Origin of the sequence: Phenylobacterium montanum (genome assembly GCF_018135625.1) — a bacterium.
Classification (GTDB): Bacteria; Pseudomonadota; Alphaproteobacteria; order Caulobacterales; family Caulobacteraceae; genus Poindextera; species Poindextera montana.
Map to the genome: position 1 here is coordinate 1,600,001 of NZ_CP073078.1, position 114,417 is coordinate 1,714,417.

98 protein-coding genes and 1 tRNA gene (1 of these 99 running past the window's edge) are annotated in these 114,417 nt (G+C 67.8%); 53 read left to right on the forward strand and 46 right to left on the reverse strand.

The window, feature by feature from the left end:
• The first annotated feature begins 448 nt into the window (after positions 1-448).
• Positions 449-1,375, forward strand: coding sequence for an ABC transporter ATP-binding protein (locus KCG34_RS07045; RefSeq protein ID WP_249138248.1), 927 nt, complete (start codon positions 449-451; stop codon positions 1,373-1,375).
• Complete coding sequence (locus KCG34_RS07050; protein WP_211939676.1) at positions 1,372-2,133, forward strand: ABC transporter permease; 762 nt, start codon at positions 1,372-1,374, stop codon at positions 2,131-2,133. The genes KCG34_RS07045 and KCG34_RS07050 overlap by 4 nt, the downstream gene beginning before the upstream one ends.
• On the opposite strand, the gene KCG34_RS07055 is transcribed toward KCG34_RS07050, so the two are convergent.
• From KCG34_RS07055 to KCG34_RS07065, 3 genes are all read right to left on the reverse strand, one after another.
• Complete coding sequence (locus tag KCG34_RS07055; RefSeq protein ID WP_211939677.1) at positions 2,130-3,020, reverse strand: MBL fold metallo-hydrolase; 891 nt, start codon at positions 3,018-3,020, stop codon at positions 2,130-2,132. The two genes, KCG34_RS07050 and KCG34_RS07055, sit on opposite strands and share 4 nt — an antisense overlap.
• A gap of 88 nt (positions 3,021-3,108) precedes the next feature.
• The gene (locus KCG34_RS07060; protein ID WP_211939678.1) at positions 3,109-3,786 is read right to left on the reverse strand and encodes a GNAT family N-acetyltransferase; all 678 of its coding nucleotides are present in this window, start codon (positions 3,784-3,786) and stop codon (positions 3,109-3,111) included.
• 47 nt (positions 3,787-3,833) lie between these two features.
• Positions 3,834-4,127: a hypothetical protein gene (locus KCG34_RS07065; protein ID WP_211939679.1), complete on the reverse strand. Its 294-nt coding sequence runs from the start codon at positions 4,125-4,127 to the stop codon at positions 3,834-3,836.
• Between the two features lie 228 nt (positions 4,128-4,355).
• On the opposite strand from KCG34_RS07065, the gene KCG34_RS07070 reads away from it, so the two are divergent.
• A complete protein-coding gene (locus tag KCG34_RS07070) occupies positions 4,356-6,170 on the forward strand; it encodes a flavin-containing monooxygenase (protein WP_211939680.1) in 1,815 nt (604 codons plus the stop codon).
• Between the two features lie 4 nt (positions 6,171-6,174).
• Here the strand turns inward: KCG34_RS07070 and KCG34_RS07075 are convergent, their stop codons facing one another.
• Both KCG34_RS07075 and KCG34_RS07080 read right to left on the reverse strand, forming a co-directional pair.
• The gene (locus KCG34_RS07075; protein WP_211939681.1) at positions 6,175-9,030 is read right to left on the reverse strand and encodes an amino acid permease; all 2,856 of its coding nucleotides are present in this window, start codon (positions 9,028-9,030) and stop codon (positions 6,175-6,177) included.
• Between the two features lie 21 nt (positions 9,031-9,051).
• Complete coding sequence (locus KCG34_RS07080) at positions 9,052-9,867, reverse strand: SDR family NAD(P)-dependent oxidoreductase (protein ID WP_211939682.1); 816 nt, start codon at positions 9,865-9,867, stop codon at positions 9,052-9,054.
• A gap of 96 nt (positions 9,868-9,963) precedes the next feature.
• On the opposite strand from KCG34_RS07080, the gene KCG34_RS07085 reads away from it, so the two are divergent.
• The 6 genes from KCG34_RS07085 (at position 9,964) to KCG34_RS07110 (ending at position 17,323) form a co-directional block, all read left to right on the forward strand.
• Complete coding sequence (locus KCG34_RS07085) at positions 9,964-10,629, forward strand: TetR/AcrR family transcriptional regulator (protein WP_211939683.1); 666 nt, start codon at positions 9,964-9,966, stop codon at positions 10,627-10,629.
• 243 nt (positions 10,630-10,872) lie between these two features.
• Positions 10,873-12,168: a glycoside hydrolase family 1 protein gene (locus KCG34_RS07090; protein WP_211939684.1), complete on the forward strand. Its 1,296-nt coding sequence runs from the start codon at positions 10,873-10,875 to the stop codon at positions 12,166-12,168.
• A 99-nt stretch (positions 12,169-12,267) separates the two neighbouring features.
• Entirely contained in the window at positions 12,268-12,561 is a 294-nt protein-coding gene (locus KCG34_RS07095; RefSeq protein ID WP_211939685.1) for a hypothetical protein, read from the forward strand.
• 152 nt (positions 12,562-12,713) lie between these two features.
• On the forward strand, positions 12,714-15,023 hold the full coding sequence (locus KCG34_RS07100) for a TonB-dependent receptor (RefSeq protein WP_211939686.1): 2,310 nt from the start codon (positions 12,714-12,716) through the stop codon (positions 15,021-15,023).
• 305 nt (positions 15,024-15,328) lie between these two features.
• Entirely contained in the window at positions 15,329-16,849 is a 1,521-nt protein-coding gene (gene adh / locus KCG34_RS07105; protein WP_211939687.1) for an aldehyde dehydrogenase, read from the forward strand.
• Between the two features lie 84 nt (positions 16,850-16,933).
• Positions 16,934-17,323, forward strand: a complete 390-nt coding sequence (locus KCG34_RS07110; RefSeq protein ID WP_211939688.1) for a DUF779 domain-containing protein — start codon at positions 16,934-16,936, stop codon at positions 17,321-17,323.
• Positions 17,324-17,556: 233 nt separating this feature from the next.
• On the opposite strand, the gene KCG34_RS07115 is transcribed toward KCG34_RS07110, so the two are convergent.
• Positions 17,557-18,423 (reverse strand): winged helix-turn-helix domain-containing protein, encoded by an 867-nt coding sequence (locus tag KCG34_RS07115; RefSeq protein WP_211939689.1) that lies wholly within the window; start codon positions 18,421-18,423, stop codon positions 17,557-17,559.
• A 323-nt stretch (positions 18,424-18,746) separates the two neighbouring features.
• Here KCG34_RS07115 and KCG34_RS07120 point away from each other — a divergent pair, with 323 nt between their 5' ends.
• Positions 18,747-19,205: a universal stress protein gene (locus tag KCG34_RS07120; protein WP_211939690.1), complete on the forward strand. Its 459-nt coding sequence runs from the start codon at positions 18,747-18,749 to the stop codon at positions 19,203-19,205.
• A 173-nt stretch (positions 19,206-19,378) separates the two neighbouring features.
• On the opposite strand, the gene KCG34_RS07125 is transcribed toward KCG34_RS07120, so the two are convergent.
• The 3 genes from KCG34_RS07125 to KCG34_RS07135 form a co-directional block, all read right to left on the reverse strand.
• On the reverse strand, positions 19,379-21,580 hold the full coding sequence (locus tag KCG34_RS07125; protein WP_211939691.1) for a beta-glucosidase: 2,202 nt from the start codon (positions 21,578-21,580) through the stop codon (positions 19,379-19,381).
• 86 nt (positions 21,581-21,666) lie between these two features.
• Positions 21,667-23,271, reverse strand: coding sequence for a carboxylesterase/lipase family protein (locus KCG34_RS07130; protein WP_211939692.1), 1,605 nt, complete (start codon positions 23,269-23,271; stop codon positions 21,667-21,669).
• Between the two features lie 183 nt (positions 23,272-23,454).
• Positions 23,455-25,731: a TonB-dependent receptor gene (locus KCG34_RS07135; protein ID WP_211939693.1), complete on the reverse strand. Its 2,277-nt coding sequence runs from the start codon at positions 25,729-25,731 to the stop codon at positions 23,455-23,457.
• 228 nt (positions 25,732-25,959) lie between these two features.
• Here KCG34_RS07135 and KCG34_RS07140 point away from each other — a divergent pair, with 228 nt between their 5' ends.
• Positions 25,960-27,015, forward strand: coding sequence for a LacI family DNA-binding transcriptional regulator (locus KCG34_RS07140; RefSeq protein WP_249138249.1), 1,056 nt, complete (start codon positions 25,960-25,962; stop codon positions 27,013-27,015).
• Here KCG34_RS07140 and KCG34_RS07145 read toward each other — a convergent pair.
• The gene (locus KCG34_RS07145) at positions 26,970-28,025 is read right to left on the reverse strand and encodes a LacI family DNA-binding transcriptional regulator (protein ID WP_211939694.1); all 1,056 of its coding nucleotides are present in this window, start codon (positions 28,023-28,025) and stop codon (positions 26,970-26,972) included. The genes KCG34_RS07140 and KCG34_RS07145 overlap by 46 nt on opposite strands.
• Positions 28,026-28,110: 85 nt before the next feature.
• Positions 28,111-28,821, reverse strand: coding sequence for a GntR family transcriptional regulator (locus KCG34_RS07150; protein ID WP_211939695.1), 711 nt, complete (start codon positions 28,819-28,821; stop codon positions 28,111-28,113).
• 276 nt (positions 28,822-29,097) lie between these two features.
• Here KCG34_RS07150 and KCG34_RS07155 point away from each other — a divergent pair, with 276 nt between their 5' ends.
• Genes KCG34_RS07155 through ligM form a run of 3 tightly spaced genes read left to right on the forward strand, consistent with a single transcriptional unit; the run spans position 29,098 to position 32,328 of the window.
• Positions 29,098-30,021 (forward strand): methylenetetrahydrofolate reductase, encoded by a 924-nt coding sequence (locus KCG34_RS07155; RefSeq protein WP_211939696.1) that lies wholly within the window; start codon positions 29,098-29,100, stop codon positions 30,019-30,021.
• 14 nt (positions 30,022-30,035) lie between these two features.
• Entirely contained in the window at positions 30,036-30,902 is an 867-nt protein-coding gene (gene purU / locus KCG34_RS07160; protein WP_211939697.1) for a formyltetrahydrofolate deformylase, read from the forward strand.
• A gap of 28 nt (positions 30,903-30,930) precedes the next feature.
• Positions 30,931-32,328: a vanillate/3-O-methylgallate O-demethylase gene (gene ligM / locus KCG34_RS07165; protein ID WP_211939698.1), complete on the forward strand. Its 1,398-nt coding sequence runs from the start codon at positions 30,931-30,933 to the stop codon at positions 32,326-32,328.
• Here ligM and KCG34_RS07170 read toward each other — a convergent pair.
• On the reverse strand, positions 32,325-32,699 hold the full coding sequence (locus KCG34_RS07170; protein ID WP_211939699.1) for a DUF1244 domain-containing protein: 375 nt from the start codon (positions 32,697-32,699) through the stop codon (positions 32,325-32,327). The two genes, ligM and KCG34_RS07170, sit on opposite strands and share 4 nt — an antisense overlap.
• A gap of 195 nt (positions 32,700-32,894) precedes the next feature.
• Between KCG34_RS07170 and KCG34_RS07175 the strand changes: the two genes are divergently transcribed.
• Positions 32,895-34,145 (forward strand): MgtC/SapB family protein, encoded by a 1,251-nt coding sequence (locus tag KCG34_RS07175; RefSeq protein WP_211939700.1) that lies wholly within the window; start codon positions 32,895-32,897, stop codon positions 34,143-34,145.
• Positions 34,146-34,231: 86 nt separating this feature from the next.
• Positions 34,232-36,751, forward strand: coding sequence for a cation-translocating P-type ATPase (locus tag KCG34_RS07180; protein ID WP_249138250.1), 2,520 nt, complete (start codon positions 34,232-34,234; stop codon positions 36,749-36,751).
• A 42-nt stretch (positions 36,752-36,793) separates the two neighbouring features.
• Here KCG34_RS07180 and KCG34_RS07185 read toward each other — a convergent pair whose 3' ends face one another.
• From KCG34_RS07185 to KCG34_RS07195, 3 genes are read right to left on the reverse strand one after another with little or no spacing between them, the layout of a single operon-like run.
• A complete protein-coding gene (locus KCG34_RS07185; protein ID WP_211939702.1) occupies positions 36,794-37,048 on the reverse strand; it encodes a hypothetical protein in 255 nt (84 codons plus the stop codon).
• 44 nt (positions 37,049-37,092) lie between these two features.
• Entirely contained in the window at positions 37,093-38,202 is a 1,110-nt protein-coding gene (locus tag KCG34_RS07190) for an AI-2E family transporter (RefSeq protein ID WP_211939703.1), read from the reverse strand.
• 5 nt (positions 38,203-38,207) lie between these two features.
• A complete protein-coding gene (locus KCG34_RS07195) occupies positions 38,208-39,041 on the reverse strand; it encodes a hypothetical protein (protein WP_211939704.1) in 834 nt (277 codons plus the stop codon).
• 265 nt (positions 39,042-39,306) lie between these two features.
• Here KCG34_RS07195 and KCG34_RS07200 point away from each other — a divergent pair, with 265 nt between their 5' ends.
• Both KCG34_RS07200 and KCG34_RS07205 read left to right on the forward strand, forming a co-directional pair.
• Positions 39,307-40,179 carry a putative universal stress family protein gene (locus KCG34_RS07200; RefSeq protein ID WP_211939705.1) on the forward strand — a complete coding sequence of 291 codons (873 nt, stop codon included), beginning with the start codon at positions 39,307-39,309 and terminating at the stop codon, positions 40,177-40,179.
• A 205-nt stretch (positions 40,180-40,384) separates the two neighbouring features.
• Positions 40,385-45,304, forward strand: coding sequence for a beta strand repeat-containing protein (locus KCG34_RS07205; RefSeq protein ID WP_211939706.1), 4,920 nt, complete (start codon positions 40,385-40,387; stop codon positions 45,302-45,304).
• A 12-nt stretch (positions 45,305-45,316) separates the two neighbouring features.
• On the opposite strand, the gene KCG34_RS07210 is transcribed toward KCG34_RS07205, so the two are convergent.
• Both KCG34_RS07210 and KCG34_RS07215 read right to left on the reverse strand, forming a co-directional pair.
• Entirely contained in the window at positions 45,317-46,231 is a 915-nt protein-coding gene (locus KCG34_RS07210) for a LamG domain-containing protein (protein WP_211939707.1), read from the reverse strand.
• Between the two features lie 249 nt (positions 46,232-46,480).
• On the reverse strand, positions 46,481-47,215 hold the full coding sequence (locus KCG34_RS07215) for an MFS transporter (RefSeq protein WP_211939708.1): 735 nt from the start codon (positions 47,213-47,215) through the stop codon (positions 46,481-46,483).
• A 187-nt stretch (positions 47,216-47,402) separates the two neighbouring features.
• Here KCG34_RS07215 and cyoA point away from each other — a divergent pair, with 187 nt between their 5' ends.
• The 8 genes from cyoA to KCG34_RS07255 all read left to right on the forward strand — a co-directional run bounded on the left by cyoA (position 47,403) and on the right by KCG34_RS07255 (position 54,561).
• The gene (gene cyoA, locus KCG34_RS07220) at positions 47,403-48,377 is read left to right on the forward strand and encodes a ubiquinol oxidase subunit II (protein WP_249138251.1); all 975 of its coding nucleotides are present in this window, start codon (positions 47,403-47,405) and stop codon (positions 48,375-48,377) included.
• A gap of 15 nt (positions 48,378-48,392) precedes the next feature.
• Positions 48,393-50,396, forward strand: a complete 2,004-nt coding sequence (gene cyoB / locus KCG34_RS07225) for a cytochrome o ubiquinol oxidase subunit I (RefSeq protein WP_211939709.1) — start codon at positions 48,393-48,395, stop codon at positions 50,394-50,396.
• Entirely contained in the window at positions 50,393-51,025 is a 633-nt protein-coding gene (gene cyoC, locus KCG34_RS07230; RefSeq protein ID WP_211939710.1) for a cytochrome o ubiquinol oxidase subunit III, read from the forward strand. Before cyoB ends, cyoC begins: the two co-directional genes overlap by 4 nt.
• Positions 51,022-51,393, forward strand: coding sequence for a cytochrome o ubiquinol oxidase subunit IV (gene cyoD / locus KCG34_RS07235; RefSeq protein WP_211939711.1), 372 nt, complete (start codon positions 51,022-51,024; stop codon positions 51,391-51,393). Before cyoC ends, cyoD begins: the two co-directional genes overlap by 4 nt.
• Before the next feature lie 35 nt (positions 51,394-51,428).
• Positions 51,429-52,142, forward strand: coding sequence for an SURF1 family protein (locus KCG34_RS07240; RefSeq protein ID WP_249138252.1), 714 nt, complete (start codon positions 51,429-51,431; stop codon positions 52,140-52,142).
• Entirely contained in the window at positions 52,126-53,439 is a 1,314-nt protein-coding gene (locus tag KCG34_RS07245) for an ATP-binding protein (protein WP_211939712.1), read from the forward strand. Before KCG34_RS07240 ends, KCG34_RS07245 begins: the two co-directional genes overlap by 17 nt.
• A complete protein-coding gene (locus KCG34_RS07250) occupies positions 53,436-53,969 on the forward strand; it encodes a response regulator transcription factor (RefSeq protein WP_211939713.1) in 534 nt (177 codons plus the stop codon). The genes KCG34_RS07245 and KCG34_RS07250 overlap by 4 nt, the downstream gene beginning before the upstream one ends.
• 352 nt (positions 53,970-54,321) lie before the next feature.
• Positions 54,322-54,561 (forward strand): aldehyde dehydrogenase family protein, encoded by a 240-nt coding sequence (locus tag KCG34_RS07255; protein ID WP_211939714.1) that lies wholly within the window; start codon positions 54,322-54,324, stop codon positions 54,559-54,561.
• Positions 54,562-54,638: 77 nt separating this feature from the next.
• Here KCG34_RS07255 and KCG34_RS07260 read toward each other — a convergent pair whose 3' ends face one another.
• The 4 genes from KCG34_RS07260 to KCG34_RS07275 form a co-directional block, all read right to left on the reverse strand.
• A complete protein-coding gene (locus KCG34_RS07260; protein ID WP_249138253.1) occupies positions 54,639-57,137 on the reverse strand; it encodes a TonB-dependent receptor in 2,499 nt (832 codons plus the stop codon).
• Positions 57,138-57,329: 192 nt separating this feature from the next.
• On the reverse strand, positions 57,330-57,767 hold the full coding sequence (locus KCG34_RS07265; RefSeq protein ID WP_249138254.1) for a MarR family winged helix-turn-helix transcriptional regulator: 438 nt from the start codon (positions 57,765-57,767) through the stop codon (positions 57,330-57,332).
• 53 nt (positions 57,768-57,820) lie between these two features.
• Entirely contained in the window at positions 57,821-58,924 is a 1,104-nt protein-coding gene (locus tag KCG34_RS07270) for an NAD(P)-dependent alcohol dehydrogenase (RefSeq protein WP_211939715.1), read from the reverse strand.
• A 102-nt stretch (positions 58,925-59,026) separates the two neighbouring features.
• Entirely contained in the window at positions 59,027-59,977 is a 951-nt protein-coding gene (locus KCG34_RS07275) for a helix-turn-helix domain-containing protein (protein ID WP_211939716.1), read from the reverse strand.
• Between the two features lie 547 nt (positions 59,978-60,524).
• Between KCG34_RS07275 and KCG34_RS07280 the strand changes: the two genes are divergently transcribed.
• The 11 genes from KCG34_RS07280 (at position 60,525) to KCG34_RS07330 (ending at position 72,830) form a co-directional block, all read left to right on the forward strand.
• Complete coding sequence (locus KCG34_RS07280) at positions 60,525-60,767, forward strand: helix-turn-helix domain-containing protein (protein ID WP_211939717.1); 243 nt, start codon at positions 60,525-60,527, stop codon at positions 60,765-60,767.
• On the forward strand, positions 60,767-62,785 hold the full coding sequence (gene hyfB, locus KCG34_RS07285; protein WP_211939718.1) for a hydrogenase 4 subunit B: 2,019 nt from the start codon (positions 60,767-60,769) through the stop codon (positions 62,783-62,785). The genes KCG34_RS07280 and hyfB overlap by 1 nt, the downstream gene beginning before the upstream one ends.
• The gene (locus KCG34_RS07290) at positions 62,776-63,738 is read left to right on the forward strand and encodes a respiratory chain complex I subunit 1 family protein (protein ID WP_211939719.1); all 963 of its coding nucleotides are present in this window, start codon (positions 62,776-62,778) and stop codon (positions 63,736-63,738) included. Before hyfB ends, KCG34_RS07290 begins: the two co-directional genes overlap by 10 nt.
• Complete coding sequence (locus KCG34_RS07295; protein ID WP_211939720.1) at positions 63,735-64,397, forward strand: hypothetical protein; 663 nt, start codon at positions 63,735-63,737, stop codon at positions 64,395-64,397. Before KCG34_RS07290 ends, KCG34_RS07295 begins: the two co-directional genes overlap by 4 nt.
• Positions 64,394-65,842, forward strand: coding sequence for a hydrogenase 4 subunit F (locus tag KCG34_RS07300; RefSeq protein ID WP_211939721.1), 1,449 nt, complete (start codon positions 64,394-64,396; stop codon positions 65,840-65,842). Before KCG34_RS07295 ends, KCG34_RS07300 begins: the two co-directional genes overlap by 4 nt.
• Complete coding sequence (locus tag KCG34_RS07305; RefSeq protein WP_211939722.1) at positions 65,839-67,311, forward strand: hydrogenase large subunit; 1,473 nt, start codon at positions 65,839-65,841, stop codon at positions 67,309-67,311. The genes KCG34_RS07300 and KCG34_RS07305 overlap by 4 nt, the downstream gene beginning before the upstream one ends.
• Positions 67,311-67,853 (forward strand): NADH-quinone oxidoreductase subunit B family protein, encoded by a 543-nt coding sequence (locus KCG34_RS07310; protein ID WP_211939723.1) that lies wholly within the window; start codon positions 67,311-67,313, stop codon positions 67,851-67,853. The genes KCG34_RS07305 and KCG34_RS07310 overlap by 1 nt, the downstream gene beginning before the upstream one ends.
• Before the next feature lie 40 nt (positions 67,854-67,893).
• Positions 67,894-68,262 (forward strand): DUF983 domain-containing protein, encoded by a 369-nt coding sequence (locus tag KCG34_RS07315; RefSeq protein ID WP_211939724.1) that lies wholly within the window; start codon positions 67,894-67,896, stop codon positions 68,260-68,262.
• A gap of 280 nt (positions 68,263-68,542) precedes the next feature.
• Positions 68,543-68,764, forward strand: coding sequence for an alkylphosphonate utilization protein (locus KCG34_RS07320; protein WP_249138324.1), 222 nt, complete (start codon positions 68,543-68,545; stop codon positions 68,762-68,764).
• 723 nt (positions 68,765-69,487) lie between these two features.
• Positions 69,488-71,290 (forward strand): CocE/NonD family hydrolase, encoded by a 1,803-nt coding sequence (locus tag KCG34_RS07325; RefSeq protein WP_249138255.1) that lies wholly within the window; start codon positions 69,488-69,490, stop codon positions 71,288-71,290.
• A 220-nt stretch (positions 71,291-71,510) separates the two neighbouring features.
• Positions 71,511-72,830, forward strand: coding sequence for an MFS transporter (locus KCG34_RS07330; RefSeq protein ID WP_211939727.1), 1,320 nt, complete (start codon positions 71,511-71,513; stop codon positions 72,828-72,830).
• A gap of 761 nt (positions 72,831-73,591) precedes the next feature.
• Here KCG34_RS07330 and KCG34_RS07335 read toward each other — a convergent pair.
• A complete protein-coding gene (locus KCG34_RS07335) occupies positions 73,592-74,713 on the reverse strand; it encodes an AraC family transcriptional regulator (RefSeq protein WP_211939728.1) in 1,122 nt (373 codons plus the stop codon).
• Between the two features lie 52 nt (positions 74,714-74,765).
• Here KCG34_RS07335 and KCG34_RS07340 point away from each other — a divergent pair, with 52 nt between their 5' ends.
• Positions 74,766-75,560 carry a TauD/TfdA dioxygenase family protein gene (locus KCG34_RS07340; protein WP_249138256.1) on the forward strand — a complete coding sequence of 265 codons (795 nt, stop codon included), beginning with the start codon at positions 74,766-74,768 and terminating at the stop codon, positions 75,558-75,560.
• Positions 75,560-76,420: an alpha/beta fold hydrolase gene (locus KCG34_RS07345; protein WP_211939730.1), complete on the forward strand. Its 861-nt coding sequence runs from the start codon at positions 75,560-75,562 to the stop codon at positions 76,418-76,420. Before KCG34_RS07340 ends, KCG34_RS07345 begins: the two co-directional genes overlap by 1 nt.
• Before the next feature lie 195 nt (positions 76,421-76,615).
• Here the strand turns inward: KCG34_RS07345 and KCG34_RS07350 are convergent, their stop codons facing one another.
• The 5 genes from KCG34_RS07350 to KCG34_RS07370 form a co-directional block, all read right to left on the reverse strand.
• On the reverse strand, positions 76,616-77,425 hold the full coding sequence (locus KCG34_RS07350; RefSeq protein WP_211939731.1) for a class I SAM-dependent methyltransferase: 810 nt from the start codon (positions 77,423-77,425) through the stop codon (positions 76,616-76,618).
• Positions 77,426-77,493: 68 nt separating this feature from the next.
• Positions 77,494-78,114 (reverse strand): YybH family protein, encoded by a 621-nt coding sequence (locus KCG34_RS07355; protein WP_211939732.1) that lies wholly within the window; start codon positions 78,112-78,114, stop codon positions 77,494-77,496.
• A gap of 46 nt (positions 78,115-78,160) precedes the next feature.
• Positions 78,161-78,625, reverse strand: coding sequence for a hypothetical protein (locus KCG34_RS07360; RefSeq protein ID WP_211939733.1), 465 nt, complete (start codon positions 78,623-78,625; stop codon positions 78,161-78,163).
• 273 nt (positions 78,626-78,898) lie between these two features.
• Entirely contained in the window at positions 78,899-80,710 is a 1,812-nt protein-coding gene (locus KCG34_RS07365; RefSeq protein WP_211939734.1) for a carboxypeptidase regulatory-like domain-containing protein, read from the reverse strand.
• Between the two features lie 25 nt (positions 80,711-80,735).
• Positions 80,736-81,098 carry a hypothetical protein gene (locus tag KCG34_RS07370; RefSeq protein ID WP_211939735.1) on the reverse strand — a complete coding sequence of 121 codons (363 nt, stop codon included), beginning with the start codon at positions 81,096-81,098 and terminating at the stop codon, positions 80,736-80,738.
• 114 nt (positions 81,099-81,212) lie between these two features.
• On the opposite strand from KCG34_RS07370, the gene KCG34_RS07375 reads away from it, so the two are divergent.
• Entirely contained in the window at positions 81,213-82,208 is a 996-nt protein-coding gene (locus KCG34_RS07375) for an AraC family transcriptional regulator (protein WP_211939736.1), read from the forward strand.
• Here the strand turns inward: KCG34_RS07375 and KCG34_RS07380 are convergent.
• Entirely contained in the window at positions 82,205-83,047 is an 843-nt protein-coding gene (locus KCG34_RS07380) for an alpha/beta fold hydrolase (RefSeq protein WP_211939737.1), read from the reverse strand. The genes KCG34_RS07375 and KCG34_RS07380 overlap by 4 nt on opposite strands.
• Positions 83,048-83,253: 206 nt before the next feature.
• Between KCG34_RS07380 and KCG34_RS07385 the strand changes: the two genes are divergently transcribed.
• Entirely contained in the window at positions 83,254-84,084 is an 831-nt protein-coding gene (locus tag KCG34_RS07385; protein WP_211939738.1) for an SDR family NAD(P)-dependent oxidoreductase, read from the forward strand.
• 19 nt (positions 84,085-84,103) lie between these two features.
• A complete protein-coding gene (locus KCG34_RS07390; RefSeq protein WP_211939739.1) occupies positions 84,104-84,766 on the forward strand; it encodes a hypothetical protein in 663 nt (220 codons plus the stop codon).
• A gap of 358 nt (positions 84,767-85,124) precedes the next feature.
• On the opposite strand, the gene KCG34_RS07395 is transcribed toward KCG34_RS07390, so the two are convergent.
• Positions 85,125-85,200 (reverse strand) — tRNA-Ile (locus KCG34_RS07395).
• A gap of 98 nt (positions 85,201-85,298) precedes the next feature.
• Between KCG34_RS07395 and KCG34_RS07400 the strand changes: the two genes are divergently transcribed.
• The gene (locus KCG34_RS07400; RefSeq protein ID WP_211939740.1) at positions 85,299-86,042 is read left to right on the forward strand and encodes an SIMPL domain-containing protein; all 744 of its coding nucleotides are present in this window, start codon (positions 85,299-85,301) and stop codon (positions 86,040-86,042) included.
• 3 nt (positions 86,043-86,045) lie between these two features.
• Here KCG34_RS07400 and KCG34_RS07405 read toward each other — a convergent pair whose 3' ends face one another.
• On the reverse strand, positions 86,046-86,279 hold the full coding sequence (locus KCG34_RS07405; RefSeq protein WP_211939741.1) for a DUF6356 family protein: 234 nt from the start codon (positions 86,277-86,279) through the stop codon (positions 86,046-86,048).
• 101 nt (positions 86,280-86,380) lie between these two features.
• On the opposite strand from KCG34_RS07405, the gene KCG34_RS07410 reads away from it, so the two are divergent.
• The 3 genes from KCG34_RS07410 to KCG34_RS07420 all read left to right on the forward strand — a co-directional run bounded on the left by KCG34_RS07410 (position 86,381) and on the right by KCG34_RS07420 (position 89,335).
• Positions 86,381-86,875 carry an Lrp/AsnC family transcriptional regulator gene (locus tag KCG34_RS07410; protein ID WP_211939742.1) on the forward strand — a complete coding sequence of 165 codons (495 nt, stop codon included), beginning with the start codon at positions 86,381-86,383 and terminating at the stop codon, positions 86,873-86,875.
• A 39-nt stretch (positions 86,876-86,914) separates the two neighbouring features.
• Positions 86,915-88,372, forward strand: coding sequence for an AMP nucleosidase (locus KCG34_RS07415; RefSeq protein WP_211939743.1), 1,458 nt, complete (start codon positions 86,915-86,917; stop codon positions 88,370-88,372).
• A 69-nt stretch (positions 88,373-88,441) separates the two neighbouring features.
• Entirely contained in the window at positions 88,442-89,335 is an 894-nt protein-coding gene (locus KCG34_RS07420; protein ID WP_211939744.1) for a DMT family transporter, read from the forward strand.
• Positions 89,336-89,361: 26 nt separating this feature from the next.
• Here the strand turns inward: KCG34_RS07420 and KCG34_RS07425 are convergent, their stop codons facing one another.
• A complete protein-coding gene (locus tag KCG34_RS07425) occupies positions 89,362-90,807 on the reverse strand; it encodes a M20/M25/M40 family metallo-hydrolase (protein ID WP_249138257.1) in 1,446 nt (481 codons plus the stop codon).
• A gap of 136 nt (positions 90,808-90,943) precedes the next feature.
• On the opposite strand from KCG34_RS07425, the gene KCG34_RS07430 reads away from it, so the two are divergent.
• Both KCG34_RS07430 and KCG34_RS07435 read left to right on the forward strand, forming a co-directional pair.
• Positions 90,944-92,605 carry an MFS transporter gene (locus KCG34_RS07430; protein ID WP_211939745.1) on the forward strand — a complete coding sequence of 554 codons (1,662 nt, stop codon included), beginning with the start codon at positions 90,944-90,946 and terminating at the stop codon, positions 92,603-92,605.
• A 74-nt stretch (positions 92,606-92,679) separates the two neighbouring features.
• Positions 92,680-92,895, forward strand: a complete 216-nt coding sequence (locus tag KCG34_RS07435; protein ID WP_211939746.1) for a hypothetical protein — start codon at positions 92,680-92,682, stop codon at positions 92,893-92,895.
• Positions 92,896-92,898: 3 nt separating this feature from the next.
• On the opposite strand, the gene KCG34_RS07440 is transcribed toward KCG34_RS07435, so the two are convergent.
• From KCG34_RS07440 to KCG34_RS07485, 10 genes are all read right to left on the reverse strand, one after another.
• The gene (locus tag KCG34_RS07440) at positions 92,899-93,897 is read right to left on the reverse strand and encodes a phosphotransferase family protein (RefSeq protein WP_211939747.1); all 999 of its coding nucleotides are present in this window, start codon (positions 93,895-93,897) and stop codon (positions 92,899-92,901) included.
• Between the two features lie 45 nt (positions 93,898-93,942).
• Entirely contained in the window at positions 93,943-94,392 is a 450-nt protein-coding gene (locus tag KCG34_RS07445) for a VOC family protein (RefSeq protein ID WP_211939748.1), read from the reverse strand.
• Between the two features lie 6 nt (positions 94,393-94,398).
• Positions 94,399-95,199, reverse strand: a complete 801-nt coding sequence (locus KCG34_RS07450; protein ID WP_211939749.1) for an enoyl-CoA hydratase/isomerase — start codon at positions 95,197-95,199, stop codon at positions 94,399-94,401.
• Positions 95,200-95,232: 33 nt separating this feature from the next.
• Complete coding sequence (scpA, locus tag KCG34_RS07455) at positions 95,233-97,407, reverse strand: methylmalonyl-CoA mutase (RefSeq protein ID WP_211939750.1); 2,175 nt, start codon at positions 97,405-97,407, stop codon at positions 95,233-95,235.
• Positions 97,404-98,852: a methylmalonyl-CoA mutase family protein gene (locus tag KCG34_RS07460; RefSeq protein WP_211939751.1), complete on the reverse strand. Its 1,449-nt coding sequence runs from the start codon at positions 98,850-98,852 to the stop codon at positions 97,404-97,406. Before KCG34_RS07460 ends, scpA begins: the two co-directional genes overlap by 4 nt.
• 4 nt (positions 98,853-98,856) lie before the next feature.
• Positions 98,857-100,857: an acetyl-CoA carboxylase biotin carboxylase subunit gene (locus KCG34_RS07465; RefSeq protein ID WP_211939752.1), complete on the reverse strand. Its 2,001-nt coding sequence runs from the start codon at positions 100,855-100,857 to the stop codon at positions 98,857-98,859.
• A 111-nt stretch (positions 100,858-100,968) separates the two neighbouring features.
• A complete protein-coding gene (locus KCG34_RS07470; protein ID WP_211939753.1) occupies positions 100,969-101,847 on the reverse strand; it encodes a CPBP family intramembrane glutamic endopeptidase in 879 nt (292 codons plus the stop codon).
• Positions 101,848-101,874: 27 nt separating this feature from the next.
• Complete coding sequence (locus KCG34_RS07475) at positions 101,875-103,764, reverse strand: phosphoenolpyruvate carboxykinase (GTP) (protein ID WP_211939754.1); 1,890 nt, start codon at positions 103,762-103,764, stop codon at positions 101,875-101,877.
• A 169-nt stretch (positions 103,765-103,933) separates the two neighbouring features.
• On the reverse strand, positions 103,934-104,893 hold the full coding sequence (locus tag KCG34_RS07480; RefSeq protein WP_211939755.1) for a glycosyltransferase family 2 protein: 960 nt from the start codon (positions 104,891-104,893) through the stop codon (positions 103,934-103,936).
• Positions 104,894-104,937: 44 nt separating this feature from the next.
• On the reverse strand, positions 104,938-105,480 hold the full coding sequence (locus tag KCG34_RS07485) for a TMEM165/GDT1 family protein (RefSeq protein WP_249138258.1): 543 nt from the start codon (positions 105,478-105,480) through the stop codon (positions 104,938-104,940).
• A gap of 124 nt (positions 105,481-105,604) precedes the next feature.
• Between KCG34_RS07485 and arsC the strand changes: the two genes are divergently transcribed.
• From arsC to KCG34_RS07510, 5 genes are all read left to right on the forward strand, one after another.
• Positions 105,605-105,961 carry an arsenate reductase (glutaredoxin) gene (gene arsC, locus KCG34_RS07490; RefSeq protein ID WP_211939756.1) on the forward strand — a complete coding sequence of 119 codons (357 nt, stop codon included), beginning with the start codon at positions 105,605-105,607 and terminating at the stop codon, positions 105,959-105,961.
• Positions 105,962-106,080: 119 nt separating this feature from the next.
• Positions 106,081-106,614, forward strand: a complete 534-nt coding sequence (locus KCG34_RS07495; protein WP_211939757.1) for a hypothetical protein — start codon at positions 106,081-106,083, stop codon at positions 106,612-106,614.
• A gap of 33 nt (positions 106,615-106,647) precedes the next feature.
• On the forward strand, positions 106,648-107,211 hold the full coding sequence (locus tag KCG34_RS07500; RefSeq protein ID WP_211939758.1) for a hypothetical protein: 564 nt from the start codon (positions 106,648-106,650) through the stop codon (positions 107,209-107,211).
• A complete protein-coding gene (locus tag KCG34_RS07505) occupies positions 107,212-107,544 on the forward strand; it encodes a hypothetical protein (protein WP_211939759.1) in 333 nt (110 codons plus the stop codon).
• Positions 107,545-107,560: 16 nt separating this feature from the next.
• Positions 107,561-109,009: a multicopper oxidase family protein gene (locus KCG34_RS07510; RefSeq protein WP_211939760.1), complete on the forward strand. Its 1,449-nt coding sequence runs from the start codon at positions 107,561-107,563 to the stop codon at positions 109,007-109,009.
• A 7-nt stretch (positions 109,010-109,016) separates the two neighbouring features.
• Here the strand turns inward: KCG34_RS07510 and KCG34_RS07515 are convergent, their stop codons facing one another.
• The 5 genes from KCG34_RS07515 to KCG34_RS07535 all read right to left on the reverse strand — a co-directional run.
• Positions 109,017-109,412, reverse strand: coding sequence for a c-type cytochrome (locus KCG34_RS07515; protein WP_211939761.1), 396 nt, complete (start codon positions 109,410-109,412; stop codon positions 109,017-109,019).
• Positions 109,397-110,767 (reverse strand): hypothetical protein, encoded by a 1,371-nt coding sequence (locus KCG34_RS07520; RefSeq protein ID WP_211939762.1) that lies wholly within the window; start codon positions 110,765-110,767, stop codon positions 109,397-109,399. Before KCG34_RS07520 ends, KCG34_RS07515 begins: the two co-directional genes overlap by 16 nt.
• A 205-nt stretch (positions 110,768-110,972) precedes the next feature.
• Positions 110,973-112,469 carry a methyl-accepting chemotaxis protein gene (locus tag KCG34_RS07525; protein ID WP_211939763.1) on the reverse strand — a complete coding sequence of 499 codons (1,497 nt, stop codon included), beginning with the start codon at positions 112,467-112,469 and terminating at the stop codon, positions 110,973-110,975.
• A 143-nt stretch (positions 112,470-112,612) separates the two neighbouring features.
• Positions 112,613-113,077, reverse strand: a complete 465-nt coding sequence (locus tag KCG34_RS07530; protein WP_211939764.1) for a chemotaxis protein CheW — start codon at positions 113,075-113,077, stop codon at positions 112,613-112,615.
• 44 nt (positions 113,078-113,121) lie between these two features.
• On the reverse strand, positions 113,122-114,417 hold the 3' portion of the coding sequence (locus KCG34_RS07535) for a methyl-accepting chemotaxis protein (RefSeq protein ID WP_211939765.1). 204 nt of this gene lie beyond the right edge of the window; the window shows 1,296 of its 1,500 coding nt (coding positions 205-1,500); the start codon falls outside the window, past its right edge; its stop codon occupies positions 113,122-113,124.

Consider the following 114,417-nt stretch of genomic DNA (forward strand, 5'->3'; position numbering starts at 1 on the left):
CGGCGAGGCGGCGTAACTACTCGCCACCCCGGATCGTGTCAACCAACTGTCTTCAAAATCTTCAGGGGCCGAAACCCCCAGCTTTCAAAGCGCAAAAACCTCCCAAGAGCCAAGCCTAGGCCGGCCCACGGTCGGTCAACGAGTCAGTTGAGGCTGGGGAGCCTAGTCGCATGTTCCGGAAAAAGCAAGGCCTTTTGAAGCGCCTCGCCGCCCGGATCAGGTCGGCCCCGCCAGCGGGACGCGCTCTCTAGGCCCCTGCCCTTTCAGGCGCAAGCCCCAAAACGCCGCACGTGACCCTTTTGCGTCGGTTGCTGTGGAGGAATCGGTGGAGGGGCGACCACCAACGGCGGCGCAAAGCCTGGAAGGCGGCGGGACTCGCCCCTAAATGCTAGGCGCGCGGCCCCTTCACGCTTCGCTCTACCTCACCCGAGCCTTCCAAGGAGCGCGCGTGGCGCCGATCATCACCGTCAGCGGCCTGAACAAGACCTACGCCACCGGCTTCACCGCCCTGAAAAATGTGGACCTGGAGATTCGGGCTGGCGAGATCTTCGCCCTTCTGGGCCCCAACGGCGCGGGCAAGACCACCCTGATCGGGATCATCTGCGGCCTGGTCAACGCCAGCCGCGGCCAGGTGATCGCCGACGGTCACGACATCAAAAAGGAGTTCCGCGCCGCCCGGGCCAAGATCGGCCTGGTGCCGCAGGAGCTGAACACCGACGCCTTCGAGACCGTCTGGGCCACTGTCAACTTCAGCCGCGGCCTGTTCGGCAAGGCGCCGGACAAGGCCTACCTCGAACAGGTGCTGAAGGACCTGTCGCTGTGGGACAAGCGCAACGAGAAGATCATGGCCCTGTCCGGCGGCATGAAGCGTCGGGTGATGATCGCAAAGGCCTTGAGCCACGAGCCGCGCATCCTGTTCCTGGACGAGCCCACCGCCGGGGTCGATGTCGAGCTGAGACGCAGCATGTGGGAGATGGTGCGGCGCCTGCGCGAGAACGGCGTCACCATCGTCCTGACCACCCACTATATCGAGGAGGCCGAGCTGATGGCCGACCGCATCGGGGTGATCAACAAGGGCGAGATCATCCTGGTGGAGGATAAGGCGGCCCTGATGGAGAAGCTCGGCAAGAAGCAGCTGAGCGTGCGCCTGCAGGCGCCGATCGACTCGGTGCCCGAGGCCCTGGCCCCCTATCGGCTGGAGCTGTCGGACGATCGCTCCGAGCTGGTCTACAGCTTCGACGCCCAGCACGAGAACACCGGCATAGCCGGGTTGATGCGCCAACTGGCCGCCAGCGGCGTGGACTTCAAGGACCTGCAGACGCGGGAAAGTTCGCTGGAAGACATCTTCGTCAGCCTGGTGAGGGAACCGTCATGAACCTCTATGCCGTGCGGGCCATCTACTGGTTCGAGCTCTCGCGCTGGTTCCGCACCCTGACCCAGTCGATCCTGGCGCCGGTGATCTCGACCTCGCTCTATTTCGTGGTGTTCGGCTCGGCGATCGGCTCGCGCATGCACGCGATCGGCGGGGTCTCTTACGGCGCCTTCATCGTGCCGGGGCTGATGATGCTGTCGGTGCTGACCGAGAGCATCTCCAACGCCTCGTTCGGCATTCACATGCCGAAATGGGCGGGGACCATCTATGAGCTGCTCTCGGCGCCGGTGTCGTGGGTCGAGGCGGTGCTGGGCTATGTGGGCGCGGCGGCCACCAAGTCGGTGCTGCTGGGCGTCCTGATCCTGGCCACCGCGCGGCTGTTCGTGCCGTTCCAGATCGCCCATCCGTTCTGGATGTTGGGCTTTCTGGTGCTGACCGCCCTCACCTTCAGCCTGTTCGGCTTCATCATAGGGGTCTGGGCCGAGGGCTGGGAGAAGCTGCAGATCGTGCCGATCCTGGTGGTGACGCCGCTGACCTTCTTAGGGGGCAGCTTCTATTCCATCTCCATGTTGCCGCCGCTCTGGCGGCAGATCACCCTGTTCAACCCGGTCGTCTATCTGATCAGCGGCTTTCGCTGGAGCTTCTATGGCCTGTCGGACGTGGGGGTGGTCTTGAGCCTCTCCATGACCCTGGGCTTCATGGCCGTCTGCCTGCTCCTGATCTGGCGGATATTCCAGACCGGTTATCACCTCAGGACCTAGGGCTTCGGCGGGATCGGATAGACGATGAAATCGTCATGCTTTTCGACCCTGGCCTTGTCGCCCATGGCGTGGACGGCGGCCTGCAGCGCCAGGAGGTCGCTGTAGGGCAGTTCGAGCGCGCGTTCGTTCGGATGGGTGGGCGCCTCCATGGCGAAGTCCTTGCCAGGCGTGGTGGTCATCTCGATGTGGGCGCCCAGGATGTGGCTGACCTTGCGGTCCTTGGTGAAGGCGACGACGCGGTCGATGCTGTCGCGATAGGCGGCCAGCTGATCGAACGGGAAATAGAGCCGGCCGGGATAGAGAGCGTCACCGGACAGGAGCAGGCGGGTGTTCTCGTCGAACACCATGATGTGCGCCGGCTGGTGGCCTGGGGTCGGGATGATGTCGATCACCCGCCCGCCCAGGTCGTAGCGGGCGACGTCAGTCGGCCAAGCCTTGACGCCGAAGAAGCTGGCGACCTCCTCCGCCTTCAGGCCGACGACTGTGGTGTCCTTGCGATCGGCGAACTCGGCGTCGCCCTGGTGGTGATCGCCGTGGCCGTGGCTGTGGGCGACGATCAGGGGCGGGGCGGCATGCAGGCCGTGCACCACGCGCCAGTCCTCGATCAGCCGGTCGATGGTCGGGCGCACCTCCAGGCCGCCTGCGCCGGTGTCCAGGAGCAAGACATGATCCTTGCCGAACAGCAGGTAGAGGAACGGCCCCTCGAAATTGGTGCGGATCGACTGGCGGACGACGTAGGTGTCGTCATCATAGCGCTGGACCTGCATCTGCGGCTCGCTGGCCGAGACGCCGTTGATCCAGGGATCGAACAGGGGCGCGGCGCGAGCGGCCGGCGCGGCCAGGCAAAGAGCGGCGGTGATGGCGGCGGCGATACGGGCCAGGCTCATGCGCAGCGTTCCTTGCTGTGGCGTTCCTGCAGCCAAGTTAGGCGATCCGCTGGCGCGGGGAAGTGGGCGGATGAGAATTCCGCGTCGGTCAGGCCGGCTGCAGGATGGTGACCGTCAGAGTCGCACGCAGGCGAAAGCCGAGGTCCTCGTAGAGGCGGATGGCGCCGGCGTTGGTCTCGTAGGCGTGCAGGAAGGGAATCTCGCCGCGGGCCAGGATGCGGCGTCCGACGATGCTGGAGAGAATCTTGGCGTAGCCGCGCCCGCGATGATCGGGGTGGGTGCAGACCCCGCTGACCTCGCAAAAGCCGTCGGGCTGCATGCGCTCGCCCGCCATGGCCACGAGCCGGCCGCCTTCGCGCACGCCGATGAAGCGCCCGAGCCGGTGGGTCGCGGTGGAAAACGGGCCGGGTCTGGTCATCAGGGCCAGTTCCAGCATCTCGGGCGCGTCGGCGTCGCCGAGGGTCAGAACCTCGAAGTCCGGCTCATGCGCAGCCACATCATCGGCGAGGAACTGGCAGCACTGAGCCTGGAAGCCGACCGCCATCCCGGGTGGAACAGGCCGCTCTTCGGCCTCGACCAGGAACAGGCCGGCGGCGTCGCGCGGCAGGTCGGCCAGGGCCGCGAGGCATTCGGGCGAAACGTCCGCCGCGGCGGCGAAGGAACCGTATTCGGCGGAGAACCGCCGGGCGCGATCGTCGCCCTGGGAAAGGGGTTTCTGGCGGGTGGTCAGCGAGGCCCAGACGGGCCGATCGAGGGGATGGCTCATCGCCCCACCCTGCCAAGGTTCGCAGGCGGCCGCATACCGGATTTTGCTCAGCAGCGGTTCATCAACGCCTCCAGCGCCAGGGCCTTGGCGGCGCTGTCCTGGCCGAGGCGGGCGGCCAGTTCGCGCACGCCGACCGGATAGGCCTCGCCGCCGGCGGCGATGTCCTCGGCCATGCGGCTGGTCTCGGCGAGTCGGGCTTTCAGGGCCTCGATCTGTTCTCGGGCCAGGCCGCGGGCTTCGGCCTGTAGCAGGCGGATGCGCTCGCCGAGATTGGCGGGCGCAGCGACCGGGGCGGCGTCGGCCCAGGCCTCGGGCGTGACGACCTTGAGCGGAGCGGACATGACCTTGGCGATCCTTTCTGGCCGGGCGAAGGCGCGGCATGGGAGCAAGCTTCAGCGTTTGCGGCTGAACGCCGACTGAGGGGGCCGTTGTCGGTTGTTCATGTCCCGCAGTCTGCGTCTCGGGTCACTGAAGCGACACACCGTACCCGATATTCGAAAACGAGATTGCAGAATTGGCGCGTAGAGTGTCAGAATATCCCGACCAAATAGAGGGAGACCGCAGCCGCCATGACGGATCAAGCCGAAACGGCCGAGCGGCCGAAGCTGGACAAGGCGGCGCTGATCGCCAAGTACGCCGAGGAGCGGGCCAAGCGGCTGAGGGCCGACGGCAACCAGCAGTACCTGCAGATCACGGGCCGCCTGGCCCACTATCTGGACGACCCCTATACCCCCGTCACGCCGCGCGACCCCCTGAGCGATCACGTCACATTCGCCTTCATCGGCGGCGGCTTTGCCGGCCTGGTCACCGGGGCGCGGCTGAAGGAGGCGGGCGTGGCCGACGTGCGCCTGGTCGAGAAGGGTGGCGACTTCGGCGGCACCTGGTACTGGAACCGCTATCCTGGCGCCCAGTGCGACACTGCCTCGATGGTCTACATGCCCCTCCTGGAAGAGACCGGGCATCGGCCGAGCGAGAAATACGCCCACGCGCCCGAGATTCTGGCCCAGTGCCGGCGGATCGGCGAGCAGTACGGGCTCTACGAGCAGGCCCTGTTCCATACCGTGGTCACCGACCTGGAGTGGGACGACGCCCACAGCCGCTGGATCGTGCGCACCGATCGGGGCGATGCGTTCACGGCCAGCTTCATCGGCCTCGGCACCGGACCGCTGCATGTGCCCAAGCTGCCGGGCATTCCGGGGATCGAGCGGTTCAAGGGCCACTCGTTCCACACCAGCCGCTGGGACTATGACTATACCGGCGGCGATCCCAACGGCGGGCTGATGGAGAAGCTCGCCGACAAGCGGGTGGCGATCATCGGCACCGGCGCGACCTCGGTCCAGGCCGTGCCGCACCTGGCCCGGGCGGCGGGGCGGCTCTATGTGTTCCAGCGCACCCCCTCCTCGGTCGACGTGCGGGCCAACGCGCCGATCGATGCAGACTGGTTCGCCGGGATCGCCACGCCCGGCTGGCAACAGCGTTGGCTGGAGAACTTCACCCAGAACCAGGCCGGCGGCGGGGCCGAGGAGGACCTGGTGCAGGACGGCTGGACCGACTTGTCGCGCCGTATCCGCGAGAAAATCATGCAGTTGCCGCCGGAGGAGCGCACCCCGCGCAACATGCTGGCGGCCTATGAGGACTCCGACTTCGAGAAGATGGAGGAGATCCGCCGCCGAGCCGAAGCCATCGTCGCCGACAAGGCCACGGCGGACAGGCTGAAGGCTTGGTACCGCCAGCTCTGCAAGCGGCCCTGCTTCCACGATTCCTACCTGCAGGCGTTCAACAATCCGAACGTCACCCTGGTCGACACCGACGGCCAGGGGGTTCAGGAGATCACCGAGACCGGCCTGGTGGTCGATGGGGTCGAATATGCGGTCGACTGCATCATCTACGCCTCGGGCTTCGAGGTCGGCACCGAGTACAAGCGCCGGGCCGGGTTCGACATGACCGGGCGCGATGGGCTCAAGCTGTCAGAGGCCTGGGCCGAGGGCATGCGCACCCTGCACGGGGTGCACAGTCACGGCTTTCCCAACGCCTTCTTCGTGCAGCCGACCCAGGGCGCGAACCTGATCTCGAACGTGCCGCACAACCTGACCGAGGCCGGCCGGACCATCGGCATGATCGTGCGCCACGCGTTGGACCAAGGCGCCCGCGAGGTCGAGGTGACCCGGGAGGCGCAGGACGCCTGGATCGAGCAGCTGCTGACCGGCCCCGGCCGCATGCTGGGCTCCCCGGACTGCACCCCTGGCTACTACAACAATGAGGGCCAGGACCCCGGGCCGGCGGCGGCGCTGAACGTGGGTTATCCTGCGGGCGCAGCCGCCTATTTCCGCTACCTGGACGCCTGGCGCAGCAAGGGCGACTTTGCAGGGCTGGCGTTCCGGTAGGGCGTCAGGCGGCCTCGACCTTAGCCTTGGCCGAGCTGCGAACCCTGAGGCCGTCATAGGTGTGCGGGCCGGGATCGAACCAGCCGAACTGGGCGCGGATCTCGCCCAGGACCCGGCGGTAGGTCGCCACCTCGACATAGTTGGCGTGCCGCGGGGAGTCGACGTAGCTCATGGCGCCGCGCAGGTTCGGCCGGTGCTCGGCCTTCATGCGGGTCCAGGCCTCCAGCCCCTGACCGGTCTGGCGGATATTGGCGTCCATCACCAGCATCTGCGCCATCTCGTCGAAGCGCTGATAGGCGGCCGAGGCGAACTCGACGAAGCCCAGCACCGAGAGCCCGGCCAGCTTGCGGTGGAACAGGTTCAGATAGAGTTCGGGATGGCCGGCGTTCCAGGTGAACAGGCGCTCGTCCAGATAGGGGATGCGGTACTCGTAGCCGGTGGCGAAGAGGACGAGGTCGAACGCCTCCTCCGTGCCGTCCTTGAACACCGCACCGGTGCGGGTGAACTCGGCGATGTCGGGCTTGGCCAGGATGTCGCCATGGGCCAGGTGGTGCAGGATCTGGCTGTTCATGATCGGATGAGATTCGAGCGCCTTGTGGTCGGGCGCCGGCAGGCCGTAGCGGGTCAAATCGCCGGTGAGGACGTCGAGCATCTTCGATGGATCATCGGGCAGCATCACGCCCTTGGGCGGATGCACCTGGCCGGACAGGAAGACGTCGGTCGGGATACCGAAGATGTGCTTGGGGACGAAGCGATAGCCCCGGCGCACCGACAGGAAGGCGGCGTTGGCGCTGCGGGCGGCGTCGCAGGCGATGTCGACGCCGGAATTTCCGGCCCCCACCACCAGCACGCGCCGGCCTTTCAGCGCCTCCGACGAACGGTGCTCGACCGTGTGGCGCACGTCGCCAGCGAAACGGTCCAGGCCCGGATAGGCGGGTAGGTTCGGGTGCCAGGTGACGCCATTGGCGCACACCAGGGTCTGGTAGCGGCGGGCCTGGCCGCTCTGCAAGGTCACGTCCCAGCCGCCCTCGGCGCCGTCGCCGATGGGCGTCGCCCGGGCCACGCCGCTGCCGAAGTTGACGCCGCGCCTGAGGTCGAAGGCGTCGGCGAAGCTCTTCACATAGTCCAGGATCTGCCGGTGGTCGGGATAGTCCGGATAGCTGTCCGGCATGGGCAGGCCGAAGAAGCCGGAAGTGTATCTGGACGAGATGAAGTGGGCTGACTCGTACATGGACGAGCCGGGGTTATCGATGTCCCAGATACCGCCGACATCGGTATGACGCTCGAACTGGTCGTAGGGAACGCCTTCCAGCTTGAAGGCGCGGGCGGCCACCAGGCCCGCCGGGCCGGCGCCGACGATGCAGACGCGGCCGTCATAGGATCGGGGCCGGGGGGCGGTGCGCTCGCCCTGGGCGCGCAGGTCGCTGACCGCGAGGCCGGCGTAGACCTTGGGCCGGCGCGCCTTGAGCCACAGGCAGAACCCGATGCCGAGGGCGAAGACCACGCCATAGAGGGCCGGCAGGGCGTCGACCCAGGCGATGTCGAGCTGGGTCAGCAGGCGGAAATTGGTCGCGACCAGGGCTACAGCGAGGATCAGCCCGCCGGCTCCGACGCCTGGCAGGACCAGGGTGGTCCACGGGTTCGCGCCCTTGGTGCGGCGGAAATAGGCGATGATGGCCAGGGCTGCGAAGGCCTGCAGGCAGATCACGCCCAGGGTCGCCATGCCGATCAGGGCCGGAAACACCAGGCGATAGGGATCGGCGCCGGAGAGGGCGAAGGCGGCGAGGCAGGCCACCGTCAGGCCGCTGACCGCCAGACTGGCGTTGGACGGGGCGTAGCGCACCGGATTGAACCGCCCAAGCACCGGCGGCAGCAGCTTCTCCCGCGCCAGGGCGAACAGGTAGCGGGTGGCTGCGTTGTGGATCGCCAGGTACGAGGCCAGCAGCGACGTGCAGAGCAGCGCACCGGCCACATCGGCGGCGGCCTTGCCGCAATACTGACCGATCAGGGCGAACAGCATCTGGCCGCCCTGCCCGGCGGCGAAGGCCTTGGCGTGGCCTACGCCGATGGCGCCGACCGTGATCCAGCCGGTCAGGAGGTAGAACACCCCGATCAGGGCCACCGAAGCGTAGGTGGCTGCGGGAATGCTGCGGGCCGGCTCGCGCGCCTCCTCGCCATAGAGGGCGGCGGATTCGAAGCCGATGAACGAGGTATAGGCGAACATCAGGGCGACGGCGAAGCCGGGGGCGAACACGGTCTGGGGCGCGAACGAGGCCGCCGGCAGGGCCGCCAGCCCCTGATGGGCCACGACGGCGAGGTCGAACACGGCCAGCACCCCGATCTCGGCGATCATCAAGGCGCCCAGCACCTTGGACGACAGGTCGATCGAGCGGTAGCCCAGGACGCCGGTGATCAAGGCGCCAAGGGCGGCGAAGGGTATCCACGAGACCGGCGTTCCCAAGGACTGGCTGATCAGGGAGACGAAATAGCCGAATGCTCCGGCCATGCCGATGGTCATGGAGACATAGGCCACCACGGCGATGAAGGCCGCGCCCACCCCGGCCGGCTTGCCAAGCCCCATGGCCACATAGGTGTAGAAGGCGCCGGTATTGACCACCCGCCGGCTCATCTGGGCGTAGCCGACGGCGAAACAGGCCAGGGTCAGGGCCGCCAACAGGAAGGCGCCCGGCATTCCCGCGCCGTTTCCGCGCGACAGGGCCAGAGGCAGGTTGCCGACCATGGCCGCCAGGGGCGCGGCGGCGGCCACCACCAGGAACACGATGCGGGGCGTGGAAAGGACGCGGCGGCGCTTCTTGTCCTGTTCGAAGCTGCGGGCGGCGTCGCGGAGAGTCTCGTCCATGGTCGTCCTTGCAGCTTCAGGTTAGAGGGAGAGGCCGCGTTCGGCCAGGAAGCGGGCCTGGCCCTTGCGGCCCTCGGCCTCGAGCAGGGGCAGGATGCGCGGCTGCAGCCAGGGCAACGCCCCCGCCAACCGACCGATCACCCCGTCGCCATAGGGCACGTAGACCTCGGCCTTGTCGCCATCAAGGGCGCGAAGGGCCGCCTCGGCCACCTGATCCGTGGTCAGCACGGTCTTGTTGAGGAAGTTCAGCGGCGAGCCGCCGTGGGTGGCCTCATAGCGCAGCATCGGCGTATCGACCGCGCCCGGCAGCACCGCGTTCACCTGCACGCCCAAGGGCGCCATCTCCAGCCGAACCGAGGCCAGAAAGCCGCGCAGGCCGAACTTGGAGGCGCTGTAGGCGGCGCTGCCCGGCAGGGCGATGAGGCCGGCGGCGGAGACGATCGAGAGGATCGCACCCGAGCCTCGCGACCCCATCACCCTCGCCGCGGCCCGGGTCAGGCACATGGGCGCGATCAGGTTCACCTGGACATGGCGGATCATGTCCTCGTCGCCGATCTCGGTCACAGGGCCGGGCAGGATCAGGCCGGCGTTGTTGACCAGGAGGTCTATGGCCGGCGTGCGCGCCTGGATCAGCCGGCAGAGCTCAGCCACGCCGGCGGGGTCTGCGAGGTCGGCCACGGCCTGCTGCACCACTCGGCCGAGCCGCCCCGCCGCCTCGGCCATGCGGGCCGCGTCGCGGTCGGCCAGGATCAAGTCGAAGCCGCGGGCCTCCAGCTTCTGCGCTAGGGCCATGGCGATGGCCCCGCCCCCGCCCGTGATCAGCGCCGTCTTGCTCAATGCCGCCTCCCAGCCAAACATGACAATCAATCACATTTGCTAAATGTGATAGTCCATCATATTTGAGCCCGCAAGCGGAAACCTCGAAGGATCGCCATGACCACCCAGCCCCCCCGCCGCCGCGCGGTGCAGGCCCGCTCGCGCGAGACGGTGGAGCGCATCCTGAACGCCGCCTCTGAACTGATCGCCGAGCGCGGGGCCGACGGGGCGACCATGACCGAAATCGCCCAGCGGGCCGGCGTGGCCATGGGCTCGCTCTATCAATACTTTCCAGACAAGGCCGGGGTGATGGCCGCGCTGTTCGAGCGCCACGCCGCCCTGGTGCGCGAGATGCTGGCCGCCGCGACCGCCGGGGCCAAGCGGCTGGATGACCTGATCGCCCGGATCGGCGCCGTGGCCCAGGCCTATTTCGACCTGCACCGCGACGATCCGGTGGTGCGCAGCCTGTGGGCCGCGGTGCAGACCGACCCGGACCTGCAGGCGCTGGACGTGGCCGACAGCCTGGCCAACGCTCGGATGCTGTTCGACGTCGCCCGCCCGCTCTACGCCCGCGTCGACGAGACCCGGCTGATGGCCGCCTGCACCATCTGCATGCATCTGGCGGCGACCGCGGCCCGCCTGGCCCTGGCCATCCCCGCCCCGCTGGGCGCGGCGACGCCCGAAGTTTTTTCCGGCATGGTCAGCGGCTATTTCCTGGCCCTGGCCGAACGCGAAGCTGGGGGCGAAAAAAAAGCCGCGCCCGAAAGCGCGGCCAGTTCATAGGGAGGAAACGCCCAGGAATGGGCAGGAACGTCAGGGACGTTCCGTGACGCTATTTGTGCTGCGCCGCAGTGAAGTTCAAGGGCCGGCGCGCAGAATTCGTATGCGCTCTTCAGCACGCGCACCGCGCTGCCCAGCTTCCGCCAGCTGAGGCGACCGGGCCATCGCAGCGGCTAGTTCGCGAGCGCCGGCGCCGCTTGCATAGTAAGCCTTGACCGCGGCTATCACCTCCTTTGATCTGAGCCCATGCAGACCTCATCGATCGACCGCCGGAGACTGATCGCCGGCGTTGCGGCCGGGGCCGCCTTCGCCGCAAAGGCCGCCGCCGCGCCTCGCCCCGACTTCCTCTGGGGCACGGCAGGCGCCGCCTACCAGATCGAGGGCGGCAATTTCGCCAGCGATGTCTGGGTGCTGGAGCACCTCAAGCCCAGCCTGTTCAAGGATCCCTCAGGCGACGCCGACGACGTCTACAACCGCATCGAGTCCGACCTGGCCATGGCCGCCGGCTTCGGCTTCAACGCCCATCGTCTCTCGATCGAGTGGTCGCGCATCGAGCCTGAGCAGGGCCAGATCTCCTATGCCGGCCTGGCCTACTATCGCCGGGTGCTGGAGACCTGCCGCAAGTTGGGCATGGCCCCGGTGGTGACCTACAACCACAATACCGTGCCCCGCTGGTTCGCCGCGGCCGGCGGTTTCGAGACCCGCGACGGCATCGAGCCCTTTGTGCGCTTTTGCGAGCTGGTCACCCGGCACATGGGCGACCTGATCGCCGTGGCCGCCACCTTCAACGAACCCAATATCGGCGCCCTGCTCAGCTGGATCCCCGGACTGCAGAAGGCCGCGCCCATGCTGCAGCACATGCGCCAGTCTCTGGGCGCCGCGACAGGGTTTCCGAAGTGGTCCAGCCCGCTGCTCGGCGACTTTCGGATCCAGCAGCCGATCATGATCGAGGCCCACGCCCGGGCCTACGACGCGATCAAGGCGGCCTCGGGCGACCGCTATCCGGTCGGCGTGACCCTGGCCTTGAACGACGACCAGGACGGCGGCCCGGGCAGCGGGCTGATGACCAAGCGCGCCCAGGTCCTCACACCCTGGCTAGCGGCGCCGGGCGACATGGTCGGGGTGCAGAACTACACCAGTTCGCGCATCGGCCCCGATGTGGACCTGCCGCCAGCGCCGGGGGTCGAGTTGACCCAGATGGGCTATCCCTTCGCCCCCGAGGCGCTGGAGGCGGTGATCCGCACCGTGGCCGGCCTGACCAGGCGGCCGATCTATGTCACCGAAAACGGCGTCGCCACCGAGGATGACACCCGTCGCGTCGCCTTCATCCGGACGGCGGTGAGCGGGGTGCAGCGCTGCATCGCCGACGGCCTGGACGTGCGCAGCTATCTGCACTGGTCGCTGCTGGACAACTGGGAATGGACCAACGGCTACGGGCCCAAGTTCGGCTTGGTGGCGGTGGACCGCACCACCTTCGAGCGCCGCCCCAAGCCCAGCGCCGCCTATCTGGGCCGTATCGCCCGAACGGGCAAGGTCGCGTAGAGTGGCGAGCGATGGCGAATTCGTCCTGCCGGCCGTTGGCGCAAGGGCGCAGGGCCGGGCGCCGTCAGCCCGATCTGGCAGCTCGCCGCCTTCGCCGGCATGGGGATCGCCTTCCTCTACTATTGGCCAACATTGATGGCCCTGGTCTCGCGCCGTTCGCCGCCCCAGGTCTCCGAGGCCATGCTCGGGGTGATCTTCCTCAGCCTGTTCGTCGCCAAGACCACCATGGGCTGGGTCGGGAGCCTCTACGAGAAGATGACTCCCGCCGCCTTCTGGAGCCTGGACGCCGCGATCGCCATGGCCGGCGCGCTGTCGGTTTTCGCCCTCTGGCGACTGCTGACGCCAGAGGGCCCGCTCTGGGCCGCGACGCGCTCGGCCGCGGCTAGCGCTTAAGGTCGATGTCCCCGCGCGGGAAACTGGTCCAGGCTGAGCCAAAGAGGGGGATCAAGGGCCATTTTCGCGCGCGCCAGATGACTGTCCCCAGGAAGTCCAGATTCAAGCCGGCGTACAGCCGATGCGCGTGCTCTCTCCTGGCCCTGCTGGCCTTGCCGGCCGAAGCCGCCGCAGGCGAGGGCGCGTCGAGTAGCGATGCGGCCCTGACCGAGGTGGTGGTGGTGGCGCCCACCGCCCAGCGCGGCGCCGGCGTCAGCCTGGACCTGGTTCCTTCCGCCGCCAGCGTGGTCAACGGCGAGGCGCTGAGCGGATCGGGTCCGGCCAGCGTGCTCGGCGGGCTGAACGACCGGCTCGCAGGGGTGGTGCTGGACGAGGCGCAGGGCGACGACCTGCAGCCCAACCTGCTCTATCGCGGCTTCGAGGCCTCACCCCTGGCCGGCGATGGCCAGGGCCTGGCGGTCTATCTCGGCGGCGTGCGTTTCAACCAGCCTTTCGGCGACACGGTCAACTGGGACCTCATCCCGGACCTGGCGGTCGATCGCATGGAGCTGATGGGCTCGAACCCGGCCTTCGGGCTCAACGCCCTCGGCGGCAGCCTGTCGATCCGGCTGAAGGACGGCTTCGGCTATTCCGGCGCCGCCGCCGAACTGGGCGGCGGCTCGCACGGCAAGGTCCAGGGCGGGTTCGAGTTTGGCCGGACCGTGGGCTCGACCGCGCTCTATGTGGCTGGCCAGGGCCTGAACGACGCTGGCTGGCGCCAACATTCGCCGTCCCGCGCCGGGCAGGTCTATGCCGACCTCGGCTGGAAGCGCGGCGGCTCGGAGCTGCACCTGAACCTGATGGCCGCCCACACCGACCTGACCGGCAATGGGGTGTCTCCGGTGGAGTTGCTGGCGGTCGACCGGACGGCGGTCTTCACCTATCCCGACACCACCCGCAATCGCTTCGAGCGCGTCGCCGCCACCGGCTCGACGGCGCTGGGCGGGGGCTGGTCGCTGCAGGGAACGGCCTATTACGACCACTTCCATCAGATTACCCTGAACGGCGACGCCGCCGACGCGGCGCCCTGCCCCGGCGATGCGACGGTGCTATGCGACTCGAGCGGCGCAGCCCTGACCGGCCCGGGCGGCGCGCCGGTGTCGAACTTCGTCACCGCCAGCCCCTATGCAGCCCAGTTCCCGGCCTATGCGGCGGGCGGGCCCTATTCGGTCCTGAACACGACCGTGACCGTGACCGACGGCTATGGCGCCGCGCTGCAGGCCGAACGCGCCGCTCCGGTCTTCGGCCGGCTCAATCACCTGCTGGTCGGCGCCGGCTATGATGGCGCCAGCACAAGCTTCTCCGCCTCGACGCGGCTGGGCGCGCTGACCCTGGCGCGGGGCTTTGCCGGCCCCGGCGTGCTGCTCGACCTGGCCGACGGCTCCGTCGCCCCCGTCGGGGTGACCAGCGCCAGCGACAGCTACGGCGTCTATGTCAGCGACACCCTGGAGGCGACCCGCCGGCTCTCCCTGACCCTCTCCGGCCGCTACGGCGCGGCCCGGACGGCCCTGCACGACCAGTTGGGGACCAGCCTCAATGGCGCGCACCTGTTCCAGCGCTTCAATCCGGCGGCAGGCGCCACCTTGCGCCTGGGCCGGGGCATGACCGCCTATGCCGGCTACGCCGAGGCCAGCCGCGCGCCGACCCCCGCCGAGCTGTCCTGCGCCAGCCCCCAGGCGCCCTGCACCCTGACCAACTTCTTCGTGGCCGACCCGGCGCTGAAGCAGGTCGTGGCCCGCACCGTCGAGGCCGGGCTGCGCGGCCATCGCGCGTACGGCGACGTCAAGCTGGACTGGAGCGCCGGCGTCTATCGCACCGATCTCGCCGACGACATCCAGTTCGTCGCCAGCCCGGTCCTGGGCCGGGACTACTTCACCAATATCGGCCGCACCCGCCGCCAGGGCGTCGAGGCCGGGTTGAGCGTCGCGACAGGCCCCTGGAGTCTGTTCGCCAGCTACGCCTATGTCGATGCGACCTACCGCACGGCCCTGACGCTGGACGGCGGCCAGAACCCGGCGGCCGACGCCCAGGGCCTGATTCACGTTCGCCCTGGCGATCACATCACCAGCATTCCGGACCACAGCTTGAAGTTCGGCGGGGAATACCGCAGCGCTTCCGGCTGGAGCCTCGGGGTCAACGGGCGCTACGCCGGCCGGCAATATCTGTCGGGCGACCCGGCCAACCAGGCCCCGCCGACCAAGCCCTACTGGCTGCTCAATCTGGAAGGGCGCTACCCCATCACCCGCCGCATCGCGCTGCGCGGCTGGCTGCAGAACCTGGCCGACGCCCGCTACGCCAGCTTCGGCGCGTTTTCACCGACTTCGAGCGTGCCGATCCTCCAGGCGCCCACGGCCAGCAACCCGCGCAGCCTCAGCCCCGGCCAGCCGATCGCGGGCTTCGCCGGCTTGAGGATCAGCTTCTGAGAGAGCGGCCTGCCTGCGACGATCTCGTCCGCCACCGCGGGACCGGCCAGGGTCGAGACGTCGGGAGCCCTGGTTCTTCAGCAGGATTTGATGATCGGCCGCCTGGGCGGCAAACGGCGCAGCGGCGAGCAGGGTCAAAGCCAGCGCCAGCCCCGGGGGCGCAATTCGAATTTCGCGCCGCCGCTCGTCCGAGGCATGTGGCGACCCTAGGCCGAAAGTCGAATTCCAACTACAGTCCGCCGAGCCCACTCTTCACTCGAAATCATACGCCCTATCGGGGCGGCAAAGCTTGGACGGAGGCGGCCATGTTGCAAAAGACTCTCGAACAACTCGGCAAGGACATCTTGATGCGGCCGAAGTACGACAACTTCATCGGCGGCGACTGGGTCGCGCCGGTGCAGGGTCGCTATTTCGACAACGTGACCCCGATCAGCGGCAAGGTGATATGCCAGATCGCCCGCTCGACCGCGGAGGACATCGAGCTGGCGCTGGACGCCGCGCACAAGGCCAAGGTCGCCTGGGGCCGCACCTCGACCGCCGAGCGCGCCCTGATCCTGAACCGGATCGCCGACCGGATGGAATCCCGCCTTTCCTCCCTGGCCCTGGTCGAGACCCTCGACAACGGCAAGCCGATCCGCGAGACCACCGCGGCCGACCTGCCCCTGGCCATCGACCACTTCCGCTACTTCGCCTCCTGCATCCGCGCCCAGGAAGGCTCCCTGGCCGAGATCGACCACGACACCGTCGCCTATCACTTCCACGAGCCGCTGGGCGTGGTCGGTCAGATCATCCCCTGGAACTTCCCGCTGCTGATGGCCTGCTGGAAGCTGGCCCCGGCCCTGGCCGCCGGCAACTGCGTGGTGCTCAAGCCCGCCGAGCAGACCCCGATGAGCATCATGGTGCTGATGGACATTATCGGCGACCTCCTGCCGCCCGGCGTACTCAACGTCGTCAACGGCTTCGGCGTCGAGGCCGGCAAGCCGCTGGCCCAGAGCCCGCGCATCGCCAAGATCGCCTTCACCGGCGAGACGACGACGGGCCGGCTGATCATGCAGTACGCCTCCGAGAACCTGATCCCGGTGACGCTCGAGCTGGGCGGCAAAAGCCCAAACATCTTCTTCGACGACGTCATGGCTGAGAACGACGAGTTCTTCGACAAGGCGCTCGAAGGCTTCGCCATGTTCGCCCTGAACCAGGGCGAGGTCTGCACCTGCCCCAGCCGGGCCCTGGTCCACGCCAAGATCTATGACAAGTTCATGGAGAAGGCGGTCGCCCGGGTGCAGGCGATCAAGCAGGGCGATCCGCTGGACGTGGCGACCATGATCGGCGCCCAGGCCTCCAACGACCAGCTGGAGAAGATCCTCAGCTATATCGACATCGGCAAGGGCGAAGGCGCCAAGGTGCTGACGGGCGGCGGCCGGGCCAGCCTGGGCGGCGAACTGGCCGAGGGCTACTACGTCACCCCGACCATCCTCGAAGGCCACAACAGGATGCGGATCTTCCAGGAGGAGATCTTCGGACCTGTTGTCGCCGTCACGCCGTTCAAGGACGAGGACGAGGCGCTCTCCATCGCCAACGACACCCTCTATGGCCTGGGCGCCGGCGTCTGGACCCGCAACGGCAACCGCGCCTACCGCTTCGGCCGTAGCATCCAGGCCGGCCGCGTCTGGACCAACTGCTACCACCTCTATCCGGCCCACGCGGCCTTCGGCGGCTACAAGCAGTCGGGCATCGGCCGCGAGACGCACAAGATGATGCTGGACCACTACCAGCAGACCAAGAACCTCTTGGTCAGCTACAGCCCCAAGGCGCTCGGCTTCTTCTGAGCGTTCTCCTCCGAGCGCATCCATGGCTGGGGCTGCGGGGCCACTGTCCCCTTCCCCGGCCCTTTTTCCGGATCTAGCAGCGCCATGGTCGCCCGTATTCTGTCCACCCCCGCCGCCGACGCCCTGATCGCCCGGCTGGAGAGCGTCCATGGCCCACTGATGTTCCATCAATCGGGCGGCTGCTGCGACGGCTCCTCCCCGATGTGTTATCCGGAGGGCGAGTTCAAGGTCGGGGCCCAGGATGTGCTTTTGGGCCGCATCGCTGGCGCCTGCCCGGTCTATATCGGCGCCGCCCAGTTCGAATACTGGCGGCACACCCAGCTGATCATCGACGCCGTCCCCGGACGCGGTGCGGGCTTCTCGCTGGAGGCGCCCGAGGGCATGCGCTTCCTGACCCGCTCGCGCGTGTTCACCGACGATGAGGCCGCCGCCCTCGACGCCGAAGGGCCGCCTCGGCGCGGAGCCGGCCAGTGACCTGCTCGACCTGGCGCGGGACTGGCCTGCAACGCGGCCGCGGGTTAGCGTGCACGCGCTCGTCGTCAGGGGACGGAGCTCCCGCCTGTCTTTGCGCGGCCTGCGGCTGATGGGCGCTCGCTGCAAATGTTCGGGTCGATCTGGGCGCCGGTTTCGCCCGCAAGGCCGCTATTTCGGGAAGACCCGAGCGGGTTGCGAGACGGCTCGTGACCGCAGCCCTCCCGCGGCGGGCTTCAATAACCGGCGTCTCGCAGCTGGCGGACCAGCAGGCGGACATTAGCCGCATTGCGCACGGTCGCGGCCACGATGTGCGGCTGGCGCAGCACCGCCTGGGGCACGACCAGGCCGCCTTCGACCGTTTCGCAGGCTCCTTTCTGCTCCAGCTTGCGCACATGGCGGCGCACCGTCTCACGCGGCAAGCCCAAACGGGTGGACAGCGCGAGGGCCGAGATCGGACGCCGCAAATCGTCCGGCACATGATCTTCCAGCGCGGCGTAACGGGCGCCCGCGGCCCCGATCAGGTGGGCCGTGTTGGCGTCGATGACAGCGCAGAAGATCAGCCCGGTCAGGATGTCGCCGTCGAACAGTTGGCGCACCTCGTCCATGCACCGCAGCACATAGCCAAGCGACAGTCGGATGATCGCCCGATAGGGCGGGGCCCGCACCGCCTCCGGTTCCGGCCGCGCAGCGAGGCCGACGGAGGCCAGCTCTCCGATCAATTCGTCCACCAGCATCTTGTTGCGCAGAATGGCTCCCAGGAGCTTCTCGCTCGCCGCGGCCCTTGGCGAGGCCGCAAATCCGCGCCCGGTCTCGACCAGCCATCCCTCGGCCGCGAGTTCCGCCGACTTTCGCCGCACCGTCTCGCGCGCCAGGCCCAGCGACAGCGCCAGCTTGTGCGGCCTCAGCGGCCGGGCCTCGGCCTGGGTGGGCACGTGGTCCAGCGAATCGAACCGCCCGCGGTCGGCGGGATTGTGGTCCAGATGGCCGACATTGCCGTGGACATAGCCGATGAACACCAGCCCCTTGGCGACGTCCTGGTCGAACAGGTCACGCGCGAGCGCCATGAAGGCGAGCAGGTAGGCGGTCGACAGCCTGATCACCAGGCGATCCAGGTTTCCCGCCCGTTCCGCCGCTCCGGAAGCCGCGACGCCGGCTTTAGACGACTCGATCCCGTCCAATCGTCCAGATCCCCAAAACCGCGTGGCGAACACCCTACGCCGCGATCACTCCAATTTATTTCCGAATAGCAACACGATTCGCTGCCTTGAAGTCGTTTCCGCACAGTGTTCGCCATTTGGCTGCGCCCCGCCCGCCCGACAACATCTTTCACCTTCGCTCGGCGCAGATCGGGGCGACGACAGTTGCGAACCTGCGTCAGCTGGGTGAACCTGCGTCCCCGGTATGGCTCCGGGGGAGAGGCGCCATGTATGAACGCATCCTGCTCGCCACCGACGAGACGCGGGAAAGCCTTACCGCGCTCAGGGAAGGCGCCCTTCTGGCCCATCGCTTTCAGTCCAGCGTGTTCCTGCTGGTGGTGATCACGCACAGCACCGGCGCCCTGATGGCCGACAGCGTCTATCCGGCGCCCCGCCCGACCCAGGGCAAATCTTTGCTGGAAGCTGGCCTGGACCGGCTGCACCGGCTGGGCCTGGAGGCGTCGGGCGCGGTGGTCACCGGCGAACCGGCGGTGCAGATCGGGGCGGCGGCGACCAAGTTCAAAGCAGACCTGATCGTGGTCGGCCATCGCCGCCAAAGCCTCCTCGACCGCTGGTGGTCGGGCGCCTCGGGTGGCTACATCGTCGACCAGGTCGGCTGCAGCGTGCTGATCGCGCGCAACTGCGTCAGCGACGAGGAATTCGAGCGCCTGCTGGCGCCGCGCTGAAGCCTTCAGAAGATCCCGGGCGTCCCACCCTGGGCCAGATAGCGTCCACCGCCTCCAGCTTGTCCTTGGGCAGCAATGGCCGCGCGCCCGGGTGGTCGCCCAGGGGCATGATCTGCGGGTCCTTGGCCTTCAGCTGCGGCCAGGCCGCCAGCCCCTTCCCCCTGGCCCTATCCTCAGGGCTTGATCGACTGCGCCGCCAGCTTGGCCTCGCCGGTCAGCTTCAGGTCGGCCGAAGAGGCGCCGACGGCCACGTGATAGGTCCCGCCGCCCAGCTTCCACCTGTGGCCCGCCTCGTCGAAGTCGGCCAGCAGGCGCGGATCAGCGGTCAGGGTGACGTGCCTGCTCTCGCCCGGCTGCAAGGCCACGCGCTGGAAGCCGATCAGGCGTAGCCTGGCCTTGCCGGCGACGTCGGTCAGATAGACCTGCGGGCTGTCCGAGCCGGCCCGCGCGCCCGTGTTCTTGACGTCGAAGCTGACCTTCAGCGCCTTGCCGCCTTCGACCTTCAAACCGTCATAGGCGAAGCTAGTATAGGAGAGGCCATAGCCGAACGGGAACAGGGGCTTTTCGCCCTTGGCCGCGAACCAGCGGTAGCCGACGTTCGAGCCCTCGGGGAAGCTCATGTCGAAGGCTTCCGTCTCCGGCAGGCCCCAGCCGGGGATCTCCGGCCGAGGCAGTTGCGCCTCGCTGGCCGGGAACGTCACTGGCAGCCGCCCGGAGGCGTCGGCCTCGCCGAACAGGACATCGGCGATCGCCTCGCCGCCCTTGGCCCCGGAATACCAGGCCTCGACCACGGCGCCCGCCTGGTCCAGCCAGGGCATGGCCACAGGCCCGCCCGTCTCCAGCACCACGATGGTGTGCGGATTGGCCTTGGTCACGGCGGCGATCAGCTCGTCCTGGCCGCTCGGCAGGGACAGGTCGGCGGCGTCGACGCCCTCGGTCATCCATTGGGTGGCGAAGACGACGGCCAGGTCGGCCTTTTTCGCCGCCTCGGCCGCCGCCTTCGGATAGCGGCCGTCCTCGAAGCTCACCTGCGCGCCGGCGGCCTTGGTCCGGATCGCCTTCAGCGGCGAGGAGGGGTCGTAGACGGCGTTGCCGACAAAGCTCATGAAGCCCTCGCCGCCGACCGGCACGATCCGCGTCGGCCCGCCGGCCGGGACCACCTGCGAGGAGCCGGCGCCCGAGAGCACCCCGGCGTCGGCATGGCCGCCGATGACCACGATCGACTTTGCGGTCTTGGCCAGCGGCAGGAGGTTGTCGCGATTGGCCAGCAGCACGATGCCCTCCTCGGCCGCGCGCTTGGCCACGGCGGCGTCGGCGGCGTAGTCGATCGGGGCCTTGGTCGCCGGCTGGTCGAACAGGCCGGCGGCGAACATCGAGCGCAGGATACGCCGACTCATGTCCGAGACCCGGGCGGCGGGGATTTCGCCGCTGGCCACCGCGGCCTTCAGGGGTTCTCCGAAGAAGACCTGCTTGTCCAGCTGCTCGCCGGATTCCTGGTCGAGGCCGCCGCTGGCCGCCCCCACCCCATGCACCGCCCCCCAGTCGGACATGACGAAGCCCGGATAGGCCCAGTCGCCCTTCAGGGTCTTGTTCAGCAGCTGGTCGTTTTCGCAGGCATAGACGCCGTTCACGCGGTTGTACGAGCACATCACCGAGCCCGGATGGCCGCGTTCGATGGCGATCTCGAAGGCCAGAAGGTCGCTTTCCCGCGCCGCGGCCTCGCCGATGTTGGCGCTGACGATGTTGCGGCCGGTCTCCTGGTCATTGAGGGCGAAGTGCTTGGTGGTGGAGACCACGTGCTGGCCCTCGGTCCCGCGGATCGCCTCGCCGGCCATCACCCCCGAGAGCAAGGGATCTTCGCTGTAGTATTCGAAATTGCGCCCGTTGCGCGGGTCGCGGATCAGGTCGACCCCGCCGCCCAGCAGCACGTTCAGCCCCTTGCTCCAGGCCTCGTGGCCGATCATGGCGCCGGCCGCATAGGCCGCCTCGGGGTCGAAGGTCGAGGCCATGGCCAGGCCCGACGGCAAGGGCGTCGCCACATCGCCCACACGCACATTGCCCGGATTGGCCACGCCCAGGCTGGCGTCGCTCTCCTGCAGCGCCGGCACGCCCAGGCGCGGGACGCCCGGGATGTAGCCGGCCGAGCCGACCGCGCCGGCGGGCAGCTTGCCGCCGAAGAAGAACGGCATGGCCATCGGCCCGTGCAGCAGGCCGTAGCGCTCGTCCGGCGTCAGCTGCTGGTCCAGGAGCTTGGCCCGTTCGTCGGGCGACAGCTTGGTGTTCATCCAGGGATGGGCCGGCGTCGCGGTCTGGGCCAGGGCGGGGGTCGCCGCCAAAAGGACGGCGCCGGCGAGGAGCAGGGAACGCAGGGTCATCGGGTTTGGTCTTTCATCGGCGCAAAATGGCGCCGCGGACGTCCGAAGCGCCCGCGGCCTTGGGTGAAGGGACTTGTGCGGGCGGCCTAGTGGCCGCCCCTGGGGTCGGCGGCCGCCGCCACGAGGTCGAGGCGCGCTTTCCAAGGATCGGGCTGGGCGACGACTGTCCCGTCGGGCCTGAAGTCGAGGATTTTGTCCTTGCCGGGGTCATAGCGCGGCCATTCCGGCAGGCCCGGGCCGTTGGGATCGCCGGTCTTGGCGAAATTGGCCCAGTAGGTGTTGGCCGCCCTGGCCACCGCCTCGTCGCCCGCCGTCAGCTTGTCGCCGTACTTGGCCGAAACCGTGTCGAACACATAGGGGATCTCGGTGGCGTGCGGCGCGCCGGCCTTCCACTCCGCCCTCATGGAGTCGGCGACGTAGGAGAAGCGGAACTCCCAGGTCGGCAGGCCCTGCGCGCCGATGGCACCGGCGACGAAGCGGGCCGGCTCGACCATCATCTGGTCCATGGCCACCTTGCTGGCCACCGCGCGGACATTGCCGCCGCCCTCCGGATCATAGACGGCCAGGGCCTTGGCCTTGTCGCCGCCCAGGGGAGCCACGGCCTGGTCCAGGGTCTGGGCGAAGGAGAAGCCGATGTCGTCGCTGTTGGCCCCGATGATCACCGGAACCTTGGCCTGGGCGCCGGCGCGATAGGCGTCGTCAGGCGACTGGGTGACGATCCTGCCGTCGAACATCGGCCCGCCATAGGTCGGCGCGCCGCCCGGCTGCATCATCGACACCAGGTTCAGGTTGTCGACCACCGCCTCGGCCGGCAGCGCGCGCAGCTTGGCCAGGGCCGCCGCGTCGGTTCCCTCGACGCCGTGCTTCTTGGCGAAATTGACGCCGATGGTCTCGGCCGAAGGCATGTTAGGCAGGTCTTCGCTCAGCTTGCGCGGCCCCATCAGCGAGCCCCGGCCGCCGCCGGATTCGATGATCGCCTTCTGGAACAGCCCCTTGGCCAGGGGTGAGGTCAAGAGCATGTGCACCGAGCCGCCGCCGGCGGATTCGCCGAATACGGTAACGTTGTCCGGATCGCCGCCAAAAGAGGCGATGTTGCGCCTGACCCATTTCAGAGCGGCTATCTGGTCCATGTAGCCATAGTCGCCCTTCAACTCGGCCGGATGCTCCTTGGTCAGGGCCGGGAAGCCGAAGAAGCCGAAGCGGCCCAGGCGATAGTTGAAGCTGACGAACACCACCCCCTGCTTGGCGAAGGGCGCGCCGGAATAGACCGCCGGCGAGGAGCCGCCGTTGACGAAGCCGCCGCCATAGATCCAGACCATCACCGGCAGGTTCTTCGGCGACGCCTCGGCCGGCCGCCAGACGTTCATCACCAGGCAGTCCTCCGCCGGCGTGGTCCCCAGCGGCGCCGCATCGCTGGCGAACGGCTTTTGCATGCAGTCATGGCCGTACTCGGTCGCCTCGCGCACCCCGCTCCAGCGCGCCGCCGGCTGCGGCGGGCGCCAGCGCAGGTCGCCCACCGGCGGCGCGGCGAAGGGAAAGCCCTTGAACGCCAGCACCCCGTCCTGGACCGAGCCCTTGAGCGCGCCGCTTTCGGTCTTGACCTGCACCGGGGCCGGCGCGGCCGCCGCCGCGCCCGCGAGGGCCGCTGCGGCCAGGACGGTCGCCGACGATACCAGGCGCTTGAAACTCATGAAGTCCTCCTTGGGTCCCGCCCAGCGCGGACCTTAGCATTGGTCAAAGGCGCCGGGGCCAGGCCGGCGTCGACAATCAGCACTGTCCCCGAAACGAACGACTTCATCAAATCCGCCTCGTCAAAGGAGGTGGGACCGCTCCGGCCTGGAGAGCGGCCCCCGATCGGGGAGGACGCCGCGAGATCAGAACTTGGCGCCGAAGCGAACGCCCCAGGTGCGCGGATCGCCGAAATTGACTGTGCCGTTGGTGAAGGCGTTCACGTTGGTCGTGACCGCGACGTTGGTCACGTTGATGCTGTCCTCGAGGTTCCGGACGAAACCCTGCAGGTACCAGACATCGCCCGGGGCGCTGTAGGTCAGGCTGAGGTCGGTCTTGGTGAAGCCCGGCTGCCAGAACTGGGCCCGCAGCGCGGTCGAGATCATGGCGTAGCGGTCGGAATAGCGCGTGCGGACATTGGCGATCAGGCTCGCCCCGTTGGACAGCGGCTGGGTGTAGGTATAGCCGGCCGTAAGGGTGACGTCGGGCGAGTGGTCGAGCTTCAATCCGGCGAAATTGACGCCTGACACGATCTCCCAGTCGGCATAGCGCGCGTCGAGCCAGGTCGCCGAGAAATCGAAGCGGTTGCGCGCATCGAAGGCGTAGAGCCCTTCCAGCTCCAGCCCGTCCACCTCGGCCGAAGCCGCATTGGTCGTCACCTGGCAGGGTCCGCCGCAGATGTTGGACACCTGGCTGAGCTGCAGATTGTTGTAGTCGTAGTGGAAATAGTCTGCGGTCAGGCGCAGCGTGTTGTGCAGCAGCTTCGACTTCACCCCAGCCTCGTAGGCCGTCAGCGTTTCCGGCTGATAATACAGAGCCTTGGTCGGCAACGGGTTGTTGCAGTTCGGCATGCCGGCGGCGCAGCCGTCGTTGAAGCCGCCCGCGCGATAGCCGGTCGAGGCGGTGAAGTAGAGCATGGTCGCCGGCGTCAGGTCGAAGTCGGTCCCGGCCTTCCAGGTGACCTTCTGCGTCTTCAGGTGCGCATCGTTCAGGCTGTCGGTGGCTGGGTTGAAGGGCTCTCCGACCGCGCCGTGGAAGATGGTCGCCCCGTGGCGGAACTTGTCGTCGTCGGTGGCTCGGACGCCGGCCGTGATCCGCCAGCGGTCAGTGAGCGAATAGGTCGCCTGTCCGAACTCGCCGACGGACTGCGAGCCTCCCGGGGTCTGCGGGAAGCCGAAGAAGTAGCCGGGCGCGCCCGGGGTCTGGCTGATCAGGCCATAGAGCAGGAAGTCGATGCCGTAGTGCTCGCGGAAGTAATAGAGCCCGGCCTGCGCCTTCAGCCGGTCGCCCGAATAGGCCACCCGCACTTCCTGCGACTGTTCATTGTAGTTGCCGGTGAAGGAGTTCGGCACGACGATGTTGGGCTGCAGGGTCGGCGATAGGTAGACCGCGCCGATCCAGCTGCTGCCGGCGTCGTCGCGGCTGTACCCGCGATAGCCGCCGAGCCAGGTGAAGGTCCAGTGGCCGGCGACGCTCCAGTTCAGCTCGCCCATCACGCCCCAAGTGACGTCGTGATTGTAGGCGCTCCGGACGTCGGCATAGGTCTTCTTCAGCTCATCGGAGGCGTCGCGGCTGACATAGGCGGGATCGACGCCGCGCTCGCCTGCGACCGGGGCCTGAAACGGCAGCTGGAAGAAGTTCGAGGCCAGGACGTTGCTCTGCACGCCGCGGATGCTGGAGACGTCGCCGCGGACCAGCAGGTTCAGCCGGTCGTTCGGCTTGTAGAGCAGGCTGACGCGGGCAGAGGCGTTGTCCTTGTCCTTCGGCAGCTTCCAGCTCTGCGAAGCCGCCTGGGTCACATAGCTGTCGCGGGCGTCGTAGTTGCCGGCGACACGCAGGGCCAGGACGTCGTTCAGCGGCAGGTTGACCATGGCCGTGGCCTCAGTCGTCGAATAGTCGCCCAGGGTGACGTCGGCGCTGGCCGCGTAGGCGAACTTCGGCTTGGCCGAGATCACGTTGACCACGCCGGCGGTGGTGTTGCGACCGTACAGCGTTCCCTGCGGCCCCCGCAGAACCTCGACCCGATCGATGTCGAAGAACGAAACCTCCTGCGCCTGCGGCCGGGCGATGTAGATCCCGTCCAAGAGGAAGGAGGCGGACGGGTCGCCCTTCTCGGTGCCATCGGTCGAGGTCACGCCGCGGATGGTGATCTGCAGGCCGTTCGCCCGGTCGATGCTGAGGTTCGGGACCGTTTCGGCCAGCAGGGTCGGGTTGGTCACCCCTTCGGTCTTCAGGCTCTGGCCGGTCACCGCGGTCAGGGCGATCGGCGTCTTGGAGGCCAGCGATTCGGTGCGGTTGGCGGTGACCACCACCTCCTGGATCGGCGAGGCCGGCTGATCGGCGGCCCAGGCCGGCTGCACGGCTGCAGCCAGCGCCAGGGCCGGGACGCCCGCCGAAAGCATGAAAAGGCTTTTGATGCGCATGGCCGCGCCCCTCCCCTCAGATGCCGGTCCTTGGACGGCCGGTCGCCGGCTTGGCGCCGGCCATTGATGTTGGCTCGGAGCTAAGAGGTCAGGGCGAACGTTGTCAATCAGATTTTGACAACGTTACCCCCGATTTTGACAACGTTAGCCCGATGCCGTTGCAGCGGGGCTGCGAGAACCAGTCTGGGGAATGGGAAGGCTCGACGGCTGATGGCGAATGGGCGGAAGATGAACAAACTCAAGGCTGAGAATCGGACCTGCATGGCCGCGCGCCAGACCAGCATCAAGGACGTGGCCGAGGCCGCCGGCGTCTCGTTCAAGACCGTCGCCCGGGTGCTGAACAACGAGCCGCACGTGCGGCCGGAGCTGCGCGAGCGGGTGCGGGCGGCGGCCGAACAGCTGGGCTACGCCCCTAACGGCGCCGCGCGGGAGCTGGCCGGGGGGCGGACCTTCCTGATCGGGCTGATGTTCGACAATCCCAGCGAGAGCTACATCAGCAAGTGCCAGACCGGGGCCATCACCCGTTGCCAGGAGACCGGCCATCATCTGGTCGTCGAACCGCTGGAACCCGGCGACGATGTCCCACGCACCCTGGACCTGATCCTGTCTCGCCTGCGGGTCGACGGGCTGATCCTCACCCCGCCGATCTGCGACGACCCGTTCGTGCTCGACGCCATCGAGCGGGCCGGCGTCCGCTATGTGCGCATCGCGCCGATGAACGAGGTCGAGCGCACCCCGTTCGTGGCCATAGACGACTCCCAGGCCGCCTATGACATGACCCGCCACCTGCTGGCCCAGGGCCACCGCGACATCGGCTTTGTCGCCGGCCCGGCGGGGCACGCCGCGTCGCCTCGCCGCCTGAGCGGCTTTTTGCGGGCGATGGGCGAAGCGCGCTTGGCGGTCTCGCCCAAACGCATCGGCCAGGGCGACTTCTCCTTCGAGTCGGGCATGATCGCCTCTGCGCCGCTGCTGGCCGGCGAACGCCGCCCCACGGCCATTTTCGCTGCCAATGACGACATGGCCCTCGGCGTCATGTCGGCCGCCTCGCGCGCCGGCCTGGCCGTTCCGAAGGAACTTTCCGTGGCAGGGTTCGACGATTCCGAACCGGCCCTGATGGCCTGGCCGGAGCTGACCACCATCCGCCAGCCGATCGCGGCCATGAGCGCGGCGGCGGCCGACATGCTGATCGAGGCCTCGGGCAAAGGCCAAGCCTGGCCGGTCCCAAGCCGCCAGCTGGACTACAAGCTGATCGTCCGCGGCTCCACCGCCCCGCCGGGCTGCTGAACCGCCGCCGTCGAGCCGCGCACCACCAGCTCGAACCCGAACGAGCGTGTCTCCGGCTGCAGGTTCGCGCCGTCGCGGCCGCTGCGTTCGATCAGGAACTGCGCCGCCGCCTGGCCCATGTCGGCCATGGGCTGGCGGATGGTGGTCAGCATCGGCCAGGATTGCCGCGCGCCCTCGCTGTCGTCGAAGCCGGCCACGGCCAGCTCATCCGGCGTCGAGAGCCCTGCCCGTGAAGCGGCCGACATCACCCCCAGGGCCATGTCGTCATTGGCGGCGAAGATGGCCGTGGGCCGGTTCGGCAGGGACAGCAGCCGGCTCGCCGCCCGCAGCCCGCCGAGGAAGGTGAAATCGCCAGGCGCGATCAGCGCGGAATTCACCACGACCCCACGGCGCTCAAGCGCCCGGATGTATCCGGTCTGCCGGCGCAGGGCGTCCCCGTGGTTCGCCGGCCCCTGGATGAAGCCGATCCGCCGATGACCGAGATCCAGGAGGTGGTCCGTGATCGCCTCCCCGGCCGCCACGTCGTCGATGCCGACCGAGGGCGCGCGGCCCGGCTGGTCGTCCGGGGCGATGCGCACATAGGGAAGGCCGCGCTGATCGAGCCAATCCAGCACGGCGGGGTTGTTGCCCAGCGGCGGCAGCAGGATCACCCCGTCCACCCGAAGCGAAGAGAGCGCCTTGCGCAGGCCGGTCACCGGATCGTCGCCGCGAAAAGTCGGCAGAACCACGACCAAATGGTAGTCGCTGCGTCGGCACTGGCGGATCGCCCCGCGCTCGATCTCGGCCACATAGTGCGGGATCTGGCCGGCGATCAGGGCCAGGACATAGGTGCGCGCCTCGGGCAGGCCCCGCGCCGACGGATTGCGGCGGAAGCGCAGCTCGGCGATCGCCGCCAGCACCCGCTCCCGCTTGTCCTCGCTGACGAACTTCCGCCCACTGAGCACGCGAGAGACGGTCATCACCGAGACGTTCGCCCGCGCTGCGACGTCCTTGATCGTGGCGGCCGCCAATCCAGACTCCCGTTCGCCCCCGCCCGAAACTGCCCATGCGAGGGCTAGGCCGTCAAGGCGCGCGCACCATTCCAGGTCAGGCTGGCTATGGCGCCAGAAGCCGCCCGTCGCCGAGGCCGGCGCGAAACAGGGTGATGTTCTCGACCGCCAGGAAGCAGTGCTCGCGCATCAGGGCCTCGGCCCGCGCCCCCTCCCCGCGGACCAGGCAGGCGAGCACGGTCTCGTGGTGCCGCTGCGCCGCCAGGAGGATCGCATACTGCCGCCGCGTAGCCTCCGGATCGTCTCTATCCTCCAGGAAGGCGCCCGCGCTGGAAAATGGCGTCTGGTCGTTGATCTTCAGCGCATGGATCAGGGGCGCGTTGCCGCTGGCCTCGATGATGGTGCGGTGGAAACGCTCGTTCTGCTCGGCCCACAGCCCGCCGTCGTCGGGGGTCAGGGCGTTCTTTTCGAAGATCGCCGCCGCGCAGGCGATGCAGTCCTCCAGCACGCCGCGATCCGCATCCGAAAGGCCAGCCTCCGCCACCTGACGCGCGGCCACCCCCTCCAGCACGCCGCGCAACTCGGTCGCGTCGAGGATCTCCTTCAGCGTCACTTCGCGCACCACATAGCCGCGCTGGTTGGCGGTCGGCGTGACCAGCCCCTCGCGCGCCAGGATCTCCAGGGCTGAGCGGATCGGCGTACGCGAGACGCCCAGGGCCGCGGCCACCGGCTCCTCGGCCAGCCGCTCCCCGGGCTGGAAGCGGCCGGTCAGGATCATTTCGCGGAGCTTCAGCACGAGTTGGGAGCGCTGGGACATGGACCGCTGCATATCGCACCCCTCCCGGCTTGCAAACGGTCGGCGATCGACTGTTTTTTGTATACATATCGTGCGCGCCGCGCAAACCCACCCGTGGATCGCGAACCAAAACATCACAATATAGGTCGTTTTTCCGGATATTTGGTCTGGATGTCTCACCCCGCCCCACACCCCTTGCCGACCACGCCTTCATAAATGTATACATTTTAGCGGATCAACCGATCGATCCACCCATCAATGACGCGGCCGCGCCGAACGGCCCAGGCGAGGAAGCCCATGACCGCACAGGCCCAGCTGGCGACAGCCCGCCACGCAGCACCCGAAAGCTCGCCAGCGCCCTTCCAGTCAGCCGGTCGCCTGCTGCACGGCTATTCGATCGAAGTCACCGGCGCCGACCGCACCGTGGCCGAGGCCTGCGACAGCGACCTTCCGATCGGAACCGAGGTCTTCATCGCCTTCACACCCGGCGAGCGCCCCGAGCGCGTAGTCCAGGCGGCCCGCCGCCTCTCGGCCGCCGGCCTGACGCCGACGCCCCACATCATCGCCCGCGCCATGACCAGCCAGGCCATGCTGGAGCGCCTGCTCGGCCGCCTGGCCGACGAAGGCGGCGCGCGCCAGGCCCTGGTGCTGGCGGGCGATCGCGCCGAGCCCGCCGGCCCCTATCACTGCAGCCTCGAGTTGGTGGAAACCGGCCTGTTCGAACGGCGCGGCTTTCGCCGCCTTGCCTTCGCCTTGCACCCCGAGGGCCACCCGGCCGTCGGGGCCGCCGAGATGCGTCAGGCGCTGCAGGCCAAGCTGGCCGCTGCCCGCTTCCGCGGCCTGGAGGCGCGTCTGGTCAGCCAGTTCACCGTCGACGCCGCGCCGATCCTGCCCCGCCTGCTGGCCCTGCACGGCGAGGCGCCCGGCGCGACGGCGCGGATCGGCCTAGCCGGCCCCACCGATCCAGGAATGCTGCTCAAATACGCCCTCTACTGTGGAGTCGGCGCGTCGCTCAAAGGCTTGCGCAACCACGGCGAGGCCCTGGCGCAGCTGAACCGCAATGGCAGGGCCGACCAGATCCTGGCCGACCTCGCCCTGGCCCTTGACGCGGACACCCTGCCGTTGCCCCGCATCGAAGGGATCCACCTCTTCACCTTCGGCGGGGTGGCCAAGTCGGTCGCCTGGGCCAACCGGCTGATCGCCGAAGCCGGCTGCGCCTGAAAGCCCCGCCCGCCATGCCCAAGGACGCCGCCCCGCCCCAGTTCCTGATCACCCTCGCCTGCCCCGACCGGCCGGGCATCGTCGCCGAGGTCGGCGGTTTCCTGGTCGAGCACGGCTGCAACATCGTCGAGAGCGCCCAGTACTTCGATCCCGACAACGGCCGCTTCTTCCTGCGCACCGCCTTCCAGTCGCTGCGCGGCCAAGGCCTGGCCGATCTCGAAGCCGCCTTCGCCCCCATCGCCGAGCGCCGCGCCATGCAGGCCCGCTTCTTCGACTGCGCCCAGCCCATGCGGACGGTGGTGATGGTCTCCCGCCTGGGCCATTGCCTGAACGACCTGCTTTTCCGCCACAGCATCGGGGCCCTGCCGATCGAGGTGCGCGCGGTGGTCTCCAACCACCCGGACTTCGAGGACCTGGCCCGCCGCCACGGCGTTCCCTTCCACTTCATGCCAGTGACGCCCGAGACCAAGGCCGCTCAGGAGGCCAGGCTCGCCCAACTGATCGAAGACGAGGGCGTCGAGCTGATCGTGCTCGCCCGCTACATGCAGGTGTTGTCCGAGGATTTCTGCGCCCGCTATCCCGGCCGCATCATCAACATCCACCACTCGTTCCTGCCCAGCTTCAAGGGCGCCAAGCCCTATCACCGCGCCCACGACCGCGGGGTGAAGCTGATTGGCGCCACCGCCCACTACGTCACCGCCGACCTCGACGAGGGCCCTATTATCGAGCAGGGAGTCGAGCGGGTGCGCCACAAGCACCGCGCCGACGACATGGTCGCCATCGGCCGCGACGTCGAATCCGTGGTCCTGGCCCGGGCGGTGCGCTGGCACGCCGAGCACCGCGTTCTCATGAACGACCACCGCACCGTCGTCTTCGAATAAGCTTCAGATCAGCCCCCGGGAGAACCCCATGAGCCAATCCCTCGAAACCCTGCTGCAACAGGTCGGAAACCCTGTCGGCCACCTGCGCAACTCGCAGATCGGGGCCTACGTCTATCCGGTGGTGCCGAGCGAATTCAGCAACTGGCGCCTGGAGCAGCGCGCCTGGCGCGAGACCGCGGTGCTGTTCGACCAGTCGCACCACATGTGCGACCTCCTGGTCAAAGGCCCGGACGCGTTCCGTCTGCTGCAGGGCCTGACCATCAACAGCTTCAAGGGCTTCAAGCCCGGCAAGGCCAAACAGTTCGTGCCTTGCAGCCACAGCGGCCACGTGATCGGCGACGTGATCCTGTTCTACCTGGCCGAGAACGAGTTCCTGCTGGTCGGCCGCGCCCCCACGGTCAACTGGGTGCAGTTCCACGCCGAGACCGGCGGCTATGACGTCGAATTGGACCGCGACGACCGCTCGCCCTCGCGCCCCGGCGGCAAGCCGGTGATCCGCCGCCGCTATCGTTATCAGATCCAGGGTCCGAACGCGGCCAAGGTATTCGAGAAGCTGAACGGCGGCCCGATCCCGGACGTGAAGTTCTTCACCCTCGACGAAATCCGCATCGGCGGTCGCCAGGTCCGCTGCCTGCGCCACGGCATGGCCGGCGAGCCGGGCCTGGAGGTCTGGGGTCCCTACGAGGAGGGCGAGGAGATCCGCGAGACCATCCTGGAGGCCGGCCGCGAATTCGGCCTGACCCCCGTGGGTTCGCGCGCCTACGCCACCAACACCCTGGAATCCGGCTGGATCCCCTCGCCCCTGCCGGCCGTCTATACGGGCGAGCCGATGAAGGCCTATCGCGAATGGCTGCCGGCCACCGGCTACGAGGCCACCGGCTCGATCGGCGGCAGCTTCGTCTCGGACAATATCGAGGACTACTACCTGACGCCCTACGAGCTGGGCTACGGCCCCTTCGTCAAGTTCGACCACGACTTCATCGGCCGCGAGGCCCTGGAAGCGAAATCCAAGGAGCCCCAGCGCCGCAAGGTCACCTTCGCCTGGAACCCGGACGACGTCAGCCGCATCTACGCCTCGCTGTTCCAGCCCGGCGCGCCGCACTTCAAGTACCTGGACCTGCCGCTGTCGAACTACGCCTCGTCCAACTACGACCAGGTGACCCTGGGCGGGAAGGTGGCCGGCCTCTCCATGTTCACCGGCTTCAGCTACAACGAGCGCACGGTGCTTTCGCTGGGCATGGTGGACCCGGAAGTCGAGCTGGGCGATGTCCTGACCCTGACCTGGGGCGAGCCGGACGGCGGCACCCGCAAGACCACGGTCGAGCCGCACGAGCAGACCGAAGTCCGCGTCCGCGTCTCTCCGGTTCCCTACGCCCGGGACGCGCGCGAGGGATACCAAGCCGGCTGGCGCACCCGCTCCGTCTAGGGCTCGGTCATCGACGGCGGGTCGCTGGCGGGGAACCCCTCTTCCAGCGCCTCGTCCAGGCGGGCTTCCTGCTCGGCCCGCAGGCGCTGGTTCAAGGCCACACTCCGGTTCATGGCCTCGACCTGCTCCGGCGTGGACCCGGCCTGGTGGCGGGCCTTCCACTCGGCCTGCGGCATGCCGTAGATCGCCTCGCGCGCCTCGTCGCGGCCCACCTTCCCGCCGGACGCCTCGCTGACCCAGTCGGCCAGGCAGTTGCGGCAGAAGCCGCCGGCGATCATCAGGTCGATGTTCTGCACGTCGGTCCGCATCCGAAGGTGCTCGACGAGACGATGGAACGCCTGGGCGGCGAGTTGATCGTCGATCTTGGGCATGGAGCATCGGCCTTTCGCTGTGCGCAGAGTTTACGCCGCCGGAGCGACGCATCGAGCGAAAATCGGCGTCCCCGTCGGCCAGGACAGCGTTGACCTCGATCAAGGCCGAACTCCACGGTTGGACCAAACAATCGCGCAACCTGAGATGCCGATCCTTGGGAGCGGCGATCTGAAAGGCCAACCGGAGGCCGCCTCTTGGTCAGCGCTGATTTCGTGGACATCGGCGCGGCCCTTGGGGTCGGCCTGCTCATCGGGGCCGAGCGCGAGCGCCGCAAGGGCGAAGCGGCCAACCGGGCGTCCGCCGGCCTGCGCACCTTCACGGCGGCGTCCCTGGCCGGCGCGGTCGCCATACTGGCCGGCGGCGCGCCGCTGCTGGCCGTGACGACGGTCGCGGTCTCCGCGCTCGCCGCACTCGCCTATTGGCGCAATCGCGATGACGACCCGGGGCTGACCACGGAAATCAGCCTGGTGCTCACCGTGCTGCTGGGGGGCCTTTGCATGCGCGACCCGCGCCTGGCGGCTGGGGTCGCGGTCGTGGTCGCCGTAGTCCTGGCCGCGCGCACGCCGCTGCACCATTTCGTCCGCCGCGTCCTCAATCAGAGCGAGGTCGCCGACGCCCTGGTCTTCGCCAGCGCGACGCTGGTGGTGCTGCCCCTGGTTCCCGACCGATCGATGGGCCCCTATGCGGCGCTGAACCCGCATGCGATCTGGATCGTCGTGGTCCTGGTCCTGGCGATCGGCGGGATCGGCCATATCGCCGTGCGCTGGCTGGGAAACCGGTTCGGGCTTCCGGTCGCAGGCCTGGCTTCCGGCTTCGTCTCCAGCCTTGCGACCATCGGCGCCATGGGGGCCGAAGCGCGCAAGACGCCAGGCAATCTGGGGCCCGCCGCCGCCGGGGCCGTGCTTTCGACGCTAGCGACCACCATCCAGATGGCCGTCGTCATCGGCGTGGTCGACATCGCCACCCTGAGGGCCTTGGCGGCGCCGCTCCTCGGCGCCGGAGCGGGCGCGATGCTCTACGCCGCCTTCGTCACGCTCGGCGCCCTGAGGCGCGCCGACGCCCAGCAGGCGACGGCGGGACGGGCGTTCAGCATTCGCACCGCGCTGACCTTTGCGGCGTTGTTGTCGGGCGTGATGCTGGCCACGGCTGCGCTCAGGGAATGGTTCGGGGAAGCCGGCCTGATCGCCGGCGCCGGCCTGGCCGGCCTCGTCGACGCCCATGCCGCCGCGATCTCGACCGCCACGCTGGTCGCCTCCGGACGGCTCACGCCGGACGACGCCGTCCTGCCGATCCTGGTCGGGCTCTCGGCCAATTCCGCCAATAAGATCTTGTTCGCAACCGCCGGCGGCCGCGCATTCGCTGTGCGCGTCGTGCCGGGCCTGGTCCTGGTGGTCGCGGCGGCTTGGCTGGGCGCGCTGGCTCCTGGCCTGTTCGGCCAGCGCTGACCGTCGCATGATCTGGCTCAACGCCCGGCAGCCGGCGCCAGGGCCTGAGTAGGCCATAATCGTCGAGGCGGAGGTCGGGGACGATGATGGCTTTCGAGAGTCAGGGGCTTGGCGAGGACGAGGCGCTGGCGCGCCTCCAAACGGACGGCCCCAACCAGCTGCCGGATCCGGATCGGCGGGGCGTCCTGCGCATCGTCGGCGGCGTATTGCGCGAACCGATGTTTCTGCTGCTGCTGGCCGGCGGCGGCGTCTATATGGCGCTGGGCGACCTGCGCGAGGCCCTCGTGCTCGCGGCCTTCGCCCTATTCTCGGTCGGCATCGCCGTGATCCAGGAATATCGCAGCGAGCGGGTCCTGGACGCTTTGCGCGACCTGACGAACCCCTCGGCGACGGTCGTGCGGGATGGCGTGCGCCGGCGCATTTCCAGCCGGGACCTGGTGCGCGGCGATCTGATCTCGGTCTCCGAAGGCGAGCGCGCGCCGGCCGACGCCATCCTGCGTTCCGGCGCCGACGTGGAAATCGACGAAAGCCTGCTGACCGGAGAGTCCGTGCCGGTCGTCAAGCACCCGTCCGAAGGCCAGAGCGCGCTCGAGGCCCCTGGCGGGCCCGACAGCGCCGCATCGCTCTATTCTGGCACGATGCTGGTCCGGGGGCAGGGGCTGGCCGAGGTTGTCGCCACAGGGCCGCGGTCCGAGATCGGGCGCATCGGCAAGAGCCTGCGCGCGATCGAGACTGAGCCGACCCGGCTTTCCCGCGAGACCCGAAAGCTCGTCGCAGCGGCCGGCTTCGGCGCGTTCCTGGTCTGCGGCCTCGTCGTATCGATTCTGGGCTTCGTTCGGCGGGACTGGCTCCAGGCGATGCTGGGCGGGATCTCCGTCGGCATGTCGATGCTGCCGGAAGAATTTCCCCTGGTGCTCACCGTCTTCATGGTCATGGGGGCATGGCGGATCTCGAAGGCGAAGGTGCTCACGCGCCGCGCCACCGCGATCGAGACGCTCGGCTCGGCCAGCGTGCTCTGCACCGACAAGACCGGCACCCTGACCGAGAACCGCATGGCTGTGGCCAGCGTCTGGATCGGCGGCGAGGCGTCCCCCTGGCGCTCGGACGCGGCCTCGCAAGCCGAACGGCGCGTGGTCGATCTCGGGGCCTTGGCCAGCGCGCCCCACCCGTTCGACCCCATGGAATTGGCCTTCCACGCCGAAGCAGGCCCAGCGCTGCAAGCGGAGCGCTCCCTTGTGCGCACCTATGGCGTCAGCGCCGGCTGCCCTGCGATGGGCCAGGTCTGGCGCAGCCCCGAGGGCGAGCGGATCGCGGTCAAGGGCGCGCCGGAGGCCGTAGCCGGCCTGTGCCGCTTTGGTGACGCCGAGCGCGAGCGGGTCCTGCAAGCGGTCGAACAGATGGCGACGAAGGGGGCCAGGGTGCTCGCCGTCGCGGAGGCCAAGGTCGAACCCGGGCCGCCGCAGGGCGACCTGGCCGGGTTCACCCTCCGCTTCGTCGGCCTGGTCGGGCTGGCGGATCCCTTACGCCCGGGGGTCGCCGCCGCCGTCGCCGAATGCCAGGGCGCCGGGGTCCGCGTCGTCATGATCACCGGCGACCATCCCTCCACCGCCCGGGCGATCGCGACCGAGGCCGGCATTGCGGGCGGGGGCCTGCTGACAGGCTCCGATCTGACCCTGATGTCGGATGCGGCGCTGGCGGAGCAGGCGCGAGGCGTGAGCGTCTATGCCCGGATCCTGCCGGAGCAGAAGCTGCGGATCGTGCGCGCGCTCAAGGCCGCCGGAGAGGTCGTCGCCATGACCGGCGACGGGGTCAACGACGCGCCGGCGCTCAAGGCTGCGGATATCGGCGTCGCCATGGGCTCGCGCGGTACGGATGTCGCCAGGGCGGCGGCCGATCTCGTCCTGCTCGACGACCAGTTCGCCTCCATCGTCGCGGCGATGCGCCACGGGCGGCGGATCTATGACAACCTGCAGAAGGCGATGGGCTTCGTCATCGCCGTGCATGTCCCGGTCGCCGGCCTGGCCATCCTGCCGCTCATGCTGGGCATGCCGATGTTTCTCGCCCCGGCGCACATCGCCTTTCTCGAAATGATCATCGACCCGGTCTGCTCGCTCGTCTTCGAGGCCGAACCCGAAGAACAGGGACTGATGCGGCGCCCGCCGCGCGATCCGGCGCAGCCGCTTCTCAGCCGCCGCGCGCTCGCGGCCCGGGGGGCGGAGGGCGTGTGCGCCCTGGTCGTGGTCGCGGGGGTCTACGCCGCAGGCGTCTCGCTGGGGCTGGATGACGGTTCGGTCCGGGCCTCGGCCTTTCTCACCCTGGTGTTCTCGGTCTTCAGCCTGGTGATCGCCAACAGGACGTTCGGCTCGGTCGGCCAAGCCGCCCTGCGCATGAATCGCCTGCTGGGGAGCGTCGGCGCCGTCGTCCTCGCGGCGGTCGTCGCCGTCATGACCGCGCCGGCGCTTCGAGAGCTGTTCAGATTTGGACCGCTGAACTGGCAGGGCCTGGCGGTGGCCATCGCCGGCGGCTTGGTCAGCCTTGGGCTTCTGGATCTGCTCAGGCGAGCCACACGTTTCCGGGGCGCACGGACATCCGGCGTCGCCGCCTGATCCCGCCGCGCCCCGGGAAGGCCCTTGAGGCCTCGGACCGCGTCAGCCGCGTTCGCCCTTCGCCTTCTCGCCGGCCTCGCCCTTATGGTCCATATGACCCATATGGCCCCTGTGGCCCTTGTGGCGCATGTGCATCATTCCGCCGTGGCCAGCGGGCATGCATCGATCCTGGCCCTTGTGTTCGCACGGCGGGTACTGGGACGGAGCCGGCCCCTGGGCCGCATCATAGGCCGGCTGCGCGGCGGCCGAAGACGCCAAGGCCAAAACGGCCGAGGCCGCGATCAAAACTTGCTTCATGGCATTCCTCCTTTGAAGTCGGAAACAGACTACGCGGACAAAGCTCATTGCAGGCGCCTGAAAAGCATCAGTCGCCGCGCGCGGTGAGGTCGGGTGACGACGCGTTCGCCGAGAACGTCCTCGATGTAGAATTGGTTGATCAGCAGGATCATGACAACCGTGATCGGCGCCGCCAGGAATACGCCGGCCGGCCCCAGCAACAGCGCGAAAACGAAGGTGGAGAAGATCGAGATCACCGGCGGCACGTCCACCGCCTCGTCCTGGACATACGGCGTGATGAAGGTGCCCTCGATGAAATGCACCGCCCAGAACAGGAGCACGACCACCACGGCCTTGATCGGCTCCTGCAGGAAGCCGATCACCATACCCGGCAGCGCGCCCATGATCGAGCCCACATAGGGAATGAAGGTCAGGACCGCGGCGGTGAGGCCGAGCGCGAGCGGGGCGTCTATGCCCAGCGCCCACAGCCCCAGGCTGGCCAGCAGGCCGACCGCCAGCATGACGACCAGCCGGCCGAGCAGCCAGCGGCGAACGCCGTCGGCCAGCACGTCCAGCACCTGGGCCGTGCGCGCCCTTCGGGCCCCGGGGACCAGGGCCAGGAAATCGCGGCGATAGCGCGCCGGGTCGATGGCCAGGAACACCCCGCCGGCGATCATGACCAGCGCATAGGTCAAGGCCTGGCCGACCCCGCCGACGACGCCCGCCAGAAGCCGCGGCCCCGGACCGACAGCTGCGTTCTTCAGGGCGTCGGTCGAACGAACCGCCAGGTCGTGGCCGAAAGCGCTGGAGTCGAGCGCGGCGCGCATCTTGGCCAGGCCCGCCGGCAGCTTCTGCGCCAGTTCGTCGTACTGGGCGGCCATCATCGCCCCGAACACTTCGATGGCGAGCCCCAGCACGGCCAGTGCGCCCACGACCGCCAGGGCCAGGGCGAGCGACTTTGAGAGCGGGGTGCGCCGGTCGATGGCGTCGGCCACGCCCCTGAAGCCGACCGCCAGGACGATCGACCCGAAAGCGATCGAGAGCACGTCGCGGAGCCGCCAGAAGGCCAGCGCGAGCGCCACGACGGATACGACCACCACCACGCGCGCGAAGAAATCCCAAAGCGAAGCCCTGGACACGCGCGCCTCGGCGAGAAGAGGGCCCTCGTCGGCCATGATCCTCAGGACTCGTCCCACGACGAGTTCAGGCGACAGGGTGCGCGGCTGGCGCCGGCCACGGCTGCGCCGTCCTTGGTCTGGGCCTTCGTCCAGCAGACCGGGCCCAGCGTCAGTTGCGAGGCCTGGGCGGAGCCGAGCGCATCCGCCGCCGCCGGCGCCTCGAGCCCGGCCGCCGCCAGCGCAGAGGCCCGCGAAGCGCGCAGGGCGACGCTCGCCGGCGCAGTCTTGACCGTCACCCGGTAGCTCAGGACGCCGCCGCCGAATGCGGGCGTGAAGCCTTCCAGGCAGACGGTCTCGCCACAGGTCGACCAGAAGATCGGCTCATCGCGCCCAGGCTTGCGCGGCGAGAATTTGGGAAGGCGCTGGCTGTCGCCCGCCTGCGCCAGTCCGGCATTGATCCGCTCGCGCACCTGCTCGATGGAAGGATAGAGCGCGGCCTTCGGGTCGGCCGCGGCGACCATCTGGTCGAGCCCGTCCAACCGGCGGCCATAGACCCGCAACGCGAGGTCGATCAGGCCGATCGAGGCGCGCTGGCGGAAATCTTCCTGCTGTTCCGCACAGGCCACCGTGAAGGCCTCGCTGTCCACCAGCTTCAAGTCCGGGCTCGCGGACGCCAGGCGCACGCCGCGCCAAGCGCAGGCCAGGGCAGGGTCGGCTTCTATTCCCGGGCACTGGTCCTTGGTCTCATAGCAGGCGGCGAGCACAGCCTGTTGCTCGATGTCGCCGCTCAGCGCCCCGTGCAGGTGCTCCGGGGCGCCCTTGACCGCCGCGCTCTGGTGTTCTTCGCAGGCCGCAAGGCCCATCGTGGCTGCGGCCATGGCGACCGCGGTCAGCACGGATATTCTTCTCGGCATGGCCGCATCCCTCTTCGACGCGGCGCAGGATTGCGCGTCGCCAAGGCAGCGGGCCTTGATTTTGCTCAAATCGCCGACCGTTCCCCTGTCGTCGGCGCGTCCGCGGCCCGTCTTCGAAGGGTCAGTGAGGCTGGCCGGCGGGCGGAGACGGATTGACCCATCGCAAAGGACGGCCGGCCCTTCGCCGCTAGGCTCTCCTCCACCTGTTGCGGCGATGGCCGCCGGCAACGCGACGCAGGAGGCTGAAATGCTCGCCGACACCTCGACCGACACGGATCGCTGGCAAGCCCTCCGGTCCAGCGTACGCACGATCCTGGTCCATGCGCAGCCGCAGAGCGCGGCGGAGCCGCGGCTCGCGGTCGCCGCGTCCCTGGCGCGCCAGATCGGCGCCACCCTGTTCGGCTTCGCCGCCGAATGTGTGCGCGAGGTGGGGTTTGGCGATCCCGCCGGCATCGTCACCGACGAGTGGATGGCCGAACTTGAGCGCCGCATCGACCTGGACCTGAGCGCCGCCGAACAGGCCTTTCGCCGCGCGGCTTACGATCTGAAGACCGAATGGATGGCCATCAGGGGTATGCCGGCCCAAGAGTTGGCCAAGGCCGCCAGAGGGGCGGAGCTGATCGTGGCCGGCGGATCTGCGCCCGACGACGATGACAGCTTTCGCTGGTGCGACCCGGCTGAACTCGTTGTGCTTTCGGGACGGCCGGTGCTTGTCGCCCCGCCGACCGGCGGCCGGCTCGCCGCCGAGGCGGTGGTCGTCGCCTGGAAGGACACACGCGAAGCCCGCCGCGCCATCGGAGACGCCTTGCCGTTCCTGAAGGGCGCGCAGGAGGTCGTGGTGCTCGAGGTCTGCGACAGCCTGGACTTCGGCAACGCCCAGGCCCGCACCTTCGGCGTGGTCGAAGGGCTGAAGCGCCATGGCGTCGAAGCCCGCGCCAAGGTCGCCATCGCTCCGCCGGACCAGGTGGCCCAGCAACTCGGCGCGACGGCGGGCGAGATCGGCGCCGACCTGATCGTGGCCGGCGGCTACGGGCATTCGCGGCTCGGCGAATGGATCTTCGGCGGCGTGACACGCGACCTGCTGACCCGGCCGGACAGGTTCCTGCTGCTGAGTCACTGAAACCGACGCCCGGCGACGAAGATCAACCTTAGATAGGCGAACAAAAGCGAGTAGCGCTTCCGAGAATATCGCCATTCATTAATCTTTGTTACACCCAAGCCGCCGGCCCAGATCCACCATGGCCCCCGTCTGAAACTCAGAACTTCGCCCGCTTCATCTCCGATCCGGGCGGATGAATGTCGCAATTCATTCTCGGGAGCGCGTCATGGCGTCGGCGAACTGGATGAACGTCCTGGGCGGAGACTGGTCGACGGGCAGCGACTGGTCGACCGGCGCGGCGCCGGGCGCCTCGACCGATGCGGTCGTCGCCGCGAGCGGCTCGTACCAGGTGGCCATCAACAGCGCCGCCGTCGCCCTCTCGCTCACCTTGAACGACGCCGGGGCCACCGTGCTCGACAGCGCGAGCCTGACCCTGGGCGGACCGCTGACCCTGACCGCCGGAACCTTCAATCTGGACACCGCCGGGTCCTTGGGCTGGAGCTCCGGCTCCGGCGCGATCTCGATCGGCGGCGGGGCCACCTTCAATGCGGCCGGGACCCACACGCTGGACAACCTCCAGATCAACATGGGCACGCCGGACCCCGCCCTCGGCCAGGCGAACCTGACCTTCGGCGACCTGACCCTGGGCTCCAGCGCCGTCATCGGCTTCAACGGCGGCCCCACCTCCACCAGCAGCGCCTTCCAGTCGATCATGGGCGCCAGCCTGACCAACAACGGACTGATCGAGGCGATCCAGAACTACGCCTCCGCCCTGATCTACGTCGGGACCCTGACCAACAACGGGACCCTGCTCAATTCCAGCGCCTCGGGCTACACGGTCGAGGCCACCGACATCTCGAACACCGGGACCATCACCGCCTCCGGCCCCGGCGGCATCGGCATCAGCGCCTTCGGGACCTTCACCAATTCGGGGGTGATCAACGACAGCGCCGGGATCGCGGTCGCCTCGCCCGGGTTCGCCAACAACGGAACGATCAACCTGACCGGTTCCGGCGGCTATTTCGCCGTGGTGGCGCCGCTCTCCTCCACGCCGGTGGTCCCCGCCTGGACCATGACCGGAACCGGCTCGGTCAACCTGAAGGGCGTCGGCAATACGCTCGAGTTCATCGAGACCCAGACCTTCGGCCAGGGGACCATCAGCCTGACCGGCTCCAACGAACAGATCGTCGTGGTCAGCTCGGCGACGAACGCCCCGAGCGGATCGGTCTCGGCCTATCTGACCATCGGATCCTCCGCGGTGATCACCCAGACCGCCGGGACGGCGCTCTTCACCTATTCGAATCCCGGCGGGCTCGCCGACGCCCTGATCAACGACGGGACCATCGCCCTGTCGGCCAGCGGCGGCTCGACCACCATCGCCACCACCGCCTTCACCAACAACGGGACGGTCAGCGTCTCCAACGGCGATCACCTGCTCGTGCAGGCGGCGATGGACGGTTCGGGCGCGATCGACATCGCGACCGGCGGCGTCGCCGAGATCGCCGCTGCGGCCGCCGCCAGTGACAAGGTGGCGTTCCTGGACGGCCAGAGCGATCTTCTGCGCCTGGACGCCGCGGCGAGCTTCGCCAGCGCCGTCAACGGCTTCGGCGTGGGCGACACCATCGACCTGAGAGGCCTTGTCGCCACCTCGGCCGGCTGGTCCGGCGGCGTCCTGACGGTGGGCCTCAGCGGCGGCGGGAGCCTGAAGCTGAACATCGCCGGCAACTATGCCGGAGCGAGCTTCATCAGAACCTCGGACGGCGCCGGCGGCACCAACATCACCCTCGGCCAAAGCGCCCTGGACAGCTGGGCGCAGCCGGTCAACGGCGACTGGTCCGACGCGACCAAGTGGTCGACCGGCAAGGTTCCGACCGCGACCGACGACGCCCTGATCGGCGGGGCGACGGGCTATGTGGTCGCGGTGACCACCGCAGCAGCGGCGCATTCCCTGACCCTGAACGACGCCTCCACCAGCGTGCGGCTGACCGGCTCGCTCAGCCTCGGCGCGGCGCTGGGCGTTACCGCCGGGACCATCGACATCGGCGGCGGCCCGGGCGGCGGGGCCATCACCGCGGCCAGCCTGACCAACAACGGAACCATCACCGGCGACACCGCCATCGACGGCGGCCTTTCGCCCGGCTCCTCGGGCCAGACCAACGTGCATTCGATCAATGTCAGCGGCGCCTTCATCAACAACGGCGTCCTCAGCAGCGACGCCTCGGGCGGCGTGATCTCCGAAGTGCTGGTGACCGCCGGAACGATCACGAACACCGGAACCGTGCGGTCGGCCGCCGCCGGCGATGGCTTCGTCGAGCTCAACTCCACCGCCAGCGTGACCAATTCAGGGACCTTCGCCACCACGGCGAACGGCGGAATCGGGGTCTCGGCCCCCTCGTTCGTCAACAACGGCCAGATCAACCTCGCCGGCGGCAATGACGATCTCGAGATCACCTCGGCCTATTCCGGCGGAGCCTTCAGCACCCCGACCACCACCACGGGGACCGGGACCATCACGCTGTCCGGCCTCGGCAGCCGGATCCGCTTCCTGGGCAGCCAGACCTTCGCCCAGGGGACCATCGCCCTGGCCGGCGCGGGCGCGACCCTGACCGACGCCAGCATCGGCCTGCCGGGCGGCCCGCCGGTCTCGCTGCTGACCTTCGGCGCCAATTCGGTGATCAACGCCACCGCGGCCAGCGCCGACATCACCAGCTGGTACAACTCTGGCAACCGGATCACCAACAACGGCGCGATCAACGCCTCGGCGACCGGCGGGACCCTGACCATCGACCCGGCGCTGTTCACCAACAACGGCGCCATCGCGGTCACGGGCGGCGACCGCCTGGTGCTCAAGGCCGCGACCGACGGGACCGGGACCATCAGCCTGGCCAGCGGTTCGACCGCCGAGATCGTCCAAAGCCTGGCGAGCGGCGGCCAGGTCAGCTTCGCCGATGCGGCCGGCGACCTCTTGCGCCTCGACGCCCCGTCCGGCTTCGCCGCGACGGTCTCCGGCTTCGCCAAGGGCGACGTGATCGACCTGCGCGGCCTCGCCGGGACCAGCGCGGCGTGGAGCGGCGGGGTTCTCACCGTTCAGCTGTCGGGCGGCGGAACCTATGGGCTGAAGCTCGCCGGCGCCTATGCCGGGACCAGCTTCCAGGTGGCGAGCGACGGGGCCGGTGGCAGCCTGGTCACGATCGGCAGCGCCGCGCCGCCGCCCGCCGGCCTCGCCGGCTCCATGAGCCTGACGGCGGCGACCGAGGGATCGGCCACGGCGGCGCAGGTCGCCAGCTTCACCGACAGCAACCTGTCGGATACCGCCGCCGCCTTCTCCGCCCTGATCACCTGGGGCGACGGGACCACCAGCGCCGGAACGGTGGCGGGGTCGAGCGGGGCCTTCACGGTCTCGGCCGGCGGCGGCCACGTCTATGCCGGCGAGGGCAGCTACGCCGCCAAGGTCGACGTCACCCGCACCGCCGACAGCGCCAGGCTTTCGCTGTCCGGCTCGATCGCGGTCGGGGAAGGCGACGTCCTGGCGGTGCAAACGGCGCCCCACCTGTCGGCGACTGAGCAGCAGGCCTTCTCGGCGACCCTGGCCACCTTCACGGACACCTATGCCGGCAATGTCGCGGGCGACTTCACCGCCACCATCGACTGGGGCGACGGGACCACCAGCGCCGGCGTGGTGAGCTTCGCTAGCGGCCTGATCTCGGTGGCCGGGACCCACGCTTACGGCGCGGCCGGGACCAACCCCATCACCGTGACGCTGCAGGAGGTCGACGGCTCGGCGCACATCACCGCCAGCGGCTCGATCGACGTCGCGCCTTCGCCGGACGACACCTATGTCCTGACCCCGCACGCCGACAGCTTCACCGATACCGACGGCGACGACACCTACCTCGCCGCCAGCAACACCCTCACCAAGGGCGACGTCATCACCGGCGGCGGGGGAATGAACCGGATGATCCTCAGCGGCGGGGGGACCTTCGACCTGCGCGCGCCGACGACGCTGTCCGGCATACCGACCCTGAACGCCCAGGAGGGCCAGACGGCCTATTCGAGCGGCGCGCTCAATTTCACCAACCATCGCCAGGTGATCTATCTGCGCGACGGCCTCGACCTGACCCTCAACGTCGGGGCCGACCCGGGCGCCAACAGCCAGAACCCCAACGCGTCCGGCATCGTGATCTTCGGCGCGAACAACCACGATGTGATCAACCTGAGCTCCGGCGCCGACCAGGTGTTCGTCGGCGGCGCGGGCGAGACCGTGCATGGCGGCGGCGGCAAGAACCAGATCGTGGTCAACGCCACGACGGTCGCGGCGACGCTGGACGGCGGCGGCGGCGCCAGCACGCTCTGCCTCACCGGCGGCGGGACCGTCGCCCTGGGCGCCAACATCACCAACTTCGCCACCGTCAATCTGGGCGCCGCGCCCGCCGGCTCGACCCAGCCGGCCTGGAACTTCACCGCCAACGGCATCCACGGCCTGAAGATCAGCGACATCACCGGCGGCGCCGACGTCATCACGGTCGGCGACGCCAGCCAGATCGTGGCAACAGGCGGCGGGACCTATCGAGTGAAGGTCAACGCCCGGACCGCCGGCGCCTTGGTTTGGGCGTCGACCGGAGCGGACCTGATCGAGGTCGTCGGCGGCGGGAGCGTGGCCCTGAACCGGGGCGACCATGGCGTCTCGACCGTGATGCTCGACCAGGCGACCAGCATCGCCGTCGGGCCAGGCGTCGGGCAGATCATCGGCAGCACGGCGGCCGACTCCATCACCGCGGGCGGCGCCAACGAAACCCTGATCGGCAATGGCGGCCTGGACACCCTGGTCGGGTATGCCGGCGGCGGCGACACCTTCAAGGACACCGCCGCTCATCTGAACGGCGATGTCGTCAAGAACTTCGCCGCGGCGGGCGACCGGATCGACGTGACCGATCTCGCCCCTTCCGCCATCGCGCCGAGCTTCGTGGAGGACAATAGCAACAGCTTCGGCGTGCTGAGCCTGACCGACGGGACCCATACGGCCAAGATCACCCTGTTCGGTCAGTTCTCCGCCGCCGGCTTCCATGTGGCCAGCGACGGCGGATCGGGCGAGATCGTCACCTACACACCGCCCCCGGCGCACGCCCTGGCGGCTCCGCTCGGATAGGACGTCGGCCCGCTATTTCCGCGCTGGGCCCAGATACTGCCTCGCCAGCGCCCTGACCTCGTCGTCTGAGAGGGCGCGGTTATAGATGCGCACGTCGCGGACATAGCCGTCGAACTCCCCTGAGGGATCGTCGGTGCGCGGCCCGTTGAGTTCGGCTCCGATCGCAAGCGGCCTGGTCAGGCTCTGCGGATCCAGCCGCATCTGCCCGACGTGCGTCTCCGTGCCGATGAGTTCGCCGTCGACATACATCGACATCTTCCCGGTATCGCCGTCATAGACGCCGGCCAGTTGCACCCATTCCCCGGCGCGCGGCTTATCCTGCCCCTTCGGCAGGGCGTAGATGCTCGGCTCGCTGCCCTTCAGCCCGAGATGCCACTTGTAGCGAAGGCCGTCTTTCCTGGGTCCGTAGCCGAGAAAGAACAGGTCCGGGTGCATCGTCTCCCGCCATTGCCGCTGCACCACCGCAATGTACCCGGTCAGGTTGGGGACGCGCTGTCGCTTGTTGTAGGTGGTGTCGCCGAACCGATTTGCGACCCAGGTGACGCCTTCGTCCCATTTCCGCCGGACCTTGTCCGCCGGTGTCCATAGGGTTCTCGGATAGATCAGCGCGACGACCGTGATCCGCGTCTTCAGGCTGTTGATGGAGTCCGAAGCCGGAACCTGGACAAAGTGGTCGTTGTCGCCGCTGAACGAAGCCGACCTGGCGAACGGGCCTTTGCCCCAGGTCTGTTCCGGCGTCTTCGAGGGGACAATCCTCCCGTCATTCCGATTGCCGGAAGAATCCCTGACGGCGTCGCCCGCGGCTTCGTGAAATTCCCAATGCCCGATCAGGCCGCGGTCCGTCTCGCTTTGCGCAGCGCAGGGGCCCGCGGCCGCGAGAGAGACAACGATCAGCCCAAAGACGAAGCGGCGAAGTTTTTTGCTCATGGCGCGCTTCCGGAGGACATTGCTCAGACGGTCGGGTCATCCGACCGTGTGGAGCGGCAGCTTGGCAGAGACGCCCGCATTGTCCACAAAGTAGATCATGATTTCGAGGACAGTCCCCGTCCGCGAGGCCGCCCATTCATCAGAACGCTCAACGGCCGATATCTTATAGGGCAACTGCTCCGCGCCGATCCAGACCGCCGAGCTTCACCGCCTGGCGCCGGAACTGCGGAGCGGCGCCGGCTGGTCGCGCTATGGCTCGACCCGCAGGCGCACTCCATCGACCGTCGCCAGCCTCAAGGGAGCGCCCTCGCCATCGCGCTTCGAAGGCGTCGCCAGGAGGCGAAGGTCGGCGAACAGGCCGACGATGTTGCAGGCGACAGCGACCACGAACGGATAGCGCCAGCCCCAGGCCAGGAAATCGGCGCGCCCGAGGCAGAGGAACATCCCGCCCATCAGCAGAGCGGCCAGGGCCAAGCCGGCGACATCACCCGCGACGCCCTTCGGGGCCGCGCCCACTGGCTGCGGTTCGAGCGACAGGCCGGACCGGGCAAGCCCTTGCAACGCCGCGCACCCGACCAGGAAGGCCGCCGCGACCCCGCCCGCCCCCCCGCTCGGCAGGAAGGCGACCGCCGCGGTCGCCCCGCCCAGCAGCACCCGGGCCACGGTCGAGCGCACGCCCCGGCCATGACGCCGTTCGAGCCATCGAAAACCGGCGCCGCCCAATGCGCCAAGCGAAAGAGGAAGCGCGCAGAGGACAAGGCCCGCAGCCAGCGCCAGGAAACGGCCGAGCCCGGAAAATATGACGTCCGGGAAGACCAGCATAGCCGCGCCGGAAAGGGCGGCCATGCCGAATGCCTGGGGGAAACGGCTCAAAGCTCCGCCCAGCCGCAGATCCTCCTGGGATTGACCAGCTGGCGTCGCATGTAGCCGCCGGGCCTCGACCTCGAGGCCTGAAGATGACGGCCATTGGTAGTCCAGGCTCATCTCGTTCCCCTGGTGCGTTTCCATGTCCCAAGGCCTTTCGGCCGAGCCGCAGTTCTTGAGCGGTCTTGGGGCGAGCATGGCCCATGCGTGGGACGGCGCCTAGGACAAACCGTCCAATGGCGGCCGGGCGCCGCTCGGCGATATTGCATCGCAACATGCGTCTAATTCGCAGTTGAGGCAAAATTTCGTGAAGCTTTTCAGGGCATGCCTGAGTGCGCTGGCGTTCGCCAGCCTGGCTGGTTGCAAGATGGTGGTGCTCCGCCCGGCCGGCGATATCGCAGCGCAGCAACGCGACCTGGTGCTGCTGGCGACCGGGCTGATGCTGCTGATCATCGTTCCGGTGATCGCGCTCACCCTGTTGTTCGCCTGGAAGTATCGCGCCTCGAATCTCCAGGCGACCTATGCGCCGGACTGGAGCCATTCGAACCGCATCGAAATGGCGGTCTGGGGCGCGCCCCTGGCCATCATCCTGGTCCTCGGCGCCGTGACCTGGACAACCAGCCACACCCTGGACCCATACCGCCCCTTAAGCCGCCTGGCGCCTCATCGGCCGATCCCCGCCGGCGTCAAGCCGCTGGAGGTCGACGTCGTCGCCCTGGATTGGAAGTGGCTGTTCATCTACCCCGAGCAGGGCGTGGCCAGCGTCAACGAGCTTGCCGCCCCGGTCGACCGGCCGATCGCCTTCAAGATCACCGCCTCGTCGGTGATGAACGCCTTCTACGTGCCGGCCCTGGCCGGGCAGATCTACGCCATGCCCGGCATGCAGACCCAGCTGAACGCTGTGATCAACCAGCCGGGCGTCTATGAGGGCTTCTCCTCCAACTACAGCGGCGCCGGCTTTTCCGGCATGAAGTTCAAGTTCAAGGGCCTGACCCCGGCCGAGTTCGACCACTGGGTGGCCCAGGCCAAGGCCGCCTCCCCGGCCCTGACCCGCGCCGACTATCTCGCCCTGGCCCGCCCCTCCACCGACGAGCCGGTGCGGCGCTTCGCCAGCGTCGACCCGACCCTGTTCCTCGCGGTGGTGAATCGCTGCGCCGCCCCGGGCCAGGTCTGCAAGGACCAGATGAAATCGCCGATGCCCTCCAGCCCGATGGCCGTCGCCATGGCCAACCGCATCCGCTGCGCCCCGACGCGCCGCGCCCCCGCCCAGCACGCCTCCTGAAGCAAGGCCGCCGCCATGCCCACCACCGACCAGCTGAGCCACTTCATCTTCGGGCGCCTGACCTGGGACGCCATCCCACTGCACGAGCCGATCCTCTTGGCCACCTTCGCCGTGGTCGCGCTCGGCGGCCTGGCCGTGCTCGGCCTGATCACCCGCTACAAGCTCTGGGGCTATCTCTGGAGCGAGTGGTTCACCAGCGTGGACCACAAGAAGATCGGCGTGATGTACGTGGTCCTGGCCATCGTCATGCTGCTGCGCGGCTTCGCCGACGCCATGATGATGCGGGGCCAGCAGGCCATGGCCTTCGGGACCAGCCACGGCTACCTGCCGCCGCAGCACTACGACCAGATCTTCACCGCCCACGGCGTGATCATGATCTTCTTCGTGGCCATGCCGCTGGTCACCGGGCTGATGAACTTCGTCGTGCCGATGCAGATCGGCGCCCGCGACGTGGCCTTTCCGTTCCTGAACAATTTCAGCTTCTGGATGACGGTCGGGGGCGCGGCGACGGTGATGATCTCGCTGTTCGTCGGCGAGTTCGCCCGCACCGGCTGGCTGGCCTATCCGCCCCTGTCAGGGCTCGCCATGAGCCCCGACGTCGGCGTCGACTACTACATCTGGTCGCTGCAGATCGCCGGCGTCGGCACCCTGCTGTCCGGCGTCAACCTGGTGGCCACCATCATCAAGATGCGTGCGCCGGGCATGACGCTGATGAAGATGCCGGTCTTCACCTGGACCGCGCTCTGCACCAACGTCCTGATCGTGGCCACCTTCCCGGTGCTGACCGCGGTGCTCGCCCTGCTCTCCCTAGATCGCTACGTCGGCACCCAGTTCTTCACCAACGACCTCGGGGGCGACCCGATGCTGTACGTGAACCTGATCTGGATCTGGGGCCACCCGGAGGTCTACATCCTGATCCTGCCGGCCTTCGGCGTGTTCTCGGAGGTCGTCTCGACCTTCAGCGGCAAGCCCCTGTTCGGCTACACCTCGATGGTCTACGCCACCGTGGCCATCACGGTGCTGTCCTACCTCGTCTGGCTGCACCACTTCTTCACCATGGGCTCCGGCGGCGACGTCAACGGCTTCTTCGGCATCACCACCATGGTGATCTCGATCCCAACGGGCGCGAAGATCTTCAACTGGCTGTTCACCATGTACCGCGGCCGGGTGCGCTTCGAGCTGCCGATGCTTTGGACGGTCGGCTTCATGGTCACCTTCGTCATCGGCGGCATGACCGGCGTGCTGCTGGCCGTCCCGCCCGCCGACTTCGTGCTGCACAACAGCCTGTTCCTGGTCGCCCACTTCCACAATGTGATCATCGGCGGGGTGGTGTTCGGCATGTTCGCCGGCATCGCCTACTGGTTCCCCAAGGCCTTCGGCTTCAGGCTGGATCCGTTCTGGGGCAAGGCCTCGTTCTGGCTGTGGCTGACCGGCTTCTACTTCGCCTTCATGCCGCTCTATGTCCTGGGCCTGATGGGCGTCACCCGCCGCCTCAGCCACTTTGACGACCCCTCCTTGCGCATCTGGTTCGTCGTGGCCGCCTTCGGCGCCGGCCTGATCTTCCTCGGCATCGTCGCCTTCATCGTCCAGATCGCCGTCAGCGTGATCAACCGCGAGGCCCTGAGGGACCTCACCGGCGACCCCTGGGACGGCCGCACGCTGGAATGGTCCACCGCCTCGCCCCCGCCGGAATACAACTTCGCCTTCACGCCGGTGATCCACGCCCACGACGCGTGGTGGGACATGAAGGCGCGGGGCTATGCGCGCCCGCTGGCCGACTTCGAGGCCATCCACATGCCAAAGAACACCGGCGCCGGCGTGGTCCTGGCCGCCATCAGCACCGCCGTGGGCTTCGGCCTGGTCTGGCACATGTGGTGGCTGGCGGTCCTGGGCGGCCTGGCCATCGTGGCCGTCGCCATCGGCCACAGCTTCAACGAAGACCGTGACTTCCACATCCCCGCCGAGGCCGTGATCCGCGCCGAAGCCGCCCGCACCGAACAGTTGAGCAAGGCCGCATGAGCACCTCCCCCTCCCTGCGCCTGGTCGCCGATCAGGGCCCGTCCGCCTTCCACCTGAGCCACGAGCCGCATGCTCAGAACGGGACCCTGCTGGGGTTCTGGATCTATCTGATGAGCGACTGCCTGATCTTCGCGGTGCTGTTCGCCACCTATGGCGTGCTCGGCCGCAACTATGCGGGTGGGCCGACGGGAGCGGACCTGTTCGAGCTGCCGACCGTGGCGGTGAACACGGCGCTCTTGCTGTTCTCGTCCATCACCTACGGCATGGCGATGATCGCCACCCAGTCCGGCCGAGTGACCGAGACCCTGGTCTGGCTGGCCGCGACCGGGCTGTTCGGCTGCGGCTTCATCACGCTCGAGCTCACCGAATTCGCCCACCTGATCGCCGAGGGCGCAGGGCCGCAACGCAGCGCCTTCCTGTCCAGCTTCTTCACCCTGGTCGGAACCCACGGCCTGCATGTCACCTGCGGGCTGATCTGGCTGGTGACGCTGATGGTCCAGGTCGGCCGCCGCGGCCTGACCGAGACCAACCGTCGCCGGCTGATGTGCCTCAGCCTGTTCTGGCACTTCCTCGACGTGGTCTGGATCGGGGTCTTTTCGTTCGTCTATCTCCTGGGAGTGATGGCATGAGCGCCGCTGAACACGCCGCCCACGGCGAACACCTGGGTCCTGGACACCTGACCGCCAAGGGCTACCTGATCGGCTTCGTCCTCGCCGCCGCCCTGACCGCCATCCCCTTCTGGCTGGTGATGAACCATGTGGTCAGCCCCGCCGTCGCCGCGGTCGCCGTCATGGGCCTGGCCGCCGTGCAGGTGGTCGTCCACATGGTCTACTTCCTGCACATGGACGCCCGGTCCGAGGGCGGCTGGAACCTTTTGGCCCTGCTCTTCACCGCCCTCCTGGTCGGCATCGTGCTGACCGGCTCACTCTGGGTCATGCATCACCTGGACGTCAACATGATGCCGATGACGCCGCAGGAGATGCGGCAGGCCCCGTGATGGCCGGCCGGGCGCGTCGCGGCGTTGCGCTTGCCATGGGCGCCCTGCTGTTCGCGGGGTTCACCGCCCTCGGGGCGTGGCAGTTGCAGCGCCTGGCCTGGAAGCTCGACCTGATCGCCCGCGTGGCGGCCCGCACGGAGGCCGCACCCGCCCCGCCCCCCTCGCCGGAAACCTGGTCCGGCGTGACCGCGAAGCGCGACGAATACCGCCACGTGCGCATCGCCGGGACCTTCGACGATCGCCGCCAGACCCTGGTGCAGGCGGTGACAGCGCTGGGACCCGGCTATTGGGTGATGACCCCGCTGGCCACCGCGGACGGCTACACGGTGCTGGTCAATCGAGGCTTTGTCCCCGGCCCAGAGCAGGCGCCGGCGAGCGCGCAGCCCCACCCCGCCGCCGTCACCGGCCTCCTCCGCATCAGCGAGCCTCATGGAGGCTTCCTCAGGGCCAATGCGCCGGCGGCGGGCCGCTGGTATTCGCGGGACGTCGCCGCCATCGGCCAGGCGCGGGGCCTGCGCGGCCTGGCGCCCTATTTCATCGACGCCGACGCCACGCCCAACCCTGGCGGCTGGCCGCGGGGCGGCCTGACCGTGGTGCGTTTCCGCAATCCTCACCTCGCCTACGCCATGACCTGGTTCTCGCTGGCGGCTATGGTGGCGCTGTGGGGCGCCTGGCCGGCCATCGAGGCCGCCCGCCGGCGCCGCGCTCCGAGAACGGACCTTTCCGCGCCCGATGGCCTTCGCACCTGACAGACCCGCCCCGTCGCTCGACCCGTCGCCCGCCGCGGCCGGCGCGATTCGGCGCAACCTGACCCTGCTGGTCCAGCTGCGCTGGATCGCCGTCGCCGGCCAGGTGACCACCATCGCCGTGGTCGAGTGGGGCCTGCGCGTCCGCCTGCCGCTGAGGGACCTCGCCGTCGTACTGGCCGTCTTCGTCGCCGGCAATATCGTCAGCCTGGTGCGCCTGCGCCGTCCCGAGCCGGTCACCAACCGAGAGCTGTTCTTCACCCTCAGCTTCGACGCCATGATCCTGACCGCCCTGCTCTATCTCAGCGGCGGGGCGACCAATCCCTTCACCTCGCTCTACCTTCTGCAGGTGATCCTGGGCGCAGTCCTGCTCGACGCCTGGTCCAGCTGGTCGATGGTCGGCGTGGCCAGCCTGTGCATGCTCGGCCTCAGCTGGCGTCACCGCCCGCTCGGCCTGCCCTCCGACGGTCCCGGCCTGTTCGACCTCTACCTGCGCGGCGCCTTCATCGGCCTGACGCTCGATGCAGTGCTGCTGGCGATCTTCATCAGCCGGATCAGCGCCAATCTGCGCCGCCGCGACGAGCGCCTGGCCGCTCTTCGGCAGAGAGCGGCGGAAGAGGATCATATCGTGCGCATGGGCCTTTTGGCCTCCGGCGCGGCCCACGAACTCGGCACGCCGCTGGCCACCCTGGACGTGATCCTCGGCGACTGGCGGCGGATGAAAAAGCTGAACCAGGACCCGGAAATCGTCGCCGAAATCGAGGAGATGCAGTCCGAGGTCGCGCGCTGCAAGGCGATCGTCACCGGCGTGCTGGTCTCGGCCGGCGAGGCGCGCCCGGAGGCCGCGGGCGTCTCGACGCTGAAGCGGTACCTGGCCGACCTGTTCGAGGACTGGCGCGCGCGGCGGGCGCCGCAGCACGCCGTCTATGAGGACGGCCTGGCCGCCGATCCGCGCATCGTCGCCGACTCCGCCTTCAAGCAGGCGCTGAACAACCTCTTGGACAACGCCTTCGAGGCCTCGCCCGAGGGGCTGTGGATGCGGGCGCGGCTCGACGACGACCTCCTGACCGTGTCCATCCAGGACGCCGGCCCCGGCTTCACCCCCGAGACCCTGGCCGAGGTCGGCAAGCCCTACAACTCGACCAAGGGTCGGCTTGGCGGCGGGCTCGGCCTGTTCCTGGTGGTCAATGTGGTCCGAAAGCTCGGCGGCCGCCTCGATGTCCGCAATCGCCGCGGCGGCGGCGCCGAAGCGGTGGTGCAATTGCCCCTGAGCGCCCTTACCATAGAGGCCGCCCCATGACCGAACCCAGACGCCTCGTGATCGTCGAAGACGACGGCCGCTTCGCCGCCGCCCTGCAGCGCTCGTTCGAGCGCAAGGGCTACGAGGTCTCACGCGCGGAGAGCCTCGCCGAGCTGCGCGCCGGCCTGGACGAGGCGCGCCCCGGCTTCGCGGTGGTCGACCTGAAGCTCAAGGGCGAGTCGGGCCTGGCCTGCGTCCAGGCGCTCAGCCAGTTCGATCCGTCCATGCGCATCGTGGTCCTGACCGGCTTCGCCAGCATCGCCACCGCCGTGGAGGCGATCAAGCTGGGCGCCTGCCACTACCTGGCCAAGCCGTCCAACAGCGATGACATCGAAGCCGCCTTCACCAAGAGCGGCGGCGACGCCGAGACCCCGATCAGCCCCCGGCCGACCTCGATCAAGAACCTGGAGTGGGAGCGGATCCACGAGACCCTGGTGGAGACCAACTTCAACATCTCGGAGACCGCGCGGCGGCTTGGCATGTATCGCCGGACCCTGGCCCGAAAACTCGAAAAGCGCCGCCTCGGCTGAACGGCGGCCATCGGCGGCGCCAGGGGGACCGGCGAAGCCATACAGCGCGATGGTGTCCGACCTAGTTGAGCTCCTGGCGCTTCAAGTGCCGGTTGAGGTCTTGGAGGAAGAACCCATTGCTGGCGCTTACCAACCTCTCCGCCTTCGCTACGTCACCACACGACTAACAGAGCAGTTGAATTCAGGTCCCTGAAGCCGACAGCAGAAGTTCCGCGAGCGATCGTCGGTGATCCGGCCGAGGTTCACCTCGCCTCTGTTCACGCCCCCCTCCGCATGCGCGGTACGAGCTTGAGTCCCAAGGCCTTTCACCCCCTCGGCGATGTACGATTCCGTCTGTGACGAGCTGGCGCAGTTGGCCAAGGCCGCCATGGTCGATGACGGCTCCAAGCAGGGGACCCAAATCGGCCCCGGCGGAGAACCGCTGGACCGTCCGGGCTATTTCATCCCTCCAACCATCGTCCGCGACTGCCCGGAAGACGCCCGCCTGGTGCCCGAGGAGCAGTCCGGCCCGGGCGGTGAAATGGGCCAGGATGGCCTGCACGATTTTACCCAGGCGCACATCGTCAATGTGGTGGCGCTCAAGGGCGCTTGAGCGCCGCAGCCGATTGTTCCGGAAACAATAAGGCGGCGCAGCAGCGCCGCCTTTAGTCTATTTGGCCTCGGCCAGGTTCAGCTGTCGAAGCGGTAGCGCACGCGCAGGTACCATTCGCCCGGATCGTTATAGGTCCCGCTGCAGCCGCCGCCCGTGGTGTTGCAGTTCCCGGTGACCAGGTAGCGCTGGTCGGTGATGTTGGTCCCGCCGACGGTGAATTCGTAGCGGCCGCCGGGCGCCACATAAGAGGCCTGGAGATTGATCACGTCGACCGTAGGCCGGCGCAGGATCGGCGAGTTCACTGAATTGTTGAAGATCGAGGAGGTGTGGTTCCAGTCCAAGCCAAGCCGCAGGCTGGCGTCATTAGCCAGGGGGTAGCTGTATTCGGGATTGAGCGAGAACTTCCACTTGGGTGTCTTGGGCAGTTTGCTGCCGGTGTCGATGCACGCCTCGATCGCACAGTTCAGCGTCCCGTTTATGCCGGCGGCCAGCTTGGTGTACTTGGCGTCCATGTAGCCGACCGAGCCGCCGATCGAGAAGCCATGGCCCAGGATCCAGCGGGTCTCGGCCTCGAAGCCCGGAATCTGGGCTTCGCCGGCGTTCTTCAGCGTCGGCGAGATACCCTGCTGGAAGTTCAGCTGGATGCCCGTGTAGTCCGTATAGAAGGCCGCCAGGTTCAAGAGCAGCCGCCGGTCCAGCCACTTGGACTTCAGGCCGATCTCGTAGGTCTCGGCGTTTTCGGGACCGAAGGCGGCCAGGCTGGCGTCGGGAATCGGGCTGCTGAGGCGGGTCGTCCAGCCACCAGACTTGAACCCCTTGGAGTAGGAGAAATAGGCCATCCGGTCGCCGTCGAAGTGATACTGGATCCCAGCCGCCGGTGTGAAAATCCGGAAATCCTGATGATTGTCGGTATTCGGGAAATAGCGCAGGGGCTGGCCCGTCACGGGGAAGCCGAGCGCTTCTTGGCAAGTCAGATTGGCCGGCGCTCCGATCAGGGCGGCCGAGGCGCCCGGCGGGTAGCAGCCGCTGGCCTTGTAGGCGAGGCCATTCTCATCGGTCTGACCGCCGATGAATTCCTTCTCCTCCAGCGAGTAGCGGGCGCCCAGCGTCAAGCCGATCTTGTCGGTCAGCCTGTAGTCCATGTGCGTGTAGGCGGCGTAGGAGGAGCTGTCGAGCGTGTTCGGCCCGTTGATCTGCAGCAGGCCCTCGTCGAAGACCACGAAGTCATGGATGTAACCGTGCTCGTTGAAATAATAGAGCCCGCCGACATATTTCAGGCGCCCATCGAAGGCTTCGCCGGTCAGCTGCTCTTCCTGCGAGATCTGCCGTTGCCCCTCCTTGAACGACAGCTCGATGATCGACAGCGGCGAGCCGTCGTCGTCCAGGCCTGCCTTCCAGTTCAGGCCGCGATAGCCAGTGATCGATTTCAGGTTCAGGTTTTCGCCAAGCCGGTAGTCGATGGTCAGCGAGCCGCCATAGGCGTCCATCTTCGAGAAGCTGTTGCCGTTGGCGTAGGTCTTGTCGATCGGCAGACCGACCCCGGCGATAGTCGAGTTGTAAGCGGGGTGAGTGCCGTCGGAGAAGATCGAGCCTGAGTTGGCCACCGGCTCGTTGCACACGTGGCCGAGGCCGATGCCGGCCAGGAACGTCGATGGCAGGCTGACGCAGGTGTCATACAGGTTCGCCAGGGTGCCGGGAACGCCCTCGGTGGTGGACAGCGCGGTGTTCGGCGTCGCCGACTGGTCGACGTGGGTCCAATCCGCCGTCAGCGTCACCGTCAGCCGGTCTGAGGCCAGCCAAAGAGCCTTGCCGCGGATGGACTGCTGGTTCTGGCCGCCGTTGGTGGCCGAGGTCTGGCTTCCGGCGGACTTGAACAGATTGCCGTCCGAGCGATAGCCGGAGAGGCCCGGATACGGGATCACGTGCTGCCAGCCGTCCCGCTGCTCCGACGAAAAGGTGAAGCTGGTCCGCAAGGAATCGTTGACGGGAATGTCGACGATCCCCTGGAAGTCGCGGCGATTGTAGCTGCCAAAGGTGGCCGAGCCATTGAAGGCGTAGTGGTCGGACGGTGCATGAGTGACGACGCTGATCGCGCCGCCGATGGTGTTGCGGCCGAACAGGGTCCCTTGCGGCCCCTTGGCGATCTCGATCCGCTCAACGTCCGGCAAGTCCAGATTAGCGCCGACGGTGCGGGCCAGGTAGACACCGTCCAGGTAGACGCCGACGCCCGGGTCCAGGTTCATGGCGAAGTCGTCCTGGCCAATCCCGCGGATCGAGGCCGACAACACTACGCTGGAGCCCGAGAAGGGTGAGCTGGCGTCCAGGTTCACGTTCGGCGTCAAGGCCGACAGGTCGTGCACGTTCTGTACGCCCTTTTCCTTCAGCGCCTGGGCTGTGAAGGCGGTGATGGCGATCGGTACGTTTTGGACGTTCTCCGACCGCTTCTGGGCTGTCACCACCACCTCTTCGATGGTTTGTGCAGCGCTGGACGGAGGCGGCGTCTGCTGGGCGGCCGCCGACGAGCCGATGGCCGCGGCAAGAGCGACCAGGCTGACCATGGATAGTGTTTTGGGCATGATGTCCCCGCCTCCCCTGATGGCGTCGCGAGTTCGCTTCCAGGGCTCCCCGCTCATTTTCGCCGAGCATATAGAGAGCAGCCCGCCCGGGTCTTGGACGTGCGCGCACCGTCAATTCGGACGATTGCGCAGTCGCGAGGCTTCCAGCCCGTGGAGGACTACGGGGCTGTGCGCGCCCGCTGGGCGCGCGTCCTAAGTGGGTGAACTGCCGAGTCGGGCGAGCCGGGCAAGCGCTTCGAGAAGGGCTGCCCAGTCGGACGGGCCGACCGCTGCTCGGATGCGGGCCTCGTGAGCAGCCTGGGCGGCGTTGGCTTCCTCGAGCACAGCCGCGCCGGCGGGCGTGATTCTGAGCGCATGGGAGCGGCGATCGCGCCGGGCGACGCTTCGCCTGACAAGGCCGCGGCGCTCAAGGCCGTCGATGATAACGACAAGATTCGGCCGCTGGATCCGCAGCGCCTCGCCAATGCTCTGCTGTTTCAGGCCGGGATTGGCCTCGATCACCAGGAGTACGGAATAGTCCGTCAGCCTGAGGCCGAAGGGCTCCAGCGCCGCCACCAGGTCTTTGAAGACCGCTACCTGGGCCAGGCGCAGGAAGAACCCGACCTGCCGGTCCAGATCGCCAATATCCACCCCCGCGCCGGTCACCAACCTCGACGGAGCGCGAGAAGCGGGGCGCTGCTTTTTTATTGGAACACCAGCACCGGCTTGATCACCGCGCCAGTTTCGGAGGCTCGGACGGCCTCGTTGATCTGGTCGAAGGGGAAAAAGCGGACCAGCCGGTCCAGCGGCAGCTCGCCGCTCATGTAGTAGTCGACGAGACGGGGGATGAATTGCGCGGGCTCGACACCGCCTTCGACCACGCCGACGACGGAGCGTCCGGCGCTCATCAGGAAAGCCATGTCGAGGCAAAGGCGAGCGTCAGGCGAATAGGCGCCGACCAGGGCCAGCACGCCGCGTGGCGCCAGGGTCATGGCGGCCGCATTGACCACGTCGCCGACCCCGGTGGTGTCCACCATATAGTCGAAGCCGGCTAGGCGGTCCGGGCCGACCAGTTGATCGATCGACTGCCCGGGCGCCGCCTCAACGGCGTGGGTGGCGCCGAGAGCCATCGCCGTCTCCAGCCGGCCCCTATGCAGGTCCGCCACAGCGATGGTCCCGGCCTTGGCGATCCTGGCGGCCATCACGGCGCTCAAGCCTACGGCGCCGGCGCCCAGGATCGCGACCGCGGCGCCCGGCCGGACCCTTAGCGCCTCCAGGATTGTCCCGGCCCCGGTCTGGATTCCGCAGCCCAGCGGGCCCAACAGCTTCAGCGGCGCATCCTTGCGCACCTTGACCACGTTGGCCCGATGGCAGAGCGCATAGGTGGCGAAGGAGGACTGGCCGAAGATCTCTCCATTGATCGCCTCACCGCCCTGCGAAAGGCCGCTCGTGCCATCGGGTCGCCGGCCGAGGAAGTTGCGCGGAAAGAAGTCGTGGCAATAGGCCGGCGCCCGGTCGGCGCAGCTGGGGCACCGGCCGCAGCTGTTGAAGCTCATCACGACGGGGTCCCCGGGGGCGCACTCGGCGACGTCGGCGCCAACCTTTTCCACGACCCCCGCGCCCTCGTGGCCCAGCACCGCCGGCAGGGGCACGGGCAGACCCTGGTCGCGCATGACCATGTCGGTGTGGCAGACGCCGGTGGCGACCAACCGCACCAGCACCTCGTCAGGGCGGGGATCCTCGATCTCCACCTCCTCGACGACGAACGGCTGGCCGGGTCGGCGGCAGATGGCGGCCTTGATCTTCACGCTCTGGCTCCGCAGCGTTAGGGAGGGGTGAAGATGAGGCGCGGCGCGCGGGCCGTCTTGGACTGGCGCGCGCCCGGAAAACGCAAAATCGCGCAGCTGCGGCTATGCCCCGGGCCGGCTCCGGTAGGCAGTCGGCGTCATCCCGTAGCGGCTCTTAAAGCAGCGGGCGAAATAGGCCGAGTCGTTGAAGCCCAGGTCGAAGGCTAGATCGGTGACACTGCCGAAATCCTGCCCAGCGCGCAGACATTCGGCCGCCACCGCCAGGCGTCGTCTCTGAATGTAAGCGGTGGGCGTAGTGGCCATCTCGGCCATCACATCCTGGACCGTGCGTGGTGAAAGCGACAGGGCGCGAGCGATCGTGCTGGTCCTGAGGTCGGGCTCGTGCAGTCGCTGATCTATGAAATCGATCACGCGCCGACGGGTCGCCTTGCCCGGCGCGGGCGCGGCCGCTGTTCCCGTCGCCTGCAGGCAAAGGCCGGCAAGACGCAGGATCATATCCCCGATCGCTTCTTCGCATTCGGCAGGATGCTGATGGTTCCAGGCTTGGCGCAGCACTGAGCCAACAAAATCCCGCAGCAGACTGACGGTAGGCGTAGAGCCGCTCAGTCCCAGGGCTGCGCGCTGGTCGATTTCCGGCCGCGAGAGCCCCAACCGGTCGATGGGGCAGTCCACGACGAACATATAGTTCCGATCGGAAAGGGTGATGTGATAGGGCCGGTCGGCGACCACGAAGGTCATGTCGCCGGGCCCGAGAACGGCCGAGCGGCCGTACTGCCCATTCACGCTGCTGCCGCGATGCTGCAGGTGGATCAGCAGCCGGTCGCTGGAAGCCAACACATCGCGCTCGCAGCGATTGATCCTAGCTCGTTGGGAGCGGGCGGACGCCAGGCCGATGTCGCCTGCACGGCACTGCAACCAGCTGGCGCTGAGATCCGGATCGGCCTCAATGACCATGCCGTGAAAGAGTCCGCCGATGAAACCGTTCCACGCGTCGAGCCGCTCGGCACGTGGCCGGTCCAGGGTCGTAAAGCGATCGATGGTGATCGCGTTCATCGCCCCTCCCCTTTTTCTGCGCGCGATCCCCCAGCTTGAACAGCCGAGTTCAGATTGCATCATAATTATTAGTTCAAATAACTACCCTAGGCCCCACGTTGCGGCAAGCTCACCCGTTGGGGGGTGCTATGGTCGGCCAATTGGGCCAGTCCGATTTAAGCTGAATGGAGACGAGGAGCGCTGCGATGAAAGCCAAGGTGGTCCGCCAGCCAGGCGGCCTCGATCAGCTTGAGTTGGTTCAGACGGCCGACTGCGAGCGGTTCTGGAGGATGGAAGCCGGGCGTTAGCGTTCGAACCCGACCGGCAAGAGACATTCCAATGAAAGTCGGATTGGTCGTGGCGGCGGTTGGGCCTTTGGGCGGCTTTCGGCCGCATTTGGGGTCGCCGCGCGTTTCAACCGCTGACGGACCGCCGGAATTATCGCCCCATCGCCAGGGGTGCGGCGTCGCGCCCAACCCGACGGCCCAACATCAAAGGTTGAACGAAGAAGCGATCCGTCTTATCCCTCAGTAATGAGGCTCTAAACCATCTATCTGATGGCTGAAACATGATAAGCGCCGCCCAGCTACGCTCTGCCCGCGCCCTGCTTGGGATGGATCAGAAGGCCCTCGCCGAGTTGGCCGGCCTGTCGGTCCCGACCATCCAGAGAATGGAGGCCAGCGATGGCGTGATCCGCGGCAACGTCGATTCTTTGATGAAGCTGATCGGCGCCTTGGAGGCTGCGGGCCTCGAACTGATCGGGGAAGGCGCCGCCAGCACTGGCGGCGGCCGTGGGGTCAGGTTGCGCTGATGCCGCCGGCGGGAACCACCACTGTGCTGGCGTGCGTGGCCGCCCTGATCGCGCTTGGAGTCGGCTCCGCGCCTTTCGGCCGTCGCCAGGCCACGAGCCCCGTGGTCTATGGCGCCAGCGCCATTTTCTGTCTCGTCGCCGGCGCGGCCGCCCTGGGCGCGCTACTCGCCAGGGCCGCGCCGGACCAGGCTATCCTTCCGCTCGGCCTACCCTGGACCGGCGCCCGGTTCAGGCTGGATCCCTTGTCGGCCGCGTTCCTGATCGTGATCGACCTCGGCGGGGCGCTGGCCAGCCTCTACGCCGTCGGCTACGGCGCCCACGAGCGCGAGCCCCAGCGCATCCTGCCGTTCTTCCCTGTCTTTCTGGGGGCGATGAACCTGGTGGTGCTGGCCGCCGACGCCTTCAGCTTCCTGGTGGCGTGGGAGGTGATGTCGGTCACCTCCTGGGCCCTCGTCCTGGCGCACCACCAGGACGCGGAGAACCGGCGCGCGGCGCACCTCTATCTGGTGATGGCGAGTTTCGGCGCCTTTTGCCTGTTGCTGGGCTTTGGCCTCCTGGCGGGCCCCGGCGGCGGCTACGCCTTCGACACCATGCGCGCGCACCCGCCGGGGGCCCTGATCGCCGGCCTGGTGCTGGTCCTGGCGGTGCTGGGCGCAGGCTCCAAGGCGGGTCTTGTCCCGCTGCACGCATGGCTGCCCCTGGCTCATCCGGCCGCGCCCAGCCACGTCTCCGCACTGATGAGCGGGGTGATGACCAAGGTCGCCATCTACGCCTTCGTCCGCATCGCTTTCGACCTTCTCGGCCCGCCCCAAGACTGGTGGAGCGTGCTGGTTCTGGTCCTGGGCGCAGCGACGGCGGTGATGGGCGTGCTCTACGCCCTGATGCAGACCGACATGAAGCGGCTCTTGGCCTACAGCACGGTCGAGAACGTCGGCATCATCTTCATCGGCCTCGGCCTCGCCTTGGCGTTCAAGGCTCAAGGCCTGGTCGTTCCCGCCGCGCTCGCAGCCACCGCGGCCCTGTTCCACGCCTTCAACCACTCGCTGTTCAAGAGCCTCTTGTTCATGGGCGCGGGCGCGGTGCTCGGCGCGACCGGCCAGCGCGACCTCGAGCGGCTGGGCGGACTGATCGGCCGCATGCCGCAGACGGCGCTGGTGTTCCTCACCGGGTCCGTGGCCATCTCGGCCCTGCCGCCGCTGAACGGCTTCGCCTCCGAATGGCTGATCTTCCAGGGCGTGCTGGTCAGCCCGCAACTGGCGGTCACGGCGCTGAAGTTCCTGGTGCCTGCGGCCGGCGCCATGCTGGCCCTGGCCGCCGCCCTCACCGCCGCGGCCATGGTCCGGTGCTTCGGGACCGCCTTCCTGGGACGCCCGCGCTCGCCGCAAGCCGCCGCCGCCCGCGAGACCGATCCCTGGTCTCTCGGGGCGATGTTCGCCCTGGCCGCCCTGTGCCTCGTGGTCGGCGTCCTGCCGGGCTTCGTCATCGACGCCCTGGCGCCCGCCGCCGCCCTGATCGTCGGCGGCCATATGCCGGACCAGGTCAGCCAGCCCTGGCTCTCCATCGTGCCGATCGCCGAGAGCCGCAGCTCCTACAACGGCCTGCTGGTGCTGGTGTTCATCGCCGCCTCGGCCGGCCTGGCGGCTCTGGCCATCCACCGTTACGCCTCTGGCAAGGTGCGGCGCGCTCCGGCCTGGGATTGCGGCTTTCCCGACCCCAGTCCGCTCACCCAGTACAGCGCCGGCAGCTTCGCCCAGCCGATCCGGCGTGTGTTCGGTCCCGCCGCCTTCGCCGCCCGCGAGATCGTCGAGATGCCGCCGCCAGGCGATATGCGGCCGGCGCGCTTCATCGCCGTTGTCCGCGACCGGATCTGGGAGACGCTCTACGCGCCCATCGACCTTGTGATCGGCAGGATCGCCGACCGTCTCAACCGCCTGCAGTTCCTGACCATCCGTCTCTATCTCGGCCTGGTGTTTCTCGCCCTCGTCGGTCTGCTCCTGGTGCTGGCCATATGGGTGTGATCCGCGATCTTTCGGTGCAGGGCCTGCAGATGATGCTGGTCCTGGCTCTGGCGCCGCTGCTCACCGGCTGGGTGCGGCGACTGAAGGCGCGTCTGCTGCGCCGGCGCGGACCGCCGCTCTTGCAGCCCTATCGCGACCTGTGGCGGTTGATGCGCAAGGAGGTGGTTCTGGCGCACAACGCTTCGTGGCTGTTCCGCGTCGCACCCTACCTGATCTTCGCCGCAACCTGGGTGGCGGCGGCCTTGATCCCGACCTTCGCTACCGGCCTTCTGTTCAGCTGGTCGGCGGACCTGATCGCCATCACCGCCCTTCTGGGCAGCGCGCGCTTCTTCCTGGCTCTGGCTGGCATGGACGTGGGCACGAGCTTCGGCGGCATCGGCTCAAGCCGCGAGGTGATGATCGCCAGTCTGGCCGAACCGGCCATGATCATGATCGTGTTCAGCTTGGCCCTGCTGGCCCACTCGACCCAGCTGTCGACCGTCGCCGGGTTCATGCTGTCGTCGAATGTCGGCCTGAGGGTGACCCTGGCCATGGCCCTGGTCGCGCTCCTGATGGTGGCCGTGGCCGAGAACGGCCGCATTCCGATCGACAATCCGGCCACTCACCTTGAACTGACCATGGTCCATGAGGCCATGGTCCTGGAATATTCCGGCCGCCACCTGGCCGTGCTGGAGTTGGCCAGCTTCCTCAAGCTCCTGCTCTACATCTCGCTGATCGCCTGCGTGTTCGTTCCCTGGGGCCTGGCGCCGGTCGGGTCGGGCCTGGCGGCCGCCGGAATCGGTCTTGTCGCCTATCTCGGTAAGCTGGTCGTCGCCGGGGCCATGCTGGCCATCTTCGAGACCTCGATGGCCAAGATGCGGGTGTTCCGCGCCCCGCAATATCTGGGCGCGGCCCTGATGCTGGGCCTTCTGGGCGCCCTGTTGCTGTTCGTCTCGCGCGGGGGCCTCCGATGACCGGCCTCAGCTTTGACGTCGCCCATCTTCTCGCCGGCGGCCTGGTGCTGATGAGCTTCACCCTGCTCTACCAGGACCGGCTCAGCGCCCTGATCAATGTCTACGCCGTCCACGCCCTGGTGCTGTCCATGGCCGTCGCCTGGCAGGCGTTCGTGCAGCAGGCGCCTCACCTATACGTCACCGCCGTGATCGCCCTGGCCTTCAAGGCCCTGATCATCCCCGTGTCGCTGCACCGGATCATCCGCCGGCTCGGCATCCACCGCGAGATCGAGACCATGGTCGGCGTCGGGCCGACCATGCTGGCCGGCATTGGCCTAGTGGCCCTGTCGATGGTGGTGATGCTGCGCGTGACCGAGGATGCTGACCGACTGGCCCGCGAGGACCTGGCCTTCGCCCTTTCCGTGGTGCTGCTGGGCCTTCTGATGATGGTCACCCGGCGCAATGCGCTGAGCCTGATCATCGGCTTCATGTCGCTGGAGAACGGCCTGGTCCTGGCCGCCGCCGGCGCCAAGGGCATGCCGCTGGTGGTCGAGATCAGCGTCGCCTTCTCGGTGCTGATCGCCTTCATTGTCATCGGCGTCTTTCTGTTCCGCATCCGCGAGCGGTTCGAGACCATCGACGTCGCGGCCTTGGACCGGTTCCGGGAGGCTCGCGAATGACCCTGTTCGGTCTAAATGCCGTCCACCTCGCCCTGCTGATCCCAGCCCTGACCGCCGCGCTGCTGGCGCTGTCGCCCGGCTACCGCCTGAGCGCATGGATCAACTCCCTGGCGGCGTTTCTGACCTTCCTGGCGACGGCCTCGCTCTTCTTCAGCCGTCCGCCGGTCGGGCTCTACCTACAGGTTGACGATCTCAGCGTCGTATTCATCGTCCTGGGCGCGTTCGTCGGCTTCACCACCAGTCTGTTCAGCGCCAGCTACATCGCCCATGAGATTGAGATCGGCCGCCTGACCCCGATCCGCCTGCGCTTTTACCACGCCATGTATCAGGTGCTGATGTTCGCCATGAACCTGGCCCTGATGTCCAACAACCTCGGCCTGATGTGGGTGGCGATCGAGCTCGCCACCCTGACCACCGTGGCCATGGTCGGGGTCTATCGCACGCACGAGGCGATCGAAGCGGCCTGGAAATATTTCATCCTGGGCAGCGTCGGCATCGCGCTGGCACTGTTCGGCACCATCCTGGTCTATGTCGCCGCCGAACCCGTGGTCGGCCAGGGCCTGCGGGGCATGGTCTGGACCGTGCTGATGACCAAGGTCGCCCTGTTCGATCCGCCGCTGCTCAACGTCGCCTTCGTCTTTCTGCTCTTGGGCTACGGCACCAAGGTGGGCCTCGCCCCCCTGCACGCCTGGCTGCCGGACGCCCACGCCGAAGGGCCGACGCCGATCTCGGCCGTGCTCTCAGGCCTGCTGCTCAACGTCGCCCTCTATGCGGTGCTGCGCTTCAAGATGCTGTTGGCCGCCAACCACGCCGCGCTCGCGCCCGGCCCCTTGATGGTGACCATGGGCCTGGTCTCGCTGGTCTTCGCCGGCTTCATGCTCTACCGCCGACGCGACATCAAAAGGCTGTTCGCCTATTCCTCGATAGAGCACATGGGCATCATCGCCTTCGCCTTCGGCATGGGCGGACCCTTGGCCAATTTCGCCGGCCTGCTGCACATGACCATGCATAGCCTCACCAAGTCCGGCATCTTCTTCAGCGTCGGCCATATCGCCCAGGTCAAGGCGAGCCAGCGGATCGACGACATCCGCGGCCTGACGGTCACCCACCCCCTGCTGGGCTGGGCTTTGGTGGCGGGCGTGCTGGCGATCGCCGGCCTGCCGCCGTTCGGCATCTTCACCAGCGAGTTTCTGGTGGTCAGTTCGACCTTCGCGCGCCAGCCCTGGCTCGCCGCGCCGCTGGTCCTCGGTCTTCTGGTCGCGTTCGGCGCGCTTTTGCTGCGCCTGCAGGGCCTGGCGTTCGGCGAGCCTTCTCCGGGGGCGGCGCCGGTGAGGGCTTCCTATCTGCCGATGCTGGCCCATCTCGGTTTGGTGCTGGCGGCCGGCCTCTACTTCCCGCCCCTGCTCACGGCGTGGTTCCAGCACGTGGCGAGGATGCTCGGATGACGGGACTGGCTGACGCTCATCCGCCGTGGAGCGCGATTCTGGTCGATGAGCCCGGCTGGCGGGCGGCCATGGAGGCCCTGGCGGCGGGAGAGTTGACCCTGGTCAGCCTCTGGGGCGAGCCGGGCATGGTCCACATGGCGCTGTCCCGCGCCCACGGCGAATCGGTGATCCTCGATCTGCCATGCCCAGAGGGCCGCTACCCCTCGGTAGGGGCAGCGCACGCCCCGGCTATCCGGCTCGAACGGGCCCTGTTCGACCTGCACGGCCTCGTAGCGGACGGCGCAGTCGACACGCGGCCCTGGCTCGACCATGGCCAGTGGGAAGTCCGCCATCCGCTCGGCGCAGCCGCGCCCTCGACCGGGCCCGCGCCCTATGCGTTCCTGCCGGTGGAGGGCGAGAGCCTGCACCAGATCCCGGTCGGGCCGGTCCATGCCGGGATCATCGAGCCAGGGCATTTCCGCTTTACCGCCAATGGCGAAACCGTCGCCCGGCTGGAAGCGCGGCTCGGCTATGCGCACCGGGGCGTGGACGGGCTGATGGCGGGGGCCGCACTGGACCGCGCCGCCCAGCTCGCAGCCCGGGTCTGCGGCGACAGCACCGTGGCCTATTCGCTCGCCTTCGCCCGCGCTGTCGAGGCGGCGCTCGGATTCGAAGCGCCACCCAGGGCGGCTTGGTTGCGAGCTCTGCTGGCGGAGATGGAGCGGCTGGCCAACCATCTCGGCGACATCGGCGCAATCTGCAACGACGCGGCGTTCAGCCTGATGCTGGCTCACTGCGGCGTGCTGCGCGAGCAGGTCTTGCGCACGGCGAAGGTCGTTTTCGGTCACCGGCTGATGATGGACTGCGTGGTTCCAGGTGGCGTGTCCGTCGACCTGGACGTGACGGGCGAGGCCCTGGTCCGCGATCTGGTTCGCACGATCCGCGAGCGCTTTCCCACTCTGGTCGAACTCTATGACGAGACGGCGGCGCTGCAGGACCGAACCGTCTCGACTGGGATCGTGCCCCGTGAGTTGGTCCAACGCTTCGCCGCTGGCGGTTACGTCGGGCGAGCTTCAGGACGCACGTTCGATGCGCGGCGTGACTTCCCCTATGCCCCCTACGACCGGTTCACCTTCAAGGTCGCAGTCCGCGAGGAGGGCGATGTCAACGCCCGGGTCTGGGTCCGTATCGACGAGGTAGACGAGAGCCTGTCGCTGATCGAGCAGATCCTTGGCGAGTCGCCAACCGGTCCGGTCCATGTGAACCCGCCATCGGGGTCCGGAGAGGGGACAGCCCTGGTCGAGGGCTTCCGCGGCGACATCCTGGCCTGGGTCAGAATTTTGAAGGGTCGAATCGAGCGCGCCCACCTGCGCGATCCATCCTGGTTTCAATGGCCGCTGATCGAGGCCTGCATCGAGGGCAACATCGTCGCCGACTTTCCCCTCTGCAACAAATCGTTCAATTGCGCCTATGCGGGGTGTGACCTCTGATGGCCCTGACACGCCTCCTGACCAAGGGCCTGTTCAGCCGCCCACTGACCGAGCCGGCGCCGCCGATCGAGGAGGCGGCGTTGAAGCGGCTTGGCGAGCGCCTGGACGTCGCGGCCCGCCTCCGGCTGGGGCGCAGCCTGGCCATCCGCCAAGTCGACGCCGGCTCCTGTAACGGTTGCGAGCTCGAGATCCACGCGCTGAGTAACGCCTTCTACGACCTCGAACGGTTCGGCCTGCGCTTCGTCGCCTCGCCGCGGCACGCGGACGTGCTTCTAGTCACGGGCCCTGTCACACTGAACATGCGCGAAGCGCTGCTGCGGACCTTCGATGCGACACCGGAACCGAAATGGGTGGTCAGCGTCGGCGGCTGCGCACTCGACGGCGGCCTGTTCGCGGGGAGCTACGCCTGCGCGGGCGGCGTCGGCGCCGTTTTGCCGGTCGATGCGCACATTCCAGGCTGCCCGCCGGCGCCCGAGGCTCTGCTCGGCGGCCTCATCGCTTTGATCGAAGCGAACACCAGGCGATCCGGCTCGAACCGCTGATGTCCGATGCTTCGCCGCTTTACCCCCCCTGGAGACCTCAATGGCCGTCAATCCCTTTCTGACCGGACTGATGTGCCGGTGTCCCAATTGCAGCGAAGGTCCGCTCTTCAGCGGTTACCTGAAGGTGTTTGACCGGTGCGAAGCCTGCGGGGCAGATCTCTCGAAGGCCGATTCCGGGGACGGTCCCGTCGTCTTCATCCTCCTAATCGTTGGGGCCATCGGCTGCGGCGGCCTCCTGTTCACCCAGATCGCGCTCAATTGGCCGATCTGGCTGGAGCTCGTGGTCTGGCTTCCGCTTATCGCGATCCTGACACTCGGAGCGCTGCGCCCCTTCAAGGGCGTGTTGATCGCCATGCAGTTTCACAACCGGGCCTCAGAGGCGCGAATCGACAATCGCCCAGACGTCTGACCACGCAGCTTCGGCATAGAACCGGCAATATGCGAAAATCTAAGGGCGCGCGGTTACCCGCCGCTGGGGTCGAGGCCTAACCCCCAACAAATCCGGGTGATGAATATTTACCCTAAGCGGAACGGCGGTCGGCCGTCTTGCTTGCAGATCAGAGGGCCGAGCGACGCTCGGAAAGGTACGAATGATTTCGGAACAGGACGCTGAATTTGTCTATGACGAAGAGAGCGGAGAGTGGGTTAATCCAGCGCTGGCAGCCGCCAAGGCGGCGACCTCAAGCCAGGTGCAGGTCCGCGACGCAGTTGGCAACTTGCTGGCCGACGGAGACGGCGTGACGGTGGTCAAGGACCTGAAGGTCAAGGGCGCCAATCAGACGCTGAAACGCGGGACAGTCATCAAATCCATTCGTCTGACTGGCGACGCACAGGAAATCGAGTGCCGGCACGAAGCGATCAAGGGCCTGGTGCTCCGCGCCGAGTTCGTCCGCAAACTCAAGCCTGACTGACGCCCCGACGGGCGCCGTGTTCGTGGAGCATGGCCAATCGGTTCCATAGCCGCTCGCACGGCGATCGCCAGAGCGCCCTTCGGACCGCTTGTGCAGAATTGGCGTCGGCTGGCGTTCAAGACCGGCTCCGCATCGGCGCGTTTGGGCGCATACGTCATTCGCCAACTGGTGGATCTCACCGTCACCACAATCGATGACGGTGAGATCCACCAATTCGATCGCCCCGCACTGTGCGCCACGACGCTACTATAGCTCCGGCAAGCAAATGGTGTAGGTTGAATTTTCTGGATGTCATGGATGTCAATCCGGCTGGCGGTCATCTACTAGAAATTAGGATGACGCGACCCTACGAGCTTCTTCCATGCCAATGAACGCCAGTCGCGCCGCCCAGATGTGAGCACAGGCGACCCATGTTGCGGAACGAATGCTTCCGCGAAAAATAGATCTGTTGTGCTTGTTAACCCCACTGACCTATATGGCGAGGCCAAGCATGGTTCTCGATGCGGACGAGTGTCTAACAGGCCACCGTAGCTAGCAAGTTCCTGACTCGCCTCGCCATTCGATTGCGCCGACTGCAACGACATGAACAAATGGCGTTTGAATCGCCAATAGCGTCTCAGGGGATGGGCAATGAAGCGGCTTTGTCTGGCTGCAATGCTTGCAGCGTCGATGGCTTTCGGCGCAATGGCTGCCCCTCCGGATTACGATGAACGCCCGGCGAAGGTGGAGCCTTACCGTGAGGGTTGGAACTATGACCGGCGCCTGGTCGACATCACCATGCGCGACGGGGTCAAGCTGCACACCGTCTTCCTGGTCCCCAAGGGCGCCAGGAACGCCCCGATCCTACTGACACGCACGCCCTATGACGCGGAAAAACTGACGTCGAATGTGCACAGCGGCAATCTGATCGCCGCGCTGGACGGCTATGACAACGCCGCCGACATCATCGTGGCCGGCGGCTATATCCGGGTGATCCAGGACGTTCGCGGCAAATACAAGTCGGGTGGCGGCTATGTGATGAACCGGCCGTTGGTCGGGAGCGGGCTCAATCCCACGCAGGTCGACGACGCCACCGACACCTGGGACACCATCGACTGGCTGGTCAAGAACCTCCCGGAAAGCAACGGCCGGGTCGGAACCCTGGGCATCTCCTATGACGGCTACGAGCCACTGGTCGCCCTGGTCAACCCGCATCCCGCGCTGAAGGTTTCGGTGCCGATGAACCCCATGGTCGACGGCTGGCGGGGCGACGACTGGTTCCACAACGGCGCGTTCCGCCAGATGAACGCCGACTACATCTGGGAGCAGGTCGCGACCACCGACAATTCCGACCCGTTCTGGTGGAACAGCCGCGACATCTATGACGCCTTCATGCGCGCCGGCTCAGCCGGAGCGTTCGGCCGCATTCACGGCCTGGACCAGATAGGCTTCTGGCGCAAGCTCACCGAGCATCCGGCCTATGACACCTTCTGGCAGGCCCAGGCGATGGACAAGATCCTGGCGGCCCAACCGCTGAAGGTGCCAGTGATGCTGGTCCACTCGCTCTGGGACCAAGAGGACATCTACGGGGCGCCCGCGGTCTATGCAGCGCTCAAGCCCAAGGACACCGCTGGTGACATGGTCTTCTTGACCCTGGGCCCCTGGCACCACGGCCAGGAGATCGACGACGGAACCCACAGCGGAAACATCAGCTGGGACCAGGACGCCGCCAAATGGTGGCGCTGGCATGTGCTGGCCCCGTTCCTGGCCCACTATCTGAAAGACGAGCCGATGGACGTGGCGCCGGTGACCGCTTTCCAGTCCGGGGTCAACGAATGGAGGCGGCTCAACGCCTGGCCGGAGCGCCCCGCGGCCGCCAGGCTCTATCTGAAACCGGGCATGAGCTTAGGCTTCAGCCCTGCCGAGGGGGCCGCTGAAACCGCTGACTATGTCTCCGATCCCGCCCACCCGGTGACCTTCGTCCCCCGTCCCGTGCGTCCTACCGGCTATGACGACGACCACTGGACCGACTGGCTCACCACCGACCAGCGCAACGCCGCCGCCCGGCCCGATGTCCTGACCTTCACCTCCGAAGTATTGACCGCGCCCGTGACCATCGCCGGCCAGCCGGTCGTGCATCTGTCCGCTTCGACCAGCGGAACCGACAGCGACTGGGTGGTCAAGCTGATCGACGTCTATCCCGACGAGACCCCTGTGCGACGCGATATGGGCGGCTACCAATTTGCTGTCGGTATGGACATCTTCCGTGGTCGCTATCGCCAATCCCTGAGCGATCCCAAGCCAATCACACCGAACGCGCCACTGGCCTACAGCTTCGCCCTGCCACCGGCGAACCACGTGTTTCTGCCTGGACACCGGATCATGGTCCAGGTGCAGTCCAGCTGGTTCCCGCTCTATGACCGAAATCCCCAGACATTCACCCCCAACATCTTCTTCGCCAAGCCACAGGACTATGTGAAAGCCACCCAGAAGGTCGTGATCGCCGGACCCAGCGAGAGCTATATCGAGCTGCCGCTGGTAAATTAGGATAGGCGTTCGCCCTGCCTTGCCGATCCCAATGTCAGCTTCCGGGAAACGACCGCTGCCGTAGCCGGCCAGCCGGATGGCCGCGAGCGCCGCGCCGCCTAGTCTTTCCTAGCCAGCGTGATGACGCCGGAGGGGCCATCGGTCAAAAATGTTCCCCCACTTCACTGGACCGCCCTGGTAGGCTTTCCGGGGTCAGTCGTGGCGGCCGGCGGGGCGTTGCATGGCCGAAACGAGGCAGCTTGAAATCGCCGAGCTCAGTCCAACGCCCGAAGCCGTGGATGCGTCCTCGGAAGCGACCGGAGTTCAGGCCTATCTTTTTATCGCCGCCCTGTTCTTCCTGACGAACTTCGCGGCGCCTAATCTCGGCCTCGTCGACATACCGGTGTCCTTCTTCCTGAAGAACCGGCTCCATCTGTCTGCAAACGGGACTGCGGTTTTCCATCTCATCGTGGCCATCCCGTTGATCCTGGGTTTCGTCTTCGGGTTCGTGCGCGACCGATGGAGCCCCGTTGGCCATGGCGATCGCGCGCACCTGCTGATCTTTTCCCTCGCGACGACGGCCATCTACATCGCGATGGGCTTCGCGCAGCCCTCCTACGCGACGCTGGCGCTGGGGGTTTTCGTCGCGACCTCGACCTATCAGATGACCAGCAGTGTCGCGAACGGCGTCTCGACCGTGGTCGGGCGCGACGCAAATCAGGCGGGCGGGATGGCGGCCGCCACACTGATCGCGGCCTATCTGCCGCAGGTCCTGGGCTTTTTCGTCGGCGGTGTCTTGAGCCAGGCCCTCGAGGCGCAGAACGCAGTCATCGCGGCGCGTGTCGTCTACCTGTGCGCCGGACTAATGATGGTCCTCCTTGCGATCGTCGGATTTCTGGGTCCGGCGTCCGTCTACGCCGCGGCCGAAAGAGCCCGCACCCGTCAGCACCTTGTTGCGGACCTCAAGCGTCTGGTGCGCCACTGGCCAATCTATCCCGTACTCTTCGTCCAGGCGCTTTGGCAGTTCTCCCCCGCGACCGCGACCGTTCTGCAGTACCACCTCGCCAACAGCCTGCACGGGACGGACGCCCAGTGGGGCGAGTGGAACGCGGTCTTCATCGGCGCCTTCATCCCCGGCCTGGCGATCTATTCCTGGGCCTGCCGACGTGTGCAGCTCAGATGGCTTATCTGGGGCGCGTTCGGTCTTGCGGTCCTGCAGATGACGCCCCTGCTCCTCGTCAGAACCGCCAACCAGGCGATCGCCGCGGCGGCGGCTCTAGGCGTCATGGGCGCCTTCGCCCAGGCCGCGTTGGTCGACCTCTGCATACGCTCCGCGCCAAAGGGGTTGGAGAGCACCATGATGATGGCCTTCCTCGCCACATACTGGATCTCGTTCCGCTCGGGCGATCTGGCCGGGACCTGGATGTACGATCGCTGGGGCTTCGTGCCCCCCGTCCTGGCGACCACCCTGACGATCGCCCTGTGCCTTCCGGTTCTTCTGCTCGTCCCGAGCCGTCTACTGCTCACACGGGACGGCGAGCCGATACGACAACAGACCTGATCCATTTGTCGTATCGCCAGTGGCGGATGTGCGCGAACGGCGGAAATTCGGCCGGCTCTTCAAACTCCCTGTTCGCGGCCCCACGCGGCCCACCGCCAAATGCCCTGTCAGACTCGACGGCCGCTCACCAGGGGCTCGATCGGGCTCCGCCTCCTGCCGGCGGATTGGGCGAGACTATTCGATGGTCTGGTGTTGAAGCCCGTCGTGCCGGCGGATCTAGTAAAAGCGCTTGCAGAATACGGCCGGCATAGGGGCCGACTCGATCGCAGAACCGAGCAAACCGTCAGTCAGAACTGACGTTTTCGGTCGGTGGCAGTCTCGAAGCTGTTGCGAAGACCAGACGCCGAAACTGTCGGCTCTCGCGCGAACTGCCGCCAGGCCCCGTGCGAAAACTTGCCATTGGCCAGCCAAGGGGCTTCGGCGCCCGAAGCTGCCGCTCCCAAAAGCTGCTGTGGGTCAAAATCCTCCGTCTCGTGGCGCGACCGCGATGTCAGCTATGTGGAACCAGGCTCTGCTGTGGGCTGCGCAGAGGCAATGTCCGGAGATGGCGAGGCCATGCCGGCCCACCGACCAGGGAGGATGCGCCAGGGACGGATACTGGAATAACTCCAGAAACTCGCCGCAAGAGAGCAGTTTCAATGGCTCGTTAGCGGCGATTTTCGTGAACCGGGTCTCACATGGCGCGCTCCAAGACGGAACTTTCGACGAATTACAGCTGGCGGCTCAACAAACTCTCTGGGTCTTCGCGCCGTTCGAGAGCCTCACAACATCGCAGCATGGGTCGCCCGCCATTGTTTCGGTGGCGCGCCGAAGCGCGCGCGGAACCAGCGTATGAAGGCTGCGGAGCATGAATAGCCGAGAAGTTCGGCGATCGCGGCGACGCTGAGACTGTGGTCCTGAAGATAGCCTACGGCCAGCTCAGCGCGAACCTGCGCCACGATATCGGCATAGATCGCGCCTTCAGCTTCGAGTTCACGCTGCAGGGTCCTGACCGTTCGGCCGAGAGACGCCGCGACCGTCTCGATGGAAGCCCGGCCCATGGGCAGCAGGGTCACCACCAGACGCCGGACGATGGCGCTCATTGGGCTGCGCTCCTGTCCGGGCAGACTGTCGAGCAGGCTGCGTGCGTGGGCCGCCATGGAGCGGTCGGCCCGGGTATTGATGCGGTCGAGGTCCGCGGATGCAAATTCGAACCCATTGAACGAGCTGCCGAACAGGGTTGGGCAACCGAAGAAGCGTTTGTGGAGCGTTGGCCCCTGGGGAGCCGGGTGGGTGAAATGCACCGCCTGAGGCGTCCAGGCCTCCTCGAGGATCAGACGAAAGAGATGGATGAATGCGCACACGGCGAGTTCCCGCGATTGACGCATCGGCGCCGGCCCGCCCAGTTCAAGATCGATGGCGAGGTGCGCAACGGTCCCATCGTCTTCCAGATGGATGCCGATGGTCTCGTTCAGCAGGTGGCGATAGGCGACCGCCATCGCCAAGGCCTCGCGAATGCTCGCCTGCTGGCCCAGCACAAGGCCGGCCACGCCAAGGTGCGAAAGACGCCGGCGCATGGCGAGGCGCACGCCGAGATCGGCATGACCGCTCCGCTGGGCGATAGTATCGAGAAGCCAGGCGGCCCGATCGGCCGCCACCGGCGCATCGAGCCCTCCCAGCGCCTCGGGCGCGATCCCCGCCTCGCGCATGAGCGGGAGGGGGTCGAACCCCAGTTCCATCGCGACCGCCGGCAGATCTGACAGGGAGACCGCTCTTATTCGCAGGCTCAACGCGCCTCTCCACTTGTTGTCATCAAATGTATGTTTTTTGTCGTCCGATGTAAACGCGATCAGCCGCCGCTCGCAATAACGTCTCTCCAAGAAGCGGGAAAGGAGACGTTCCATGAAGGTCGAGACTCTCACCTGCGCCCTGGGCGCGGAGATCAGCGGTATTTCGTTGGCGGAAGCGGGCGCCAACGATGATCTGGCGGGCGCAATCGAGGACCTGCTGCTGAAGCACAAGGTGCTGTTCTTCCGCGATCAGGACATGAACGATGCGCAACACGCCGCCGTCGCGCGCCGTTTTGGCGAGTTGGAGGACCATCCGCTCACGACCAGCGTCAATGGCGAGCCTGGCATCATCCGCATCTGGAAGTCGCCGGAAAGTCCGCCCGAGCGTTATGAGAACAGCTGGCACAACGACGCCACCTGGCGCGAATGCCCGCCGATGGGCGCTGTGCTGCGCTGCATCGAATGTCCGCCCGTGGGCGGCGACACCATGTGGGCGAACATGGAGCTGGCCTTCGAGCGCCTGCCCGACCGCGTCAAGGAAGACATCATCGACCTTCGGGCGCGCCACTCGATGGAGTCGACGTTCATGGCGGCCAAACCCATTCAGGATCAGCTGGCGATGAAGGAACGCTTCCCCGACCCTGAACATCCGGTGGTGCGAACCCATCCGGTGACCAAGGCCAAGGCGCTGTTCGTCAACGCTTTCACCACCCATTTCACCAATTTTCTTACGGCCAGCCGGGTGCGTTACGGTCAGGACTATACCGACGGCTCGGGCGAGTTGTTGCGCTACCTGATCTCGCAGGCGCAAATCCCCGAATACCAGCTGCGCTGGCGCTGGACGCCAGGCGCCGTGGCGATCTGGGACAACCGCTGCACGCAGCATTATGCGGTGATGGACTATCCGCCGTGCGTGCGCCGGATGAACCGCGCGACGATCATGGGCGACAGGCCGTTCTGATGACGCCCGACCAGTTCACCCACCACACCGCCGACCTGGGCGAAGTCACCCTGCACTATGTGACGGCGGGAGGCGGCGAGCCTGTCGTGTTGCTGCACGGCTGGCCGCAGACCTGGTTCATGTGGCGCGACGTGATCCCGCTCCTGGCCCAGCACTTCGCCGTGGTCGCGCCCGATATGCGCGGTCTGGGCGACAGCAGCAGGCCCAAGAGTGGTTATGATAAGATGACGGTCGCGCGGGACATCGCCGACCTGATGACGTGTCTCGGCCATCAGCGCTTCCGCGTCGTCGCCCACGACTGGGGTGGGCCGGTGGCCTTCGCCCTCGCCGCCCAGTTTCCCGAGCGGGTCCTAGCCATGGCGATTTTCGATGCACCGGTTCCGGGCGACGGGGGTGATGTCGTGCATCACAACCGCTGGCATTTCGGCTTTCACGCGCTGCCTGGCCTGCCCGAGGCGCTGACCGAGGGGCGCGAGGACATCTATCTCCGCTTCTTCTACAAGTTCGGCGGCGCGCGGCCCGACGCCATCAGCGAGGAAGCCCAGGCCGAATATGTCCGCGCCTATGCGCAGCCGGGCGCCATGACGGCCGGGTTCAACTACTACCGCGCCGTGCCGCAGGACATCGCCGACAACGGCGCATTCCTTAACGCGGGCAAACGGCTGGAAATGCCGATCCTCGTCTATGGCGGCGACCCGAACACGCGCGGCCGCGGCCTCAGCGCGCTCGAAAGCTGGCGGCGGGTGGCCGCCCATGTGACCGGCGGCGTCGCTGAGAATTGCGGGCACTGGATCCCTGAGGAACGACCGGATTTCGTCGCTACCGAGGTCATCCGCCATTTCAGGAGCGTCGGCGCATAGTCTTCACATCGACCCGTTCGATGAAAGCGCGAGCGCCGCGCCAACGGGTCGGCCTTCTAAGTGGGAATTCGGGGGTGAAAGAAACATTCCCCGAATCCCAACGACCCAATGCACCGAATGACACGCAGCATTGACCGCTTTCTGTGTTCCGTGGTCAGCCCTCCCCTATCCACCTTAGGGCGGGTAATCGCGACGCTATGGATGTGGTTTCCGCGCAGTGAAGATGATCATCTGAAGCCGCACCTCACCGCCGTTTCTGTCAACCTCGCGACGCAGCGCATCAGTTAGCGCTGCCACCAGCGGGTCCGGGTCGGCGCCGCGAGCCCGAATTTGGTCAGCCATCGGATTGCCGAACACCAGACCACGGGCGAAGGCCGAGGCATCGGAGACCGTCTTGGGATGGGCCACCACAGCGATCTCGAGGTCCCCGAAGCCGGCCTGGATCAGCGCCTCCTTGATCGGATCCATCTGGTGGCGGGAGAACGGCGCCAAGTAGAAAGGGGGCGGATCGGCAGGAAACAAGCGACCCGCAACTTCATGGGCGATGCGGCCGAAGGGATTGTGCTGGTGCGAGTCCCATACACTGAACACATAGCGGCCGCCGGGTGCGAGCACTCGCAACGCCTCGCGGTACGATCCTTCCAGGTCCGGGAAAAACATCAAGCCGAACTGGCAGACGACCGCATCGAAGCTGCTTTCGCCGAAGGGTAAGGCGGTGGCGTCGGCGACCTCGAAGGTGACCCGCTCCGCCGGATCGAACTTGGCCCGCGCCAGGTCCAGCATCGGGCGATTGAAGTCTGTCGCGGTCAGCGCCGACCCGGCGGGCAATCGCCTGCGAAGCTCGCGGGTGACGATGCCGGTTCCGGCCGCCGTCTCCAGCACATGCATGGGCGAAAGCTTCGCGACGCGCGTCGCCGTTTCCACCGCGAAGTCCTCAAAGATGATCGGCCCAAGATAGCGGTCGTAGTTTGCCGGTATGTCGCCGACGAAGCTGGCGTCGCTCATGAGCGGATGCTTCCCAGGAAACAGTATTTCATTCGACATCTCCCCCAGCGCCGCGCCCCGACCGCCTGTCAGGGCTTGGCGGGCGGGACAGTGGCGGGGGCCTGGGCGAAGGCAGTGATCTGCCAGGAGCCGTCCGCGACCTTGCGATAAGTCCCAATCCAGTTGCCGACGCCATGTTCGACCTTGTGGGTCGCGGGGTCGGTCCCGTCCTGCACGTATGAGCCCGTCTGGTAGGCGATGTCCCCGGACTGGCCGATCACGGTCCGATCGACAGTGAGGCTGAAATTCGCCGCCGGATCCTTGAAGAACTCCTTGTTCGCGGCAAGGTCTTCGGCCTTGCTTTTCACCGGCGCCAGGCCGACGTCATAGGCGACGACGTCGTCGGCGTCGAAGGCGACAAGCTTGGCGGGATCGCGCGCCTTGGCGGCTGCGTTCACCGCCGCGATCTCGGCGTTGATAGCGGCCGTCTCCTTGGCGACATCGACCGCAGGCGCAGGCTTTGCACAGCCCGCCATGCCGAAGAGTAAAAGAGCTGTGGCGCCGAGGCGCCAAGAAATCTCGAGTGTCATCTGTTTCCCCGATCGATGAGCCGCAGCCGCGGGCTTGGGTTTGAGCACTTCTGCTGACAGACGATTTGAGCCCCAGCGGCGGCGGAGACTGCGTAATTTTCCCAGCTGTTCCGCCGCCAAAGCCGCGTTCGTCCTGCGGCTCGCCGGGCAGGCCACGATCCGTTCCTCAGTTCCAGGCGCCTTGGGTCGTACCACCAGCGCCGGTCCCAAACTGCGAGAACTGGCCCGTCTTGCCCTTCAAGGCGCCGCCGGTGCCGCGCAGGGCGCCCCAGCATTGGTTCGGCTTGGTCGGGTCGGCCCCAGGGTTGGCGGCGCAGACGATCAAGGCCGACCAGGTGTCTCCGGCGCTGTTGCCGCCGTTGCAGACCCCGGATGTGGCGGTCGCCTGGCCTGGGGTGAGCCAACTGATGCAGGTGTACGGTGCTGAATCGTTCTTTCCGCTGGAGTCTGTGGTCTTGGAAACGCCCTTGAACATGACGCCGCCTTGATCGGGCGCGCCGTTGGCGCCCGGAAGGATGATCTGCACAACGCTGGAAGCGTCGGTAGCGAACGTGCCGGTATAGGGCAAAGCCAAGGCCGGACCGGCGGCGAACAGCGCGGCCGCGACGGTGCAAATCGAAATCGACTTCATGAGAGCCCCCTTTGGATTGGTCGAGCGGAAACGCGTGCGGCCCGGCCAGCCTTGCCGGCGTCATTGACCGCGGTACGGAAATCCACTGTGCTCTATGCGAAGGTCCGGCCCGCCTTGGCCGGACACGCGGACCAACACGCTGTCGCCACGAGACCCACGGCAGCGGGTACCCGGTTACATTCGCCCCACAGCGAAGATTGTCAACTGGCAGTCAAAAATGAGCCAAAGTGTGGGATAGGCGCTCGTTCGACCTCGGCCGCCCGCCCCTCCCCTTCAGCCCTTGCTGTAGGGCGCGCCGGCCAAGGCCTGGCGATCTTTCTCGCCGCCCGTCGGATCGACACAGACGAACGCCGCGCGGTGATCTTCGATGGCGTAGGAGGGCAGGTTCGACGAGCTGGCGCAGACCTCGCCGTCTTCGGCGAAGGAGAAGTCGCGCAGCACCGTAACCCGGGTCGGGCTCGGGTAGCTGAGGAAGGTCTGGGTCGAGGGCGTGAAGCGCAGGATCCGATCCGAATTGTTCGCCGCCATCCAGATGTCGCCGGTCCGGCGATCGACATTCAGGGCATAGGGCGTCTCATACTCGCCCTCGCCGATCGGCGGGATCTTGAACGAGCGGAAAGCCTGGGTCTTGGGATCGAACCGCATCAGGCCACCCTCGTCGAAGGACGGGATCCAGAGGACGCCTTGTGGGTCGAAGCGCGGGCGCCGGGGCCCCTTCATCGGCGTGTCCCACTCGGTGACCTTCAGGGTCTTGGGATCGATGCGGCCGATCTTGGAAGCGTAGAGCTTGGCGTACCAGACGCTGCCGTCGGCCGGATCGATGTCGATGCCATAGGGGAACGGCAACACGCTGTAGCCAAAGAAGCGGTGGGTGGAGAGGTTCAGCTGGGCCGCCTGGTTCGGGAACCATGAGCCGATGCGCATCAGGGTCGGGAACAGCTGTTCGCTGATCCATTGGATAGGGTCTGAGACCGGCAGGCGCAACACCGTCATCTGGTCGGTCTTGGGATCGAAGCGGCCGAGTTGGTTGGAGGCGACGATGGTGAACCAGACGATGTCGTTCTTGTCCACGCGAACCGTGTGCGGATAGAGCGCGTCGTGGCCGACCGGATAGCTCTTGAAAGCCTTGGTCGCCGGGTCGAACGACATCAGGGTCGAGGACAGGGCGTTGGTGATCCAGATGCGGCCATCACTGGTCTGGGCCATGCTGTGCGGCCCGTGCTTGCCGGAGAACACCCCGATCGGCAGCTTCATGCCCGAGAACTTGCCGCCACGCGGCAGGTCAATGTCCGGCAAGGGATATTTGTCGACCTTGCCGGTGGCCCGGTCCAACACCCAGAGCAGATCATGGCCCTCGTCGGTGCCATAGAGCTTCTGGTCCCGCGCGACGTCGGCGTCGTGGATGAAGGTGTAGCCGTCGCCCACCAGCCATTCGCGGACCTTGGCCCTGGCCAGTTCGGGCCCCGCGCCATAGTCCTGGATCGCCTTGATCGGCTTGCCATCGAACCCCTGGGTCAGGACCTCGGCGAAGGTCTTCTTCTGCCAGGTCGACGGCATGGCCAGGAGGCCCTCCATCTTGTCGAGCTCCACCATCCACTCCTGGTGACTGCGCGGAACGCGCGTCGTCAGGTTGCCGAGCTGGTGGCAGTAGTTGCACTGGCTGATGAAGGCTGGGCGGTCGCGCTTGACGTCCTTCCAAGGCAGGCGCGCGTTGAAGGCCGAGGCTGACAGCGCCATCGACGCATCGTCGTCGCTGGCAAAGCGCTTCAGGGCCAGGTCGACCCTGGTGGAATCGTTCTTTCCAGCCGTCTTGGCCGCCTCAGCGTCGTCGAATCCAGCTAGGCGCGCGCGAAGCTTGAGGTCGCCGTCAAAGTCGGTGCGGATGGCGTAGCCGCCGTCGGGGCCGGTGTAGACGGTTTCCTTGCGATCGGCTGCGGCGTTGAACACCGTGACCATCGCGCCGTAGGCGGGCTTGCCGTCTGGCGTGGCGATTTTACCGGAAAAGCTGGCGGCGTTGGCCTGGGCGGCCATGGCGAGGGCGGCGACGGATGCAGCGATTCGGCCGGCGCGAAGATGGCGGGTCATGGGTCTGGACCTCTTGTATGGATGCTCAGGCGCGGACGAGGCTGGTGCGGGTCAGGAGCAGCGCGGCGACGAGGCTCAGGATGGGGCCGCCCGTCGCCAGGTTGACGAGCAGGGCCACCCCGGAAATGTCGAGCTTGAGATCGCCCAGGCCGCCGCCGAGCCAGAGGTCCAGCAACAGAACCATGCCGCTCACCACATTGATCAAGGCGACGAGCCCAACGAGCTTTGACGCCCGGCCCAGCCAGATCAGGGCCGCCAACAGCGCCAAGCAGGCCGCGGGGACGTAGTAGCCAGCCGCCATGGAGCCGAGGAAGGCCATGACGAGGCCGCCGGCGAAGAGCAGCAGGGCCAGGATGACGCTCGATCGGGAACGAGGGGAGGCAGCCATGGTGGTGGTGTCCGGATCTGGGTTGGATCGATCGCCAACCTAGTCATTCGATTGCAATCGGTTTGACTTTGCGCGCCAATCGATCTGAAGCTGGCTCTGGAGAGCGATGTATCGATGACGGCCTGGGTCCGTAGCGGCGTCCTGGTCGGAGCGCCCGAATTGATCGCCGAGCTCGGCGGCGATCCGCAGGCGCTCGCCAACGACGCGGGGATCGAACGCGTGGCCCTGGCCGACCCGGATTTTCCGGTGGAGGTGACCTCGGTCGTGCGCTTCCTCGAACTCGCGGCCGAAGCCTGCCGCTGCGAGACCTTCGGCCTCAGGCTTTCGAAGAAGCAGGAGCTGTCCCTGTTCGGCCCGCTCTGGCCGCTGTTCCAGAACGTGCCGACGCTGGGCGCTTTGGCGCAAGCCGTCGTCGATTATTTCCCCATGCATACCCAGGGCGCGCTGGTGGCGCTGGAGCCGGAACCGGAAGGCGCCAGCCTGGTCTATGACGTCGCCGCCGAGGTCGGCGGCTCGCGGCGCCAGATCATCGAGCTCGGCTTTGGGATCATGGTGGCCGAATTGCAGCGCTGGGCGCGCGACTGGCGGCCGAGCGACGTGGCTTTTCGCCATGGACCGCCTCTGGACCTGCGGCTGCATCGTCAGATCCTGGGCCCCGAGGTCCGCTTCAACGCAGACCGCAATGCGCTGTTCATCGAGGCCTGGATGCTGTCGCAGCCCAATCCCGCCCGCGACGCCGCCCTGCACGCGAGCCTTTTGGAAGACTTGGAGCCTCGCCGCCGCGCCCTGCCTGGCGCACTCCGACTACAGGCCGAGATCGCCGTACGGGCCCTGCTGCCCTTTGCAGACTGCACCCTCGACATCGTTGCCCGCCTGCTCGGAACCTCGCGGCGCACTCTGCAGCGGCGCCTGGCCGAGGACGGCATCAGCTTCGAGGCCCTGATCGACAAGGTGCGGGCTGACCTCGCCCTGACCTATCTGCGCGACTCGATGCTCAGCGTCACGGCCATCGCCGAGATCCTGCAATTCTCGGAGACCAGCGCCCTGTCGCGGGCTGTGCGGCGCTGGTACGGCGCGCCGCCGACGGCGATCCGCAAGGGCCCGGCCTAGAAGGCCGCGCTCGTCCGTCCGAGGAAATCCAGCACCAGCGCCGCCGCTTCGTCCGGTGCGTCAAGCGGTATCCAATGGCCGACGCCGTCCAGACGCCGATACTCGAACCCGGCGTCGCAGAACCCCGCCGATGCCGTCATCTGCTCCTCGGCCAGCGCGATGTCGCCGGTGCTCCAGACGCCCAGCACCGGAATCTGCACCCGGCCGAAGGAGGGCCGCAGCAACGGCCCGATGTTGGCGCGATACCAGTTGATGCCAGCGGTCAACCGGCCGGGACGCGACAGATCCGCGATCCAATGCGGCATTTCCGGCGGATCGCCCAACCAGCGCCGGGGGAACGCAAAATTCCCGGCGCTGAACATCGCTTCGGCGAGGCCGCGCAACTGAAACACCAGCACGTACCAGCCCTTGAGCTTCTGCCTCAGCCCCGCCGACGCATAGGCGTTCAGGTGGCCGACTGACAGGGCGACGTAGCGGCTGAAACGGTCTGGATGCGCCGAGGCCAGAGCCCAGCCGATCGCTGCGCCCCAGTCGTGACCCATCAACGCGGCCTTCTCGATACCTAGCGCGTCGAGCAGACCAATGGCGTCGGCGGCGATCCGGTCGATCCTGTAGGGCCCCACTCCCTCGGGCGCTGCCGTGCGCCCAAAGCCCCGTTGGTCGGGCGCGATTACACGATAACCCGCCCCCACCAGGGCGGGGATCATCTTGCGCCACAGCTGGGCGGAGTCCGGGAAGCCATGCAGCAGCAGAAGCGGCTCGCCTGTCCCGGCCAGCAGCACATGCATGTCGAGCTCGCCGATGTGGAACTGGCGATGTTCGATCTCAGCAGCGGCCATGTGTCCTCGCCTGCAGCGCCGCCAGCCAGGGCGGACGCTGGCCAGCATGTCCCAACCCGGCCCCCACGAATTGACCTTGCGCGCCAGTGCTGCGGCTATCCGCCCGGCAAGCCGGCTCTGGCGCGTAAAGTCAATCTGAGCCCTTCCGCCTCTGATACCGAAAGCCAAATCAAACGGGTCAGATCGTCGGGGAGACGCCAAAACCTATGCAGATCAAGGATAAGCGCGCCCTCGTCACCGGAGCCGGATCCGGTATCGGGCGTGAAACGGCCCTGGCTCTGGCCCGGGCCGACGCGAAAGTGGTCGCCACCGACGTCAGCCTCGCCGGCCTCGCCGAACTCAAGGCCGACGCCGCCCGCGAGGGATTGACCATCGACACGCTCCGCCTGGATGTGGCCGACCGCCCGGCCTACGACGCCCTGGCCGCCGAACTGCAGTCGCAGGACCGCCTGCCCCAGATCCTGATCAACAATGCTGGTGTCGGCTATTTCGGGGCGCTGTTGGACACCCCGCTCGAGGTCTATGAGCGGGTGCTGCGCATCAATGTGCTGGGCGTGGTCAATGGCTGCCAGGTTTTCGGGCCGGCAATGGTCGAATCCGGCGAGCCCGGCTGCATCGTCAACGTGTCCTCGACCGCCTCGGCGATCCCAATCCCCAACATGAACGCCTACGCCGCCAGCAAATGGGCGGTGGAGGGGCTAAGCGACGGTCTGGCAATGGAGCTCAGCCGTTCGAGCGTGCACGTGATCAGCGTGCATCCCGGGATCATCAACACGGCGATCGTCCCCAATCCCATGGGGGCTGCGCCTTCGATCACGCGCGAACAGCTGGACGGGCTTTCCGCCTACTACGCCAAGAACGGCTGCCATCCGCGCGTCGTCGCCGACGCCATCGTCGCCGCCGTCCGATCAGGCAAGGACAAGGTGTTCGTGGGGCCCAGCGCCCAGTTCGGCGCCGTCGCGCGCCGCTTCGCCCCGACCCGGATGAAACGCCGGCTGACCCTTTCCGTCGCCAGCAAGATCGGCTTCTGGAAATAATTCGTACAAGGATAAGCGCGTGCCCAAACTCACCCTTCTGCGCGGCCTCGCCGTCGCTTTCGTCCTGATCACCGCCGCGATGTTCGCCTGGCAGAACCCTGGCGTCCTGGGCTCGCGCCTAACCCCAGCGGAGGTCGACCGCTACCTCGCTCAGGCCGACCACAACCTGGCCATCCCCCCGGCCGAAAAGGCAGAAATGCTCACCCGTCTGCGCGCCTGGGCGTTCGCTGACGACGGCAAGCCGGTCTACATGCTCAACCTGATGCGGTTCTACCCGCAGGTGCGCGCCTTCCCGGGCGGCCCGCCTGCCTCCATGACCCCGGCGCAGGCCAACGCCTATTACGAGTCAAAGGCGGTGCCCATGCTGCTGCCGATGGGCGGGTCGGCCCCGTTCATGGGGCGCCCCCAGGGCCAGAACGTGCTGCCTTACGACGCCCGCGGCGACCACTGGAGCCGCATGTTGCTGATCCGCTACCCGAACCGCCGCGCCTTCCTGCAGCTGATCACCGACCCGCGCTACCCGGCGATCATGCCCTACAAGCTGGCCTCGCTGGAGATCGTGCTCGCCCCGTTCACGGCCGAGATGATGATGCCCGACTACACCCAGGCCACAGCAGCCCTGTTGCTGATCATCTTCCTTGGCGTCGGTTGGTGGCGCGCCGAACGTCGCAAACCCGATTGAGCGGAGGCCGACGCCATCCGAACAGGCCCGCCAGCTTCAGGCATGCACGGCCCATAAGCGGATTCCGCCAGATGCTCGAACTTTCATCGCGGCAGAACCCACGCCATTGTGCAATTCCGAAAGTGCAAACGCTGCCTGCGCGGACGCAGGCAATTCTCGGACCGGGGAGTTGCTGACTCAATCCGAGCCTGACCGAATCTGGCTATCTGCCCCAACTGCTTCGGGAGGTGCTTGCGTCGCGCAGAAGCCGCCAGCACAAGCGACGCCCTACGCGTCGATGCAATCAATTCGATCGATAGACGCGGATCGGTCCAACTATCTGCGCCGGAGTCCAGACTTCTCTGTCGTCCAACAAGATTGGTAGGCCCGGAGGGACTCGAACCCCCAACCAGACCGTTATGAGCGGTCGGCTCTAACCATTGAGCTACGGGCCCCCGTCGGCGCGGGAGAGCGGGTTAGCATGACGCCTTCGCCGCATAAAGGCCCGCTTCGGGTCGCATGCAAAGCTTGGCCCCTTGCATGGAGACGCTGCATGACCCGCCCCCTCGCCCCGGCTATCTTCGCCGCCCTGGCCCTGGCCGGGCTCGCCGGCGCCGCCCGAGCTCAGACAGTAGGGGCCCAGGCCGACGAGGGCGGGCGCGCCTTCGACGCCACCACCCTGTCGCTTTCGGCCGAGGGCGAGGCCGAGGCCCGCCCGGATCAGGCGACCATCACCCTGGGCGTCCAGGTCAAGGCCCCCAGCGCCCGCCAGGCCATGGCCGACAACGCCCAGCGCATGAGCCAGGTGATCGCGGCGCTGAAGTCGGCGGGCCTGGAGGCGAAGGACATCCAGACCTCGAACCTGTCGCTCAATCCAGCCTACGACTATGGCCCCAATCGCCCGCCGAAGCTGACGGGCTATGAGGCGGACAACGAGGTGCGGGTGACGGTGAACGACCTGGCCCGTCTGGGGCCGGTGGTGGATGCGGTGGTGAACGCGGGCGCCGACCAGGTCAGCGGCATCAGCTTTGGCCTGAAGGATCCCCGCGCCGCCGAGGACCGGGCGCGCAAGTCGGCGGTCCAGGCCCTGGCGGCCAAGGCCGAACTCTACGCCGCCGAGACCGGCTATCGGCTGAAGCGCCTGGTCAACCTGACCGAGGGCGGCGGTTATCAGCCTGGGCCGGTGCGGCCGATGTTGGCGTTTGCAGCGAAGGCTGCGGCGGCGCCGACCCCGGTGGAACAGGGCCAACTGACCGTGCGGATCGATATTTCCGGCGTCTATGAGCTGAGCAAATAGGGCTCAGATCGAGACCAGCTCCTCGGCGGCGCGGCGCTTGCGCTCGCCCATGTGGTGACTGAGCTTGTTCACACGCCGGCTGCCCGAGGTGGTGCAGAGGGCGGGGACCAGGCCGTGGACGATACAGGCCAATCCCGCGACCAGCAGCGTGCTGCCATAGAAGAAGGCCGCGCGCTGATGCTCGAAATAGGTCTCGTTCACGGTGCGAGGATGGTCCAGGAACAGACGTTTGAACACGGAAATTCCCCCAGCGATTCGCCGATTTAAGTTGATATTACTTGACCCGGGTCCGAATTTTTTCCCAATTTCACCCAAACTAGCGGTCCGGATTGGGAAAAATGACAACCTTACCGTCGATCACCCTGGACGCCTTCGACATCGCCATACTGGGCCAGCTGCAGGAGGACGCCTCGCGCGCCGTGGCCGAGGTCGCCGCAGCGGTGAACCTGTCGCAGAACGCCTGCTGGCGGCGGATCAAGATCCTGGAGGAGGCTGGGGTGATCAAGAAGCGGGTGGCGCTGGTCGACCCGCAGAAGGTCGGCTGCGGGGTGACCATCTTCGTCAGCCTCACGGCCGGCGAACACAGCGAGGACTGGCTGGAGGCCTTCGCCGACAAGGTCGCACGCATGCCCGAGGTGGTTGAGTTCTACCGCATGACCGGCGACGTGGACTACCTGCTGAAGCTGCAGGTCAGCGACATCAAGGCCTATGACGAGGTCTACAAATCGCTGATCCGCACCGCCAGGCTGCGCGACGTCTCGGCCGCCTTCGCCATGGAGGAGCTGAAGCACACCCACGCCGTGCCCCTGCCGCGCCCGGCGATGCGGGGATAATCGTCTCGAAAGCTTTGCGGCCCGGCGCTATAAGTCCCCATGACTCACGAACACGACGCCATAGCCCTGGTCGACCGGCTGCAGGCGGAATACGAGCGCTCCGTCAATCATTTGCGGGAAGACCTGCGGGCCTATCTGGCCGACCGCACCGCGCCCGATCCCATCGCCCGCGCCGGCGGAGCCTATGCCTATCCGGCCCTGCGGCTCTCCTATGTGGCCAAGGGGCCCTCGCCGCGCCTGCCACGCGCCTACGCTCGCTTCAGCCAGGGCGGAACCTACTCGACCACCATCACTCGGCCGGACCTGTTCCGCAGCTACCTGATCGAGCAGCTGTCGCTGATCCTGTCCGACTTCGACGTCGGGGCGGAAGTGGTGCGCTCGCGCCAGGAGATCCCCTACCCCTACGTGCTGGACGGCTCGGTCGACCTCAGCGACGGGGAAATCTCCTCGGCCGACATCGCCCTGCACTTCCCGGCCACCGAACTGGCCTCGATCGGCGACGAGGTTGCCGATGGGTTCTGGAGCCCGCAGGGCGGCGACGACGACCGTCCACTGACCCTGTTCGACGCGCTGAGGACCGACTTCTCCCTGGCGCGCCTGGCCCACTACACCGGCGGGCCGGCCGACCAGGTGCAGACCTATGTGCTGTTCACCAATTACCACCGCTATGTCGACGAGTTCGTCCGCTGGGGCGCAGCCCAATTGGCCGATCCGTCCAGCCCGTATGAGACCTTGCGCTGCCCCGGCGGGGTGGTGATCACCAAGGACACCCCTGACCCCGAGCGCGCCGCGGCCGAGAGCCCCTGGCGGCGCCATCAGATGCCGGCCTATCACCTGACCGCGGCCGGACGACGGGGCGTCAGCCTGGTCAATATCGGCGTCGGCCCCTCCAACGCAAAGACCATCACCGACCATCTGGCGGTGCTGCGCCCCGAGGCCTGGCTGATGATCGGCCACTGCGGCGGCCTGCGCTCGACCCAGACCATAGGCGACTATGTGCTGGCTCACGCCTACCTGCGCGACGATCACGTGCTGGACGACATCCTGCCGCCCGAGATCCCGGTCCCGGCGCTCGCGGAAATCCAGGTGGCCCTGACCCGGGCGGCCGAAATGGTCACCGGCGAAAGCGGCGACGCCCTGAAGGCGCGACTCAGAACCGGCACCGTGGCCACCACCGACGACCGTAATTGGGAGCTGCGCTATTCGCTGAGCGCGCTCCGGTTCAACCAGTCGCGGGCCATCGCCATCGACATGGAGAGCGCCACCATCGCCGCACAGGGCTACCGTCTGCGGACACCTTACGGCACCCTGCTCTGCGTCTCCGACAAGCCGCTGCATGGCGAGATCAAGCTGCCGGGCCAGGCCAACGCCTTCTACGAGCGGGCGATCAGCCAGCACCTCAGGATCGGCATCGCCGCCATCGACCTGCTCCGCCAGGAAGGCCCCAGGCTGCATTCGCGCAAGCTGAGAAGCTTCGACGAGCCGCCGTTCCGCTGAATTCGGAGTTACGGGGAGCGGCCAAGCTCCCTATCTCTGCCCTGCCCCTCCATCCACGCGTTCCATTGCATGAACCGCCTCGCCTTCCTGCTGCTGCTGGCCGCAGGCCTCTTCTGGGGCCTGGGCTTTCCGCTGGGCAAGGTGGCGCTGACCGAGACCGATGCGGCGCACATGGTGCTCTGGCGGTTCGTGTTCGCCAGCGTGATCGCCCTGCCCTTTGCGCTGAGGCGGCCCGAGGCGCGGGCCCTGTTCCGCTCGCCGATCGTGATCGCCTGCGGGGTGATCTACGCCGTGGCTTTCGAGGTGCAGAACGAGGGCCTGGCCCGGGCCAGCGTCAGCCTGGCGGCGCTCCTGGTCGGGGCCATGCCGGCCCTGATCGCGGTGGCGGCGCGGCTCCTGGGCGAGCCTGTGAGTCGTATATCCTGGGCCGGGGTGGCCTCGGCCTCGCTGGGCGCTGTGCTGATCGCCGGCCGGCCGCAGGGCGCCGCCACGCCCTTAGGCGTAGCCTTGAGCGTGGTCGCGCTTCTGCTGTTCCTCACCTGGCTTTTGATCCTGCGCCGGGCGCCCAAGCCGCCCACGGCCATGGCCATGCCGGCGGCGACGGTGATCATCGCCACCCTGGCCCTGGCGCCGATCTCCTTCGCCCTGGACGGCGCCCCGCGGCTCGACCTCAGCCCTGCGGTCTGGAGCGCCATGATCGCCCAGGGGATTTTCTGCACCTTCCTGGCCACCGCCGCCTGGCAGTTCGGCGCCCCCCGCGTCGGTCACGCCAAGGCGGGGGTGTTCGTCAATATCGAGCCCCTGATGGGCGCGATCATCGGCGTGACCTTGTTCGGCGACCGCCTGACCTGGGGCCTGGCCGTCGGCGGCCTCTGCATCATCGCCGGCAGCCTGGTGGTGGTGCTGGGGGAGGAGCACACCACCGCCCCCGACCTGGAAGAGGTGGCGGCGACACCGAGCTGAACGCCGCCGCGGGTTTCAGCCCTCGGCTACTGCTCCGCGTAGGCCTTGACCAGGTCGGTCAGGTAATCGCGCCCGACCATCAGCGACCTGACCTCGATCCGCTCGTTCAGGCCGTGCACGCCGTTGCCGTCCGGGTCGCCCCAGGGGCCGGGCACGCCATAGACCGGGATGCCGATCGCCTCGAGGAAGATGCCGTCGGTGGCGCCGGTGGACATCACCGGGACCACAGGCACGCCCGGGAAGTACTTGGCCGATAGCCGCACGGCCGGGCCCATCACCTTGGGATCCAGCGGCGGGGGCACGGCGACCGGGCGCAGCGGCGGGACCGGGGTGATGCTGACGCCGGTGTCGCCGACCGCGGCGGCCAGCTGGGCCTGGGTTTCCTCGACCGTGCGGCCGGGGAACATGCGGCAGTTGACGTTGGCCGCCGCCCGCTGGGGCAGGGCGTTGTTGGCGTGGCCGCCTTCCAGCAGCGTCGCCACGCAGGTGGTGCGCAGCATGGAGTGGTAGGTGCGGTCGGTATTGACCACCTTTTCGGCCGCCTTGTCGGTCGGGTCCTTAGCCAGGGCGACCATGGCGGCGCCCAGGGCGTCGTGGCGAGCGGCCCCGGCCTGGGCGAAAAAGGCGCGGGTGGTGTCGGTCATCTGCAGCGGGAACTCGTAGGTCTGCAGTTTCAGCATCGCCGCCGACAGCTCATAGATGGCGTTGTCGGGGATCGGGATCGAGGAGTGGCCGCCGGGGTTGCGGGTCTCGAAGCGGAAGTTCTGCACCGCTTTCTCGCCCACCTGCATCGACTGATCCACGAGCTTGCCGTGGCCGTCGGTCTCGCCGCCGCCGCCCTCGTTCAGGGCGAACTCCGCTGCCACCAGGTCGGGCCGGTTCTGCGCCAGCCAGTTGGCGCCGTTGAAGGCGTAGGTGGTCTCTTCCCCGCAAGTCAGGGCCATCTTGATGGTGCGCTTGGGGTGGTAGCCGGCCTGTTTGAAGCGGGCCATGTCGTCGGCCCAGATCGCCGCCATGGACTTGTCGTCGGCAGAGCCGCGGGCGAAGTAGTAGCCGTTCTCCTCCACCAGGGTGAAGGGGTCGCGGGTCCAGTCGGCGCGCTTGGCCTCCACCACGTCGAGGTGGGCCAGCAGCAGGATCGCCTTGGCCTTGGGATCGGCGCCGGGCAGCACGGCGACGATGCCGCCTTCCTTGGGATGGTCCGGCGTCGAGAACAAGGTGATGTCGCTGTCGGCGAAGCCCGCCGCCTTCAGCCGCGCGCCGATCTGCTGCGCCGCCTGGGTGCAGCTGCCGACCGACAGGCTGGTGTTGGTCTCGACCAGCTCCTTGTAGAGGGCGCGGAACTGCACCTGGTCCGGCCGCAGCGCCTGGGGTGCGTCGGCGCCGTAGGCGCTGTTGGCGAAGAGGCCGATGGCCGCTGTGGCTATGGCCTTGGCCCAGGCGTCGGTCATGATGGTTACGGCTCCGTTCACCAAACGTCGCCGCGGACCCTGGCTGGAGTCCGCCGAGAGGGCAAGCGGACTGTGATCGCTCCTGCGCCAGATTGGCGTTTGGATCGTCCGCGCCCTGGGCCATAGTCGCGGCCAAGAACAGAGAACGGGGGGGTTCATGGTCGCCGAGACCATTGGGGCGAAGGCCGAGCCGCGCACCACGGGGCTGGGCCTGGTGGTGGCTGGCGCCTCGCTGGGCACCCTCTTCGAATGGTACGACTTCTTCCTCTACGGCTCCCTGGCCGGCGAGATCGCCAGGCACTTCTTCGCCGCGGTGGACGAGCGCACGGCCTTCGTCTTCGCCCTGGCCGCCTTTGCCGCCGGCTTCATCGCCCGCCCGTTCGGCGCGCTGGTGTTCGGCCGGGTCGGCGATCTGGTCGGCCGCAAGAACACCTTCCTGGTCACCATGACCCTGATGGGCGCCTCGACCTTCGCCGTCGGCCTCTTGCCGGATTACAGCGCCATCGGTGTCGCCGCGCCGGTGATCCTGGTCGCCCTGCGCCTGCTTCAGGGCCTGGCGATCGGCGGCGAGTACGGCGGGGCGGTGGTCTATATCGCCGAGCACGCGCCCAGGGATCGCCGCGGCTTCGCCACCGGCTTCATCAACATCATGGCCACCGGCGGGCTCCTGACCTCGCTCCTGTCCATCGTCCTCTTCCGCAGCCGCATGAGCGAGGCCGCCTTCGCCGCCACGGGCTGGCGCGCGCCGTTCCTGCTCTCGGCCGCGCTCCTGGCCATCTCGCTCTGGGTGCGGATGAAGCTGAACGAGAGCCCGATCTTCCGCCAGATGAAGGCCGAGGACAGCCTCTCGCGGGCGCCCTACGCCGAAACGTTCGGCCGCTGGGAGAATATGCGGCTGATGCTGGTCGCCCTGTTCGGCCCGGTCGCAGGCCAGGCGGTGGTCTGGTACGCCGGCGGCTTCTACGCCCTGTTCTTCCTGCAGCGGGTCTTGAAGCTGGCGGACCTGCAGACCGACCTGCTGCTGATCGTCGCCCTGGCCCTGGCCGCCCCGACCTATGTCGTCGCCGGCTGGCTCAGCGACGTGGTCGGCCGCCGGCCGGTGGTGATCGTCGGCTGCGCCATCGGCGCCGTGGCCCTGATCCCCCTGTTCCACGCCCTGACCTGGGCCGCCAATCCGGCCCTGGCCGAGGCCCAGGCCAGGGCGCCGGTCAGCGTCTATGCCGATCCGGCCCGCTGCTCGGTTCAGTTCGACCCGATCGGCGGCAACCGCTTCGATGCGACCGGCTGCGACATCGCCAAGGCCGGGCTGTCGAAGGCGGGGATCAGCTATCGCAGCCTCGCTTTGCCAGCCGGCGCCGCGACCCGGGTCGAGATCGGCCCGCGGGCGCTGACCGTTCCCGATCCTTCCGGCGCCGCCACGGCGCGCAAGGCCGGCGTCACCGCCTTCGCCGCCCAGGCCAAGGCCGCCCTGACCGCCGCCGGCTATCCGGCCAAGGCCGACCCGGCGCGGGTGGACCAGGTGCGTGTGGTGCTGATCGTGGTCGCCCTGGTCTCGATCGCGGCCCTGATCTACGGCCCCACCGCCGCCATCCTGGCCGAACTGTTCCCGGCCCGCATCCGCTACACCTCGATCTCGGTCCCCTATCACCTGGGCGCCGGCTGGATCGGCGGGCTGATGCCGGCCACCGCCTTCGCCATCGTCGCCGGCGCAGGGGACATCTATGCCGGCCTCTGGTACCCGACCGCCTTCGTGGCCCTGAGCTTCGTGGTCTGCCTGCTGTTTCTGCCGGAGACACTGGGACGCTCGCTGGAGGCCTGAGTCCAGCCCGAGGCCGCAATCTTTACCCTGTCCGTTGGGGGTTTCGTTCACCGCGGCTGGGCAGGATCGCGGCCATGGATCCGATCTCAGCCATCAGTTCCGGCCTCACGGCCAGCATGAGCGTCTTCAGCCAGGCCAGCACGGCCCTCGGCAACGCCGCCGCGGGCAATAGCGACATCGCCTCGGCCATCACCGACCAGATCGGCGCCAAGGTCGCCTTCGAGGCCGAGGCCAAGGTCATGCAGTCGCTGGCCCAGACCCAGAAGCAGGTGCTGGACATCCTGGTCTGAGGTTCAAGCGGCGATCCTGGCCCAGGCCGCCCGGACGCCATCTAGGGTCTCCACAGGTTTTTGCAGCAGTCCCAGCGCGACGGCGCGAACCGGCGCCCGCTCCGCCTCGCCTGGCAGGTATTCCACCGGCGACTTGCCATCGACCCGGGCCAGCAACAGGCCGGGCAGGAGGGTCGCGGCCCGCGCCTCAAGCGCGGCCCTGGGCTCCCAGTCCACATGGGCGAGATAGGCGCTGGCCAGGGCGTCGAAGCTGGCGTCGAGGTCAGCCGTGGCCCCTGGCGCGACCCGCTGCTTCAGCAGTAGATGGTTGAGGCAAAAGGCGAGGTCGAAGGCCGGGTCGCCCCACCAGGCGGTCTCGGCGTCGAGGAACACCGGGCCGGCCGGCCCGATCATGATGTTCTTGGGACTGACGTCGCCGTGCACCAGGGCGAGGCGGGTCGCAGCGGTGCGTTCGACCAGGAAGGCCAGCCGTTCGGCGACCTCGGGCCTGCGCCGGCCGGCGGCCAGCAGATAGGCGTCGAGCCGCAGGTCGAAGAAGAAGGCGTCGGTCTGGAAGTTGGCGGCGAGGACGGCGTCGCCGGCTGTGGCGGCATGGATGCGCCCGAGCGCGCGCCCGACTTCGGAGGCGAAGGCGACATCGGCGCGCCCGGCCAGCAGCTCGGCCTTCCACAGGCTGTGGCGCGCCGGGTCGAGGAAATCCATGGCGAACACGCCGCGCGCCTCGTCGCGGGCCACCAGCCGCGGCGCATAGGACGGGAACAGGCCTCCCACCGTCTCGAACCAGCGCCATTCGTAGAGATTGCGCTCGACCGGCGCGGTCCAGTCGTCCTTGACCTTCAAGCGCGCCAGGGCCCGTTTCAGGCAATAGCTGCGCCCGCCGCTGTCCAGCCGCCAGATGTCGGACGAGACCCCGCCGGTGAGCGCCGCCCACTGCGGGGTTTCGCCGGCGCGGATCAGACCGGCGTCGCGGGCGAAAGCGTCGAGATCGGCGTCGGGGGTCATGGGGCTTTCCCCCGGAGTTCTAGTAGAACCGCTCGCGAACGCAAACTAGCTCAGCCCCTGCCCCACCGGCTTCGGCCCATCCTCGGTCAGGAGCCCCTTGCCCGGCACGTGGTTGATCTCCAGCCGCACCCCGTCTGGATCCTCGAACAGCACCGAATAGTAGCCGGGCGCGAATTGATCGTCCTGCGGGCCATGCACAATCCTGGCCCCGATCTCGAGCAGGAAGGCATGGGCCTCGTCCACATGGGCCCGCTCGCGGGCGCGGAAGCACAGATGATGCAGGCCGACCCGCCCCTGGTCGAAGCGGGCGCCCCGGTGCTGCGCGCTCGGCGCGCGGATGCCGACCGCCGTGCGCCCGCCGACGCAGTAATAGACCTGGTCGGTGTCGGCGACGCAGGCCATGCCCAGGAACGGCAGCAGCCTGCCGTAGAAAGCCCGCGCCGCCGCGAAGTCGCCCGCCGTGATGAAGGTGTGGGCGACTCCGTTGATCTCCATGGCCGCCTAGCGCCCCTTGAACGCCGCCGGGCGCTTGCCGAGGAAGGCGGCGACGCCCTCGCGGAAGTCCTCGGTCTTGCCGGCGATGCGCTGGGTCTGGCGCTCGATGTTCAGCTGCTCGGTCCAGGAGGAGTCCAGCGACTGCCACACCATGCGGCGGATCAGGCCGATAGCCATCGGGCCTTCGGCGAGTTGCTTGGCCAGGCCGAGCGCGGTCGGCAGCAGGTCGGCGTCGGACACCACCCGGTTGACCATGCCCCATTCCAGGGCCTGGGCCGCGGGGATCTTCTCGCCCAGCAGCATCATCTCCATCGCCCGCGCCTTGCCGATCATGCGCGGCAGGATGTAGGTCGAGCCGCCGTCGGGCACGAGGCCGATGCGCCGGAAAGCTTGCAGGAAATAGGCGCTCTCGGCCGCCACGATCAGGTCGCCCATCAGGCCGATCGAGCAGCCGACCCCGGCCGCCGGGCCGTTGACCGCCGTGACCACCGGGATCGGCAGGTCGCGGATCACGCTGACCATCGGATTGTAGAGCGTCTCCAGCGCCGCGCCCGCGTCCGGCTTGCCGTCCGGATCGACCTTGCCGCCGCCCGGTCCCGCCTGCAGGTTGGCGCCGGAGCAGAAGCCCTTGCCTTCGCCGGTGATCACCACCGCCCGCTTGGGCTCGGTCCCATAGGCCGCGACCTTGAGGGCGTCGGCGATCTCGGCGCCCATCTCGACGCTGGCGGCGTTGAGGGTGGCGGGATCCGACAGGGTGATGACGGCGATGTCGCCCTCGGCCGACACCTTGACCTTGTTGTAGCTCATTGGGGGCTCCTCCAGCTGGGCTTTGCCGCCCCTCTAGGCCGGGCGTGAACTGCCAGTCCCCTGGGTATAGCCGAGCCTTACGTTGAGTTCGTCAAGCAGCTTGATGGCGGCTTCGGGCAGAACCGTGCCCGGCTGGAACACCGCCGCGACCCCCTCGTCATAGAGCGCCTTCAGGTCCTCGTCCGGGATCACACCCCCGACCACGATCATGATGTCGGGCCGGCCGAGCTTGGCCAATTCGGCTTTCAGCTCCGGCACCAGGGTCAGGTGACCGGCGGCGAGCGAGCTGGCGCCCACCACATGCACGTTCTTTTCCACCGCCTCCTTTGCCGTCTCGGCCGGGGTCTGGAACAGGGCGCCCACATCGACGTCGAAGCCCAGGTCGGTGAAGCCGGTGGCGATCACCTTCTGGCCGCGGTCATGGCCATCCTGGCCCATCTTGGCCACCATCACCTTGGGCGACCGGCCATCAGCCTGCTTGAAGGCCTCGACCATGGCCTTAGCGCGGGCGACCTTGGGCGTCTCCCCCGAGGTCTTGCCATAGACGTCGTGCAGCAGACGGATTTCGGCCCTGTGCCGGCCGAACACGGTCTCCAGCGCCTGGCTGATCTCGCCGAGGGTCGCCTTGGCGCGGGCGGCGTTCACCGATAGCTCCAGGAGGTTGCCGTTCCCGCGCGCGCCCGCTTCAAGCGCCGCCAGGGCCGCGTCGGTCTCGGCCTGGTTCCGCTCGGCCTTGAGCTGCGCGAGCTTCTGCAGCTGCTGGGCGCGCACGGCGGCGTTGTCGACCTTAAGCACGTGGATGTCGTCGGGCCTGTCGGGGCGATAGCGGTTGACCCCCACCAGGGTCTGCTGGCCGCTGTCGATGCGCGCCTGGGTCTTGGCCGCCGCCTCCTCGATGCGCAGCTTCGGGACCCCCTGCTCGATCGCCTTGGCCATGCCGCCCAGGGCCTCGACCTCTCGGATGTGCTCCAGGGCGCGCGCGGCCAGGTCGTGGGTCAGGCGCTCGACATAGTAGGAGCCGCCCCAGGGGTCGATGGTGCGGCAAAGGCCGCTTTCCACCTGCAGGAAGATCTGGGTGTTGCGGGCGATCCGCGCCGAAAAGTCGGTCGGCAGGGCGATCGCCTCGTCCAGCGAATTGGTGTGCAGACTCTGGGTCTGGCCGTTGGTCGCCGCCATGGCCTCGACCACGGTGCGAGGCACGTTGTTGTAGACGTCCTGGGCCGCCAGCGACCAGCCGCTGGTCTGGGTGTGGGCGCGCAGGGACAGCGAGCGCGCATCCTTCGGGTCGAAGGTCTCGCGCATCAGTTTGGCCCACAGCAGCCTCGCAGCGCGCTGCTTGGCCACCTCCGTGAAGTAGCTCATGCCCGCGCACCAGAAGAACGACAGGCGCGGGGCGAACTTGTCGACATCCATGCCGGCGGCGACCCCGGCGCGGACATAATCGACGCCGTCGGCCAGGGTGTAGGCCAGCTCCAGGTCCAGCGAGGCGCCGGCCTCCTGCATGTGATAGCCGGAGATGGAGATAGAGTTGAACTTGGGCATCTCCTTGGCCGTATAGGCGAAGATGTCCGAGATGATCCGCATCGAGGGCGTGGGCGGATAGATGTAGGTGTTGCGGACCATGAACTCTTTCAGGATGTCGTTCTGGATCGTTCCTGAAAGCTTGGCGTGCGGCACGCCCTGTTCCTCGGCCGCGACGATATAGAGGGCCAGGATCGGCAGCACCGCGCCGTTCATGGTCATGGACACGCTCATCTGGTCCAGCGGAATGCCGGAAAACAGGGTGCGCATGTCGAGGATGGAGTCGATCGCCACCCCGGCCATGCCGACGTCACCGGCCACCCGCGGGTGGTCGCTGTCATAGCCGCGGTGGGTGGCCAGGTCGAAGGCCACCGACAAGCCCTTCTGCCCCGCGGCGAGGTTGCGCCGATAGAAGGCGTTGGAATCCTCGGCCGTGGAGAAGCCCGCATACTGGCGGATGGTCCACGGGTTGGTGACGTACATGGTCGGATAGGGGCCGCGCAGGAAGGGCGCGAGGCCGGGATAGCCGCCCGTGAAATCCAGGCCGGCGACGTCGGCCGGGCCATAGGCCGGCTTGACGCTGACCCCTTCCGGCGTCTCCCAGGCGGCGCCGGCGGGCGCGACGGCTGCCTCGCCAGGCAAGGCGGCGTCGTAGGCCAGGGCGGCGAAATCGGGAAAGGCGCTCATTGGCCAGCCTCCTCGAAGGGCGCGGCGAGCCGCACGGGCGTGAGCGGAGGAACCTTCGTGTCGGGGCCGGGCAGGCGCGCCGAGGGCCCATCGACCGGCCTCGCCTTGGGCGCTTCCACCGCCACCTCGACCTTCATCGGGTTGGGATAGAGGGTCACGCCCAGGATCTTCTCGGCCTTGCTCTCGATGGCGGCGTGGCGGCGTTCCAGGGTGGCGGCGGCCTCGCGGGCGATGGAGCCGGACGAGAGGGCGGCGACGATCCCGCCCTCGGACTCGATCCCCTGGAAGGCGGCCCAGCCGGCGCGGGCCAACTGGTCGGTCAAGGTCTCCAGGAAGCCGGCGCCGGCGGCGGGGTCGGCGACGCGGCCGAGGCTCGCCTCCTCCATCAGGACCAGTTGGGCGTTGCGCGCCTGGCGGCGGGCGAAGGCGGTCGGCAGGCCGAGGGCGTCGGTGAAGCCGCCGAGCTGGATGGCGTCGGCCCCACCCACCGCCGCCCCGAACCCGGCGGAGGTCAGGCGCAACATGTTGGTCCAGGGGTCCAGCCGGGCCAACATGCGCCGGGACGAGCGGGCTTCGATCTTTGCGGTCGCATCGACGCCGAGCGCAGAGGCGATGCGGGCGAAGATGCGGCGGGCGGCGCGCAGCTTGGCGATGGTGACGAAATAGTCGGCGTCGGCGGCGAGGCCGAGCACGATGCGCGGCAGGGCGTCCCTTGTCGGCACGCCGGCGCGGGAGAGGGCCTTGGCGTAGGCGACCAGGCTCGCGGCCATGAAGCCCAGCTCCAGCGCCTCACCGCCCCCGGCCTCGTGTACGGCCTGGCCGGAAGCCAGGAACAGACCGGCCTTGGGATAGGTCTCGGTCAGGCGCGCGGCCACGGTGGCGGCCGAGATCAGGTGGCTCTCGATCGGGCCCGGGCTGGCGCCGCCGCGGGCGAGCGCGCTCAAGGGATCGAGATGGAAGTTCAGCAGGGCGTTGGGCGAGGACTTGGCCGCCGCGGCCAGCCAGTCGGCCGCCTTCGGGCCGAGGAAGCCGGCGTCCAGCGCCACAGGCGCCAGCTCGAGCACCACGCCGTCCAGGGCCGCCGCCAGGCCCTCGGCCGAACCGATGGCGCAACCCGCCGCGCCCTCCGGGTCGATGGCGAGGATGGCCGACGCCGCGCCGCCTTCGAGGTCGGCCAGGATCTCGGCGCGCGCAGCGGCCGCATCCGGGTGCGCGGTGCGGACGCGCAGGTCCCAGGGCCGGGCGGAATCGCGCGCAGCCAGCGCCAAAGGCTCGGCGGCGTCGCCGGCCGGATAGAGCGGCAAGATCTCCAGCCCGTCGATGGTCCGACTGACCAGCTTCTCGTCGAAGCTTGCGCCGTCGATGGTTTTGGCCACCAGGGCCAGCCATTGCTCGGAGGTGGCGGGCTCGAACCCCTCCGCCAGGGGGATCACCGCTTCGCTCATGGCTTTACGCGAACTCCACCAGCACCTCGTCGGCGGCGACGCTGTCGCCGGCCTTGGGGCCTACCGTCTTCACCACCCCCTCGCGTTCGGCGCGGATGATGTTCTGCATCTTCATCGCCTCGATCACGCAGACGATCTCGCCCTCGCGCACCGTCTGGCCGACCGCCACGTCCATCGAGACGACCAGGCCCGGCATGGGCGAGATCACCAGCTTTGAGGTGTCGGCCTTCTGCTTCTCCGGCAGCCGGTCGTGCAGCTCGGCCGAAAGCGGGGTCAGCACCAGCACCCGCTCCTTGGCGGCGCGGTGGCGGATGACGAAGCCCTCGCCGGCCGGCGCGACCTCGACGGTGAAAGGCTCGCCGCCCAAGACGCCCTTGAACGGGCCACGGCCCGGAACCCATTCGACATCGGTCAGGCGCAGGCTGCGCGCCTCCTCGGCCAGGGCGATCTCCAGCGCGCCATCCGCTTCGGCGACGGTGACCTGGCGCTTGGCCTTGCCGACCGCCACCACCCATTCGGTGCGGGTCAGGGGGCCGGCGAGGCCGTTGCCCACCTTGCGCGCGCGGGCGGCCTGCTTGCGGTGCATGAACACCGCCGCTGCGGTCATGGCGTCGGCCTGGAACGCGGTCGGCTCGGTCCCGGCAAAGCCCTCGGGGAACTCGTCGGCGATATAGCTGGTGGCCAGCTGGCCCGACTGGAACCGCTCCTGATCCATCACCGCGGCCAGGAAGGCGACGTTGTGGCCCAGGCCCTGGATGTGGAAGTCCTCCAGCGCCCGGCCCATGCCGGCGATCGCCCCCGCCCGGGTCGGGGCCCAGGTGCAGAGCTTGGAGATCATCGGGTCGTAGAACATCGAAATCTCGTCGCCCTCGCGCACCCCGGCGTCGTTGCGCACGGTGTAGGCGGAATGGGCGCCCTCGGCCGGCGGGTCGTAGCGGACCAGGCGGCCGATCGAGGGCAGGAATTTCCGATAGGGGTCCTCGGCATAGATCCGGCTCTCCACCGCCCAGCCGTTGATCTTGAGCTCGCCTTGCCCGAACGCCAGCGGCTCGCCGGCGGCGACGCGCATCATCTGCTCGACCAGATCCAGGCCGGTGATCAGTTCGGTCACCGGATGCTCGACCTGCAGGCGGGTGTTCATCTCCAGGAAGTAGAAGCTCTTGTCCTGGCCGGCGACGAACTCGACCGTGCCGGCGCTGTCGTAGTTCACGGCCTGGGCCAGGGCGACGGCCTGAGCGCCCATGGCGGCGCGGGTCTCCTCATCGAGCAGGGGCGAGGGCGCCTCTTCGATGACTTTCTGGTTGCGGCGCTGGATCGAGCATTCGCGCTCGAACAGGTGCACCACGTGGCCGTGCTTGTCGCCCAAGACCTGGATCTCGATGTGACGCGGGCTTTCGATGAACTTCTCGATGAAGATGCGGTCGTCGCCGAAGGCGCCCTTGGCCTCGGCGCGGACGGCGGGGAAGCCCTCCTCGACGTCCTTGCGGTTCCAGGCGACGCGGATGCCCTTGCCGCCGCCGCCGGCCGAGGCCTTGATCATCACCGGATAGCCGATCTCTTCGGAGATGCGCACGGCGTGGGCGGTGTCGTCGATCTCGCCGATATGGCCGGGCACGCAGGAGACCCCGGCCTTGGCGGCGAACTTCTTGGACTCGATCTTGTCGCCCATGGCCTGGATGGCGCCGGGATTGGGGCCGATGAACACGATCCCCTCGTCGGCGCACCGCTGGGCGAATTCGGCCTTTTCCGACAGGAAGCCGAAGCCCGGGTGGATGGCTTCCGCGCCGGTCTGTTTACAGGCGTCGATGATCTTGTCGGCGACGAGGTAGGACTGATTGGCGGGCGCCGGACCGATCAACACCACCTCGTCGGCCATCTCCACCGCCAGGCTGTCGGCGTCGGCCTCCGAATAGACCACCACCGTCTTAACCCCCAGCCGGCGGCAGGTCTTGATGATGCGAACCGCGATCTCGCCCCGGTTTGCGATCAGAATCTTGGAGAACATCAGGCCTTTAGCTCCACACCGTCACCCCCGCGGCCGCGCCGATGCGGCGCTTTGACAACGAGGCGGCCCGTATAGTGACCTCGCCGCTACGGCAGTCAAACGCCCCTGCCGCTAGGTCAGCGCGGGCGGGAATTTGCGCTGCGGATAGAGCCGGTGGAACAGGACGAACATCAGGCCGATGACCGGGAAAACCATCCAGCTGGCCTCTGGCCCCAAAAAGCCGCCGGTCAGCCAGTCAGGACCTGGCCAGCGCACATCCAGCAGCTTGCCGACGGCGAACTGGCCGCCGTTCTGCCCGGACCAGATGAACAGGTTGGCGAAGTCGAAGGCGGCGTGAAAGCCGATCGCCCAGGCCAGGGCGCCGGTCCGCCGCAAGGTCAGGCAGATGAACAGGCCCAGCAGCCCCGTCGAGGCGAAATCCTCCCAGCGCTCGTGCGGCTTCAGGAAATAGTGCAGCGCGCCAAAGCCGATGGAGAGGAGGACCGCCGCCGGCCAGTAGCCGATCCCTTCGCCGAGCACGGTCAGGACATAGCTGCGGAACTGCACCTCTTCGGACCAGCCGATCAGGAGGCTGGCCAAGAGCCAGAGGGCGAGATAGCGCCCGACCTCGCCGCCATGGAGGGCCAGTCCCGTCACATGGAATCCGCCAAGGGCGGCGACCAGGCCGACCAGCACGGTGGTCGAGCCCAGGCCCCAGCCCAGGCCCACCCAGAAATCCTTGCCGAAGGCGCTGCGCAACGGAATACCGTAGGCCGTAAGGCTGCGCCGCTCGATCAGCGCCATGACGCCGATGGCGGCCAGCGCGACCAGCAGGCTGGTCGTTTCGGCCGCGATCATGCCGATCGGATCGAGATCGGTGCGGTCGCCGATGGGGATCAGCCTGGGAACCAGCCAAGCCGCCGCATTGGAGAGCCCGAAGAAGATCGCGAGAACCGCCAGCAGGCGCCAACCGGCGCGCAATCCTCGCGCATTCATGAACAGCTTTCTCATTCGCCAAGCCAAGCCGGACGAATTTGCTCAGACCAGGGCAGGCTCCGGCCTGGCTTGCATGGCCGCCTGCAGCCGCCCTTTCAGAGCGTCCAGTTCGTCCCAGAGGGCCTGGGGCAAGCGATCCTCGAAGCGTTCGTAGAAAGCGGGAATCAAGCCCGCCTCTTCCATCCAGACTTCGGGATCCACCGAAAGCAAGGTCTCCAACTGCTCGGTGGTCAGGGACAGGCCGGATAGATCCAGCGAGGCCAGAGTCGGAAGGTGGCCGATGGCGGTCTGCTGGGCCTCGGCGGCGCCGTCCAGGCGCTCGAAGATCCACTTCAAGACGCGGCTGTTCTCGCCATAGCCGGGCCAGACGAACTTGCCGCGCTCGTCCTTGCGGAACCAGTTGACGAAATAGATCTTCGGCAGCTTGGCGGCGTCCGGCGCGCGGTCGGCCATGCTGAGCCAGTGGCCGAAATAGTCGCCCATGTTGTAGCCGCAGAAGGGCAGCATGGCGAAGGGATCGCGGCGCAGCTCGCCGACCTTGTTCTCCGCCGCGGCGGTGCCTTCCGAGGCCACATTGGCGGCCATGAACACCCCGTGGCGCCAGTCGAGCGCCTCGGTGACCAACGGAACCGCGCTGGCGCGGCGCCCGCCGAACAGGATGGCCGAGATCGGCACCCCGCGCGGGTCTTCCCATTCCTCCGCCACGATCGGGCACTGGCCGGCCGGGGCGGTGAAGCGGGCGTTGGGATGGGCGGCGGGCTCGGGCGAGTCCGGCGTCCAGGGGCGACCCTTCCAGTCGGTCAGTTCCGGCGGCGGCTCCTCGGTCAGGCCCTCCCACCAGACGTCGCCGTCCGGGGTCATGGCCACGTTGGTGAAGACGCTGTTGGCGTGCAGGGTGGCGATGGCGTTGGGATTGGTCGCCAGGCCCGTGCCGGGGGCGACGCCGAAGAAGCCGGCCTCCGGATTGATCGCATAGAGCCGGCCGTCCTCGCCGAAACGCATCCAGCAGATGTCGTCGCCGATAGTCTCGGCCTTCCAGCCGGCCAGGGTCGGCTGCAGCATGGCTAGGTTGGTCTTGCCGCAGGCCGAAGGGAACGCCGCGGCGATATATTTCACCTGCCCTTCCGGCGAGGTCAGCTTGAGGATCAGCATGTGCTCGGCCAGCCAGCCTTCGTCGCGGGCCATCACCGAGGCGATGCGCAGGGCGTAGCACTTCTTGCCCAGGAGCGCGTTGCCGCCGTAGCCGGAGCCGTAGGACCAGATCTCGCGGCTTTCCGGGAAGTGGACGATGTACTTGATGTCGTTGCAGGGCCAGGGAACGTCCTTCTGGCCGGGCTCGAGCGGCGCGCCGACCGAGTGTACGGCGGGCACGAAGAAGCCGTCCTCGCCCATGGCGTCCAGCGCCTGCTTGCCCATGCGGGTCATCACCCGCATCGAGAGCGCCACATAGGCGCTGTCGCTGATCTCGACGCCGAGCGCGCTGATCGGCGAGCCCACAGGACCCATGCTGAAGGGGATGACGTACATGACGCGCCCGCGCATGCAGCCCTTGAACAGGTCCTTCAGGTCCGCCTTCATCTCGTCCGGATCGAGCCAGTTGTTGGTCGGGCCGGCGTCCTTTGGGTCCTTGGAGCAGATGAAGGTGCGGCTCTCGACCCGGGCCACGTCGCGGGGATCGGAGACGGCGTAGAAGCTGTTTGGCCGCTTGGTCGAATCGAGACGTTTCAGCGTGCCAGCCTGGACCAGTCGTTCGGCCAGCATGTTCCATTCCGCGTCAGAACCGTCGCACCAGTGAACCTCGTCGGGCTGGGTCAGGGCGGCGATCTCGCGCACCCAGGCGATCAGGCGTTTGTGGCGTACGGGCGGCTCGGCGAGCCCCGGAATGTCGCTGGAAGCCGGGGTCTGGCCGTCTTTGGCAAGGGCGGCGGGCATGACGGCGTCCTCATGTCTATGCAGGGTTAGTGAATGCGCTCGAGGCGCATACGTATGCAACAGGGATGCCAAAGCGCATCCGGCCCCGCAAGCAGCGCCGCTACGTAAGTCGCCGATACGCGCAAGAATTCAGCAGAAAATTAAGCCGCTCAAATTTTGGGCGCCGACTTCAGCTATCACTCGCAATATCTTGTCCAGCGTTATCAGAGACTGTGCGGCCATAGAAATTGATGCGGAATCTCTTGCCCCAGAAGACTTTTCCGAGGCCGCGGGCGGCGCGGTCCATCATGAACGCCCGATCCGGCCGCCGCAGCAGCCAGAGAATCAGCGCGAGCAGCCCGTAAACGATCGCCTGGCCGGCGCCGATCAGCATCCAGCGCAGGATTCCCGCCCAATCCGGCGGATCGGCGGCGGCGCAGTGCGCCACCGGCCCCTGGCCGTAGACGAAGGCGCGCGGCAGGGTATAGGCCAGGGCCAGCCGCTCCGGCGACGGGTCCTCCCAGACCCAGGCCTCGGGCGCCCAGGCGAATCGCTTCCCCGCTCGTTGCAGGGCGCCGAAGAGCAGATCATCCTCGCCGCCGCTCCTGTTCCTTTCCGGCGAGAAGGGCCGCTTCGGGTCGACCAGGGCCGCCCGGCGAAGCAGGCTGTCGCCGCAGCCATAGTAGTGGTCGATCAGCCCCTCGGCCGCCGGATCGCTGCGGGAAAAGAACTGCTCCAGATAGGCGCGGTGCCGGACGATCCGGGCCGGGGCGCGGGCGCGGACCGGGCCGAACACCACGTCGGCGTCCCAGCGCGCCTGGACCGCCAGCAGGCTGGCCAGCCAATGCGGCGGCGCCTCCTCGTCGTCGTCCAGAAAGGCGATCAGTTCGCCTTCAGCCTGCTCCATCGCCGCATTGCGGGCGTTGGCGACCCCGGCGCTGGGCTCGTGCACATAGACGAGCGGGAACGGCGCCTCGGTCGCCAAGCGCTCGACTGCGGCTTTCGCCGACGGGACGGAGTCGTTGTCGACCACCACCAGCTCCAGCTCGGCCGGATCGACGCCCTGCTGCGCCAGGGCCGAGCGCACGGCCAGGGCCAGCGGCCCGGGCCGCCTCTGGGTTGGAATGATCAGGCTGATGCGCGCCGCCATGCCCGGACCTTAAGGGACGGCGGTTAGCGAAACTTGGACGCGCCCTACCCCTTGATCGCCTCGAACAGGGTCCAGGCGCCAAGGCCCGCGAAGATCAGGGCGGCGGCCAGGCGGATATACTTCAACGGCGCGATGCGCGTCGCCGCCTCGCCGAAGAACACCGCCGGGATATTGGCCGCCATCATGCCGATGGTGGTGCCTGTGGCCACGCGGGCGATGTCGTGGAAGCGGGCGGCCAGGGAGACGGTGGCGATCTGGGTCTTGTCGCCCATCTCGACCAGGAAGAAGGCGACAGCGGTGGCGGCGAAGGCGCCCCAGTGGCTGACCTCCTTGGGCTCGTCCTCCTCCTTGTCAGGGAACAGGGCCCAGACCGCGGTGCCGAAGAAGGAAGCCGCAACCACGTATTGCAGCCAGCGCCCGTGCAGGAGGTCAGCGATTAGGTAGCCAGCCAGGGCCGACAGGCCGTGATTGGCCAGGGTGGCGACGAGGATGCCGGCGATCACCGGCCAGGGACGGCGAAACCGGCTCGCCAGGACGATGGCGAGCAGTTGCGTGCGGTCGCCGATCTCGGCCAGGGCGACCACCATCGCCGAAATCAGGACCGGTTCCAGCGCCTTCGCCCCCCGCCTAGTGCATCAATGCCGGTCCGTGTATCTGCTGGCCGACCCTGCCACAAGCCGCGCGCTGTGGCCCCGGATTTGGAGCATGCGCATGGCGACCGGCGAGATCACCATCTTCCACAACCCCAGCTGCGGGACCTCGCGCAATACCCTGGCGGCGATCCGCGAGGCCGGCCACGAGCCCAAGGTGGTGGAATACCTCAAGGCCGGCTGGACCAAGCCGCAGCTGAAAGAGATCCTGAAGGCGATGAGGGCCGCCCCGCGCGATATCCTCCGGGTCCGCGGCACGCCGGCGGAAGAACTGGGCCTGACCGACCCCAAGGCCGGCGACGAGACCATCCTGGACGCCATGGTCGCCCATCCGATCCTGGTCGAGCGCCCGATCGTGCTCAGCCCCAAGGGCGCGGCGCTGTGCCGGCCGATGGAAAAGGTCCGCGACCTTCTCTGATACGGCGCCTGTCCCGGCGTTTGATCCAGGTCAACCTCGCGGCGGCGATTCTGGGGCATGGTTCCTTGACCGAGGCGCCGTGCGATGGCCGCACCGCCGCGTCCGGCGGAGAGGCGTCGATGTTCACAGCAAAGAAGGTTTGCCTTGCTCTGGCGGCGGTCGTTGCGACAGCCGCCGGCGGCATGGCGCGCGCCGAGGCGGGACCCCACGAAATACCGCAATCGATCGCGGTCGAGCACGCCGAGACCCTCGAGCGGCTGAGCGCCCTGGCGAAGCACAAGGGGCCGGTGGGGATCGAGGCGCGCAAGGCGGTCGACCTCTTTCGGCGGCACATCGCGCGCGAGGAAGAATACATCCTGCCGCCGTTGACGCTGCTGCCCGTGCTCGCAGACGGCAAGGTGACGCCCGACATGGCCTGGGCGGTGAAGATGACCGACCGGGTCAAGGCGGACCGCGAATTGATCTTCGAGGAGCACACCCGGGTCACCGACGCCATGAACGCCCTGCGAGTGGCCGGCCTGAAAGCCCACGACAAGCAGGCCGTCGAATTCGCCGAGGCTGCAGCCACCGACTCGCTGAACGACATCGAACTGATGGAGCCGACCGTGGTGATGATCGGCGACTACCTGCACGCCAAGCTGCCGGCGCAATAGGCTCCGCCTGACTGCGGCAGAGAGGCGTAGCGGATGGAGATCAGTTTCCGCGACTTCATCACCGTGCTGCATGGCATGGGTTTCGGCGCGCTGTTCATGCTCGCCTTCTCCGGGGCCATCGGCGTGGTCTATGCCGCCGCGGTGATGGGCGAGGGCTGGCCCGCCGAAGCCGAGCGCATGCGCCTGTTCCGCGCCTACCTGGTCAGCATGGCGGTGTTGGCCTGGCTGACCGTGCTTTCGGGGGCGTTCATCGTCTATCCCTGGTACAGGGCGCATCCGCCCGTCGGGGCGAACCTCGCCGACTATCCCCGCGCCCTGCTGCTCTCCAGCCCGCACACCGCCGGCTGGCACGAGATCGGCATGGAGTGGAAGGAGCACGTGGCGTGGCTGGCGCCGATCGCCACGACCATGGCGGCCTATCTGTTCCATCGCTACGGCCCCCAGCTCGGCCGCCAGCGCGCCCTGCGCAACGCCGTGCTGGGCTTCGTCGCCGTAGCGTTCGTGGCGACCGGCGTGGCCGGGCTGTTCGGCGCCATGCTCAACAAGTTCGCGCCGATCCGGGGCGGGCCGGCGATCGTGCTGCTGCAGGAGAAATAGGTGGCCGAACCTGAGTCGACGCCGACAGGCCCCGCCGCCGCAGCCCTGCTTTCGGCCGGCGCGGGCGCGCTGTTGCTCGCTCTCCTCGGCATGTTGGGCGACGCGTGGCCCGCGGCGGCGAAGGCGCTCGACATCTGGCCGCCCAGCGGCCCCCTCTCCGGCGTCAGCCTCGCGGCGGTCGCCGGCTGGCTGGCGCTCTGGGCGGGCCTGGACAGGGCCTGGCGCCGACGGGACATTGCGCTAGGCCCGGCTGGCCGCATAGCGCTCGCCATGCTGGTGGCGGCCGGGCTGTTGACCTTTCCGCCGCTATCGGACCTGCTGATCGGAAAATAACCGCCGGGGCCGCGCCATGCGCCGTCGAGACCTGCTCGCCATGACCGGAGCCGCCGCCGCGACGGCGGGCCTGGCCAGTTGCAAGGCGCGTCAGGGACCGGCCGGCCCAGCCGATCACACCATCCACATCGCATCCGGTCTGGTGGAGCTAGCGCCCGACAAGATCGTCTCGACCACCCTCTACAACGGACAGTTCCCGGGGCCGCTGCTGCGCCTGCAGCAAGGCCGCCCGGTGACGGTCGACATCGTCAACGACACCGACACGCCCGAACAATTGCACTGGCACGGCCAGTTCCTGCCGGTCGACGTGGACGGCTCGGCCGAGGAAGGCACGCCCTTCATCCCCGCGCATGGGTCCCGGCGCATCCGCTTCACCCCCGGCCCATCCGGCCTGCGCTTCTATCACAGCCATCTGCAGGCCCATGGCGACCTGGCAGCCGGCCAATATTCGGGCCAGGTCGGTCCGGTCTATGTCGAGCCGAACCGCGAGCCGGGACACTACGACCGCGAAGTGTTCCTGACGCTGAAGGAGTTTCAGCCGACCCTAAGCCGCGGCGGCGACATGGCCATGGACTTCCTGGCCGGGTCCGTCGATGCGGACCTGAAGGCGCGGGGCGAGGCGTCGATGAACGCGTCCCTGGCGCGGGGAACGCCCCATGGATTCGAGGTGGGCTACGGCCTGTTTTCGATCAACGGACGCAAGCTGGGCCATGGCGATCCGATCCGTGTCCGCCAGGGCGAGCGGGTCCTGCTGCATGTCGTCAACGGCAGCGCCACCGAGATCCGCAGCCTCGCCCTGCCCGGCCACAGCTTCCAGGTGGTGGCTCTGGACGGCAATCCGGTTCCGCACCCCGCAGAGGTCCCGGTCCTCTGGCTGGGAACGGCGGAACGGGTCTCGGCGATCGTAGAGATGAACCACCCCGGCGTCTGGATTCTGGGCGACACCGCCGACGACGATCGCAAGAATGGCATGGGTATCGTGGTCGAGTACGCGGGCTTCGGCGGCGATCCGGTCTGGACGCCGCCGCCCAAGGCGCCCTGGGACTATGTCCTGTTCGGCGAGGCGAAGGCGACGGCTGCGCCCGACCAGGTCCTGGACATGGTCATCGCCAAGGACAACGCCGCGCTGGCGGGCTTCAACCGCTGGACCATCAACGGGACGGCCTTCGACGACCAGGCGATGGCGGCGATATTCAAACTGAAGCGCGGCGCGCGCTACCGCCTGCGGCTACGCAACGCCAGCGACGACATCCACCCCGTTCACCTGCACCGGCACAGCTTCGAGCTGGCCCGCATCGGCGGCAAGGCCGGCGGCGGGGTCATGAAGGACGTGGTCATGCTGGGCGGCTACCAGACGGCCGAGATCGACTTCGTCGCCGACAATCCCGGGCGCACGCTGTTCCACTGCCACCAGCAGCTGCACATGGACTTCGGCTTCATGGCCCTGTTCGACTACGAGGCCTAGCCTAAGGTCACTTCAGGGAGTCCAGATAGGCCACCAGGTCGTCCAGCTGGGCGGGATTCTTGACCCCGCCATAGGTCATCTTGATCCCGGGCAGCATCTTGTTGGGCGCGGCCAGGTAGTCCTTCAGCTTCTCGTCCGACCAGGCGAAGCCCGCCGCCTTCATCGCCGGAGAGTAGTTGTAGCCGGGGACGCCGCCGGCGGTGCGGCCCACCACCCCGAACAGGTTCGGGCCCAACAGGACCATGCCGCCGCGCTGGGCCGTGTGGCACATGCTGCATTGCGCCGAGAAGACGGTCTTGCCGTGAGAGGCGTCGGCCGCGGCCGCCGGCAGGGCCGCCAGAAGACCAGCCGCCAAGATGAGCGCCGCCTCTCGGCGGCGCCGATGGATCAGTAGGCGAACCATGTGAACACCCTGAAGGTATTGTTGTCGGAGGCGTTGGAGCCGGCGCCGTCCCAGTTCGAGCCGGCCCCGTTGAAGGTGGTGTAGAAGGTGTATTGCAGGCCCACCCGCATATTGAACCTTTGGCCGAACGGCGAGTGGCCGGCGCCCCAGGGCGTTCCGTCGAGCTGCAGCGTGACACCGGTGCTGTCCGGCTTGAAGGTGCGGTTGCCGGCGTAGATGAACGGGTTGGACGAGCCGAAGGTGTCGAACACCGAGACGGTGCCGCCGATCTTGTTGCGCCAGTAGTAGGAGGCGTCGGCGCGGATATCGTTCATCTCGTTGCTGGCGCAGCCGGCCGGCGTGGTCTCGGCGAGGATGCAGCTGGCCTTCAGCGACTGATGCTCGTGCGTATAGCGGGCGTTGAAGGTGACGACGTCGGTGCTGGCCAGGGTCTTGATGTACGAGGCGTCGACCCCGAGGTCGGTATAGCTATCCGTAGTCCCCGTGGTCCGGTCCAGGCCCGGGTGGATGTCCGCCTGCATGCCGAAGGCGCCGACCTCGAGCACGCCTTCCTTGACCATCTGCTGGTAGGCGATGCGGCCGTAGGGCGCGAGCCCCTTGATGTCGCCGGGCGAGGTCGGGTCGGAGCCCAGGCGGAGCAGGGTGGTGGCGCCGGGCGAGCCGTAGGCGCCGCCTTCCACCAGGAACCTGTCGTCGATCCAGGCATAGGCGGTGGCCCCAAGGCTGGTCTGCGCCAGGGCCCCGTTGATCAGGGGGCTTGCGGCCGGCCCGGGGGCCATGCCTGAGCTGGTATAGGGATAGCCCCAGGCGGGTGTGGTGTTCCAGGCGTCCTGGACCGTGGGATTGTTGTTCAGGCTCGCGCCCAGGAGCACGTCATGCCCTTTGACTGAGGTGGTGGTCACCGCCCGGATGTCGAGGTTGTCCCAGGTGAAGGCCCGGCCGATCCCGTCATAGGTGGTTTGGATGAAGGCGCCGAGATGCTGGCCAAAGCCGCCGGCGAAGAACAGGCTGAACTGATCCAGGCTGGCGTTGTCGTTGGGTCCGTAGTGCGGCGCCGGCGGCGGCTGGTCCTTCTGCGTGCGCACATAAGAGGCGACGGCCATGGCCGACAGAGGCACATTGAAGTCGCCATTGCGCTGGGTATAGCCGTGCAGCTTGAACTCGCGCCCAAACGGCGTCAGCTGCGGGCCGAACCCGCCGACGTGGCAGGCCTGGCAAGGCTGGCCGATCTGCGCCGCGAATGCGGGCACGGCCCCGGCCGGGCGGGCCCCGAAGGCGAGCGCGGCGAGAATTGCGGCCGGCGCCACAAAGAGTTTTAGGCTCGCTCGAAGCGAGGCATGCCGTTCGATACGCATGTCTTTTCCCCTACGCTGTATCAGCGTCGAGTCGGACCATGCGCCGCCGCGGCCGGGTCAACCTTGACCTGCGTCAAACTTTGAAGACGTAGTGGAGGTGTGCGGCTGGACGGTTGTCTTTCGTCCAGCCGACGGCCGGGGTCGCCCACGGGGGCGCTCCACACGCGCCTGCCGTCGATAAGCTGGCGACGGGATCGCAAGGAGATCAGGACTCCTGCCAGTCCCCGTTCGAGGCGCCGCGAACCGAGGCGGCGATGCGCGCCTGCGCCTGGGCCACGGGGCTGCGGACCGGGGCATGGCGGCCCGCCCGCGCCAGTTCCATTCGGCCTGCGCCGGGGCTCTGCCCGGCCTTGAACCGGCCGACCAGTTCAGCCAGGGCCGCAGCCTCGCCCTTGAGGCTGGCGGCCGCGGCGGTGGCTTCCTCGACCATGGCGGCGTTCTGCTGGGTCACCTGGTCCATCTGGTTGATGGCGGTGTTGACCTGACTGAGGCCCACAGCCTGCTCCTGGCTCGACTGGGCGATCTCGGCGATCAGGGTGTCGATCCGGCTGACCTTGACCGCGATGCCGCCGAGCGCCTCGCCGGTGTCGCCGACCAGCTTCACTCCGCGCTGCACCTGGTCCGAGCTGGAGGCGATCAGGGCCTTGATCTCCTTGGCGGCCTCGGCCGAGCGCTGGGCCAGGGCCCGCACCTCCTGGGCCACGACGGCGAAGCCGCGGCCGGCGTCGCCCGCCCGCGCCGCTTCGACGCCGGCGTTCAGGGCCAAAAGGTTGGTCTGGAAGGCGATCTCGTCGATCACGCCGATGATCTGGGTGACCTTACCCGAACTTTCCTCGATCTCGCTCATGGCGGCGATGGCGTCGCCCATCACCTGGCCCGAGCGGGTGGCGTCGGCCTTGGCCTCGGAGGCGGCGGCGGTGGCGGCCTTGGCGCCGTCGGCGCTGCGCTTGACCGTGGCGGTGATCTCATCGAGGGCCGCGGCGGTCTCCTCCAGGCTGGCGGCCTGCTGCTCGGTGCGGCGCGACAGGTCGTCCGAGGCCCCCGCGATCTCGTCGGCGCCGGTGCGCAGTCCGTCCGACGCCTGGGATATGCCGATCACCGCCTCGCGCAGGCTTTCGGTGGCGCGGTTGAAGTCCTCCCGCATCCGCCGGTAGCGCCCGGCGAAATCGGCGTCGATGCGCGCGGTCAGGTCCCCGTCCGCCAGACGCTGGAGCCCCTCGGCCATGGCCGTGACCACGGTGTTCATCTGCTCTTCGCTCTCGCGGCCCGCCTCGCGGGCGGCGCGCTCCAGCTCGGCCTGGGTGATGTCGGTGGCGAACTTGACCACCTTGTAGGGCCGCCCGGCCTTGTCCAGCACGGGGTTGTAGGCGCCCTGGATCCAGACCTCGCGGCCGCCCTTGCCGACCCGCTGGAACTTGTCGACGAAGAACCGGCCTTCGCCCAGCTGGCGCCAGAAGGCGCGATACTCGGCGCTATCGGCGTATTCCGGACTGACGAACATGCTGTGGCGCCGGCCCTTCACCTCGGACAGGGCGTAGCCCATGGTCTTCAGGAAGTTCTCGTTGGCGTCGACGATGGTGCCGTCGAGCTCGAACTCGATCACCGCCTGCGAGCGGTTGATCGCCGCGACCATGGCTTCGAGTTCGGAGATGCGTTCCACCGAGCGGGCGTCGGGCGCGCGGGCGCCGCCGAAGAGAGACATGACGAACTCCCCTGGTTATGGCCTCGGCGAGATGTTCGTCGCCGCTGACCCTATGTGCGCGACAAGCTAGACATTTATACCTTAAGAAGTAATGTGGTGACTTGCCACATCAGGTAGTTCTCAGGTCGATGGGTCCGGTCGCATCAGGCGGCGTGCCGTTGCTCCGCCGGCAGCAGGGCGCCGACCACCAAGCGGCTCAGCATCCGCCCTTCCATCGGCAGGATGGCGTCGACGAAGCGATCCGTGGCGGTCGAACCCATGGCCGGCGGCGGCTTGAACAGGCTGGCCTCGACCTGGAAGGTCTCCTGCACCCCGTCGACCAGCAGGCCGACGATGCGATCCTCGTGCTGCACCACCACGGTGACATGCCGCGAGGAGGGATCGGTGCGGCCCAGGCCCAGGCGGTTTCTGAGGTCCAGCACCGGGATCACCGCGCCGCGCAGGTTGATCACGCCGCTGACATAGTCCGGCGTCTGCGGCATGGGCGTGGCCGGGGTCCAGCCACGAATCTCGCGCACCGTGCGGATGTCGATGCAGAATTCCTGCTCGGCGATCTCGAAGGAGATCAATTCGAGGACGGCGTCGGAGGAGGCGGCGGTGTCGTTCATGGGCGCATGTCCAATGGATCTGGGGCCTGGCTTGCGGACGGGAACTAGAATTCCTGCCAATCGCCGCCGGAGGCGGCGGGCTTGTTACGTATCGAGGCGGCCAGCCTGGCCTGGGCCTGGCCGACCGGGTTACGGGCGGGAGCGTGGCGGCCGGCCTGAGCCAGCTCGATGCGCGAGCCGCCGCGGCCGCTGTCGAAGCGGCTGACCAGAGAGGCCAGTTCCATGGCCTCCGCCTTCAGACTGGCGGCGGCGGCGGTGGCCTCCTCGACCATGGCGGCGTTCTGCTGGGTCACCTGGTCCATCTGGTTGACCGCGGTGTTGACCTGGGAGAGGCCCTGGGCCTGCTCTTGGCTGGACTTGGCGATCTCGGCGATCAGGCTGTCGATCTCGCTGACCTTGGCGACGATGCCGCCCAGCGCCTGGCCGGTGTCGCCCACCAGCTTCACCCCGCGCTGCACCTGTTCGGAGCTGGAGGCGATCAGGGCCTTGATCTCCTTGGCCGCCTCGGCCGAGCGTTGGGCCAGGGCCCGCACCTCCTGGGCGACCACCGCGAAGCCGCGGCCGGCGTCGCCCGCCCGCGCTGCTTCGACGCCCGCGTTCAGGGCCAGGAGATTGGTCTGGAAGGCGATCTCGTCGATCACCCCGATGATCTGGCTGATCTGGCCCGAGCTCTGCTCGATCTCGCCCATGGCCGCGACGGCTTCGTCCATCACCTTGCCCGAGCGCACCGCATCATCCTTCGCGCCCGACGCGGCGGCGTTGGCCTGCTTGGCGCCCTCGGCGCTGCGCTTGACCGTGGCGGTGACCTGATCGAGGGCCGCGGCGGTCTGCTCCAGGCTCGAGGCCTGCTGCTCGGTGCGGCGCGACAGGTCGTCCGAGGCCCCGGCGATCTCCTCCGAGCCGTTGCGCAGGCCGTTGGCCGCCTCGGCTATGGAGCGCATAGTCTGGGCGAGGCTGTCGATCGCCTGGTTGAAATCGCTGCGGATGTCCTGGAAGCGGCCCGGCAGGGAGGCGTCGATGCGCGCGCCGAGGTCGCCGCCGGCGACACGCTGCAGGGCGTCGCCCAGCACCTGCACCACCAGGGCCTCGGCCTCCTCGCTCTGGCGGCGCTCGCTCTCGGCGCGGCCCTGGTCGCGTTCGGCGCGGGTGATGTCGGTCAGCACGGCCACGATCTTGTCGGTGCGGCCAGCCTTGCCGGAGACCGGGCAGAAGGCGCCGGCGAAAGCCACCTCCGAGCCGCCGCGGCCCAGGCGCTGGAACTTGCCGCTCTTGGACTGGCCGTCGGCCAGGGCGCGCCAGAAAGCCTTGTAGTCGGCGCCTTGAGCTTCATCCGGGCGGAC

Excerpts from the sequence above, each read along its gene's own strand:
- KCG34_RS07485 (WP_249138258.1), bottom strand. The coding sequence starts at position 105,480 with ATGGTGGTCGCCCTGGCCGAGATCGGCGACCGCACGCAACTGCTCGCC.
- KCG34_RS07090 (WP_211939684.1), top strand. The coding sequence starts at position 10,873 with ATGCAGACCTCATCGATCGACCGCCGGAGACTGATCGCCGGCGTTGCG.
- KCG34_RS07070 (WP_211939680.1), top strand. The coding sequence starts at position 4,356 with ATGACGGATCAAGCCGAAACGGCCGAGCGGCCGAAGCTGGACAAGGCG.
- KCG34_RS07410 (WP_211939742.1), top strand. The coding sequence starts at position 86,381 with ATGACAACCTTACCGTCGATCACCCTGGACGCCTTCGACATCGCCATA.
- KCG34_RS07135 (WP_211939693.1), bottom strand. The coding sequence starts at position 25,731 with ATGCGCATCAAAAGCCTTTTCATGCTTTCGGCGGGCGTCCCGGCCCTG.
- cyoD (WP_211939711.1), top strand. The coding sequence starts at position 51,022 with ATGAGCGCCGCTGAACACGCCGCCCACGGCGAACACCTGGGTCCTGGA.
- KCG34_RS07480 (WP_211939755.1), bottom strand. The coding sequence starts at position 104,893 with ATGGCGGCGCGCATCAGCCTGATCATTCCAACCCAGAGGCGGCCCGGG.
- KCG34_RS07190 (WP_211939703.1), bottom strand. The coding sequence starts at position 38,202 with ATGGCCGACGAGGGCCCTCTTCTCGCCGAGGCGCGCGTGTCCAGGGCT.
- KCG34_RS07515 (WP_211939761.1), bottom strand. The coding sequence starts at position 109,412 with ATGGTTCGCCTACTGATCCATCGGCGCCGCCGAGAGGCGGCGCTCATC.
- hyfB (WP_211939718.1), top strand. The coding sequence starts at position 60,767 with ATGCCGCCGGCGGGAACCACCACTGTGCTGGCGTGCGTGGCCGCCCTG.
- KCG34_RS07120 (WP_211939690.1), top strand. The coding sequence starts at position 18,747 with ATGTATGAACGCATCCTGCTCGCCACCGACGAGACGCGGGAAAGCCTT.
- KCG34_RS07050 (WP_211939676.1), top strand. The coding sequence starts at position 1,372 with ATGAACCTCTATGCCGTGCGGGCCATCTACTGGTTCGAGCTCTCGCGC.
- scpA (WP_211939750.1), bottom strand. The coding sequence starts at position 97,407 with ATGAGCGCCTTTCCCGATTTCGCCGCCCTGGCCTACGACGCCGCCTTG.
- KCG34_RS07510 (WP_211939760.1), top strand. The coding sequence starts at position 107,561 with ATGCGCCGTCGAGACCTGCTCGCCATGACCGGAGCCGCCGCCGCGACG.
- KCG34_RS07530 (WP_211939764.1), bottom strand. The coding sequence starts at position 113,077 with ATGAACGACACCGCCGCCTCCTCCGACGCCGTCCTCGAATTGATCTCC.
- KCG34_RS07110 (WP_211939688.1), top strand. The coding sequence starts at position 16,934 with ATGGTCGCCCGTATTCTGTCCACCCCCGCCGCCGACGCCCTGATCGCC.
- cyoB (WP_211939709.1), top strand. The coding sequence starts at position 48,393 with ATGCCCACCACCGACCAGCTGAGCCACTTCATCTTCGGGCGCCTGACC.
- KCG34_RS07520 (WP_211939762.1), bottom strand. The coding sequence starts at position 110,767 with ATGCGTATCGAACGGCATGCCTCGCTTCGAGCGAGCCTAAAACTCTTT.
- KCG34_RS07180 (WP_249138250.1), top strand. The coding sequence starts at position 34,232 with ATGGCTTTCGAGAGTCAGGGGCTTGGCGAGGACGAGGCGCTGGCGCGC.
- KCG34_RS07470 (WP_211939753.1), bottom strand. The coding sequence starts at position 101,847 with ATGAGAAAGCTGTTCATGAATGCGCGAGGATTGCGCGCCGGTTGGCGC.
- KCG34_RS07060 (WP_211939678.1), bottom strand. The coding sequence starts at position 3,786 with ATGAGCCATCCCCTCGATCGGCCCGTCTGGGCCTCGCTGACCACCCGC.
- KCG34_RS07360 (WP_211939733.1), bottom strand. The coding sequence starts at position 78,625 with ATGAAGTCGATTTCGATTTGCACCGTCGCGGCCGCGCTGTTCGCCGCC.
- KCG34_RS07275 (WP_211939716.1), bottom strand. The coding sequence starts at position 59,977 with ATGAACGCGATCACCATCGATCGCTTTACGACCCTGGACCGGCCACGT.
- KCG34_RS07500 (WP_211939758.1), top strand. The coding sequence starts at position 106,648 with ATGGAGATCAGTTTCCGCGACTTCATCACCGTGCTGCATGGCATGGGT.
- KCG34_RS07150 (WP_211939695.1), bottom strand. The coding sequence starts at position 28,821 with ATGTCCCAGCGCTCCCAACTCGTGCTGAAGCTCCGCGAAATGATCCTG.
- KCG34_RS07330 (WP_211939727.1), top strand. The coding sequence starts at position 71,511 with ATGGCCGAAACGAGGCAGCTTGAAATCGCCGAGCTCAGTCCAACGCCC.
- arsC (WP_211939756.1), top strand. The coding sequence starts at position 105,605 with ATGGCGACCGGCGAGATCACCATCTTCCACAACCCCAGCTGCGGGACC.
- KCG34_RS07245 (WP_211939712.1), top strand. The coding sequence starts at position 52,126 with ATGGCCTTCGCACCTGACAGACCCGCCCCGTCGCTCGACCCGTCGCCC.
- KCG34_RS07210 (WP_211939707.1), bottom strand. The coding sequence starts at position 46,231 with ATGAGCAAAAAACTTCGCCGCTTCGTCTTTGGGCTGATCGTTGTCTCT.
- KCG34_RS07430 (WP_211939745.1), top strand. The coding sequence starts at position 90,944 with ATGGTCGCCGAGACCATTGGGGCGAAGGCCGAGCCGCGCACCACGGGG.
- KCG34_RS07460 (WP_211939751.1), bottom strand. The coding sequence starts at position 98,852 with ATGAGCGAAGCGGTGATCCCCCTGGCGGAGGGGTTCGAGCCCGCCACC.
- KCG34_RS07435 (WP_211939746.1), top strand. The coding sequence starts at position 92,680 with ATGGATCCGATCTCAGCCATCAGTTCCGGCCTCACGGCCAGCATGAGC.
- KCG34_RS07125 (WP_211939691.1), bottom strand. The coding sequence starts at position 21,580 with ATGACCCTGCGTTCCCTGCTCCTCGCCGGCGCCGTCCTTTTGGCGGCG.
- KCG34_RS07370 (WP_211939735.1), bottom strand. The coding sequence starts at position 81,098 with ATGGCTGCCTCCCCTCGTTCCCGATCGAGCGTCATCCTGGCCCTGCTG.
- KCG34_RS07385 (WP_211939738.1), top strand. The coding sequence starts at position 83,254 with ATGCAGATCAAGGATAAGCGCGCCCTCGTCACCGGAGCCGGATCCGGT.
- KCG34_RS07415 (WP_211939743.1), top strand. The coding sequence starts at position 86,915 with ATGACTCACGAACACGACGCCATAGCCCTGGTCGACCGGCTGCAGGCG.
- KCG34_RS07475 (WP_211939754.1), bottom strand. The coding sequence starts at position 103,764 with ATGCCCGCCGCCCTTGCCAAAGACGGCCAGACCCCGGCTTCCAGCGAC.
- KCG34_RS07420 (WP_211939744.1), top strand. The coding sequence starts at position 88,442 with ATGAACCGCCTCGCCTTCCTGCTGCTGCTGGCCGCAGGCCTCTTCTGG.
- KCG34_RS07215 (WP_211939708.1), bottom strand. The coding sequence starts at position 47,215 with ATGAGCCTGGACTACCAATGGCCGTCATCTTCAGGCCTCGAGGTCGAG.
- KCG34_RS07065 (WP_211939679.1), bottom strand. The coding sequence starts at position 4,127 with ATGTCCGCTCCGCTCAAGGTCGTCACGCCCGAGGCCTGGGCCGACGCC.
- KCG34_RS07290 (WP_211939719.1), top strand. The coding sequence starts at position 62,776 with ATGGGTGTGATCCGCGATCTTTCGGTGCAGGGCCTGCAGATGATGCTG.
- KCG34_RS07440 (WP_211939747.1), bottom strand. The coding sequence starts at position 93,897 with ATGACCCCCGACGCCGATCTCGACGCTTTCGCCCGCGACGCCGGTCTG.
- purU (WP_211939697.1), top strand. The coding sequence starts at position 30,036 with ATGCCCAAGGACGCCGCCCCGCCCCAGTTCCTGATCACCCTCGCCTGC.
- KCG34_RS07140 (WP_249138249.1), top strand. The coding sequence starts at position 25,960 with ATGAACAAACTCAAGGCTGAGAATCGGACCTGCATGGCCGCGCGCCAG.
- KCG34_RS07085 (WP_211939683.1), top strand. The coding sequence starts at position 9,964 with ATGACCACCCAGCCCCCCCGCCGCCGCGCGGTGCAGGCCCGCTCGCGC.
- KCG34_RS07280 (WP_211939717.1), top strand. The coding sequence starts at position 60,525 with ATGATAAGCGCCGCCCAGCTACGCTCTGCCCGCGCCCTGCTTGGGATG.
- KCG34_RS07200 (WP_211939705.1), top strand. The coding sequence starts at position 39,307 with ATGCTCGCCGACACCTCGACCGACACGGATCGCTGGCAAGCCCTCCGG.
- ligM (WP_211939698.1), top strand. The coding sequence starts at position 30,931 with ATGAGCCAATCCCTCGAAACCCTGCTGCAACAGGTCGGAAACCCTGTC.
- KCG34_RS07525 (WP_211939763.1), bottom strand. The coding sequence starts at position 112,469 with ATGTCTCTCTTCGGCGGCGCCCGCGCGCCCGACGCCCGCTCGGTGGAA.
- adh (WP_211939687.1), top strand. The coding sequence starts at position 15,329 with ATGTTGCAAAAGACTCTCGAACAACTCGGCAAGGACATCTTGATGCGG.
- KCG34_RS07155 (WP_211939696.1), top strand. The coding sequence starts at position 29,098 with ATGACCGCACAGGCCCAGCTGGCGACAGCCCGCCACGCAGCACCCGAA.
- KCG34_RS07365 (WP_211939734.1), bottom strand. The coding sequence starts at position 80,710 with ATGACCCGCCATCTTCGCGCCGGCCGAATCGCTGCATCCGTCGCCGCC.
- KCG34_RS07205 (WP_211939706.1), top strand. The coding sequence starts at position 40,385 with ATGGCGTCGGCGAACTGGATGAACGTCCTGGGCGGAGACTGGTCGACG.
- KCG34_RS07305 (WP_211939722.1), top strand. The coding sequence starts at position 65,839 with ATGACGGGACTGGCTGACGCTCATCCGCCGTGGAGCGCGATTCTGGTC.
- KCG34_RS07310 (WP_211939723.1), top strand. The coding sequence starts at position 67,311 with ATGGCCCTGACACGCCTCCTGACCAAGGGCCTGTTCAGCCGCCCACTG.
- KCG34_RS07350 (WP_211939731.1), bottom strand. The coding sequence starts at position 77,425 with ATGAGCGACGCCAGCTTCGTCGGCGACATACCGGCAAACTACGACCGC.
- KCG34_RS07095 (WP_211939685.1), top strand. The coding sequence starts at position 12,268 with ATGGGGATCGCCTTCCTCTACTATTGGCCAACATTGATGGCCCTGGTC.
- KCG34_RS07445 (WP_211939748.1), bottom strand. The coding sequence starts at position 94,392 with ATGGAGATCAACGGAGTCGCCCACACCTTCATCACGGCGGGCGACTTC.
- KCG34_RS07375 (WP_211939736.1), top strand. The coding sequence starts at position 81,213 with ATGACGGCCTGGGTCCGTAGCGGCGTCCTGGTCGGAGCGCCCGAATTG.
- KCG34_RS07185 (WP_211939702.1), bottom strand. The coding sequence starts at position 37,048 with ATGAAGCAAGTTTTGATCGCGGCCTCGGCCGTTTTGGCCTTGGCGTCT.
- KCG34_RS07465 (WP_211939752.1), bottom strand. The coding sequence starts at position 100,857 with ATGTTCTCCAAGATTCTGATCGCAAACCGGGGCGAGATCGCGGTTCGC.
- KCG34_RS07335 (WP_211939728.1), bottom strand. The coding sequence starts at position 74,713 with ATGGAACGTCTCCTTTCCCGCTTCTTGGAGAGACGTTATTGCGAGCGG.
- KCG34_RS07250 (WP_211939713.1), top strand. The coding sequence starts at position 53,436 with ATGACCGAACCCAGACGCCTCGTGATCGTCGAAGACGACGGCCGCTTC.
- cyoC (WP_211939710.1), top strand. The coding sequence starts at position 50,393 with ATGAGCACCTCCCCCTCCCTGCGCCTGGTCGCCGATCAGGGCCCGTCC.
- KCG34_RS07295 (WP_211939720.1), top strand. The coding sequence starts at position 63,735 with ATGACCGGCCTCAGCTTTGACGTCGCCCATCTTCTCGCCGGCGGCCTG.
- KCG34_RS07240 (WP_249138252.1), top strand. The coding sequence starts at position 51,429 with ATGGGCGCCCTGCTGTTCGCGGGGTTCACCGCCCTCGGGGCGTGGCAG.
- KCG34_RS07380 (WP_211939737.1), bottom strand. The coding sequence starts at position 83,047 with ATGGCCGCTGCTGAGATCGAACATCGCCAGTTCCACATCGGCGAGCTC.
- KCG34_RS07260 (WP_249138253.1), bottom strand. The coding sequence starts at position 57,137 with ATGCCCAAAACACTATCCATGGTCAGCCTGGTCGCTCTTGCCGCGGCC.
- KCG34_RS07400 (WP_211939740.1), top strand. The coding sequence starts at position 85,299 with ATGACCCGCCCCCTCGCCCCGGCTATCTTCGCCGCCCTGGCCCTGGCC.
- KCG34_RS07345 (WP_211939730.1), top strand. The coding sequence starts at position 75,560 with ATGACGCCCGACCAGTTCACCCACCACACCGCCGACCTGGGCGAAGTC.
- KCG34_RS07300 (WP_211939721.1), top strand. The coding sequence starts at position 64,394 with ATGACCCTGTTCGGTCTAAATGCCGTCCACCTCGCCCTGCTGATCCCA.
- KCG34_RS07450 (WP_211939749.1), bottom strand. The coding sequence starts at position 95,199 with ATGAGCTACAACAAGGTCAAGGTGTCGGCCGAGGGCGACATCGCCGTC.
- KCG34_RS07495 (WP_211939757.1), top strand. The coding sequence starts at position 106,081 with ATGTTCACAGCAAAGAAGGTTTGCCTTGCTCTGGCGGCGGTCGTTGCG.
- KCG34_RS07315 (WP_211939724.1), top strand. The coding sequence starts at position 67,894 with ATGGCCGTCAATCCCTTTCTGACCGGACTGATGTGCCGGTGTCCCAAT.
- KCG34_RS07075 (WP_211939681.1), bottom strand. The coding sequence starts at position 9,030 with ATGGACGAGACTCTCCGCGACGCCGCCCGCAGCTTCGAACAGGACAAG.
- KCG34_RS07055 (WP_211939677.1), bottom strand. The coding sequence starts at position 3,020 with ATGAGCCTGGCCCGTATCGCCGCCGCCATCACCGCCGCTCTTTGCCTG.
- KCG34_RS07130 (WP_211939692.1), bottom strand. The coding sequence starts at position 23,271 with ATGAGTTTCAAGCGCCTGGTATCGTCGGCGACCGTCCTGGCCGCAGCG.
- KCG34_RS07170 (WP_211939699.1), bottom strand. The coding sequence starts at position 32,699 with ATGCCCAAGATCGACGATCAACTCGCCGCCCAGGCGTTCCATCGTCTC.